Raw genomic sequence first — 115,343 nt, forward strand, 5'->3', positions numbered from 1 at the left:
ACAGCGATATTCTGGTTATGAAAGGAAAGAAAATTTGGGTGTGAGTGCGCCAAGCTCATGCTCGGAGCCAACAAGCAGAAAAGTAGTCCGAGTAAAGCAATCAGAATCGTACGCACAAAGGTAACCAAAACCAAAATAATAAGTTCTTTTAACCCTGTGCGTAACTATTGGCAATTAGTATTCTTAATCGTTAAGAATACTAATTATTTTTCACCGTAAGGGTAGCTTTCAAACATCTTCGCGATTTCTTCTTGGATGAGAGATTCTCTTTTCTCAGAGCTCATTGACTCAGACAGTTTACGACTTGAAACGCCTTTCCAAACGACTTGATTAGCCTTTGCATCAACCAGTTCAACCACCAACTTCCCATACTTACGTTCTTTATATCTTTCCGGGCTTGAAGTGATCACACCAAAGCTATTCCAGCCATAGCCAAAGCTCACCGACGATCCTGAAGAAACAAGCTCGGATTCTTCTACGATATCATGATGTACGTAAAGGTCACCGCCACTATTTACCTTAATTAAACCCTTACCCTCAAGCTGTTCAGCAAGCCCTTGCTCAATACGTCGACCATCAATACTGGTAGGAGCTTCCGCCTGAGCACCGAAGTCAAACGTTCTGTAAGCTGAAAAGTCGGCTTGTTTATCCACATCGGTTGTAACGGTAGTACAAGCAGATACCAGCATCACCACCAGCCCTAATATCAAACCTCTCATCATGTTAAATCTCCTTTGGTTAAGCTGACTGTTTCAGCAGAATTACCCTGTGTTATACATACGCATCAACAGTAAAAAGTAATCATTTCAATATCTAGTCTTGACCATGAAACGTGACTGTTCAATAAACGAGATTAACCTTTACACAGAAAATCTTGAATATCATCAACATCTAAACACCCAAGAATTCGGTGTTTACGACCCTCTAGGCTTAGTAGCGAAATCGCGAGTGCCACAAAAAACCAGAGACAATGAACACTTTAACATCAGTCCGCTACTTTTTTAGGCAACTGACAAACATTTGATGAGAAAAGACTTTTCTTTTTCGTCCAGTGTGGCATATTAACTGAGTCCTATCGATGCGCGGGCATCGTATAATGGCTATTACCTCAGCCTTCCAAGCTGATGATGCGGGTTCGATTCCCGCTGCCCGCTCCAATCTCTTTATCTCAATTTACTCATAAAAATCCGATGGCGGAGCGAACAAACGGCGACAGCGTTGTTTCCATGATAAGTTTGGTCTAGTTACGTCATAAAACATGTCTTTCCATTCTGCAAACGTCACGCGGATGGGATTAAAGCTGTTTACAGGTTTAGAAACCCCATACCGAACCGTTTCCACCTCTGGTTCAAACGTTCCGAACATTCGATCCCAAATAATTAATACACCCGCATAATTTTTGTCGATGTACTGACGGTTCACACCATGATGAACGCGATGGTGAGACGGCGTGTTAAATACCCACTCTAGTGGCCCGAGCGAACGAATTGATTGGGTGTGAACAAAAAACTGTAAGCCCAGATTAAACAACACAACGAAGACAACCCATTTTGGCTCAAAACCAATAATCACCAAGGGCAACCAAAAAATCCACATCCCCGCTAGCGGATACATTAAACTTTGACGAAAGGCGGTACTGAAGTTCATTCTTTCCGAACTGTGATGAACAACGTGCGCGGCCCACATCCAACGAATACGATGGCTAGCCCGATGAAACCAGTAATAGAAAAAATCTTGCAGGACAACAAGTAAAAGAAAAGCTGAGACGCTCATTTCGATATCAAACAAACGCCAATCAAACCACCACAAATACAACTGAGCAATCAGTAAACCCGTGAGTATGTCTGTCGCTTGGTGTAAGCCCGCAAGAACAAAATTACACGCTACTTCAGGGAAGTAATACGTTGCGCTTTCAGGCAAGCGTCCCCTTCTTTGTCCGAACCAATATTCGGCAAGCATGCAGAAAAAGAAAACTGGAGCCAGAATCATCAGAAGTAATTCTGGGCGGTCCATCAACTGCGTCCAATCCATTGTGTTTCTACCATTTTGCATAGTGATCTTCAGTAAGACCCATAACTTCTTCTAACTGATGTTTGATGCCATTTCCATCGATAAGATAGCCAGAGAAATAACCGATATACTGACGAAAGTTACTTTTGAGAAGCCAAAAATTTTTCTTCTCTGAGCGTCGATTCAAAGGCGTGAACTGTAAGTTAACTCGTTTATCTTCAGACGTAATATGCCACTTTTGCCCTTCATCACTTCGTGAAAACTGAAACTGCACAGGTTGCAAAAAGTGACGCTGACCATTAATCCACAATACATTTTCGCAATAGCCAGTTTCATTAACGCCAGCTGCCAAGTTCAACCCCAGACGCCTGTCATCCTCAAAGCAATTGATACTCGCCCAGCGCCAACTTGTTTCTCGCCGCATGTACCCAGCGGAAAAATCGTAACCAGCAGCCACCTCTGAAAGATCTTGCTCTTTTCCTAATATGAACAAGTTACCGTCTACTGCTAACGCATTGTGCTTCTGAGTATATGTCCAACCCGCATAACCTGTTGGCGTACACAACATTAATGGCAAACTCATGTTTTCTGGACGTAAATAGAGATCCGCATTGACTGACTCTGTCACAAAGTGGACGTGCCAAATACCATCCTTAATAGAAAACTGAACTCTTTTGTTAGCAAGATGGGCAAGACTGCACCAACTGGAAGGCTGAGTTTGATAACCTATATTAAAAGGTTTCAACCATTGTTGCTCAATCAACTTATTCTTTTTAATATCAAACAGGTAGCAAAAGCCGGATGCTAAATACCGTATATCAGCAATCGCTACTCCAATGACGTAATCAGGTGTGACCAAATTGACGAACTGAAACTGCTTATAATCGCGGTAACGGCGCCACTTAGACACTGGCTTATCCATCTCATCGAGGTAAGTAAATTTATCTAGCTGTAACGATGTTGGAATTCCATCAAGGTGGCCAAACGCTGGTAGACCATTCTGCTGAATAAACGAGTTCAGAACCTTAAGCTCATCCATATAGTTGTCTTTTCACAAGTTATCACACACCAAAACTTTAACATGACGTTAACATAAACAATTTGCGTAACTGCACAACAACATCGACTAAAGTGATTTCTGCTTGTTATATGTGAAACTGATCACTCAACCACCCGCTTACTTAGCTCGCCCTACCTATCTCAACCAACACTGCCTGGGTTAGAAGCTGCACATTCTCATCCGCAGGAAAGACCACTACAACCATTGAATCTTGGTCAAAATCACTATTTAATGGAAATACATTCATATAAACTGATTGCCTATTCACATCAAGGAAGAAATCTATGTCATACATACACGATACTATTGTTGCGTTGCAACACAGTAGCCCTGCGCAAAAAGAATTTTACCAAGCGGTAGAAGAAGTATTAACTTCTCTCGCGCCGGTAATAGAAGGCAATAATAAATATAAGGAACAAGCGATTATCCAGAGGATCGTCGAGCCAGAACGTCAAATCATGTTTCGAGTTCCTTGGGTTGATGATGCTGGAAATGTACAAGTAAACAAAGGTTATCGAGTTGAATTCAACTCTGCTTTGGGGCCGTACAAAGGAGGATTGAGATTCCATCACTCAGTCAATGCGAGCATCATAAAATTTCTCGGCTTTGAGCAAATCTTTAAAAACGCACTGACTGGCCTTCCTATCGGTGGCGGCAAAGGCGGTTCAAACTTCGATCCTAAAGGAAAATCCGACGGCGAGATCATGCGATTTTGCCAATCATTTATGAACGAGTTGTACCGTCACATCGGTCCTACCACCGATGTGCCCGCAGGCGATATCGGTGTCGGGGCGCGCGAAATTGGCTATATGTTTGGTCAATACAAACGATTGACGGGCCGCTACGAAGGTGTGCTTACAGGCAAGAGTCTGCTTTGGGGTGGCTCACTCGCCAGAAAAGAAGCGACAGGATATGGCGCCGTCTATTTTGCAGAGTGCATGCTCAACGACCGCAACGATTCATTGAAAGGGAAAACTTGCCTCGTTTCTGGTGCTGGCAACGTGGCTATCTACGCCATTGAAAAACTGTACCATATGGGAGCAACGCCAGTTACATGCAGCGACTCTCGAGGTACGATCTATCATGAGCACGGTATTGATCTTAAGCTCCTAAAACAACTGAAAGAAGTGAAAAGAGCAAGCTTAGAAGAATATTTAGAAACTTACCCTGAAGCAGAATACACACCAGAGGGCGACTATCCTAATGAAGGACATGCTGTTTGGCGATATCAGGCTGATGCTGCCTTCCCTTGTGCGACTCAAAATGAATTAACGTCAGACGACGCACTGGCTCTTATCGAAAACGGATGTATTTTGATTAGTGAAGGGGCGAACATGCCAACCACCCGTGATGCTGCCAATATTATCGTGGACTCGGACATAGCTTATGGGCCTGCAAAAGCAGCCAATGCAGGCGGCGTTGCAACCAGTCAACTTGAAATGGCGCAAAACGCCAGCATGCAAAACTGGACGTTTGAACAAGTGGATAGTCAGTTGCAAACCATCATGAAAAATATTTTCATCAATGCAAACGAAACCAGTAAAGAGTTTGGCCAACCTGGAAATTTAGTTTTAGGCGCCAACATTGCAGGCTTTAGAAAAGTCGCTGATGCAATGATTGAGCAAGGTGTCGTCTAGATGAACGAGCCAGCAGGATGACTGCTGGCTTAATATAACTCCGCAATAGGCCGCGCTTTTTGATAAAGAGCTCCACTTAATTCGCAATAAGCGTTGTCACTTCTGTTTTAACGGAGTTGGCGATAAAGCAATTCTCATGGGCCATGTGGTGCAGTTTTTCTAATTGAGATGGTGTCGGTTGTTTTTCACCTGAAAATGTTATCTTAGGGTTTAACGTTACCTTTGATACCCACTCTTTTCCGTTTTCGCCTTTTTCAAGCTCCCCTACCGCTTCATCGAAGTAACTGTCCACAACATAACGTCGCTTTGCTGCAATAGACAGGAAAACGAGCATATGACAACTAGAAAGTGCCGCGACAAACGCTTCTTCTGGATCAACGTTTTCTTCTACGGATAGTGGTAATGGTACTACGTGGGGAGATGGAGATGCTGGGACTTGCAACCCTCCATCAAATTGCCAAATGTGTGCCCGACTATACTTATTATCACTAAACTCTTCGCCAGCTTTACGATGCCATTTGATTAAAGCGGAATGCTTACTCATTCTAACTCCCTGATTTTCCGACGACGAATCAACACTATCCGTCCTTGCCACAGTAAACCACAACAAAATGAGTTAAGGAAAGCATCGCACTCACAGGGACTATAAAATCTGTTGAGGATCGGCATTGTTCTTCTGGATATCATCCAAAAGTCTATGAGACTGATGGATGTTGACCTGTAACCGATTGATCAGCATCTGTAACTGCTCAATCTCGGGACTTTGGTTGGCTTTAAGTTGAGTTTCCAGGGTCTCCGTTTGGCTCGCCAAAATAGGTAAACTTAGGTTCAGTGCCATCCCTTTCGTTTTGTGCAACGTCAGCGCTAATGAAGCAAAGTCTTCAGCCATAAAGTATTCAATAAGTTCATCAACCGAAGTCTCAAAATCGACAATAATGCTTTTTAGCAACTCGTCGAGCGCTTCTGGCTCATCTCGTAAAGAAGTAAACATGCCTGAGCGGGAGAGTTCTTCCTCTGTTAACCTTAAGTTCTCGATTGGCTTACGTTGCAATTGAAGCACATTGCTGTCACTCGTTAGTGGCGGATTCTGTTTCGGTTCGAGTCTGGCGGCAAACTGTTTGAGAGCGTCTGAAAAGCTCTCATGCTGTAGCGGTTTCGTAAGCACATGGTCTGCTCCTGCTTCAATAAAGCTATCGTGAGCTTCACGAAATACGTCTGCCGTGTACGCAAAGAGTAATGTCTTGATACCTAACTCTTGTCGGATAACGCGTGTCGCCTCAACGCCATTCATCTCGGGCATATGGTTGTCCATCAAGATCAGGTCGTACTCGTTCTCTTTCGCCTTTTTAACCGCGATTAATCCATTTTCTGCAACTTCCACTTCATGCCCAAGCTTTTCGCAAAACCCTTTTGCCACAATGGCATTCACACGGTTATCATCAGCAAGTAGTATCTTTAAATGGTGTGATTTTGCGCGAGGTTTCGGTGCTTCTTGCTGCTTTTTCGGAGCAGATTCTACCCAAGGAATCGGCAACTCAACGATAAATTGACTTCCAACGCCTTCTATACTCTTCAGAGTAATATGGCCACCCATCAAATCGGTTAGTTTTTTGACGATGGCTAACCCAAGCCCTGTTCCGCCGAACCTTCGAGTCGTTGATGAGTCTGCTTGCTCAAACGAGTTAAAAATATGCTCGTGTTTGTCTGGCGCAATACCAATACCGGTGTCGCTCACGCGCATGACCAACAACTGATTCGATTCATCTAACTCAGTTCTAACCAGCACATGCCCTTCGTTGGTAAACTTCACCGCGTTACCGGCGAGATTAAACAAGATCTGTCGTAAACGCGCACAATCTCCAGTAAATTCAGTATATTCAGAAACCTCGTTTTCCAAGATTAACTCGATATTTTTTTCATCAACAAGTGGTTTTATTGCGCTACACACCGGAGAAAGCACTTGATCGAGCTTAAACTTAGCTTGCTCAAATTCCAGTTTGTTTTCTTCAACTTTAGAAAAATCCAAAATATCGTTGAGGATAGTCATCAGATGCTGGCCAGAATCAAGAATAACCCTAATATGCTCTTTCGTCGTCGGCTCTTTGGTCTCTTCTGCAATCATTTGAGAAAGCCCTAGTACACCATTCATCGGCGTCCTTAGTTCGTGACTCATTGCAGCGAGAAAATTTGATTTCGCTTTTGCCGCTCGCTCGGCTTTGTTTCTCGCCTCTTCAATTTCAAGATTCAACTGTTTTAAGTTATGCATTCGGTGATGTGACTGATAAACAAACGCGCTAACTAGAAACATCACCGCGATAAATACAAACAACCACGTAAAACGCGCCTCACTTTGAGCAATATTGAGTAACCGATGCTCTGAGCTTTCGACAAACTCAATATAAGTGTGATCAAGCAGTTCATTCGTCAGCAATTCAATTCTTTTATCACTCGTTTGAAGCCGTTTAAGGAAGTTCGCTTCCTTTTCACTCTCAACTTCAGTTTGTGTTAGAAGCAACTGGTTGAGAAATTCAAGATAACGACTGCCACCCAAAGATTGACCGCTCTCGGTAGAAACATCTTGCTGATATAAATGGAACAACATGAGTAATGCATACCGATTTTCTACCTGAACACCAATTAACATATCAAGCTTCAACGTTGTTTGAAGCACTCGCTCCTTAAACTGTTCAAGCGTATCCCTAACTTTTATACGATTGGGTGTCACGGGAAACCAAACTGATGCCTTTGATGATTCCAACAGTGCCTGTGCTGCGATTTCTATCTCTACTAAAGATGTTGTTAACTCATAGTTTTTCCTATCTTCAACGGCATATCGGTTCACGATAACATCACGCTCTTCAATCAACTCATGTCCGATATTCATTAGCCCTGCATGAAATTCTTGAGCGTTTTTTGAATTCATATACGACATATACGCCAGTGTGCAGCACGTCAGTATCCCAATAAAAAAGCAAAAGTTGATCAGTTTGAATTTATTCATTTTCCAACACCTCTAAAATTATGGGTCTAGGTGCTGTCAACGACTGCAAGAATGCTTCAATGTCCGCGACATTCTCATCGTTCATCGTTATACCGAGCTGGGTTTTAGCCATGATTTGTATCGCGTCGGATAACTTATCGACTTGCCCATTATGAAAATAAGGACTCGTTAGCGCGACATTGCGTAAACTGGCTACTCTAAAATAGAATCGCTCTTCATCTTCTATCGTAACGAGTTGCCTGCCCGAGTCCTCTACTACTGGCTTATCCTTGAAATAGGCGAACCTTTGGATCATCGCTCCGCCGATATTTTTGCCCTGATGACACTGCACACAACCTGAAGTCTGAAATGTTTTCCAACCTCTGATTTGCTGTTCACTCAATACATGCGTGTAACCCAATAAGTAAGCATCGAATGGTGCGCCAGGCGTCTGCAGCCCTTCAACAAACTCCACAATAGCGGACTTGATATTATGAACGTTAATCGGCAATTCACCGTCACGATTAAATAGCGCTTGATAATGTTCACTCTCTTTTACATATTGCTCTATTGTTTGCCAGTTTGAGTCCATTTCCATTGGATTATGGATTGGACCATCAATCTGAGCCATCAAGGTGTTTTCCGTACCATCCCATAAAAAACGATAATTTAACGCTGCATTAAACACTGTTATAGAATTTCTAATTCCATCACCTTTCACCCCCGTAGAGACTGGTGTATTTTCAGCGCCATTGGTTTGCAGATTGTGGCATGTCGCGCAGCTGACATTACCATTTGACGATAATTGAGGATCGCGGAAGAGATGCCAGCCAATTCTCGCTAGCTTAATATCCACATTAGGATCACCCTGTATGGGCTGAACTAGGGAGATATCACCTAACATCTTCGCGTTTCTTGCGGTTGTTGTTTGGCTCAAAATGAGTGTTACAACAGCTAGTGCGATTGCGCTGAATTGCCTCATCAACTACATACCTTAAACTTGTCATTGATATGAATTTAGTTGCATTTTGGCGTTTTTTCCACCGACAGGAAGTTGAAAAAACGAGTTAAGTATTGCTTTGTTTAAGGCTTTGGTTGAAGAGGGAGTAATAAGGCGAATAGGAAGAAACCTATCGCCTTATGAGTAGCTAACGTATTGAAATCTGAGTTTAGTGTAGAAAAGCCAAAAACCGTTGAAACCAAGTCACCTCTCCATAGGAGATCAGATCGAAAATAGTAAAGAATACGGCACAGATAACGGCCAACTTAATCAAACGCTGAACAATAAACATAAACATCACAATTACCAATAATTTGCTTTAGTTTACTATCTCACACAGCGTTTATATATAAAAAAGTAGTCTCCTAATTAGCCTCGGGAACTTATTCATTAGAACCTATACTCAAGCATCTCTAAGTTATTTGGATATACTTGAATTAGGATTTCAAAAAGTCCCTGTGACCACACAAGGAGGACTGCATGAAACGACTATGGATATGGTTCTTACCTTTACTCTTGATGGCCAGTCAAGCACTGGCGAATACCGTTTGGATTGTTCCTGTCAAAGGCGCTATAGGGCCTGCTACTAGCGACTATTTATCTCGTGAAATAGAAGAAGCTCAACTAAACGGTGTCAGTTTAGTGATCTTACAGATGGACACACCAGGCGGCTTAGATAGCGCAATGCGAGATATTATTCACGCGATTACCACCTCCTCCACTCCAATTGCGACTTGGGTTGGCCCGTCAGGATCTAGAGCGGCTAGCGCAGGGACATACATTTTACTCGCCAGCCACGTTGCCGCCATGGCTGAAGCCACCAACCTTGGCGCGGCAACGCCCGTCGCGTTAGGTGGTGCCCCTCAGCCCCCTTCATCGGATGATGGCAAAGATCAAAACGCGGAAGAAACGTCAGAAGGAACCAACGAAGGTTCAGAGAAAGTTCCCGCGAAAACCGCAATGGAGAAAAAGGTGATTAATGATGCTAGAGCCTATATTAAAGGCTTAGCAAAGCTTCATGGCCGAAATGCAGAGTGGGCAGAGAAAGCAGTGAGCGAAGCAGCGAGTTTGGACGCCACAGAGGCATTGGAATTAAACGTTATTGATTATATAGCCAACTCACCAGAGGATTTAGTCAAAGCCATAGATGGGCAAACTGTTAAAGTAAACAATCGCACTGTGACATTGTCACTTGAAAATCCAACATGGGTTGAAAGAACGCCAGATTGGCGAGCAGAAATGTTAGCCGTTATCACCAATCCAAACGTTGCCTACATCCTAATGCTCATCGGCATCTACGGTTTACTTCTTGAGTTTTACAACCCAGGAATTGGCTTACCCGGTGTGCTAGGTGGGATTTGTCTGCTTCTTGCCATGTACGCACTACAAATGATGCCCGTCAACTACGCAGGTCTTGGTCTGCTGTTACTCGGTATTGCACTAATGATAGCGGAAGCATTCAGCCCGAGCTTTGGTATTTTGGGCTTAGGCGGCGTTGTCGCCTTTGTACTCGGTTCGATATTTCTCATGGACAGTGAGTTACCAGGATTCCAGATCGCCCTTCCTTTGATTTTTGGTATTGCCATATTTTCCGTGGCTCTAATCGTGCTGACCGTCGGCCTGCTGCTCAAAATTCGTCGCCGGCGTGTAACGACGGGTTTAGAGACTTACCCTGGGAAGGTCGCCGTGGTAAGCGATGACTTTATCGATGGCGAAGGACGCGTTCAACTCAACGGTGCGTTATGGCGAGCTAAAGCCAAAGACCATCAACAATTCAAACAAGGTGATCACGTCACCATTGTTAATGTTAAAGGGCTGACCTTAACTGTGATGCCTGATGACCGCCAAAATAAATAGGAGGCGCTTTATGATGCTCTATACCGTTGCGGTGATCGTGGTGCTGCTGTTCGCACTAGCGACCCAAATGTTCAAGGTTTTGAGAGAATACGAACGTGGGGTTGTGTTCTTTCTTGGTCGATTTCAAGAAGTCAAAGGACCTGGTTTGATCATCCTTATCCCATTTATTCAGCAAATGGTGAGGGTTGATTTACGTACTGTCGTTTTGGATGTGCCGACACAAGATTTGATTACCAAAGATAACGTTTCTGTGCGCGTCAACGCGGTCGTTTATTTTCGCGTAGTCGATCCTCAAATGGCGATTAACAATATTGAAAGCTACAGCGATGCCACCAGCCAGTTAGCACAAACCACGCTGCGCTCGGTATTGGGTCAGCATGAACTCGATGAATTGCTATCAGAGCGAGAACGCCTCAATAAGGATTTACAATCCATTCTCGATCAACAGACTGATGACTGGGGAATCAAGATTGCTACGGTTGAAGTCAAACATGTTGATTTAAATGACAGCATGGTCAGAGCCCTAGCCCGTCAGGCAGAAGCAGAACGTAACCGTAGGGCGAAGATCATTCACGCTACTGGTGAGTTAGAGGCTTCAAATAAATTAAAAGAAGCAGCGCAAATGCTCAACGAAGCACCGAATGCACTGCAATTACGTTACATGCAGACACTCACTGAAATCACTACAGACAAAACATCCACTATTATTTTTCCAATGCCGATCAATCTTGTCGAAGCTGTCAGTGATATCGCCGAAGCGGTGAAAAAGAATAAAGAGACACAAGATAAGTAAGGTTCTGACCCTAGGAAGTAACGACCACTCACGTTACTTCCTTATTTAGTACTCGCTTTAAGGATGTGCCCATCTTCTTTATCACATTCTTGTTTCATTACTTCTAAGCCCGTTTTAAAGCATGTTCGCCAAGCGGTTTCAACATCGGCATCATACCCGGAATCACACTGTCGAACCGTTTCTAACAAACTCTCAAGCCAAACATCAAAATCCTGCGGCTCTATACCAATATCTGCACTTGCATGCTTTTTCCCATACTTTTCCACCATTTTGTGCGCTTCGGTCGAGGTATCTGCCATCATAAAAAATACGATAGACCCTCTAAGCATTCTCACTTGTTGGTGCATGTCTATACCGTCAAACTTCTGTCTAAAGTTGGCACTTTTCGACCATAAATTTTTGTAGAACAAGTCGAAAAACTCCTGATCTGAAGTACAACGTTCATAGCTATCATTAAAAACTTCAATCACGTTCATGTTGCTTTCCCCTACGCCTCAATATGAGTTTAATTTAGTATCAAATAAAAGCTTCCAAATAAGGACATTTAAGTTTCAAATCGATCAACTCACATCGATTTTCAACAAAAAGTAAAAAGTGATTTAAATAAACACCCTCTTATCAATGAAAAAATATCCATTATCATGAACCCATATTCGAGGTACGCATGGTTGTCGATGCTAGTGCATCCTCATCTGTCATCACATAAAGAGGATATAAACGTGTCCCATCAAATCATTACCGATCTAAATAGCCGTTACACTGCAAAAAAATATGATGAAACCAAGCGCGTTTCTCAAGAAGACATGGCGATAATCAAAGAAGCACTGCGTTTGTCGGCGTCTTCTATCAACTCACAACCATGGAAATTCATCGTTATTGAAAGTGATGAAGCGAAGCAACGTTTCCACAATACGTTTGCAAATATGCATCAGTTTAACCAACCACACGCGAAAGCCGCCTCACATACGATTCTGTTTGCTTACGATCCTAAATTTACTAAAGAGAAATTTGCGAAGCGTGTGGATGCAGAAGTAACATCTGGCCACTTGCCAGCGGAGATGTACAACAACTTTATGGGTGCTTACGCTTTTGCCGATGCAAATACGGACGAAAATGGCTTCAACGGAAACTGGACAAAAGCACAAGTCTATTTGGCACTAGGCAACCTACTACACACATTGGCACGACTAGGCATTGATTCAACACCGATGGAAGGTGTCGATCCGGCTCTGATTGGAGAAGAGTTTAAAGAAGAGCTCGAGGGCCATATTTGTGAAGTTGCGCTAGCGATTGGCTACCATAAAGATGGGGAAGATTATAATCATGGTCTTCCAAAAGCGCGCCTTGCAATGGATGACGTAATTACGACTCTATAGTCGACCATTGTCTTAGCTTAGCGACTTAACTCATTGTTTAAACTAAAAAGAGCCGCATTAATGTGCGGCTCTTTTTTACTTGGTTCTGCGTCAACTTTACGCAACTTGCTCTGACTTAAAATTACCAAGCAATGCATCGTAAAGCTCATTGTCGCTTAACACACCAACCAGCTTATTATCTTCAACCATAAGCAGAGGCTGATTGCTACGCTGTTTAAGTTCAATCGCTTCTCGCATACTGATTTCTGGGCTAACCTGAACCAGAGAGTTTTCATTAACTTCGTCAAGGTTCGAAGAATTGCTCTTCCATTGAATCAACGATTTACCTTTATCCGCTAAACTTAACCCCTTGCTCTCTTGTATCACCCAAATATCTTTATCAGGGCAAATCAGAACACGCGTATCTTCGCGAACCAAATCGTCACGCATTAAGGAACGTCCCTTCAGCACATTTAATGGATTAGTGTGAGCAACAAAGTCCGCCACATAATCGTTTTCTGGAGCAAGAATGATCTGTTCTGGCTTGCCATGTTGAATCAGCTTTCCTGATTCCATAATGGCGATGTTGTTGCCGATTTTAAGCGCCTCATCCAAGTCGTGACTTACAAAAAGAATGGTTTTATTTAGCTTTTCTTGAAGCAGAATCAATTCATCTTGAAGCTGAGCACGAATCAATGGATCAAGTGCTGAAAACGGTTCATCCATTAACAAGATATCTGTGTCCATCGCAAACGCTCGCGCTAGGCCAACACGCTGCTGCATACCACCAGAAAGCTCGTGCGGGAATTTGGTTTCCCACTCAGATAAACCGACCATTTCGAGCTGTTCACGCGCCTTTTTACGACGCTCTGCTTTACCAATGCCTTGCATCTCTAGACCAAACGCTACATTGTCTAACACCGTTAACCAAGGCATCAATGCAAACTTCTGAAACACCATGGACACGCGGTGCGTACGAAGGTGGCGCAGTTTCTGTTCGTCACAGTTAGAGAGCTCAACCATATCGTCGCCATCTTTAATTTTCAGAGAGCCACGAGAAATATCGTTCAATCCGTTAACCGTTCGCAGCAAACTTGATTTACCCGAGCCTGAAAGCCCCATCAAGACACAGATCTCACCCTGTTTCACGTTCAGCGAAACATTATCAACCCCAACCACTTGGCCAGTTTCATCAATGATTTCTTGTCGAGACTTCCCTTGATCTAGTAGTGCTAGCGCCTGTGCTTGTTGCTGACCAAAAACGACATCAAGATTTTTAATAGTAATAGCGTCCATGATTATGCCTCCTTCTGGTTTGGTGCTTTACACAAGCGATCAAGAATGATGGCAACGAGTACAATCGCTAAACCAGCTTCAAAACCTTGCGAGATGTTTACCGTATTCAGTGCGCGTACGACTGGTTTACCAAGTCCATCAGCACCAACAAGCGCCGCAATGACCACCATAGACAGAGACAACATAATGCACTGCGTAACGCCAGCCATAATACTTGGCAATGCCGCAGGTAACTCCACCTTAAACAGTAGCTTCATGCGGCTGGCACCAAATGCTTTACCCGCTTCAAGTAGCTCCTCCGGCACTTTAATAATGCCGAGGTACGTCAATCGAATTGGCGCAGCGATAGCGAAAATGATGGTCGAGATTAGACCAGGGACAATACCTAAGCCAAACAGAACCAAGGTTGGAATTAGGTAAACGAATGTCGGTACGGTCTGCATCAAATCGAGTATTGGCCGCAACAAGGTGTATAACCAAGGACGGTGCGCCGCCATAATGCCCAACGGCACGCCAATTAATACGGAAATCGTTGTCGCTGCAAACACAAGGACAAAGGTTTCCAGCATTTCTTGCCAGTAACCAAGGTTGAGAATTGCGAGTAAGGCCAACACGATAAATACGACAAGAGGAATGCTGCGATGTAAGAACCAAGCAATTGCCGCCGTCATAATGATTGGCGCTGCAGGTGGCATCCATTTAAAAATGTCCACCACGAAAAGAATGATCGTTTCAAGTGTAATAGAGATTGCATCGAAAAAACCCGATGCATTGATGGTTAACCAATCGACGCCAGTTTCCATCCATTGGCCCAACGGTAGTTTGTTGTCCGTAATAAAATTCAAAATAAAACCTTTGTGTTAATGAAGCGGGCAAAATTCTGCCCACTTTCTTTAAAAAAACGAGCTCAAATACTGCTTATTAAGCGTTTGTTTTTAAGTAGTTTGTAATAGCTGTTAGCGCATCTTGGCCATCTACCGTTTTCACGCCCTCTAGCCACGCTTCAATTTGCTCTTGGTTTGCATTCAACCATGCTTGCGCTGCTTTTGATGGCTTTTGTTTCTGGTTAAGAATCGCTTCCATCAGTTCATTTTCCATTTCTAGGTTAAACTCTAGATTTTTCACTAGCTGACCTACATTTGGACACTCAGCGAGGTAATTTTTACGTACGTTTGTGTAGACGTTCGCGCCGCCGTAGTTAGGACCGAAGAAGTCATCGCCACCCGCTAGATATTCCATTTCAACGTTACTATTCATTGGGTGCGGCGCCCAACCTAGGTACACAATCCATTGATTGCGGCGTGCGGCACGTGATACTTGAGACACCATGCCAGCTTCACTGGACTCAACTAGGCTGAAATCTTTTAGGCCGAATGCGTTGCTATCAATCATTGACTGAATTAAGCGGTTGCCATCGTTTCCTGGTTCAATGCCGTAAATGCGGTCTTTAAATTTGTCGGCATGTTTTACTAGGTCAGCGAAGTTGGTTACGCCTGCGTCATAAACGTATTTTGGAACAGCTAGCGTGTACTTTGCGCCAACGAGGTTCGCGCGTACGGTTTCAACAGTACCTGCATCACGGTATTTCGCGATATCACCTTCCATCGTTGGCATCCAGTTACCTAAGAAAATGTCGATATCGCCATTAGCCATAGAGGAGTAAGTTACAGGCACAGACAGAAGATCAGTCTTCGTTTTGTACCCCAACCCTTTAAGTAACTCTGATGTAACGGCAGTGGTCGCAGTGATGTCAGTCCAACCTACATCTGCGAAACGAACCGTTTCACATTGGTTGGCGTAAGCGCCTGTTGCTAAAGTACTTAGTGCAATTGTTGAGAAGATTTTTGTCATCTTAGACATGTTGAATTCCTTGTAATGATTACTGACTTTTTCATTTTATGAGATCGAATCGAGATCTCTTTTTGGCGGATGCATTCGTTGCATCTCTTGCCAGTCCGGTGCAATCCAAACTGGTACGTTGTTCGACGTTTCTAGGGCGTTATCCAAAATCATATCCGCGGCGCGTTCTGCCACCATAATCGTTGGCGCATTTAAATTACCGTTCGGAATGGTTGGGAAAATAGAAGAGTCCACCACACGCAAGCCTTGAATACCGCGTACTTGGCATCGCTCATTTAAGACGGCTAATGGGTCATTATCTGCGCCCATTTTGCAGGTACAAGATGGATGGTAAGCACTCTCGACGTTTTGCTTCACCCATTCATCAATCTGTTCATCCGTTGTGATGTTCAGACCGGGTTGGATCTCATCCCCACGAAACTCATCCATGGCTGGCTGATTGAGGATCTCGCGAGTAAGGCGAATACAATCACGCCAATCCTGCTTATCTTGTTCAGTGGAAATGTAGTTAAACTCAATCTTCGGCTTATCATTCGGATTCGCAGAGACAACTTCGACCGACCCGCGACTTTCTGGCTTGTTAGGTCCAACGTGCACTTGGAAACCATGACCATCAAAAGCAGCTTGCCCGTCATAACGCATTGCCGCTGGCAAGAAGTGATATTGAATATTTGGCCACTTTAGCCCTTCTCGAGAGCGGATAAATGCACACGATTCAAAGTGGTTAGTCGCACCAAGGCCTTTGCGAGTTAATATCCACTCAGTGCCAATCAAGCCCTTGCTCACCAAACCTAATTTGCTGTTGAGCGTGATAGGTTGTTTACAGTGATATTGGAAGTACACTTCTAAGTGATCTTGCAGGTTTTTACCTACTCCCTCCAACGAGTGTTTCACCTCAATGCCCGCTTTTTCTAATACTGCCTTAGGGCCAATGCCTGAAAGCTGCAACAGCTGAACGGAGCCAACCGAACCCGCACTCGAAATCACTTCATTATTCGCAAAACATTGCTGAATTGAACCTGACTTTTCAAATTCAACGCCTACCGCTTTCTTTCCTTCTGCACCAGTTTCTTCTAATAAAACTCGATGAACCGTCACCCTCTTCATTAGGGTGAAGTTTTTGCGTTTTTTAGCACGGCTTAAGTATGCATTAGAGGTCGAAGCGCGTACGCCTTTGTCGACGGTCATATGCATTGGGCCAAAGCCCTCTTGCTGATAACCGTTGTAATCTTTTGTTTCTGGGTAGCCCGCTTCTTTGCCTGCATCAATAAAAGCTTGGTACAGCGGGTTGAGCTTCATATCGTTGCCGTTACATGTGCCGACTGGACCGTGATCACCCCGATATTCATCAGCACCACCAATCCAAGACTCTGCTTTACGGAAATAAGGCAAACACGACTGATAATTCCAGCCTTTCGCGCCTTCCTCTTCCCACTGGTCAAAGTCACAAGCGTGTCCGCGAACGTAAACCATGCCGTTGATAGATGAGCTACCGCCCAGAACTTTTCCGCGAGGACAATGAAGTTGGCGACCATCCAACCCTTGCTCTTCAACCGTCTCAAACTGCCACGCGTATTTTTCAGTGTTCATCGGGTAAGAAAGCGCTGTTGGCATTTGGATAAAAATACTTTTATCCGACCCACCCGCTTCGAGTAATAGGACCGAATTTTGACCACTTTCACTTAAGCGATCCGCTAACACACAGCCGGCCGAACCCGCACCGACGATGATGTAATCGTAGTGTTGTTGCATTTTTATTCTCCTAGGAGTTAATACTCATCACCGTAGATAAGTGAACGAAATTAGCGTAGGAAAAATGCTTGAGAACAAGGCGGAAATTTTGATAAGTAGTTAACCTACAATCAAAATTGACAACGTAGTTATCGAGCATTTTAACAAGCTAAAGTGGTCAGTTATCTACTATGAGTAGTATCATTTGTAAGGGCTTTCGAAGTCGCTTAGCTGAACCAGAACACTCTTCGTTTGTGTGTAATGTTTAAGGGTTTCGACTCCGTTTTCACGGCCAACACCTGATTGCTTGTAGCCGCCAACTGGCATTTCCGCAGGTGAGTCACCCCATGTGTTCACCCAACAAATACCCGCTTGAACTTGATGGATCACACGGTGCGCACGAGATAGGTTTTGAGTAAATACACCTGCCGCTAAGCCATAATCGGTGCCATTTGCACGCGCAATCACTTCCGACTCATCGCGGAATTTCAGAACTGACATTACCGGGCCAAAGATTTCTTGTTGAACGTGGCTCATGTCATCATCGCAATCGACAAATACGGTTGGAGCAACAAAGTTACCATTAGCTAGGCCATTGTCTGTTACTTTGTAGCCGCCAGTCAGTAACGTCGCGCCACTCGCTTTCGCGGCTTCAATCGCTCCTAGAACTTTCGATTCATGATCTTTAGAGATTAGCGCGCCAATTTGCGTGTTCTCATCAAGCGGATCGCCGACGACTAACAACTCGGTTCGGGCTTTAAGCTGTGCGATAAAGTCGTCATAAATACCTTCATGGACAAATACACGTGTACCGTGCGTACAAACCTCACCTTGGGTGTAGAAGTTCGCCACCATGGCCGCAGAAACGGCATCGTTTAACTTCGCATCATCAAAAATAATCAGTGGAGACTTACCACCAAGCTCCATCGTTACTTGTTTTAGTGTCTTAGCGCTGTCACTCATGACGACTTTACCGGTGCCTGACTCACCCGTGAATGACACTTTTGCGATATCAGGATGCGCCGTTAGCATCTGTCCTACTCGGTAATCCCCTTGCACGACATTAAATACGCCATCTGGCATGCCCGCTTCTGAATAAATTTCGGCGAGCTTAAGCGCCGTTAATGGTGTTTCTTCTGATGGCTTGAAGATCATTGCGTTGCCCGCAGCCAGTGCTGGCGCCGATTTCCACATCGCAATTTGAATTGGATAATTCCAAGCGCCAATACCCGCGCAAATGCCCAATGGCTCACGACGTGTATAGAAAAACTGATCGTCGCTGAGCGGCTGCTGTTCACCTTGTAGACTTGGAGCAAGGCCAGCGTAGTACTCAAGAACATCGGCACCTGTTGTGACATCAACCGCGATAGCTTCTTGAATGGGCTTACCAGTATCTGCCACTTCCAATGCAGCCAACTCGTCATTACGCTCACGTAAAATGGCAACGGCTTTGTGTAAAATACGGCTGCGCTCAATCGCAGTCATCGCCGACCATGCAGCAAAACCTTTTTTTGCCGATTCAATCGCTGCTTGAAGATCGTCTTGGTTCGCTTGTTTAATGTTGGCCAATGGCTCACCATTCGCCGGATTGTAAGTGGTGAAGTGTTCATCTGAACACCCGTCGTACATCGCACCATTGATATAGTGTGCTTTCATTTCCATTTTGAAGACCTGTAACTTTTATATTTTTTCAGAATAAAACGTAAGTTGTTTTTCGAGATAATCGTTGATGATGATTCTCGCTCTTTCTGCATCAATGCCTTGCGGGTTGAGCGTTCCGCGCAGCCAAATTCCATCAATAAGTGATGCAATACCATGAGCAACCAATTCAGCCTGCTCTGCATTTAATAATGCTTTGAGTTCTTTTCTTAGGTGGGACAATAGACGTCGTTCGTTGACACGCTGTAAACGCTTGAGCTGCTCGTCATGCATTGAGTACGACCAAAACGCCAGCCAAGTCTTAGCAACTTGGTTTTCTGCCTGATAGCCGACAAAGTTACCGTCAATGATTGCATTAATTCTTTGGTGATGAGCATCACTTGGCAGCTCACGTAACTTCTGTGTGATAGTGGACGAAAGCTGACGCAAGATTTCTCGCATCGTTTCCTCCAGCAATCCGTGCTTACCACCGAAATAGTGGTTGATAATCCCCGTTGATACACCGGCTTCTTTGCTGATTAACGAAATACTCGCCGCGTGTAAACCGACTCTATCAATCACTGACATTGTCGCTTTCACAAGCTGCGGTTTTCTGATTTCAGGCATCCCCACCTTTGGCATTTTGCGTCCCTGTTATTTTTAATTGAACGGTTAGTTAAATATAAAATGCCTGAAAATTAATTCGAACTCAAATTATTTTTAAAGAAAAATGTTAGTAAAAAAGGATGAAAAGTTGAGGGTGTACGAAAAATCGCTCGGTAAGAACTTGTCGGGATAACTAGATTTCAGTTTAAGAACAAACAAACAAGAAAAACAAAATCAAACACTTAACTCTTTCTCTATTTTTAAAACGATGATGAACGAGTTGATTTTTGAACAACAAAAATCTGTGCCACAAAAAATTTATATCGACCACTAATCATTTCACCTGTACACGGTTTATTTGTACAAAGAATAGACACACTAGTTTGTTATAGTTTTGTAGACACAACTGGCATTCGCACTTTGAAGGTGAAGGAGGCAAAAAGAGAGGTTATGTTGAACGCCATGAATATGCGATTCGATATCCTTAAGCCATTTTTAAGTAATATCGCCAAGTGACTTTAAGATGTTAGATTCAGCGTTTTATATTCGAAGCAAGGATCTCAAAGTCACTTGGCTATCAAAGTAAATGGGAGGGATAAGTTCAGATTCATCGTGCGATGAGCCTGAACTTTTGATTTCTGTTACGCTAGCGAGCGACCTTTCACGCAGTTGCGTCCGTTCGCTTTCGCTTGATAAAGCAATTTATCGGCCTGATCGCAAAGTGATTTAAAATTCATCTCATTATCTTCAGTGGTAACGACTCCAAAACTACAGGTCACTCTCACTTCTTCTTTCTGTTCCGTAACAAAGCAATGTAGGGATAAAGCGCTACGTAAACGTTCGGCAGTAATAAGAGCGTTTTCATGGTCTGTATTGGGCATAACAACAACAAACTCTTCACCACCAAAGCGAGCAACAATGTCGTTCTCACGTACAGTTTCCTCCAACACTTTGGCAACGCCCGTTAGTACGGTATCTCCAAACACATGCCCATAGGTATCATTTACCTGCTTGAAATAATCCACATCGATTAACGCTAAAGTTACTGGCCCCGATTGTGGTTTATTTGGCACCATTTTCTGTTTATCGAGTTTGCTATCTACCCATTTATTTAAAGCTAGATAACCGTACTTGACTTGCTCGACTTGCTCAAAAACAAAGTGTTGTATCTTTTCTTGCTTAGATTGAGGTACCGGTTTCTCTTTTCGCTCACGCCTCACTTCTACTGGCTTAGTGAACCAGTCCTCTAAAAAACGGCGATTGAACAACCCTGTCAATGTGTCTGTCTTTGCGAGGCGACGCATTCTCAAACGCGAGCGATTGACGACGAGAAATACTACCGCCATCAAAAATAGAACACCGATGAGCGCAAGTAGCGCTTCACCCAATAAGTAAAAAGTACGACGGTTATTTTCTAGCTCCATACGCTGCAACACATTGTTCCAATTGAGATCTTCGTTCTCATATTCAAGTCGTTCCAACTCAAATAACGTCTGCTGGCGCTCAAGATTTTCAACTTCTCTTTGATTGCTAAATTGGATAAATTTATCGTGATAGTTACCGTAAGTTTCGAATGCTAGTTTAAAGTCATTGCTTCCCGCATAGGCCATAGCGGCGACTTTTAGTAGCTCCATTTGCTGTTGCTTGACGTATCGACTCTCTATAATCTCCGGCAGCATTGGCGCGATCATCGCTAAAAGTATTTCAAATTGCTGCTGCTCTAACATATATTCGGCTTGTAACAACTTAAATGTTGCCAAATACGCGCTAGACGTTTCTCTGTACTGTAAATTCTCCGCCAGCTTCAAGTGGTTAACCATCTTCTTTTCTTGTTTCGTCTCGCGATATAAAGCTGCAAGTTCAAGGTTAACTCGAAATCTAAAGCGTCCATCACCGATAATTTGAGCCAGCTTTAACGCTCGCTGATATGACGCTATCGCCTCTTCGTATTGGAACTGTGCTTTATGAAGTTTCGCTATCGTCAAAACGCTCAACAACTCATTGAACGACATACGCCTATCCCTAAAATAGCGATATGCTTGTTCCAAAAGCGCCTCAGATCGGTCGTAACCCTGAATTTTGACAAGTACGTCACCTAGCTCTAGTGCTGCACGTTCGACCAGCCCGTGAACACCTGAAGATTCAGCCGCATCCATGGACGACATAAGTGCAGCATAGGATTTTTTAAACTCACCTTGCTCATCGTAATAGCGTCCTTTTAGCAACAGGATTTCTGATTCAAGTTGCTTATCACCATTCTCACGCGATGTTTCCAACAAGCTATCCAACGCAGAAAGCGCGGTATCGATATCGCTCTTTCCAACCATAGTTCGCATCTGAATCAACTTAAACAGGAGATACTCATGGCTCTGTGGACGTACAAGCTCCAATCCTTTTTGAACGACACTCTGACTCTCTTCTACGCGCCCTAGCAGCTCTAAAACCGTGGCCTTGGCAAGCCAGTAACGCACCAACAGCGCTGTTGGTTGGTTTTGTAGTAAAGACTCTTCTTCTAACGCTTCAATCAAAGCTAAAGAACTCTGAGGTAATGCGTAAATTTGATTTTCGATGCCTTCTAACGACTGTAAAAACTTACCTTCCTGTTCCACCTTTTCTGTGGAGGCCTGAACAGAAAAACACAGACACCCCAATAATAGCGGCATCGTCCTAAGCGAATGAAATAGTGACATTATTGCTCTTCCCTAATGGGTAGTTACTTCAGTGTAATTGAGAATTCTGATTATTTATTATTAAGACAACTGAAGGTTATTCAGTCAGCCTCATATTCCCATGTATTTTGCGCTGAATAATAAATCACCATCTTTAGATGCCGAAATAGTTTTCGGTTACAATATGACCAATAAGAATGTTTTTTACACACCAAGAATGACGATCTCGTTAGTGAGACAAAAGATCGTCTTAGTTGTGAGTTGATACATTTACATGACAAGCAATATAGAACTAACCATTCACATTAGAAATAGAATCAATTTTTATACCGTTCGATGAGATAGCAGTCGACCATGCATCCAATACATTTTTCAGATAGAAGCAATAAAAGAAAGGAGAAAATGGAAGGAAGCGGACAATCAAACTCGCTCCCCTTTTTTATGTTGCAGAAGGGGTTACATTCGCATTCCGCCATCGACTTCGAACACTCTTCCGGTCACGAATTCGTTGGTTAACACGTATTTTATGGTCGATGAAATTTCATCCGCCAAACCTAAACGTCCAACCGGAATCATTCCGATTAAACGTTCCATCGCTTCAGGTTTTATTTGGTCTGTCATGGCAGTTTTGATGACACCCGGAGCAATCGCCACTGAGCGAATTCCGAAACGCCCTAACTCTTTCGCCCACACCGTTGCCATGGTGGCTACCGCCGCTTTAGATGCTGAATAGTTGGTTTGACCAATATTCCCGGCACGCGCAACGCTGGATATGTTGATCAGAACCCCTTTGCTATCGGTGTTCAGCATTACCTTGCTCGCTTCACGGCCACACAGGAAAGTGCCTGTTACATTCACATCTAGAACAGACTGAAATTGTTCCAGCGACATCGTGTTAACCTGACCATCTTTGACTTTAATGAACATACCATCACGCATAATACCTGCGTTATTGATAACGCCATTGAGCTGCTTGAAATCTACCTCAATTTGCTCAAAAGCAGTGCATACCTGCTGTTCGTCAGTCACGTTCGTCACATAAAAACGAGCGGTAACGCCGAGAGATTCACATTCCGCTTTCGTTTCAGCCAGTTGCTCTGAATTGAGGTCGATAAGCGCAAGATGAACGCCATTTTCCGCCAGTGACAGTGCCATTTGTTTACCCAGCCCCTGCCCTGCCCCCGTGATCGCAATAACCTTATTTGCTAGATCCATACGCACTCCTTAGGCCTGATTTTGCTTTTGGTAGAACTCAAACAAGCTTGAGAAATCTTTTTGCCCGTTGCCCTGACCGTTGTGAAAATTAAACAGGTTACGAGCCAAGCTGCCCATTGGCGTTGATGTTTGACTGGCAACCGCCGCTTCCATCGCAAGACCCAGATCTTTAGCCATTAACTGGCTCATAAAGCCGCCTTGATAACCATTGCTTGCAGGCGTATTTTCCATCACACCTGGACAAGGGTTATAAAGCTCTAGCGCCCAGTTACGCCCTGAACTTTGCAACATGATGTCGGAAAGCACTTTGGGATCGAGTCCGTTTTCCATCCCTAAATTGAGTGCTTCACAGGTGCCGCTCATCAAAATGCCCAACATCATGTTATTGCAGATCTTCGCGACCTGACCAGCTCCAACATCGCCCGCATGGAAGATGTTTTTACCCATGTGGCTAAGCACCGCTTTGGCTTGAACAAAGTTCTCTTGTGAGCCGCCAACAATGAAAGTTAACGTACCTGCTGCTGCGCCCGCAACGCCACCAGATACTGGTGCATCAACAAAACTGATACCAAGTTGCGATGCTTTTTCGCCAACCAAACGAGCAGTCGCCGGATCGATGGTGGATGAATCAATCAGCAAGGTGCCTGATTCGACGCTATCTAAGATGCCATCTTGACCAAGATAAACGCTTTGAACGTGTTGGCTCGCTGGCAGCATAGTGACAACCACCTCCACACCTTGTACTGCCTGCTGAACGGAATCGGCACTTGAAGCGCCCAATGCGGTCAACTCCTCAACTGCGCTTGGGTTCAAATCAAATACTTCGACATTCAAGCCCGCTTTGAGTAGATTCTTAGCCATAGGCGCACCCATGTTACCAAGGCCAATAAATGCAATTTTGTCCATATCGTATTTCTTCCTTGTACTAAAGTGCCACTATAGCTACCGACGATGCGGTCAGTGGGTATTCTGCTGAGTCAATTGGCGAGAAGAAGCGCTCCAAAACTTGTGGCGTTACGTCAGAAACCGTGCGATGTTGCCAAGTCGGTTGATTGGTTTTATCAATAATCAGCGCACGAACCCCTTCTCTAAAATCACCTTCTAAGCCACAACGTAGTGTTAGGTTAAATTCCATATCAAAACACGCTTTCAAAGAGAGGTTTTGATACTGCGTTAACTGCTGATAAGTGATACTGAGCGACAACGGACTGCCATAGTTCAGTGACTTCTGCGCATTGACGAACCACTTGTTATCAACGTTAGCACGGCTGATTGAATCAACAATTGACGCTAAGTCACCCGAACATAACTGCTCAATCAATTCCGCATAGGGCATCAACATCCCTTCGGTTGGCTCGTCCACGTGTACCGAACGCAGCGTAGTGGCGATTTTTTCGTTGATGTTCGCTTCACCTTTCCAACTTACCGATGCAAGCAGATCCAGCAGCACTTGCTTGTTTTCTGGCTGTGCAATCCATTGGCTTAACCCCAACGCTTTCATATCTGTTGCGTTAATTTGACAAGCAGTCAAACTTAAGAACAGTGCCAAATGTTTTGGCAACTGGTTTAGGAAGTACGTCGCACCTACATCTGGGTAAAGGCCAATTTTAATCTCTGGCATTGCAAAGCGTGTGGTCGTTTCTGCAACGCGATGGCTAGCACCCATAAATAATCCCACACCGCCGCCCATCAAATAACCATGTCCCCACGCGATGATCGGTTTTGGATAAGTATGAATAAGATGATCACAGCGATATTCGAGGTCAAAGAAGGTTTCCATCGCTGAAAACGCAGAATCAAAATCTTGCTCTTTGTTTTCAAGTGCACGGTAGATCGCTTGAATATCGCCACCAGCACAAAACGCTTTTTCACCTTGAGCATGCAAGAATACCGCGACGACGCTGTCGTCCGTTTGCCATTCACTAAGCTGTTTGTACAACTTCTCAATCATCACGTAACTCAACGCGTTGAGAGCAGCTGGATTATCAAGCTCCAGCACACCAATAACAGAGCCATCAGCGCACGTAAGCTTTGAAACATTTACTGTACCTGTCATTTGGCCTCCGCTAGCTGTTTGTCCATTGTGGCTTGCGCTTTTGCAAAAACGCATTCACACCCTCAGTCTGATCTTGTGTATTGAACAGCTGTAAAAACAGTTCACGCTCTAAAACCAATCCAGCTGCGTGAGTTTGGCTGCGTCGACCTTGAATGAGCGTTTTGCACGCAGAAATGGATTTCGGTGATTGGCCCGCAACACGCTGTGCTAGCTCCATAGCCGCTTCGAGTGCTTGACCTTTCGCCACCACCTCTTCGACTAAACCAATTTTTTCCGCTCGCTCGGCCGTCACACGCTCGCCACACAGGATCATACGCTTCGCCCAACCTTCACCTACCAACGCGGTCAGGTTTTGCGTCCCTCCCGCACACGGCAACAAACCTACCGATGCTTCAGGAAGTGCCATTTGTACTTGTTCTTCTGCGATACGAATGTCACACGCCATCGCCACTTCCAGACCGCCGCCCATCGCATAGCCATTAATCGCTGCGATAGAAACCCCATCGAATGCAGAAAGCGCTTCAAACGCTTCACCAAATGCGAACGCCATGTCTGCTGCTTGTGATTTATCACCCGATGCAAAGTTATTAAGATCTGCTCCAGCAGAGAAGAATTTCTCGCCTTCGCCTGTTAATACCAACGCATAAATGGAGCGATCATTACTGAGTTCAATCGCCAACTCTTTTAGCTGATTCAAAGATTCAAGCGTCCAGGTGTTTGCTGGCGGGTTACTAATCGTGAGCTTGGCAATGTGCGCTTCACGCTCTAGTTTGATTTGTGCCGTCATAATCTTTCAGTCCTTTTTAATTTCTTTAGGTAAGGCTGTGTCTCGCTGACTAAAGCAGCTCAACGCCTTCCGTTAGTAATCGTCTTGCGACGATCAGACGCATGATTTCGTTGGTACCTTCAAGGATTTGGTGAACACGAACGTCTCGGAAATGGCGCTCGACTGGATATTCTTTGATGTAGCCATAGCCACCGTGAATTTGCAGCGCCTGATCGCAGACTTTAAAGCCCACATCAGTAGCAAAGCGTTTTGCCATGGCACAGTACGCACTTTTTTCTGCGTGCTGGGCATCGAGTTTAGCGGCAGCGAGTCGCACCATTTGACGCGCAGCGACCAGCTCAGTCGCCATATCAGCAAGCTTGAACTGCAACGCTTGAAATTGCGCCAGTGAACGGCCGAACTGTTTGCGTTCGTTCATGTATTGCTTGGCTTCGTTCAGTGCTTGTTGCGCAGTACCGACGGAACACGTGGCGATATTGATTCGACCACCATCAAGGCCAAGCATGGCGAACTTAAAGCCTTCTCCCTCTTCACCCAACAGATAGTCAGCCGGAATGCGGACATTTTCGAAGGTAATCATGCGAGTTGGCTGGCAGTTCCAACCCATTTTGGCTTCTTTTTTACCGTAGCTAATGCCTTCGCAATCAGCAGGAACAACGAATGCAGAAACGCCACTCGCTCCTTCACCACAGGAACGCGCCATCACGACTAATACATCTGTATCACCGGCACCCGAGATAAACACTTTTGCGCCATTGAGAACAAACTCATCGCCATCACGCACTGCGCTAGTCGTTAGAGAAGCGGCGTCAGAGCCGGCATTAGGTTCGGTTAAACAGTAGGAAGCGAGCTTTTCACCCGAAATTAGATCCGCGCTAAATTGCTGCGCCACTTCGGCTTTGGCAAAGCTGGTGATCATCCACGTCGCCATGTTGTGAATGGTCATAAACGCAGTAGTCGCGGTACAACCCATAGCCAACTGCTCGAAAATGATCGCCGCATCCAAACGAGATAACCCCAAGCCACCGTGCTCTGGTGGCGTGTAGATACTCAAAAAGCCCAGCTCACCCGCCTGACGCAGTACATCTTTAGGGAAGTGATGGTTTTCATCCCACTCGGCCGCGTGCGGCGCTAACATTTGGTCTGCAAACTGCTTTGCTACTTCGGCAAACGCGAGTTGATCTTCGTTTAATTCAAAATCCATCTTGAAGTCCTAAGGTCTAATTCGTTGCATTTGTATCCGAGCCAAGCCCTCTAAAAGGATGAAGGGCTTGGCTAGAGGTGTCGCTAATCCAGTAATTAGCTAAGTTGAATAGTCATGTTTGGACCGCTTGGAATGTCATCTTCAAACCAACGCGCGGTGACAGTTTTCGTCTCGGTGTAGAAGCGAACCGCTTGTTTACCGTAAGCATGCAGGTCGCCGTAGAAGCTGCCTTTCCACCCAGTAAATGAGAAAAATGGCAATGGCACCGGAATCGGCACGTTGATGCCTACGTTACCTACTTCGATATTGTGTTGATACTTTCTCGCGGCAGCGCCGTTCGCCGTAAAAATAGACGTACCATTACCAAAGCGGTTTGCATTGATCAGTTCAATCGCTTCATCTAGGTCATCCACTTCCATAGTTAACAGCACAGGCCCGAAAATTTCTTCCTGATAAATCGACATGTCTGTGGTCACGTTGGTAAACAGTGTTGGCCCCACCCAGTTACCGTTCGGAAAGCCAGGCACTTGGCAGTCTGTCCCGTCCAGAACACAATTCGCGCCTGACGCTTTGCCTTCATTAATCAGATTCACCACTCGCTGCTTCGCTTGAGGGCTAATCAGCGGACCATAACCAGCGGTTTCATCATCCCACGCGCCAGGCTGAACCTGAGCTAACGCCTCTTTAAGCTCTGGAATCCATTCTTTGGTTTCGCCGACAAATACGGCAACCGAAATAGCCATACAGCGTTGGCCTGCAGCACCAACTGACGCGCCAACTAGGTTATTGATGACTTGCTGTTTGTTTGCATCCGGCATGATGACCATGTGGTTCTTAGCACCTGCAAATGACTGCACGCGTTTCAGGTTGTCTGTACCTGTTTTGTAGATGTACTCACCAACGGGCACAGAGCCAACAAAAGAGATCGCACGAACAACTGGATCAGTCAGAATGCGGTCGACTTGCTCTTTGGTCCCGTGAACAACTTGCAATACGCCTTTTGGTGCGCCAGCTTGTTCAAACAGCTCCGCCAGTTTCATTGCCGTTAGTGGCACTTGCTCTGACGGCTTCAAAACAAAGGTGTTGCCACAAGCGATCGCCATCGGGAACATCCACAATGGGATCATCGCAGGGAAGTTAAACGGTGTAATGCCAGCACAAACGCCGAGCGGTTGAATGTAAGAGTAACCATCAATATTGGTCGCGACGTTCTCAACCGTTTCGCCCATCATTGAGCTACAAATGTTTGCAGCTTGCTCTACCACTTCAATTCCGCGCCAAATGTCACCCTTTGCATCCGCGAGGGTTTTGCCTGTCTCACTTGAAAGCAGTATCGCCAACTCATCGTGTTGCTCTTTTAACAGATGTTGGTAGCGCAACATCAATCTAGCACGCTCCGGCGCTGCAACTTCTTTCCAGCGTTTGAACGTTTCTGTTGCGCTGGCAATCGCCGCATTCATTTCCGATTCCGTGGCACAAGGTACTTGTGCAATCACTTCGTTGGTTGCCGGGTTGGTTACATCTAGCCATTGTTTTGAATCGGAGATGGCAAATTCACCACCGATATACTGCTTTACTTGTTCTGTCATGATGACATCCTTGTATTTTTCAGCTTGTTACTGACTACTGTTATGTAAGTGAAACTTTGTTGAGAGTGATTTAGCAGATTTCAATCGCGATAGCGGTAGCTTCGCCGCCGCCAATACAAAGCGATGCAACGCCACGCTTACCACCAGTTTGTTTTAGCGCATGAATCAAAGTGACAAGGATTCGATTGCCACTTGCGCCTATTGGATGCCCCAGCGCACAAGCCCCTCCGCGAGGGTTCACTTTGCTCTCGTTCAGTTCGAGAGCTTTCACCGCGTATTGAGTCACGACAGCAAAAGCTTCATTGATTTCCCAAAGGTCCACGTCTGATTTGTCCCAGCCCGTTTTTTCCAGCAGCGATTCAATCGCGAAGACTGGTGCGATGGTGAACTCATCAGGCTGTCTTGCATGCGTGCTGTACGCGACAATTTTGGCTAGAGGCTGAAGGTTTTCCTGACGACCAAACTCACTATCGACTAAGATCATTGCCGACGCACCATCCGAAATGGAACTAGAGTTTGCTGCGGTTACGCCGCCATCTTTGGCAAACGCAGGGCGTAAGGTAGGAATTTTAGTGACGTCGAGTTTGCTCGGTTGCTCATCATCTACAACCAAGGTTTCGCCGCGTCGACTTTTTACGTTAACGGGCACGATCTCTTCTTTGAACAAACCTTGTTCGATTGCTTGCTGCGCACGAGTCACCGACTGCTGCGCCCAGGCATCCATACTTTCACGGCTGAACTGATACTTTTGCGCCGTCTGTTCTGCAAAGACACCCATCAGCTCGCCTTGGTAGGCATCCTGCAAACCGTCATAAAACATGTGATCAAGCACTTGCTCGTGACCTAAACGGAAACCATCACGCGCTTTCTTTAATAGATAAGGAGAAGACGACATGTTTTCCATGCCACCAGCGATGACAGCATGCGCATTACCAGATTGAATAAGGTCATATGCCAGCATCACGGTTTTCATACCCGATCCACAAACTTTGTTCAGTGTCGTACAACCAATCGATTGTGGCATTTCAGCTTTAAGGCTTGCTTGTCTTGCAGGCGCTTGCCCCACACCGGCGGGTAAAACGCACCCCATCAACACTTCGTCTATTTTGTGCACATCGAGTTGGCTTTCGGCTAGCGCCCCTTGAATGGCTTTCGCACCGAGTTCCGTGACATCTGTTGAAGCTAATGCACCTTGAAAAGAGCCGATAGGCGTTCGCTTAGCGGCAACAATCCATGTTTCATTTTTCATTCCATTAACCTTTTGTTGACGTTTACGTCATAACTATACTAACATTTACGTTAACGTCAAGTTTGAGATTATTGTTTGTTCGAGTGACTCTTTGATTTTGAGTAAATGCGAGTGATATCAAGGCTCAAGAGTGGATGTTGTTTGTTTACTTTAACGTTAACGAATTGTATATTCATGTGAATGTTATACGAAAGTCGTAAGGTTAAGGAATGAACACATTTAAGATCAGCGAGCTCGCGAAAGAGTTCGACATTACTACTCGAAGCATTCGCTTCTACGAAGATTTAGGTCTCCTAACTCCAGAACGTAAAGGCAACACTCGAATCTACAATGGTCGTGATCGAATTCGACTAAAACTGATTTTGCGAGGTAAGCGATTGGGCTTTTCTCTTGCAGATATCAAAGAGTTATTTGAACTCTACGATACCGATCAAAGTACTGAGCAGTTGAACTATATGATTCGGTTGATCGAAGAGAAGAAGGCAGCATTGCAACAGCAAGCAAACGACATTCAAGCGGTAATGATGGAGTTAAATGCTGCGCAGTTGCGATGCCAAAACACACTGAGATCCATGAAAGGCGAAAAAGTCACCTAACACCTCAACTCTGGGATGTAGGTGACGTAAAGGCAAGGACACGCAATGAAATCTACCTACTCTTCCCTGAACTTTGTTTATGACGAAAATACCGATTTGCTTCGCGAGCAAATCAATAGTTTTGCTGCAAGAGAAATTGCGCCGCTAGCGCAATCTATCGACCAAACTAACGACTTTCCAAACCATCTTTGGTCCAAATTAGGTGACATGGGTCTTTTAGGTGTGACCACCAGCGAAGAGTTTGGTGGTGCAGGCATGGACTATCTCGCCCACGTTATCGCTATGGAAGAAATCAGCCGAGCATCCGCTTCGGTTGCGTTAAGTTACGGCGCTCACTCCAACCTTTGCGTCAACCAAATCCACCGTAACGGCACACAAGCGCAAAAAGAGAAATACCTACCTAAGCTCATCTCCGGTGAACATATCGGCGCCCTTGCTATGAGTGAACCCGGCGCCGGCTCTGATGTGGTCTCTATGCAGCTTAAAGCCGAACGTAAAGGCGATATTTTCCTGCTAAACGGCAACAAAATGTGGATCACCAACGGCCCTGATGCACACACCTATGTTGTCTACGCAAAAACCGACCCAAGCCAGCACTCCAAAGGCATCACGGCATTTATTGTGGAACGCGGATTCCCTGGATTTACTCAAGCACAAAAACTCGACAAGTTGGGTATGCGCGGCTCGAATACGTGTGAGCTGGTCTTCCAAAACTGCGAAGTCCCTGCGGAAAATATTCTCGGCGAAGAAAACCAAGGCGTGAAAGTATTGATGAGCGGCCTCGACTACGAGCGTGTGGTGCTTGCAGGCGGCCCACTTGGCATCATGCAGGCGTGTATGGATATCGTTGTGCCTTACATTCACGACCGTAAACAGTTCGGTAAATCCATCGGTGAATTCCAGCTAGTTCAAGCAAAAATCGCGGATATGTACACACAAATGAATGCCGCTAAAGCGTATGTTTACGCCGTCGCTGCCGCTTGTGATCGTGGTGAAACCACACGTAAAGATTCTGCTGGCGCGATCCTCTACAGCGCAGAGCTGGCAACCAAGATGGCACTGGATGCGATTCAACTACTTGGCGGTAACGGCTACATCAACGAGTTTGATACGGGCCGTTTGTTGCGAGATGCCAAGCTGTATGAAATCGGTGCGGGCACTTCAGAAATTCGCCGCATGCTTATTGGTCGCGAATTGTTTAACGAAAGCGCCTAATCAACATACCTAGGCGTTCTGAATCTAAATAAATTCCTTATTCAACCTAAATCTTATTCAACATAGATAAAGGCGGGTGGTGTCACCCGTCTACCGAATGGAGATCGGCTATTTATGGCTTGTTTGACGACCAATATTAATACCCACTCAGAGCAGTATCAGGAAAACTACCGCTCTATGGCGTCACTTGTAGATCAACTTTATACCGTGACTGCCCAAATAGAAGATGGTGGCGGTGAGAAAGCCCGCGAGCATCAGCAGAAGAAAGGCAAACTTCCGGTACGTGAGCGCATTCTTGCCCTACTCGACCCTGGTTCGTCCTTTCTAGAAATTGGTCAATTTGCTGGCTGGGATGTGTATCCAGATTACGTTCCATGTGCTGGAGTGGTTGCCGGTGTGGGTGTAATTGACGGCAATGAGTGCATGATCGTCGCGAACGACGTGACGGTAAAAGGCGGCAGTTACTACCCACTCACCGTGAAAAAGCACTTAAGAGCACAAGAAATTGCAGAAAAATGCCAACTGCCGTGTGTTTACTTAGTCGACTCTGGCGGCGCTAACCTACCCCGCCAAGATGAGGTATTCCCAGATAAAGACCATTTTGGCCGTATTTTCTACAACCAAGCCCGTATGTCGGCCAAAGGCATTCCACAAATTGCGGTGGTCATGGGGCTATGTACCGCTGGCGGCGCTTATATTCCTGCGATGTGTGATGTTTCCATCATAGTCAAAGAACAAGGTACGATTTTCTTGGCAGGTCCACCTCTTGTAAAAGCAGCGACAGGTGAAGAAGTCAGCGCGGAAGATCTTGGTGGCGCAGACGTTCACTGTCGCACCTCTGGTGTGGCGGACTATTACGCAGAAAATGATCACCACGCGTTAGAGTTGGCAAGACAAGCGGTTTCACAAATCAACCACTTGAAACCCGTTCAACTCAAGCAAAAAGCACCTCAGGAACCACGTTTTCCTGCCCAAGAGCTGTACGGCATCGTCGGAACCGATCTTAAAAAGCCGTTTGATGTTAAAGAGGTCATTGCCCGAATTGTTGATGATTCCCAGTTCGATGAATTTAAAGCCTTGTTCGGCGAAACCTTGGTCTGTGGCTTTGCCCATATTCACGGTATGCCGATTGGCATTGTCGCTAACAACGGCATTCTATTTTCGGAATCAGCACAAAAAGGCGCGCATTTTATTGAGCTGTGCGCACAACGCAAAATTCCTCTGCTCTTCTTGCAGAACATCACGGGCTTTATGGTCGGTCAGAAGTACGAAGCCGAAGGCATCGCCAAACATGGTGCGAAAATGGTAACTGCTGTTGCGTGTGCAGACGTGCCGAAGTTTACCGTGGTTATTGGTGGATCGTATGGCGCAGGAAACTACGGCATGTGTGGCCGCGCTTATGATCCAACCATGATGTGGATGTGGCCAAACGCGCGCATCTCCGTCATGGGTGGAGAGCAAGCGGCTGGCGTGATGGCGCAAGTGACCCGCGATATCAAAACTCGCAAAGGTGAAAGCTGGAGCGCGGAGGAAGAAGAAGCGTTCAAACGTCCAATTGCGGAGCAATATCAGACTCAAAGCCATGCGTATTACGCCAGTGCTCGCCTGTGGGACGATGGCATTATTGATCCTGCAAAAACCCGTGATGTTGTCGGCATTGCTCTGTCTGCTGCGCTTAATGCGCCGATACCAGACAGCAAATTTGGCATCTTCCGTATGTAGTCGGATGCAAGGCAAACCTTAACTCCTCGCAAACACCGATGTTTATACAAGTAACGGTTAGCGAGCATTGGAATACAGACTGAAATGTCAGACAAAGGAAGTCACATGACCGGACTACTGCTTGAAAAAGACAGCAATGGCGTTGCTTGGTTGAGCCTCAATCGACCAGAAAAACACAACGCGTTTAATGACGCATTGATTGCCTCACTAATTGAGACACTAGAACAGCTCGAAAAGGACGATTCTCTCCGTGCACTGGTGTTTACTGCACAGGGAAAACACTTTTCTGCGGGAGCAGATCTGGGCTGGATGCAGTCAATGGCAACCAAAACCGAGGGTGAAAACCTGCAAGATGCACAGCAACTAGCAAAACTTTTGCATACGCTGGATACCTTTAGCAAACCAACCATTGCTATGGTGCACGGCGCTGCATTTGGCGGCGCGCTTGGGCTTATCTGCTGCTGCGATATCGCTATTGGTACACCTGAAAGCCGCTTCTGTTTGAGTGAAGTGAAGCTCGGTTTGTTACCCGCCACCATCGGACCTTACGTAATCCGAGCGATTGGACAAAGACAGAGCCGACGCTACTTTTTAACCGCGGAACTGATTGATGCCGAAACCGCACTATCGATGAGTATTCTTCATCAGATAGACGCTCAACCACGTGAAGCCGTCAATCGCACCATTGATCACCTGCTTAACAACAGTCCACAAGCCACGCAGGCAGCAAAAGCACTCTGCTTACGTTGTGACAATCAACCTATCGATCACTCATTAATTGAATACACCAGCCAAGCTATTGCAACCGCTCGCGTGTCCAGCGAAGGACAAGAAGGACTAGCTGCATTTTTTGAAAAGCGCACCGCCAATTGGAGGAATCATGTTTAAAAGAATACTGATCGCAAACCGCGGTGAAATTGCCTGCCGAATCATTAAAACCGCAAAAAGCATGGCTATAGAGACGGTTGCCGTCTATTCCGAAGCGGATCGCAGCAGCTTACATGTTAAACAAGCGGATTTCGCTGAATTCATTGGCCCCGCTCCGGCGAGTGAATCGTATCTCGATATCGATGCGATTATCGGCGCTGCGAAAAAATGGCAAGCCGATGCTATCCACCCTGGGTATGGTTTTCTTTCCGAGAACCCGAAACTGGCGAAAGCGTGCAGCGAAAGTGGCATCGCCTTTATTGGCCCTTCCACCAGCGCAATTGAAGCAATGGGTTCGAAGTCGCAAGCCAAAGCCATCATGTCTGAGGCGAACGTGCCCTTGGTTCCCGGCTATCACGGCACAGACAACAGCGTAGAGCACTTATTAGCGGAAGCTGAAAAAATCGGTTACCCAGTGATGCTTAAAGCAACCCAAGGGGGTGGCGGTAAAGGCATGCGAGTAGTCAATAGCGCAGCCGAAATGCCGCTGGCCATCGACGGTGCGCAGCGTGAAGCACTTTCAAGCTTTGGCGACAAGCAGCTTCTAATCGAAAAATGCATATTGCAGCCTCGCCACGTTGAAGTTCAGGTATTTGCTGACCAACATGGCAACTGTGTCTATCTTTCTGATCGCGATTGCTCCATTCAACGCCGTCACCAAAAAGTTGTGGAAGAAGCACCAGCTCCCGGTCTTAGTGATGAACTGCGTAAACAAATGGGTGAAGCTGCGGTTCAGGCCGCTCAAGCGATCGACTATGTTGGCGCGGGCACGGTGGAGTTCTTACTCGATAGCCGAGGTCAATTCTACTTCATGGAGATGAATACCCGTCTGCAAGTTGAACACCCTGTCACTGAATTGATCACCAGCGTTGATTTGGTGGAGTGGCAATTCAAAGTTGCAGCTGGCGAGCATTTACCTATTTCGCAATCTGAAATCACCCACAACGGCCATTCAATTGAGCTGCGAATTTACGCAGAAGATACAGACAATGACTTTATGCCGTCGACTGGCCGCATTGACTACTTAAAAGAACCCGTATCAGACAGTAATGTGCGCCTAGCGTACGTACGAGTTGATAGCGGTGTTACCCAAGGCGATAGCATCAGCGAATATTACGATCCAATGATCAGCAAACTGATCGTCTGGGGGCAAACTCGTGATATCGCGCTAAAGCAGCTTAAGCAGGCGTTAACTCAATATCACGTACGTGGAGTAACGACAAACATTGGTTATCTGCACAGCATTATTTCGCAGCCAACCTTTGCCGAGATTGAGCTCGATACAGGTTTCCTCGTAACACATCAACAAGGCATAAATGAGCAGCAAGACGTGTCGGATTCAATCTGGCTTACATTGGCGGCGGTTGCTCGTTGGAATGATCTCATTTCAAAATCAGACAGCTCAACGTTACCCGCGCCAACCAAACGAGGTTTTAGACTGTCAGTTGACAACGTTTACCGATTTAACTTCACGGATGCCAAAGCCAACCATCAGGCACGTTTGCAACAATCATCGCAAGATACAGGATCTCACTTCACTGTCCGATGTGGTGAGGAGCTGCATCAGGTCATCCTGCTTGAAAGTGACAACCAGTTTATCGTCGATATTGATAATGTGCGTTACACCTTTAATGCACTTAGCGATGAACAAAGAACAACACTATTTTATCTTGGTCAGCAGCGCACGTTCGCTCATCAACCTAACTTTGGCTCTGCAAAAGATGTAGATGATGAACTAAGTCCAACCGCCCCACTCAACGGCATAATTTCAGCAGTTATGGTGGCTAAAGGTGACGAAGTGGCGGCGGGCGAACCGCTTTTGGTACTCGAAGCAATGAAAATGGAATACACCATCACGGCTCCGGTCGCAGCAACAGTCGGCGAATTGTTTTATCAGCACGGGGACCAAGTACAGCACGGTTCCATACTGCTGAATTTGTCTTTGATATCGGATAACGTCAGTGAAGATAAGGAGCGCGAATATGCTACCAGCGAAGGTTAATATCGTCGAAGTCGGCGCTCGTGATGGTCTGCAAAATGAAACGGCAGTGACGCTGGTTGATAAAATCCGTTTGATTAACCAACTAAGCAGCAGTGGCTTAAAGCATATTGAGGCGGGATCTTTCGTCTCTCCAAGGTGGGTGCCTCAAATGGCCGATTCCGATCAGGTGTTTGCTGGTATCTCAAAAAAGCCTGAAGTGGTTTATAGCGCGCTCACACCAAATCTCGCAGGGTTAGAACGTGCGCTGGAAAGCGGTGTAAAGCGAATTGCGGTGTTTGGCTCCGCTTCAGAAACGTTCAGCCAGAAGAACATCAACTGCAGCATTACCGAAAGTCTCGCTCGATTTGAACCCGTTATCGAATTGGCGAACCAGCACAACATTCCTGTACGCGGGTACTTGTCTTGTACCATGGTGTGTCCATATGAGGGAGTAATCAAGCCAGAGCAAACTACCAAGGTCGCCAATACGTTGTTTGATATGGGATGTTATGAGATTTCGCTCGGTGATACTGTCGGTAAAGCAACGCCTAATCGCGTTATCGCCATGCTGGATTCGTTGTTAACGCTACTGCCAAAAGACGCGCTCGCAGTACATTTTCATGACACTTATGGACAAGCATTAGCCAATATCTACCAAGCCTTGTTAATGGGCATCAACACCATTGATAGCGCAGTAGCGGGGCTCGGCGGCTGCCCTTACGCGAAAGGAGCCAGTGGCAATGTTGCAACGGAAGATGTACTTTATCTGTGTGAGCAACTTGGGATTGAAACAGGCGTTGACCTTGGCGTCATCAATGAAGCGGGTTGGCAAATTTGCCGTGCGTTAGGAAAGTCTCCTGCTTCTAGGGTCGCATTGGCTCTAGGCGATCCGTATAGCTTGTAAATCATCAACAACCAATCAGGTAATGTATTTCAACGGGCATGCAGACGTACGTGCCCGTTTTTTATTGTTACTCATAAAAACCTTAACGCTCAACGGTCTTCATCACATTAATTAGTGTCTGATTTCAGCTACAATTTAGTTTCAAAGCGAACATATAAAACAGGATCAGGTAAATGCTCATAACATTTCGTTGTCGAAGCCACTCAAACGTCACAATGTTTGGCGACATTGCATTAGAGATGATCAAAATGATGGGTCACAGCGGCACAGTGCCGGGGTCAATTTCCGCTCAAGATGTTCCTGATGCGCTAGCAAAGTTAACTTCTGCTCTATCTGCGAAAAATGCGGCTGAGGAAAACCTCCCTACTGATGTAGATCTAGACGAAGAGGAAGAACAAGCAGAGCCAGCGGTAAGCTTAGGGCGCAGAGCGTTTCCACTGATTGAGTTGCTAAAATCAGCAATCAAAGAAGAATGCGAAGTCATGTGGGACAACCAATAACGCCTTTGGTTTCTAGCGAGGTGAATCCATATTGTGACCGCCTCGCTATCGTTACTCGAAGCCAAGATAAGGGCACCAACGCCGCTTATCGCCCTATCCGTTTCTCTCCCTAGACAGCTTGATTTCCCCATCAATGTGCACATCTCGTTGTGGAAACGCGATTTCAATACCGTGCTTGTCGAAAGCTTCATAGATTTCAAAACGTATGGCACTTGCGACCGTTCGAATCCCGCCTTCAACCGTTGAGTTAATCCAAAAATAAGATTCGAAGATCAAAGCATTATCGCCAAAGTCTTGAAAAAACACATCTGGAGCTGGCGAACTCAGAACTTGCGCTTGCTGCGAAGTCACTTCCGCCATTAAGGCAGCAACCTGTTTGACATCGCTCCCATACGCGACGCCGACGACGACCGAGCCACGAACTAATCTGTCGCATAACGTCCAGTTGATCACCACGTTCTCAATCAACTGACTGTTGGGAATGAGCATGTGAACGCCATCGGTTCGCCTGATTCGCGTTGAACGTGTATTTATTTGCTCGACAATGCCTTTGGCGCCCTCGACCTCTAAAAAGTCCCCAATTCGGATTGGCTTTTCACCAATCAAAATCCAGCCACTTATGAAGTTGTTAATGATGTTTTGTGCACCAAAACCGAAACCGATAGCGATGGCACCAGACAGAAAGGCGAACGCGGTAATTGGCACATTGATCATCGAAAGTGTGGTCATAAAAATAATGGCGAGAGCGATGACAAATAATATCCGTTTAACCAAATGAATAACGTTTGGATCTTTCCCCGATGAAGACATTCTTGACGTAACGGTTTTGATTAAAATTTTTGACAACCATAAAGCGACAATCACCCATGTCGGCACCATCAATATCGCCCACAACGTGATAGGTTGTTCGTTAAAGGTAAATAGTGTTGTTTCTAAAAATGAAATGACCCGTTCGAACATAAAGTGCTCACTCTTGTTTCATCGTTGCCAGCAAGCCAGAGCGCATAAGTCTTATATTTTTAGCCCAATCGATAGCGCAAGCGGCTCAATTAAGTTCTTCTTATTAACTATATTGTAATCTACGTAAAACGCTTCGAGTGGTTTCCCACTTTGGCTTCAACCGATTAAGCCATTTAGGGGGACGTCTTTGTGTACTAAACGAGCCAATCAACCAACTGGATACGCAAGGCAAATCAGTGATAACTTTCTGATTTTTAAGCATCAAATTTTCACTTCGAATCTCCTTCACTTATCATTATGCACCTTATTGCAATTAATATTGATGGAATGATTGTTATGTCAGAACTGACTCGGATGCGCTCTGGAGAAACCTATAATTGTCTGGATGAAGAACTAAAGCTCATGCGCGCCAAAACCGCGCAGCTTGTCTTCCAATTTAACCACGAGCCAAACCCAGATATCCGTAGACAACTATTGGCGGAAATGGGCGTCCAATTAGAAAACAGCGCCTGTATAGAGCCACCGCTACAACTTACCTACGGTTGTCACTTGTCCATCGGAGAAAACACCTACATCAACTGGGATGCCATTATTCTGGACAATGGGCAGGTTGAGGTTGGCGCGAACGTCATGATTGGGCCTAGAGTGCAAATTTACACAGCCGCTCATTCACTCGATACACAAAGACGCTTAGCCGGAGATGAGATCGCCAAACCGGTAACAATTGGCAATAACGTTTGGATTGGTGGGGGCGCAATCATACTGCCGGGCGTGACCATTGGCGATGAGGCCGTCGTCGGCGCTGGCTCTGTCGTAACCAAAGACGTTGCGCCGGGCGATCGAGTTGTTGGAAATCCGGCGCGCTCCATTAAACCAAAAAACTGAAGAAAGTCGCTATTTCGCCAAATGCTCGCGAATAATATTAGCGAGCAGATTGAGAGCATGAACATATTTGTCATTGAGCTCAAAAGAAGCGTTAAGACGAATACAGTGATCGTATTGTTCTGTCAGGCTGAACATCTTTCCCGGTGCGATGCTGATATTACCTTTTAGCGCTTCTCGATATATCTGCAAGGCATCAATATGCTTGGGAAGCTCTAACCAAATAAAGTACCCACCGCTTTGGCTTAACACTTTGACTGCTTCAGGTAACAGCTCACTAAGCAGAACCGTCATCTTACTTTTACGTTCAAACAGCTTTTTCCGTAACTGCTTCAAATGAGATTCATAATTGCGGCTTGTTAAATAGTGTACCAATGTCATTTGCACTGGTGCACTCGTCGCTAATGTACTCATTAACTGTAACTTTTGTACCTCTAGCGCCCGCTTTCCCGCCGCAACCCAACCAATACGTAGCCCTGCGATTAACGATTTTGAAAACGAGGAGCACAACATGGTATTGCCCGTGTCATCAAACATTCTTAGTGGGTAAACCGAGTCATTCTCGGCATGCAGTTCGCTGTACACATCATCTTCAATCACTGGTACGTTATATCGCTGTGTCAGCTCAATCAGCTTTTGTTTTTTCTCGTTGGTGAGCGTAAAACCCAGAGGATTTTGGAAGTTCGACATCAGCCAACATGCTTTCACATCGTGTGTTTGCAGCGCTCGTTCCAATGAGTCTAGGTCAATGCCCGTGACTGGGTCTGTTCTTACTGAGAGCGCTTTCAAACCTAACCGCTCTAAGGATTGCAATGCACCATAAAATGCAGGCGACTCCACAACCACCCAATCTCCCGGTCTTGTGCAGGCTTGCAAACTGAGCGTTAACGCCTCCAGCGCGCCTGCCGTAATGACAATTTCATCGGGTGAAATTTCAATGCCTTTCGCAGCATAACGCTTCGCGATGATGGTGCGTAATTTCTCGTTTCCCGGCGGTAAGTTATCAAAGGTGGTGGAAATCGGCATATTGCGAGCGGCTGCGCTCATCGCCCGATTCACGTGATATCGTGGGTACAAACTTGGGTCTGGATAGGCAAAGCCAAAATTGATCATGGATGGATTTTTACTCGCCTGCAGAACATCAAAGATAAACTCATTGATGTCTACCTGCTCAGTCCACGAAACCGCGGCTGGCGCTTGGGGTTCATTTGAGCTCTTAATATTGGGCGCGACTCGATAACCAGATCGCGGCTGTGACGTGACCCAGCCTTGAGATTCCAGAATTTGATACGCGTGCAACACCGTCATCAAGCTCAAACCCGAGTGTTCAGATTGGCGACGCAGCGAAGGCAGCTTGTCACCCGGATGCCATATCCCCGATTTTATCTGCCTTTTAAGCTGTTCCACTAACTCTTGATACTTCGCCAAACGCAAATCCCCTTCCATAAAGCCGAATTCAAAATAATAACACTTCAATATTTAATCTGTTATAGGTTTATAGTCACTGTCTGTACCTACTTCCCTCATTCCGCTCCTTTTAAAATAGCTCTCTCATAAAACTTAAAAGATCAAAGGAAGTTTAATGTTTGGCCTCGACGCATTTATGCTTGCACGGATACAGTTCGCCTTTACGGTATCCTTTCATATTATTTTCCCCGCTATCACCATAGGTTTGGCCACCTATCTCGCCGTGCTGGAAGGCTTATGGCTAAAAACACGTAATCCCGATTACCAAAAGCTCTATCACTTCTGGTCGAAAATTTTTGCGGTTAACTTTGGAATGGGTGTTGTATCTGGTCTTGTCATGGCCTATCAATTCGGCACCAACTGGAGTGGTTTCTCCGACTTCGCTGGTTCTATCACAGGCCCATTACTGACTTATGAAGTGTTAACGGCTTTCTTTCTCGAAGCCGGATTTCTTGGCGTAATGCTGTTTGGGTGGCGTCGCGTCGGCGAAAAGCTGCACTTTTTTGCAACCTCGATGGTGGCGTTAGGAACGATCATTTCGACGTTCTGGATTCTCGCCTCCAACAGTTGGATGCAAACGCCACAAGGCTATGAAATTGTCGACGGACGTGTGGTGCCAACCGACTGGTTTGCTATCGTTTTCAATCCTTCATTTCCTTATCGTTTGGCGCACATGAGCGTCGCGGCTTTCGTCAGTTCAGCACTCTTTGTAGGCGCGTCAGCCGCTTGGCATTTATTGAGAGGCAATCAATCGACTTCGGTAAAAACCATGTTTTCGATGTCGCTCGGGATCTTAGTGTTCCTTGCGCCACTCCAAGCCGTGATTGGCGATGTGCACGGGCTAAACACCTTGGAATACCAGCCCGCCAAAATCGCCGCCATCGAAGGACATTGGGATAACAGCGATGGCAAACCAACCCCATTGATATTGTTCGGCATGCCAAACATGGAACAAGAACGCACAGACTATGCCTTAGAAATTCCTGTTTTAGGAAGTTTGATCCTACGCCACAGTTTAACTGAGCCAATCCCGGCGCTGAAAGACTTCCCGAAAGAGGAACGACCGAACTCACCTATCGTCTTTTGGTCATTTCGAATCATGGTCGGGCTAGGACTTCTGATGATTTTTCAGAGCTTCTACAGCATATGGTTACGAAAAAAGAACACGCTTTATACCTCGCGTTGGTTCCTCAAGTTTTCATTGTTTATGGGGCCATCTGGTCTTATCGCAATACTCGCTGGCTGGTTTACGACAGAGGTTGGTCGGCAACCTTGGGTCGTGTATGGCGTACAAAAAACGCGTGATGCGGTTTCTGCACACGGAGACCTACAAATGAGCATCAGCCTGCTGTGTTTCCTTGTTGTATACAGCTTGGTGTTTGGTTTTGGGTATTACTACATGATCCACCAAATCAAGAAAGGCCCCGATGCAATCGAACACGATGAGCACGACATGACGACCGTTTCAGGTCGCATTTAGAATTTGTCACAAAGTGAAGGTAGAAAATATGCATTTTGATTTATCCGTGATTTGGTTCGCGATCATCGTTTTTGCCACTTTGATGTACATCATCATGGACGGCTTCGATTTGGGTATTGGAGTGCTGATGCCCTTCATCAAGGATGAAAAGCAAAAAGACGTCATGGTCAACAGTGTCGCACCTGTTTGGGACGGTAACGAAACTTGGATTGTACTTGGAGGCGCATCTCTATTTGGCGCTTTTCCGATGGCTTACGCGGTGATTATTGAAGCGCTAACCATCCCTTTAACGTTGATGTTGATTGCTTTGATCTTTCGTGGCGTCGCGTTTGAGTTTCGCTTTAAAGCATTGGAAAGCCACTTAAAGTTCTGGGATCGCTCTTTTATGGTCGGATCGATTTTAACCACGTTTTTCCAAGGCATCGTTGTTGGTGCGGTAATTCAAGGCTTTGCGGTGGAAAACCGCGTCTTCGTAGGTAGTCAACTCGACTGGCTCAGCCCTTTTCCCATCTTTTGTGGTTTGGGTTTAGTCGCAACGTACGCGCTGCTTGGTAGCACATGGCTCATCATGAAGACGGAAGGTGAACTGCAAAACACGATGTACCGCTTCACTAACAAAACACTACTGGCGATGATCTCCGCATTAGTCATTGTGAGCGCTTGGACTCCACTTGCTTACCCTGCCATTGCGGAAAGATGGTTTTCTCTGCCTAATTTGTTCTACTTACTGCCCGTACCTGTCATTACTGGGCTGGTATGTTTGAAGATTGCCGACTCCGTTAAAAAGCGTAAAGAGCGCAGCCCTTTCGTGATGGCATTGGTGATCGTGATTCTCGGGTTCGCTGGGCTTGGCATCAGTATCTGGCCTAATATCATTCCTCCTAGCATATCAATATGGGAAGCAGCGGCTCCTGCAAGCAGTCAGCGCTTTATGCTCGTTGGAGCAGTGATCATCATCCCGATCATTCTGGCTTACACCTTTTGGAGTTACTACGTCTTCTCCGGAAAAGTAAAAGAAGGCGAAGCGTACCATTAACGAGTTGATAAGGAGTGAGTATGAAAATCAAAAATTGGTGCCGCCAATGGGCTTGGATGGTTGGAATATGGGTCGTTAGCGTCGCTGCATTAGGGTTAGTGTCTATGTTATTTCGCGTCATGATGACCGCTGCAGGGTTAAAATCTTAGCTCGGCACGTTTAAGTCAATAAAAAATGGATGCCTCTAGATCTTGTGTAAGAGCTAGAGGCGTTGAACCTAATACTCAATCTTAATGAAAAAGCCAAGCGTTAAGAATCTACTCAAAACATTCTTTCATAAGTCTACATTGCCTGAAGTCGTTCATGCATGCTTACGAGATCAAAAGGTTCAAGCTTTTTCGCAATGCTCAGTAATGCTTCCTTTTTATCTTGCGGTAAACTTTGAAACTTCGACTCTAAACGTAAATCCACTTTGCTAAAAAGTAGCTTTCTAATTTGACTAGCTTTTGCCTTTGATAATTGCAATCCATCATTATCGGAGGTTTCAATTATCATGATAATTCTTGCTAAATCACTGAATTCATCATCAGAGCATAAATAAAGTGATTGTTTGTATAAATAGCCAACCGAAATTTCAAAATCAATATTAAGCGCTTGAATCTGACCGACAATGTTTTCACTCATATCATTTTGAGAAGCAGAGTTGATACAATCATCAAATCGCCTTTCAAATGTAACAAATCGATTATTGAGCTCGTCCAACATAGTCGTATCTTTTGCGAATGATTCTATAGGTAAAACCAATAAGAACATTAGCAGTAGGTATTTTTTCAGCGACCGACTATTCACAATCAAGTCCTTCTTCTAAAAAACTTTCATGCGGTGTTGGTGCAATTGTTTCTTTCAAATTCAAGTCCATTAAACTCGCCAAATGGCTTTCATTAAACTCTTGGTAGAACTTATCAGGTTGAGGTATCACGACTGTTTTTATGTTTGCTCGTGTTGCCGCAAGCATACCCGAATAAGAGTCTTCAAAGGCAATACAGTTACTTGAATCTACACCTAGTTTATTGATTGTTAAAAGGTAGACATCTGGCTCTGGCTTACCCTGCTCTACATCGTCTGACGATGATATCGCGTCAAAGTAACTGGCAATACCGAGTTTGTTCAAAATGATGGGAATGAGTTGATAAGGTGAATTAGTAGACAACCCTATCTTAAACCCTTTTTCCTTAAGCAATTTGAGTGTTTCTGTAACACCCTCTAATTCGCATCCTTTTTCAATTATTAATGCCTCCACTTTATCCACAACAGCATTCTCTACTTCCTCTAGGCTCTTTTCTTGCCAAGGATTACGTTCATACCAAAACCTTGTTACTTCACCTGTCGTCATAGTTGCAGTCTGCTTTGACAGCACTTCGGTCACTTGGACACCAACTGATGAAAATACCTGCTTTTCCGCTTCCTTCCACAAAGGTTCTGAATCAATCAGCAACCCGTCCATATCAAAGACCACAGCGTATATCATTGGTACATCCTCAGTAAGTTCTATTCGTTGAGTAAGATTTGTCTATTCAACCAAAGCATAGCTTTGCATATAACGAGTGAGAGTATCACATTTGCCTGTGGCTATCAGAGCCAGTTCGATGACTCATCTTTAAGCCTCAACATGACCGATGTGCATGGCTACTTTTAGCGCTTGTTTATTGAGATTAGATGCCTCCCAAGCAACAACAACACGACTAGTGAGAGGGATATCCTCAATCTCGGCGACTGTCGCGGAATCATCGAGATGTTCAGCCAGTGAGCGCGGAACGAGAGCAATACCTAACCCGGCCTGCGCCATGGCAATCGTCGTACGAAGTTGCGGTGCTGCGAACTGTGGTTCGAGCCTTACTCCTGCGTCGGCAAAAAGTGTGCTCATGCCATCAAACAATGCGGGGCCCGTCTCTCGTGGAAACAGTAAAATTTTATGGCCTCTCAACTGTTTCATCTGGATACAGGGATATTTTGCCAGTTCGTGCCCCGCCGGAATCACTGCGACAAACGGGTCGTTAAACAACACCTTGTGTTCAAAAGGCTCACTGGCGTAGCAGGGTAGCCGCATGATTGCGAGATCAAGTTGTTTGCTTTTTAACTGAGCGGCAAGCTCTGGCATTGACAGTTCCGCCGTCTGTAAATGAACCCCATTCTCTTGAATACGCCCAATCCTCTCCAATACCTTAATGCAGGTTGATGTTGACGTCGCGAACCCAATTTTAACCTGCGTATTTTCACCACGGGCAATCTGTCGGGCTTTTGCTTTAGCGCGTTCCACATCAGCAAGAATATTTACCGCATCCAAATAAAAGACTTGCCCTGCATGGGTCAGTTCTACTCCTCTAGACAAGCGCTTAAATAAGTCCACGCCAAGCTCGTGCTCTAGCTTTTTGATTTGTTGACTCAAAGGAGGTTGCGCAATCCCTAACTGTTCAGCTGCTCGGGTAAAGTGACGAGTCTCGGCGACCGCGACAAAATACTTCAGGTAGCGAAATTCCATATATTTTCCATATCAAAATAAATCTTTTTTATATTGGATTTAGCACCGTGTAGAAGTCAATCTAAATATACTCTTCATTGCATAACTGGTCTTACTCATGCGTGGATTTTATAACCCTCTATGTGCTTGTTCGCTTGAAGTAGCGAAAGAATTTTCTGAATACCATCATGTTACCGGAGATGGTGAGATTTATCAGACTTCGTTAATGAGTGCTTTGATAGCTGGTGTTTACGAAGGCTCAACAACCATAGAAGAACTGCTGAAACATGGGGATTTTGGTTTAGGTACGTTCAATGAATTGGATGGTGAGTTGATTGCTTTTGATAAGGAAGTTTTTCAACTCAAGTCGGATGGCTCCGCAAACCCGGCAGAGCTGGCGCAAAAAACGCCCTTTGCTGTCATGACTTTTTTTAAGCCTGATATCGAGCTGCCACTAACATCGCGCATGTCACGTCATGAAGTCCATAGCCTCATAGACGACATGGTTCCAAGCGATAACCTATTTTGCGCAGTGCGCATTGATGGCGTTTTCGATTCAGTTCGTACTCGTACCGTACCTAAACAAACACGCCCTTATCGGCCAATGCTTGAAGTGGTCAAAGAACAACCAACGTTCCGCTTCACGCATAAGCAAGGTGTGGTCGCCGGCTTTCGCAGTCCTAAATATACGACTGGCATCAATGTGCCCGGCTATCACGAACACTTTATTACCGATGACCGCCAAGGAGGTGGTCATATTCAGGATTACAGCATTTCGTCAGGGTTCCTCCAGATTGGCAAAGTCTCGCGGCTAGTGATTGATACCCCGGTATCGACAGACTTCCTCAACGCCAATTTGGCTCCGGAAGATATAAATACCGCCATAGAAAAGGCGGAAAAGTAACAAAGTCAGGCAAATAATAAGGACAACAAATGCAATCCAAACCTTCAAATAAAAATGGATCTCAGTTGATCGCTCAACAGCTAGAGTCTCTCGGCATTAAGTACATTTTCGGTATTCCCGGTGCAAAAATCGATCGACTGTTCGATGCGATTGAAGACACTAACATCCAAATGATTCCGGTACGCCACGAAGCTAACGGCGCATTTATGGCGGGCGTTATGGGAAGACTAACCGGCAAAGCAGGCGTCACCATGGTTACGTCAGGCCCTGGCTGTGGAAATCTAGTTACGGGGGTGGCAACAGCAAACTCCGAAGGCGATCCGCTGATTGCTATCGGTGGTGCGGTGAAACGAACTGACCAGCAAAAACAAACACACCAGAGCATGGATACCGTCAGTATTTTTCGCTCTATAACTAAGTTCAGTGCTGAAGTGCAGCATGTGGACGCCGCAAGCGAGATCATGGCGAACGCATTTCGTATCGCAGAGTCAGGTCGTCCTGGGGCCTGCTTTTTGAGTCTCCCCCAAGATGTTTTATCCGAGCAAACCCAAACGGACATTATTGTCCCCTCGCCTTACACACAGCCTGGTTGCGCAGACATCGCAGCAATCGAAGAAGCGGTCAGTCGAATCAGTAAAGCAAAGCGCTGTGTGGTTTTACTTGGCCTTCACGCGAGCCGCAGTCAAAACGCTGCTGCTATCGCCCGATTTCTTCAAAATACGCAGCTACCCGTTGTCGGCACTTACCAGGCCGCCGGCACGGTAGACATCAATTACTATCATCACTTTGCTGGGCGTGTCGGTTTGTTTAATAACCAACCTGGCGATGTTTTACTGCGGGACGCCGATTTAATTCTCACCATCGGCTTTAGCCCAATAGAGTATGATCCTGAGCTTTGGAACAGCCACCGCAACCCAGTGATTCACCTCGATATTGAACCAGCAGAATACCAACTTAATTATCAACCTTGTGTTGAAATCGTCGGAAACATTGCGCAGTCATTAGACAAGATGGGCAGCTATATCTCTGAATATGCTCGCCTTTCCCCAACGGCACTTTCAGTACTGGAAGAGGTAGCACTGCAACGGCAAGTGATCAAGACCTATCCCAATGTCTATCACAAGCAAGGGTTTCATCCACTGGCGCTAATTAAAGCCATGCAATCTATCATCACACCAGATACCACGCTATGCCTTGATATGGGGAGCTTCCACATCTGGATCGCTCGTTACTTAAGCTGTTTTCGAGCTCGCCAAATGCTGGTGTCTAACGGCCAACAAACGATGGGCGTTGCACTGCCATGGGCCATTGGTGCCAGCCTACTAAAACCTGGTAGCAAAGTGGTATCGATATCAGGAGACGGCGGTTTTATGCAATCGAGCATGGAGTTAGAAACCGCGGTTAGACTGAACTGCAATATCGTCCATATTGTGTGGGTTGATAACGCCTACAACATGGTAGAAATGCAAGAGATCAACAAATATCAGCGCTGCTCTGGTGTGAAATTTGGACCAATTGATTTCAAGGCGTACGCCGAATCATTTGGCGCGAAAGGCTTCGCAGTGACTAGTCAACACGAATTGCTACCGACATTGAATAAAGCCATGGACGTTGAAGGACCAGCAGTGGTGGCTATCCCAGTAGATTACAGCGACAACGACAAACTGATGTTGCCGCGCACCGAGAAAAATCAAGATCCCGTTTTTGTAAGTTTCGAAGGAGAAATCGCATGAGAGGATTAAAAAATAAAGTCGCACTCGTCACTGGTTCTGCCAATGGTATTGGTTTGGCCATCGCAAAACGTTTGTATGAAGAAGGCGCAAACGTCGCTCTTGCCGATTGGAATGAAGAGCAGTTGGCAAACGCCGTTGAGGGCTTTGATAAACAGCGTGTGTCTGCGCATTCCATTGATGTTTCTGAACCAGAAAAAGTCGCAGCACTGATTTCTGATGTTGTTACCCGTTTCGGTAAACTGGATATTTTAGTAAACAATGCTGGCGTACATGTCCCTGGTTCCGTGATTGAAGGTAGTGTGAAAGACTGGAAGAAGATCTCTGGTGTAAACATTGATGGTGTTGTTTATTGCGCGAAGTTTGCTTTGCCTGAACTCTTAAAAACGAAAGGTTGTATGGTAAATACCGCGTCCGTTTCCGGTTTGGGTGGTGACTGGGGTGCCGCATTCTATTGCGCGAGTAAAGGTGCAGTGGTGAACCTTACCCGAGCGATGGCATTGGACCATGGTGCGGATGGGGTAAGAATTAACGCCGTATGCCCAAGTTTAGTAAAAACCAACATGACAAACGGCTGGCCGCAGGACATCCGCGATAAATTCAATGAGCGCATTGCGCTTGGCCGAGCAGCCGAACCTGAAGAAATTGCGTCTGTCGTGACTTTCTTGGCAAGTGATGACGCATCTTTCATTAATGGCGTAAACCTACCTGTAGACGGCGGTGCCACCGCATCAGATGGTCAACCTAAAATAGTATAAGCATGAAATAGACAGATCAGTGAGAGACGTTCTACTACCTTTCGGATCGATGCTGATCTGTCGCTTTACGCTCTGAGCACACAACCCGTGCCAGCAATAAACTCAACCACTCGACCGCTGTTAGAGATATCTCAACAACTTAAACCAGCAACGAGAAATTAATGTTTCACACAAACCGACAAACTATGTGAGCATTCCATCAGGCATAGAGTGAAGACTTATGTATCAGCGATTCACAAAGAACCAGACAGTTTCCGCGAATACTTTCTAAAGAAGTCTCAGTGACGACTAACGTTTCTGCCACACCATCCATTGCTCTCTGCCTTTAAAAACCTCAACACTGTTTGCCACCACTGAGGACTTCACAAGTTCAAACGTGGGCTCTAGAAAAGCTGCCAACTCCCCACTTCGCAAACAAAATGGAGGGAAGCGAGAGTGGTAATCATCATCTATAACGAAATAACCAATTAACAAACCGTCTCTTGGCAGCAATTTATCCACCATAGAGAAATATTCTGACCACATGTCTCTCGGTAGTGCTGCGAGAAAGGCCCGCTCGTAAATGACATCAAACGAGTGAGAAAAATCGGCATTAAATACATCACCCAATACGACTTTATCTTTGTAGTTACCTAACGTTGATTGCGCCATTTTTACCGCTTCTTGGCTGTAATCCATCGCGATCACGTCATGCCCATATTGAATAAAAGTGCTCAGTTCATAAGCGGCACCACACCCAGGAATAAACACTGACTGGCCTACATGAAGTGAATTGTTGAGATAATCCTTGAGTTCTTGAGGTGTCGATTGGGCATCCCAAGGCATAGTGCCTCGGATAAACAAATCATCCCAGAATTGTGTGTTAATCATTGGTGCCTGTTTCATTTACCCGCTCCCTGATTGCGGTAGTAAAAAATAAAGGGATACGCAGCGCAATGTGGTATCCCTTTTCTAGCCTTTTGTCTGACGTTGTTAGTTTTTTATGACAACCACTTTCTACTGCACTTATGCCACCAATGAGTTAACTGCGAAGATCATTGATTAACGGCTGCTCCGCTTGGTTCGGTACAAACTGGACATTGCCTTTCAGTTTAGTGACAGACTGGAGTGTTGCTTGAATGTCCTCTGCTGATACATGCACATCATGACAACAGAAAGTAATGGCATCGTTGAAGCCATCGCGCTCAATTTTCAAGGAGCCTTTAATATCGTGGCGACGACAGACTTCTTGGATCTGATGCGGATAAACAAACAGCCCTTTTACTTTCACCGCGGAGTCTGCTCGTCCCATCCAGCCCTTAATTCGTGCGTTCGTGCGTGAAGAATCAGAACTTGTCTCTAGATATGCCGATAAATCTCCCGTTGCGTAGCGAATCAGCGGGAACTTCTCATCGAGCGACGTTACAACGACTTCACCGACTTCTCCCGGTTGTACAGGAACACCATCAGGATCAACGATTTCAACAATAATATCTTCGGCAATCACTAATCCTTGTTCACCAGACACTTGATAAGCAATCAAACCAAGTTCTGCGCTTGCGTAGGCTTGAAAGACTGCAATGCCTTTTTCCTCAAACATCTGTTGCATGTCTGCTGTAACCGCTTCACCAGAGACCAGAGCTTTCTCAAAGCTAGGCAGCTCATCGTATTTCTCTTGGTACTTTTGTAGCAACGTCAGCAAATAGGAAGGTGTACCAGTGTAACCATTAGGTTGAAGCTGTTTAATTGCCTCTATTTGCGCTTCGGTATTGCCTACTCCAGCCGGAAATACAGCGCAACCACAAGCCCTTGCGCCACCATCCATAATAAATCCGCCAGGAGAGAAATGGTAAGAGAGCGTGTTATGCACTAAATCACCCGCACAGAACCCAGCAGCGTGAAACGCGCGCCCCATACGCCAGAAATCGGCCTCATCCGTTTGAGCCTCATATAAAGGCCCAGGAGACTGAAAAACACGCGCCATTTGACCAATGGCAACGCTATTTAAGCCACCAAACGGCGGTTTAAGTTGCTGCTGATTAGGTACATTGAACTTACGTGTAATCGGGAACTGAGCAAGCCCTTCACGATTGTTTGCCAATGTAGGATCTAACTCAGAAAAATGCGCTGCGTAATGTTCGCTATTGGCTTTCGAATTCTCAATCAGCGCTGGCAAACGTTGAAACAGCGACTCTTCTCGCGCCTGTAGAGACAACGATTCTTTCGCATCAAATAGTTCGTTCATCCTTGCTCCTTACAACCAACGCTTACGACGTTTGTAAGATTTCAGATTCTTAAAGCTCTTGCGATCTTCATCGCCGCCGCCAAGGTAGAATTCTTTTACGTCTTCATTGTTTAGCAATTCGTGCTTGCTGCCATCTAGTACGATTTTGCCTGATTCCATGATGTAACCGTAATCGGCCGCTTGAAGAGCGAAGTTGGCATTCTGTTCAACCAAAAGCATGGTAATACCTTGCTCTTTGTTGATCTTGTTAATAATGCTGAATACTTCTTTAACTAGCAGTGGAGAAAGCCCCATAGACGGTTCGTCCAACAAAATCATCTTCGGTCGAGCCATTAACGCTCGGCCAATCGCTAACATTTGTTGCTCACCGCCAGACAAATAGCCCGCCAGGCCAGTGCGCTCTTTGAGTCGCGGGAAATAGTCAAACACCATTTCGATGTCTTGTTCAACTTCGTTGTCAGTGCGTGTATAAGCGCCTAAGCGAAGATTTTCTATTACCGTCATATCTTCAACAATTCGGCGCCCTTCCATAACTTGGAAGATGCCCGAACGGACGATCTCTTCCGGGCTTTTGTTGTCTATACGCTCGCCCATGAAGTTGATTTCGCCGCGCGTCACTTCACCATCTTCGGTTTTCAATAAACCAGAAATGGCTTTCAACGTTGTGGATTTACCCGCACCGTTGGCCCCCAGTAAGGTCACAATCTGCCCTTTTGGAACTTCTAAACTCACACCGCGAAGTACTAGTATTACTTCGTCGTAGACGACTTCAATGTTGTTCACTGAAAGCAGTATTTCTGCCGGTTCGATATTCGTTGCTAATTCAGCCATCAAGCTACTCCTTGCTAGGGTGAGAGTGTTCTCTCACCCATCCTTATTTTCAGTAAGCTTTGTTATTAATAAGTCGTAGATTAGTAACCTAGCCAATCGTCACGACGTGACAATGTCACCTGTGATACTTTCTTGATATCAACTGCGCCGCCATCGTTGTTGCCCATAAAGACGTTCACGGTTGTTGTGCCTCGGTGATCTTCCGGTTTCCAGTTCGCAGGGACACAAACACCTTCTAAGCCTTGTGGTACCCAGTTGTCATGGACATACATGCCCTTCTTGATGTTTTCACCTGTGATGCCACCATTATCTTTCGCCCACTCCATCGCTTCTTTCATATAGAACGCAGAACAGATACCGCGAATGTAATGGTGAGTTCTGAATTCGCCCGGCTCTGATTCAGACTGCTTAGAAATCTCACGAACCAGCTTCATGCCTTCGTTATCGTCTCCCCAAAACGCCGTCATACCTGGGAAAACGTAATCTTTAAGGCCATCGCCTGCTGCTTCAAGCACTGGCTTGTCGCCGCCCCAAATGTTTGCCATGTACTGGAACTCTGTCCCAACCGTGTTACAAGACTTCACTAGTGAGATAACCGAGCTACCGATATTGGCAATGTAACCGTAGTTGGTGCCTGACTCTTTCAGCGACAAACATTGCGCTTTAAAGTCCCCTGGTTTTAGTGACACAACGACTGGGTTTTGCACATCAAAACCAAGCTCTTTGGCGTACTCTGCACACGCTTCTTTTGGCGCATTCGGGAATGGATGGTTATCGCCAATGTGCGTAAATTTCGGCGCACCTTGATTGCCCTTAGATTCCCAATCTTCTTTCGCCCACTTAACTAGCGCACGGCACGCATCTGAGTACGACGCACCATAAAAGAAATTATAAGGCGCTGGTTTCGCGGTTTTTGGGTTTTTGCCAGTTGGGTCAGTTAAGTGACCAGAGTAAGAAGCAGAGAACACCGGCACTTTGTCTTTGGTAACAAACGAAATAAGCGCTTCGGTATCCGCCGTACCCCAACCTTGCAGCGCAACCATGTCTTTACGCGCAACCCAACGTTTATAGTTAGAAATCGCCACTGGTACTTTGTACGCCATGTCTACTGTTTCAAATTCGAGCTCGGTACCGTTAATGCCACCGTTTTGGTTAATCCAACGCAATGCGTCTCGCACGCCAGAACCATAAGGCTTGCTCACATAGGCAGTTGGTCCAGAAAAGTCGACTAATTGCCCGACAAACACAGAATCTTTTGCCCAAGTTGCGGTAGTAAACAGTGCAGATGACAGCACCAACGTTGTCGCTAAATGTCCTTTGTTCATAACTCGTTGTCCTTGTTATTGAGGTATATTCCACTTAATTCCACGTTAATATGAGAACGGATAGTGTTTCCAATATGCTCGAATCTGTTGCCAGCGATGCGATAATCCTTGAGGTTCGAAAATGAGGAACAGCATGATGACTAAACCAATCGCCATCTCTTTGAAGTAAGCCAGACCATCAGTGAAAGCGGTGGTATCACCAAACGCTGAAAGCCCCGTTACGCCAAACTCTAAAACTTCAGGCAGAAGTACGATAAATATCGTACCCATCAGCGTACCTTTGACTGAGCCTAAGCCACCAATGATGATCATGGCCAAAAACTGGATAGACATCATGATGGTGAAACCTTCTGCTGATACAAACCCTAGATAATGTCCGTAGAGTGCGCCCCCGATGCCAGCATAGAATGCACACACTCCAAATGAGAGCAGACGATACTTAGTTAGGTTGATGCCCATGATCTCTGCTGACAGATAGTGATCTCGCACTGAGACAAACGCGCGACCGTCACGAGAACGGATTAAGTTTGATGCCCACATATACATGAAGATCAGCGCAAACAGAGCGATATAGAAAAAGCTTTCGTCAGTCGTAAACTCAAAGCCAAACAAATTAATTGGGTTCGCGCTAGCACCGTATGAGCCGCCACTGAACCAATCTGCGCGAGCAAAGAAGTCCTCTAGAATAAACTGCGCCGCCAACGTTGCGATAGCTAGGTATAAACCTTTAATTCGAGCCGCTGGCAGACCAAACAGCATCCCCACAATCATGGTTAAGTAACCCGCGAGCGGAATCGCAAACACGACTGGAATGTTAAACTGGTTATTTAACCAAGCCGATGCAAAGGCGCCAAAGCCAAAGAACGCACCGTGACCTAGCGAGATTTGTCCGGTAAAACCAACCAAAATGTTTAAGCCCAATGCCGCGATACCGAGGTATGCAATCTGAATAAACAGGTTTAGGAAGTAAATATCCAAGACCAGCGGTGCTGCCAGCATGGCGATGACACCTGCAATCGCAAGGCTTCTGATGGTTTTGGTTTCAAAAATTGGCGTATCGCTTTTGTATGTGGTTCGAAAATCCCCACATGGGCGCATGCTAAGTTGAGCCATGTTATTTCTCCTTAAATACGCTCAATATCTTTGGTACCAAACAGGCCATATGGCTTGAAGGCAAGAATGATTAACAGCACATAGAATGGTGCGATGTTGTATAAGTTACCCACTTGCAGGTATTGGCTATCAAAAAACTCAGCCAAGTTTTCTAGCACCCCGATGGTGATACCACCGACAATTGCGCCGACTACCGAATCTAAGCCACCTAAAATAACGGCTGGGAAAACTTTGATACCAATAATGGATAGCGCGTCAGATACGCCGTTAACGATACCGATAACAATCCCTGCTGTTGCAGATACCATTGCCGAAATGGCCCAACTGATGGCGAACACTTTCTTGATGGAAATGCCAAGACTCTGGGCTACTTGCTGGTTGAATGCCGTTGCGCGCATTGCCAGACCCATTTTGCTGAATTTGAAGAACCAGTAGAACGCGCCCATGATGAGCATTGAGAAGATCAAGCTCAGAATGTAAGCAAACTCAACATTCAAACCTCCGATATTCACCACGTTGGTTTCGAACACTTGCGGGTACGACACAGCAGAGACACCGAATATCCACTTCATCAGCGCTTGGAAAAACATCGATAGACCAATGGTCACCATGATCACAGAGATAATCGGTTCACCAATCAACGGTCTGAGCACAATGGTTTGCACGGCGATACCAAAAATCATCATGAACGCGAGCGTGAGTAAAAAGCCTATAAAAAACGGTAACTGTAGGTGTACCAATGCCGCCCAACATACCCATGCGCCAATCAACAGGAACTCACCCTGAGCAAAGTTGACCACCTGGGTCGATTTGTAAATCAATACAAAGCACATGGCGACAACGCCATACAACATGCCAACGATCACGCCATTAATGACGAGTTGCAGTAATAAATCCGTATTCACTATGCGATCCTCCGTTGTTCGCTATCCACTAGTGTTGGCTCATGCTCAATAAGCGTTTCAATAACTAGCGACGTTTGAATGCGTGTTTTGGTGCCATCTTGATAAGTGATCACTGTATCGACATCGACTTTTGGATCGTCGCTGTAGATGGTTTCGATGATGTCTCCGTATTTCTCTGCAACCACACCACGGCGTACTTTACGTGTGCGAGTTAGCTCTCCATCGTCGGCATCCAGCTCTTTGTAAAGTAGAATGAATTTGCTGATCTTCTGTGCATCCGGTAGGGATTCGTTCACTTTTTGAACTTCTTCACGAATCGCTTGGTACACTTCTGGTTGAGCAGATAAGTTGGTGTAGTTGGTAAATGCCAAGCCGCGTTGCTCTGCCCACTTCGCGACGATCGCATAGCGAATACAGATGATGGCAGACAGCCAAGGTCGACCTTTACCTACCACCACGGCTTCTGCAATAAACGGCGAGAACTTGAGTTTGTTTTCGATAAACTGTGGCGAATAACGGTCGCCATGGCTGGTTTCCGACATATCTTTCAGACGATCAATCACCACCAAGTGACCGGAATCTTTAAAATAGCCCGCATCGCCTGTGTGCATCCAACCATCTTGAACATCTTCATCATATGCTGCTTGGTTGTTTAAGTAGCCAGTAAACATGCCTGTACTTTTCGCGATGATTTCACCAACGCCATTGCTGTCCGGGTTGATGACTTTCACTTCTGCATTATCAAACGCAACACCAACGGAATCGTAATCCACATCATCCGCTTGGTGCACGGTGTATGCGCCACACATTTCGGTCTGACCATAAAGCTGCTTAAGTGGCACACCAATAGCTTGTAGGTAACGGAAAGTATCCGGTCCCATCGCCGCACCGCCGGTTGCCGCAGATGTCAGGTTCGAAAACCCTAAACGGTCACGCAGAGCACGCAGAAGAATCCATTCAGCCAACTTAGAGCGTTTACCCTGCTCCAGCGCTTTGTTGGCTAAGCTCATGCCCAGTTTGTACATCTTTTGCTTAAACGGTGTCGAATCCATCATTCGTGCAGACACGTCTGCCACAATGTTTTCCCACACACGTGGCGCTAACAGCACAAAGTTTGGACCGATTTCACGCAAGTCGGACATCATGGTTTCTTGTTCTTCCACAAAGTTAACGATTTGACGAGAAATCAACGCCTGACCAACCACGTAAACCTGCTCCATAATCCAAGGCAAAGGCAGAACAGAAACGTAGTTGTCGCCTGGGGAACGAGGGTCTGCACGCAAGTAAGCCGCACAGTGATCCAAGAACGTGCCACTGTGTAGCTGAGCCAATTTTGGTTTAGAAGTCGTACCCGACGTAGTACAAAGAATTGAAAGATCGCTGCCTTTGGTTTCAACAACCATATTGAGATATTTGTCTGGGTCCGCTTTATCAATCAGCTGACCTTTTTTGTAGACCTGTTCAACATCAATTAATCTTGGATCATCGTATTTACGCATTCCACGAGGATCGCAGTAAATAATGTATTCAACGCTAGGAATTTCATCACCAAGCTCAAGCAGCTTGTCGCATTGCTCTTCATCTTCGGCAATCACGACTTTTGCTTTTGCATAGTTGATAAGGTACGCCACCTCTTCGTGCATAGAATCTTGATAGATGCCCAGCGAGAAACCTTTGATCGCATGTGCCGCTAACTCGCCCCATACCCATTCAGGGCGGTTATCACCTAGCAAACCAACGACATCTTGCTCACCAATACCCAAATCTCGTAGTGCCAGTGCCATCCACTTGACGCGGTTTTCATAATCCTTCCAAGTGAACTCTCGCCATATACCAAACTCCTTTTCACGCATTGCGACTTGTTCGGGCCAGTTCTTGGCATTGTGTTGCAACACTTTTGGAAAGGTATCTAAGCGGGTTATATCTGCCCAATCATTATGTTGCTGTGCCATTATGCACTCTCCTCTAATGTCGGTAGCTCTTCGCCTAAGTACGCTTGCTTCACATGTGGGTTGGCCATCACTTCTTCAGGCTCACCCGTAGCAATGTGTTTCCCGAAATCCAAAACCAAAACGCGATTAGAGATGTCCATGACCACGCCCATGTCGTGCTCAATCATGATGATCGTGATATCTAATTCTTCATTCAGATCCATGATGTAACGTGCCATGTCTTCCTTTTCTTCCAAGTTCATACCTGCCATTGGTTCATCAAGCAGCAGTAACTTAGGTTTTAAGGCAATGGCACGAGCAAGCTCTACACGCTTACGTAAGCCGTAAGATAGGGTGCCTGCAGTCGCTTTTCGGATGTGCTGGATTTCTAGAAAATCGATCACGTCTTCCACATATTTGCGGTGCGCCATCTCTTCTTTCTGCGCATTGGAGAACCAATAGAGTGGCCCCGTGACGAAGTTATTTTTCAGTAGGTGGTGTCGGCCAACCATGATGTTGTCCAGTACCGACATATGAGAAAAGAGCGCTAAGTTTTGGAAGGTTCTTCCCAGCCCTAACTCAGCTCGTTGGCTTGGTGTACGTTTAGTTACGTCATCTCCAGCGAAGATTACAGAGCCTTTGTTTGGTGTGTATCGACCAGAGATGCAATTGAGCATTGAGGTTTTACCTGCACCGTTTGGACCAATGATTGAAAAAATTTCCTTTTCATTCACATGGAAGCTCACGTCAGTTAAAGCTTTCACCCCACCAAAAGCCAATGAAATATCGTTTACCTGCAACAGAGGCGATTCCGATACCATAGTTGATCTCCCTTTCGTTATTTTAAGTGCGTTCCATTGAGCACTATTTTGATCAAACCTAACTTTGATACTGGTAACCGCTTTTACACCTATGCATCAACTTTGTATTCAGTTTACGTAAACGTCAATTTAAAATCAGAATAGTGCCTGAAAGATTAAGTTGCAATCGAGTTCATCGAGAAAGATTTGAACTAACGCAAACTTTAAGTAAATAAATTGTTAATAAAAATTATTCTCAAACGCTTACATATTTGGATAGTTCGGACCACCACCACCTTCTGGTGGAGTCCAGGTAATATTTTGACTTGGATCTTTGATGTCGCAGGTCTTACAGTGGATACAGTTGGCCGCATTTATTTGCAGCTCTGGCTGCTGCTCCCCCTGTACGATTTCATACACGCCAGCCGGACAATAGCGCTGTGCTGGCTCTGCATATAATTCAAGGTTCTGCTCAATAGGAATCCGCTGGTTCTCCAGTCGTAAGTGGCATGGTTGATCTTCCTCATGGAAGATATTGGATAGATAAACAGAAGAGAGGCGATCGAAACTTAACACGCCATCAGGCTTCGGATAGACAATTTCATTGCTGTTTTCCGCCAATAACAGAGACTGATGATCAGGCTTATCACAGCGGATATGCCACTTAGCTTTGCCTTTTAATACGTTATGTTCCAGCAGCGCTAAACCACCGCCCAGCCACGATCCAAAGCGGTGAATACCACTTGAGAAGTTACGTGCTTGATAAAGCTCTTCATACAGCCAAGACTGTTTGAAATGCTTTTGATAATCAGCAGTAACTGACTGACTCTCAAGGGCTTCACATACTGCTTCAGCGGCAAGCATGCCAGATTTCATTGCGGTGTGTGTGCCTTTGATTTTAGCGCCGTTAAGTGTTCCTGCATCACAGCCAATTAACAAGCCACCAGCAAACTGCTGCGTGGGAAGCGAATGAAAGCCGCCCTTGGTGATCGCTCTCGCGCCATAGCTAATACGCTTCCCATTTTTGAGGTATTGCTCAATCAACGGGTGGTGTTTAAAACGTTGAAACTCATCAAATGGACTCAAGTGCGGATTCTTATAATTCAAGTCAACAATCAACCCGACGGCAACTTGGTTTCCCTCTAAATGGTAGAGATAACTGCCACCTGTAGCTTCATTTGATAACGGCCAACCTAATCCGTGCACTACTAAACCTTGCTGATGCTGCTCTGATGGGATTTCCCACAGCTCTTTAAAACCGATAGCGTAGTGTTGAGGCGTTTTCTCTTCAGCAAGATTAAATCGGTTAATCAACTGCTTACCAATATGCCCCCGTGCGCCTTCAGCAAATAAAGTAAACTTCGCTCGTAGTTCAATACCAGGTTCGAAATTTCCTTTTTGTTCACCATTTTTATCTAATCCCATATCGCCCGTGATCACGCCACAAACACGACTATCTTCATCGATGATCGCTTGACTGGCGGTAAAACCTGGGTAGACCTCCACCCCCAAGTTCTCAGCCTGCAACGCCATCCATCGGCATAGACTGCCCAAACTTATGATGTAATTACCTTTGTTATGTAACGTATTAGGCACCGCCCAAGAAGGCAGTTCATGACCATTGATGTCATTGCCTAGATAGTAGGTTTTATCTTGGTTTACTTTGGTATTGAGCGGAGCGCCTTTCTCTTCCCAGTCGGGAAAAAGCTCATCCAAACTCCGCGTTTCAAACACCGCACCCGATAAAATATGCGCTCCAACTTCAGAACCTTTTTCTACCACGCAAACAGAGAGCTCTTGTTTTTTTTCTGCTGCTAATTGTTTGATTCGGCATGCCGCAGACAAGCCTGCGGGACCTGCGCCTACAATCAGAACATCAAATTCCATGCAGTCTCTTTCCATGATTGCATTCCTTTTTCTTTGCATGTTGCCAACTTGTTAATCAACAATATATTTAAAGTTGACGCAAACGTAAAGGTAAATTAACATCATTTTAAAGACGTCATCACATCGTCTTCACTGTTAACACATAGTCTTCACTGTAAAAGGAATCTAACGTGAAAATACTAGTGCCAATCAAAAGGGTCATTGATCCCTACGTTAAAGTTCGCGTGAAAGCGGACCATAGCGATGTTGAAACCAATAACGTCAAGATGACGATTAATCCATTTTGCGAAATAGCCGTTGAAGAAGCCGTACGACTAAAGGAGCAAGGTATTGCAGATGAAGTCATCGTTGTCAGTGCCGGCGGTAGCCAGTGTCAGGAGCAACTACGTACCGCGCTTGCATTAGGCGCCGATCGCGCTATTCATGTCGATACTGAAGACAAAATAGAGCCATTAGTTGTTGCTAAGCTGCTCAAAGCTCTAGTTGAGCAAGAACAAGCACAGCTTGTGATTACGGGTAAACAATCCATTGATACGGACAACAACCAAGTGGCTCAGATGCTGGCCGCCCTACTTGACTGGCCTCAAGCAACTTTCGCTTCCGACGTGAAGATTGAAGATCAAAAAGTTCAGGTCGTGAGAGAAGTGGACGGCGGCTTGATGACAGTCGCGATGAACTTACCTGCGGTGATCAGTACTGACTTACGCCTGAATGAACCGCGTTTTGCCTCTTTGCCTAATATCATGAAAGCTAAGCGCAAGCCGTTAGATACCATCACACCTGACAGTCTGGGTGTTGAAGTGGTATTTAGCCAAACCATTCAAGAAGTCACACCGCCAGCGCAAAGAAAAGGTGGCATCAAGGTTGAATCTGTCTCAGAGCTTCTCGATAAGCTGCGTAACGAAGCGAAGGTGATTTCATGAAGAACTTAATCATAGCAGAGCATGACAATAACCAATTGCATGCGGACACACTCAAAGTGGTTAATGCAGCAAAACAAGTCAGCCAAGACAATGTTTTGATCGTAGTGGGCCACCAGTGTGAAGAAGTCGCTCAGCAAGCTTGTCGCGTTGATGGTATATCAAACGTAATTTGTGTCGATGATGAGCAACTTAAGCATCAATTTGCCGAGAGTATCGCACCTATTGTAGTGAGTATTGCTGAAGGTTTTGACGCAATCTGGGCTAGCTCATCATCAAAAGGGAAAGACCTTGCACCTCGAGTAGCTGCGAAGTTCGGCGTTGGGCAAATTTCCGATATTGTCCAAGTTATCGATGAAAACACTTTTATCCGCCCTATTTACGCAGGAAACGCATTTGCCAAAGTGACCACCAGCGACAAGGTTCGCGTCATCACCGTGCGCGCGTCTGCGTTTGAGCCGGTTACTTGTCACAACCAAGCTGATATTAAGCATCAGCAGGTCACTATCTCAGCTCCAATGGTTGAATTAGTTTCTGTCGATAAAACCGTGTCAGAACGTCCTGAATTAAGCGCGGCAGAGGTGGTTGTGTCAGGTGGACGCGGGGTCGGTAGCAAAGAGAACTTCGCGTTGATCGAACAAGTTGCCGATAAACTAGGTGCTGCCATTGGCGCTTCTCGCGCGGCGGTTGATGCCGGGTTTGTTGCCAACGACTTACAAGTGGGTCAAACCGGTAAAATCGTTGCACCTAAGCTTTATATAGCGGTTGGGATTTCCGGTGCCATCCAGCATCTTGCAGGAATGAAGGAATCCAAAGTGATTGTCGCGATCAACAAAGATCCAGAATCTCCTATCTTTGAAGTTGCCGACTATGGATTGGTTGGTGATTTATTTGAGGTACTACCTCAGCTTGCCGAACAACTTTAAACGATCAGATAAGGGGCGAACACTGCTATGTTCGCCTCTTTATTTTGTTTTTGGTCATATTCAAAAGAATTGAAATTAGAGGGACCTATGCCAAATTCTGCACCTATTTGGTCACCATCTGCTGAGCGCGTCAGCAATAGCAACTTATTACGGTTCATCGAAAAGGTTAATAAAGACAAAGCCGAAGGTACCGTAATCAACAATTACACGTCTCTACACCAGTGGTCCATTGAGCACAATGATGAATTTTGGCGACATACTTGGCAGTTTTGCAACGTAATCGGAGATATGGGTTCGCAAGTCAAGAGCCTTGGCAGTCCCAAATGGACACCAACAGGTTCTAATCATCATCATGTAAATAGAGACACAGTATGGTTTGCTGACGCCACGCTGAACTACGCAGAGAACCTCCTATCTCAGGCTGAACAATCACCAGAGCGTGAGTTTATTGTTTTTAGCAATGAAAGCGGTGAACACCGACAACTCACCGGTAAACAGTTGCTTGAACAAGTTTCTGCCATTCAACAATGGCTACTCAATTGTGGTGTCGGTAAAGGCGATGTCGTTGCGGGTTATTTGCCCTACCTTCCTGAAACCGTTATTGCCATGCTGGCCACCACCAGTCTTGGTGCCATTTGGACTTCAACCTCTCCTGATTTTGGTATCGATAGCGTCGTAGAGCGTTTTGGTCAGGTCAAACCGAAAGTTCTTTTTTGCTGTGATGGCTACCAGTTCGGAGGCAAAGCTTTCGATATGACGAACAAGAACACCACTCTTAGTAGTAAGTTAAGCAGTGCCTCCGAAGAGACTACTATTAGCGTATGCCAAATCGAATATTTACAAAACGCTGAGAGTGCTAGCACTTCTGAGTTTGTTTCTTGGTCCGATATTACTCACCACTTTTCTCCACAATCAATTCAATATCAACCAACGCTGTTTAATGACCCGTTATTCATTTTGTATTCTTCTGGTACAACAGGTCAACCTAAATGTATTGTCCATTCCGCAGGCGGTACCTTGCTCAATCACCTCAAAGAACATCAACTGCATTGCGACATCAAATCGCAAGACAAGGTTTTCTACTACACAACATGTGGTTGGATGATGTGGAACTGGCATGTTTCCGCTCTTGCGAGTGGTGCAGCCTTAGTGATTTACGACGGTAGTCCGGTTTACCCTGATCACTCCATCTTATGGCAATTAGCAGAAGAACATAGCGTGTCGCTGTTTGGTACTTCAGCGAAATACTTAGAAGCACTGGAACAGGCAAACTGCTCTCCAAAACTAGAACATAACCTGAAGTCACTCAAAACTCTTTGCTCAACTGGTTCGGTGCTTTACCCAGAACAATTTAGTTATGTCTATCAGCACATCAAGCAGGACTTGCATCTCGCTTCTATCGCTGGCGGCACGGATATTTGCGGATGCTTTGTACTGGGAAACCCTATCTCACCAGTTTACAAAGGTGAATGCCAAGGCGCAGGGCTGGGAATCGACGTGCGTGTTTTGGACGACGAGGGAAAAACCATTACACAGCAACGCGGCGAACTAACTTGCAATAACTCACTACCTAACTTCCCTATTGGCTTCTGGCACGACAACGGCGAACGCTATCACAACACTTATTGGAGCAAGTTTACCGATATCTGGCACCATGGCGACGATGTGATGCAAACCGAACATGGCGGCTTCATTTTTTATGGCCGTAGTGACGCAACCTTAAATCCAGGCGGCGTACGCATCGGTACCGCTGAAATCTATCAGCAAGTGAACACGTTACCCGAGGTTGAAGACTCCATCGCTGTCGGCAAGTTAAACCAGCAGTCTGAAGAAATCTGGTTACTAGTAAAACTCGCTCACAACGTCGAGTTAACCCAACAACTCACCGATTCAATTCGCCAAACATTGAAAACAAAATGTTCACCGCGCCATGTCCCACGACAAATTTTTGCCATCAGTGATATTCCTAAAACGCGCTCAGGCAAATTGGTTGAGCTAGCAGTGAAACAATTGGTAAACGGACAAGCTGTAAAAAACATTGGTGCTATTGCTAACCCAGAAGTGCTGGAAGAAATTAAAACGCTTTTCAACATAGAAAGTGGCGCCACTGTCAATTAGAGACTCAACAAGTCTTCCAACAATACAGACGGGTATAACCTAACTGTATTTTTAGCTCGCTCGATAACTCCTCCCCACTTTCGTGGAAACTGCGCGAAATATGCTTCATGTACACAAAAAAGGTGAGATAATTATATCTCACCTTTGAGCCATATGAGCTGGAGCATTAGTTTGGGGGTTAAGCTTTTATCAGTTGGCTCATATCTTCGCGAACTTGTGGCACCGTTAAACCAACGATGATTTGAAGGCTCTCTTGATTTCTAACAATATTCACCGCTCCGTGCTGTGTGAAAAATGCGTTCTCCTTTACAAGAGAGACATCTTTAACTTTAACACGCAAACGCGTCGCGCAATTAGTTAACAATTCAATGTTTTCTTTTCCACCCAGACCTTCAATAAAGGCACTAGCTTGTGACGGACTTGCGCTACTGTTATGGACCGCTTTCGCTTCTTTGTAGTCAGCTTTGGAATACAACTTACTATCTGCACCTTCACGTCCCGGAGTAAGTATGTTGTATTTTAAAATAAGCGCGCGAAACGTAACAAAGTAAACACCAGTAAACATGAGACCAATAATAATCTGAATCACGTATGTTCCTGCATGGTTACCAGCCAAAGGCAACCAGTTTTGGAAAATGAAGTCTATCAAGCCAGTCTGAAAGTTACCGGAAACACCAAACATAAAGGCGATCGTTGCCATTGTCGCAGATAACAACGCATGCAAAGCAAACAGCGCAGGTGCGATAAATAAGAATGTAAACTCTATTGGTTCGGTGATCCCTGTAAGAATTGCTGTGATTGCGGCTCCGAGCACTAACCCCATCACCATCTTTTTATTTTCTTTTTTCGCAACTGAATAGAGTGCTAGTGCGATACCCGTACAACCAAACACTTTACCCATTCCCGTCAACATCAAACCACCCTGAGGAAATTGTGTCGTTAAACTTTCCGAGCTCTGGGCGAATGTCTGTATATTTTGAATCCAATAGGAAACCGTTCCGCCATCGACTGCAACAGGCCCATAAAAAACGGGACCATATACGAAATGATGCAACCCCGTTGGTATCATGATTCGCTCTAAAAACGTAAATAGCCATACCCCTAACGATCCAGCAGAAACCAAAAATGATTGCAGATTGTTAATACCATGCTGAATACTTGGCCAAGTCAAACAAGTTAGAATTGCCATCACGACCATAATTGGGAAGCTAATGATCACAACCAATGGCGTTCCGCCAAATACAGCCGCCCAATCCGGTAGCTTTTTATCAAAGAATCGGTTGTGAACCCAAACAGAGAGACTTGCAATTAAAATCGCACCTAGCAAGTTGGTATCAAGCGTTAGAATGCCACCAACTTCAGTCAAACCTCGCTCACCTTCCGTATAGTTAACGCCCAGTTCTGGCCCCCAAAATTGAAGGATTCCACCAATAACGTAGTTATACGTAATGTAGGAAACAAGTGTTGCAAGTACAGCGCGACCAGATGCTTTTTTAGCTAAAGCGATAGGTAACCCAACGGCAAAAATAAGTGCCATATTTTTAAATACAGCGAGAGATGCCTGTAAAATGATCGTCGAGACTTTAACCCAAGCACTCCCCTCTAGTGCCCAAGGAAACACTTCTTGATTTAACAGCACAACAGAGAAACCCAATAACATGCCCGCTGCTGGAAATAATAGAACGGGTACAAACATCGCGGCCCCGAACCTTTGAATAATGTCTTTCATATAAACCTCTTGTTTCATTCACGGAGCCTACAAGGAGGCCCCGAACGTCCAGTTGTTATTGAAAAAATTGAGGAAGGTAGGCTTTATTTTCTTCTAGTAATTGTTTTGTTATTTCTTTAGCTTTTGGCACATTAACCACGGTACGGTTAAGTGTGAGTGCATTAATCAGCTTTTGCTGACTTCCTTCGTACCAAGCATCCACGACTAATTTCTCGTAACCAAGTTGGCTTTCAATCATGGCTTTTTGGAAGGTTGGGATTTTTCCTACAGTAAAAGCTTTCGGTCCATCACTAGTTAGCGCAGCTGGAACTTCTACCATGGCGTCATTTTGTAAATTTGTAATAGCACCATTATTCGGTACGATGACGAGATACACATCGCTCAAGTTGTAGGCTAGCGAAGCCGCGACTCTCACCATGTATCGACCATGGATATCGGCATGCAGTGTTTCGTGCTTCGTGGTGCCCGCTTCAATTATTCTTGCGTTCAATTCGAACACTCGTTTCTCACGGCCGTTAATTACCTGCCTTGCGCGGGTATTGTTGATATCCTCTTTCGCCACCATTTTTTCAGGGTACAAATAGTACTGAAGATACGTATTCGGCAAAAACTCTGGATTATCAACAAGCATTGTTCTCATGTTTTTGAATGTGGCTTGCCACGATGGGTCATCCGCTATTTCCGCATCAACCGCACTGATCCCTTCTTTTAGGATGATATTTTTAATTTTGTCCGTTAAGTCTTCACCCTGTTTGTTACGAATTTTGGTAAACCAGCCATAGTGATTAAGCCCAAAATATTCAGGAACGAAGTCCCAAATTTCACATCCTAACAATTGCGCATAGCTGACCATAATCGCTGCTGGCATATCACAGATATTTAGAATTCGCTTATCATGCGGAAATTCACGATTTAAAGCTTCAGCGACAATTGCCGCCGGGTTGGTGTAATTAAGAATCCACGCATCTGGACACGTTTGTCGGATCTCGTTCACTAGCTGGATCATGTCGCCGATAGAGCGAAGTCCATATGCCATTCCTCCCGCGCCACATGTCTCTTGCCCAACACAAGAGTTGGATAGCGGGATCTGTTCATCGCGCTCGCGCATGGCCAACCCACCAGTGCGGATCTGTATAAAGAAAAAGTCCGAATCTGAGAATGCGACAGATTTATCCGTTGTATAAACAAACTCTTCAACTTCTGGATAGTGTTCTCGCAATAGAATTTCAGTAGCTAATGCATTCGACTCTTGGCGTTTCTCATCTATGTCGTAAAACACGACTTTTGCGAGTGGAAAGTTATCTTTTTCAGCAATAAGGCTGTTCATCATACCAAGTGTGTATGTACTGCCAGCACCAACAATCGTTAATTTTTGACGTTTCATTCCGCTACCTCAAATGTTTACCCTGCAAATGTATAAAATAAGTATTAATACTTTTATGATACATTTAAAGTGTAAGCACAAAGATACGAGATAAAAATCACACAAAGATCCTAAGGAAAAGTATTAACTACATCTCAGATCACATTCTTGCTATCATGATCCAAGACTTAGCGAGGTATTATGAAACCCAAATACATAGACATTGCGGAACGATTAGAAAAAAAGATCAAAGATGGGGAACTACAACCTAAATCGATGCTTCCAAAAGAGAGTGATTTGCAAGAAGAGTTTTCCGTAAGCCGCGTAACCATCAGAAAAAGCTTACAAATTCTGGTCGACAATAATTTAATTAGTCGGACAAGAGGTAGTGGAACTTATGTAAACGATCTAAAAGCCCAACATGATGCCTTACATTTGCTGGGTTTTATCGAGGAAGTCAGTAAACAGGGGAAAACGCCTAGCTCTCAAGTCATAAAGTTCGAACTTAAAAAGCCGAATGAGCAGGTTGCTAAGCAGTTAAATCTCTCGCCCAATGATGATACATATGAAATACATAGACTCAGATGTATTAATGATGAGCCTGAAATTTACGAAGTCACTCATATGCCAGCAATGTTATTTCCAGACTTGAGCATAGCCATAATGAATGGTTCTAAATATGAGTACATTGAAAATAGCAAAGGATTGAAAATTGCGAAAAGCAGTCAGTCTGTCAAACCGTATTTGTTAGATACAGAGACGGCCTCATACCTGAATGAATCAGAAGCTTCCCCTATTCTAAAAGTTGAGTCCACTGGTTACCTAGAAGATGGTCGTGCATTTGAATATACCGTCAATTACTTCCGACTTCATCAATACAGCTTCGAGTTTATTTCAACTAGGACGTAGTACTATTCGACGCTAATGGTTAATCATTGCGCCAAATCTTATATCCGACCTCTCGCATTGCTCTGCCGAGCAGGTGGGAGGCGACTGGCGCAGTGAGAACGATAAACAACATCGTACCGATAACCCGAGAGATCACGGTAACTTCAGGGAGTGAGAAAGCGACCGCTAATAACAAGCAGCTCACTCCGACAGTTCCAGCTTTGGTCGCTGCATGCATTCGGGTATACAAATCAGGAAGCCTCAGGACACCTAGACTTGCAACCAAGGTCAACAATGTTCCTAAGCATAAAAATAGTCCAATCAACACGTCCATTATTCTTTCTCCTTTCTTTTAACGATCAAACGTGCAAATGCGATCGTGCCGAGAAATGCGACCAAACCTAATGTAATGGCGATGTCTAACAGAGCGTCCTCACCGCTGTCTAAGGTGTAAACCGTAATAAATCCGATAGTGATAAATGAAATCAGATCTAACGCCACAACTCGATCAGCTAGCGTTGGTCCTAGAATTAAACGAGCAAAAGCCATAACAAAGCTGAGTAGTAGCCCAGAATAGGCAAAAGTGACCGTTATTTGCAGCCAACTATCCACGCGTCACCTCCAAAATTCGATGCTCTAACCCATCTTTAATTCCGCGAATAACCTCTTCATGTTCAGGTGCAAACATGGCATGAACGATAAGATACTTTTTATCAGCCGTAACATCCAAACTAAGCGTACCCGGTGTTAAAGAAACCATGTTCGCCAGTAATGTGATTTCTAGGTCAGAATCGACCTCCAGAGGGACATAAACGATATCAGGCTGACTCAAATGAGTAGGTGTCACGACGTCCCACACCACTTTCGCAACCGATATAACCATTTCATAAGCGAAGTACACCAATAACTTCAATGCAGATGCAAAACGTTGAAAATAGCTCGTTTTCAATCCAAATGGTTGACTCAACCTTAAAGCAAAAAAGCCGACCGTAAATCCGACAACAAAATTCAGACTCGAATAGCTGCCATTAAGCATCATCCACGCTAACGCTAAGAAAAAATTGAGGAATAGATAGATCATGCATTTCCTCCTAACACCACTCTGATGTATTCAGTCGGATTTAACAGTTGTTCTGCAGCTTGAACGGAAAATTGATAAAAAGGCTCCGCCACTAAGCCAATGATTAGCGTCAACGTTGTCAATACAATAATTGGAACGCAGTACAACCAATGTACTTTGGCCTGCAGAGTCTGTTCTGGCTTCTCTCTAAATGGCTTTTTCCAAAATGCCTCACTCCAAATTTTCGTCATCGAGTAGACAGTAAGCAACCCCACCAATAACGCGGTACCTGCTAACCAGTAATACTCAGCCTGTATGCTCGACTTGATGACCAATAGCTTTCCCCAGAAACCCGATAGCGGTGGGAAACCGGCCAGAGAAAACGCAGGGACAAGAAACAAGAACGCTAACCAAGGCATAGCTTTGTATACCCCACCCAAATGTTCAAGTTGACTAGAGCCATATTTGCGCTCGATGAATCCACCTATTAAGAACAAATTCGCTTTTACAATGATGTGATGAACAATGTAGAAAATGGCACCGGCTAAAGCTAAGGGAGTGTAAATAGCCAACCCCATGATCATATAGCCTATTTGGCTAATAATATGAAAAGAAAGAATTTTCTTAATGTCGAATTGGCTAGCCGCTCCTAAAACGCCCGTTAACATGGTTAGCCCTGCGACCCAAATTAACGTCGGTTGCCAACCACTCTCGGCGAGCGGAAATACCAAGGTAAAGACTCTTATCAACGCGTATACACCGACTTTAGTAAGCAACGCGGCAAACAGTGCCACCACACCGCTTGGTAACGTGTGATAAGAAGCTGGCAACCAAGCAAATAAAGGAAAGAGTGCCGCTTTAATAGAAAAGGCAAACAAAAATAGCGCGGACAGCATCATGTTGATGCTCAATTCATTTTCCCCTACTTTGGTGTAGAGATCGGCCAAGTTCAAGGTGCCCGTTGCTCCATACAATAAACCGATAGCAAGCAAAAATACCAGCGTCGAAATCAGGTTCAACATCACGTACTTTACTGCACCATCAACTTGAGTTTTCGTTGCATCTAACACCATTAAACCAAATGATGAAATGAGCATGACCTCAAACCAAACATACAGATTAAAAATATCTCCAGTCAGGAAAGCACCATAAACGCCAGCAAGCAACACGTGCATTAACGCATGGTAATTGCTATAGGAGGGCTTTCGGTGAAGGTCCGCCATCGCGTAGAAAACACATATCGCACCAATCACCGCCGTTATCATCACCATAGCAACGCTGAGGTAATCTGCGACAAACACGATACCAAATGGCGCACTCCACTGACCAAAAGCAACGGCTTGAATACCATTACTTATGATGTTTTCTGTGAGAAAGCCCGCAACGAAAAGGTTCGAAATCGCACTTACACCGCTCAACCACTCAACACTTTTTGTTGAGCGACGGACGAAGAAGATAGTCAACGCCGTACTCAGCGAGAGAACAACCGGTAACGTAAGCAAAATCGAACTCATTGACCCTCCTCAGAACGTTGCATTTCATCGACGTTTGCAGTTCCAGTGTCTTTATAAGCTCGATAGAACAGCATTAAAGCAAAAATAAGTAGTCCAAAACCGATGACTATCGCAGTTAAGATAAGCGCTTGAGGTAAAGGATTTGCCGCGCTATCTGGTGGTAAAAGAGCATTATCGCCAATCAATGGCGGCTCTCCGGGCGTCAGCCTTCCAGCGGTAAAAATAGCAAGGTTAACCGCACTACTGAGTAACATGATGCCGAACAAAAGGCGCAAGATATGCTTTTCAAGCATTAAATAAACACCTGCTGCGACAAATACTCCAACGACAACACTCCAGACTATTTCCATCACTCTAGCTCCTCATTAATACGAAGCAGCATACCCATCACGCCACCTATAACGGCAAGGTAAACACCAACATCAAAAACCAATGGCGTCCCTAGTGGTATCACGTCTTTCCACCACAGTCCGGTCAAAAACGGTTTATCAAACGCAAAGCTCAAAGCACCAGAAACTAAGCTCAATGCGATGCCAGATAACGCAATGAGAAACGGTTTGAAATACAACCTAGAACGAACGTATTTCGGTGATTCCGCGAACATGAGAAGTGATAAACCAATAACGGCAATCAACGCACCAATAAAGCCACCACCCGGTTCGTTATGACCACGTAACAACAGATACACTGAAAATACGAGCATGAGTGCCGAAACAATGTGTGCCGTGGTTGCAAAAATTAATGATTGGATACGATTTTGCTTTTTCGCTCTTGTCTTAAGCAAACTCACTGCAGCAATCCCTGCAATAACAACGACAACAACTTCTCCCAATGTATCAAATGCGCGAAAGTCGACCAGAATAACGTTAACAATGTTTCGCCCATGTCCACCCGGGACACTGTTTTCTGCAAAGAAATCTGACACCGAAGAGTCCATCGGCTGAGACGTGATTCCTAACAAAAGTAAAGTAACCGAAACACCTATCACACCTGCTATGCAAATATTCGCTACTTTACGTTTTATTGAATGCTTAGGCACGGTGGTTAGACGTGGCATATGACGCATTAACAATGCAAGAAAGACCACCATTAATGTTTCCACTAACAGTAAAGTCTTCGCAACGTCCGGGGCGCTATAAATCATAAAAACAAGCGTGGTCATGAAGCCAATCATACCAAGCGCAGAAATCGCAAGAAGTCTTGCGTGGGACAACGTACATACGAGCGCAGCACCAATCAACAATAAGGCAATACCAATCTCATAGAAAGTGACACTTGAAAGTTCGCCAACCAAAGGCAGAGGAATAAGCGCTACCTGACTCAGTAACGCAACGGCAAGTACCGTGAAAAATAATAGGACATAGCGACTCAATTTCTTTTGCTGTAACCGCGCCGTTTGCCACTTCGCCACTGTCATCATGCCATCTAATAGTCGTTCAAAAATATTCTCCGCTTTGGGGACGAATAGATGTAGCCGCTGAAAAAATGCAGACACAGTAGGATAAACACGGTACACCACATACCCCAACGCTAGCGTAATAACGCTTAACACTAACGGTACATTCACGCCATGCCATAGTGATGTCTCTTTAAGAGTTGCTGTGGGCAGAATGTCAGCAGAGCCCGGAAAAATAATATTGCGATCTAACCAATTCAAACCGAATAACGGAACTAGGAGGCTGCCAACTGCCAAGAGCAAAGGCGAGATCCACATGGCTTTTTTTGTCTCAACTGGCTTAGTTTCAATCGGCGCGAGATCACGGCGAGCAAAGAATGGTCTCGCAATAAGCATAATGGTTAGCGCGACCATCAGTATATTCACGATTAATAGTACAAAGGCGATCCAGTTATTGAGCTCTACTGCGGACTTGTACATATATTCTTTGCTCAAAAAGCCTAAAAACGGCGGGAACCCCGCTTTAGACAATGCAGCCAAACTCCCCGCAACCATGCTGATGACGAGAACTGACTTCAGACCGTACAATTGATCAATATCTCGTGTTCCTGTCGCTTTGTCGATATTACCCACCACCATAAACAGCGCAGCTTTATAGAAAGAGTGAGCGAGAATAAACATCAATACTGCACTAACAGCCAAATCTGTGCCCATACCTAGTAATAATGTTAATTTACCCAAAGCAACATTCGTGCTGTAGGCTAGCATCAGCTTCAAGTCAGTTTGTTTTAATGCGACAAATGTGCACCAAATGGCCGTGATACTCCCAGTGATGACTAAAGCATAAAACCAGATCTCGCTGTGGGCATAAACTGGCGATAAACGTGCTAATAGGTAAATGCCTGCCTTTACCATTGTTGCCGAGTGTAAATACGCACTGACCGGAGTGGGAGCTGCCATCGCGTTAGGTAGCCAAAAATGAAACGGGAATTGCGCAGATTTAGTAAATGCACCGAGTAGTATGAGCACTAGAGATGGGATAAACCATTCATGCTGCGCAATAGTGTCTGCCTGCTCGATAATGGTATTTAGCTCATAACTCCCTGCCATTGCTCCCAGCAAGATAAGACCAGCTAGCAACGCTAGTCCACCAGCACCAGTAACAATCAGCGACTGCAAGGCGTTTTTCCGAGACGTTTTATTTTCGTGATTAAACCCGATCAGTAAATAAGAAGTGATGGTGGTGAGTTCCCAGAAAACAAATAACAACAGAATGTTATCGCTCATCACAATCCCTAGCATGGCAAGCATGAATAGGGTTAGATACAAATGAAAGGAAAACCGGCTATCACTTTCTCGTAAATAAGCCAAAGCGTAGATTTGAATCAGTGCGCCAATCCCACTGATCAGTCCCGCAAAAAGAAATGAAAGACCATCTAATCTAAAGCTAAGGTTGATATCGAGGCTTGGTATCCATTCCGCATTCCAGCTCACGCCTGCAGGAGTATAGATATAGAAGAGAAAAGAGAAGATTAAAACTGGCAGCGCAGGGAAAATCAGTAAGACCAACTGATTATCTAGGTTTTTCGGCAGGTTTTCTTTACCCGTTATGTTATTCAACATCGCAGCCCATTCGTTATTATAAGAAGGTACGCCCTATTCGGCGCAAATGACAAACTCCACTGTATTGTTTTAACCCAAGCGCTTCAAAAACGATCATGAAACCAAGGGAAAAGTAGCAAACAGTAATCACTGAGTGCTACTTAGAGGAACGCCGATACAAACCGCTATTTGCTGTCTGCTACGGCATAAGAACGTAGGTCACTACTTACGTGTTCTTGGCTGAATGTATATGGATTATCGTCATCAGCTAACTCGAATGCATCGTAGGTGCAGTCACCGATATCATTTCTCGGACAAACATAAACATTCGAACGTTCTATCATTTCTGTGTGGCATTTCGGGCATAGGTTTTTCATGTCACTCTCCTCTGATAACTTATTGATACATTGATAATTCCATGTTCTAGAGATCCATCTCCCTCCTTTACCTAAAACATCACTTAAACCCAACTTTGTTACACCCCAATTACTGAATCGGTGAGACAAAGCCATCGGGCTTAAGAGCGACCAAACTACAGTTAATCGATTGCAAAATATTTTCAGCCGTATTACCAATGACATAGCCAGATATACCAGTTCTCGCTAAGGTTCCCATTACCAGCACGTCTACCTCAATACTCTCTACGTAATCTGGAATCTTTTCGTCGGGTTTTCCATGCAGGTGGTGAATCACAATTTCACCTGTAATCCCAGACTCCTCCAACAGCTGTTGCAGAGCTTGTTTATGATCGGCTTTTGCTTTGTCGAGTTCATGTTTCAACTCAGCATCATCGACTTGAATCCAAGCGTTACCATTAAGGTAGTTTTCTAAGTAATACTCCCAGCAAGAAATCACGTGTAAACGACTATCGCAGGTGTCGGCTATCGAACGCGATAATTCGAGTAAACGCACGGCTAATGAGTGCTGTTCATCGCTTGCCGTTAATGGGTCGATAGCCACAGCAACACGGCGCTTATCTCTTGGCTTATCAATTGGTCGGTGCAACCAAAGCGGACAAGGGCATTTTCGTAACAGAGTCATATCAATAGCTTTGAAACCCTCAGCACCTTCACCGAGCGGTTCAGCTTCTTTGATGATGAGATCTTTGTTATCAGCTAATGCTTCTTGAATAATACAGACAGCGGGCTTTTCACTGCTTTTCACAGTAAGAGGAAATGCGAGATCCTCTTCAGAGAGTCCCAGCTTCTGTCTGTATTCGTGAATACTTTGTTTGAGGGAGTCTTGCAGCGATTGCTCATAACTTTGCTGATACTGGATCATGTCTGTTGGGAAATCAGGACACGCTATTAGCCCTGAGACAGGCACTTTGTTGCTAGATGCAATCCTCATCGCTTGTTCGAGGGCGTCACTATGGCCTGGCAATCCTTGTGTTGCAAAAAGTATGTTTGCGAATCGTTTCATACACACCTCCTTGTTTGGTTAAATATTAACCACCCACAAAGTATAATACCTAACGGATAATTGTAACGGCTTGTGACGTTGATGAAATCAATTCTCATTAAGAGACGGATATTGCTTCATTTTGTTTTACGTCACACTCTCCTTTCTTCACAACTATCGCCTTCGACCTAAATAAATTCCGCTACCTAAAATTGAGACCAAATAAAAACCCAAATTACTCAAAGTTTTTTCTCACCTTGAGTAACTTGGGTATAAGCAATAACACACTTAGTGTCCGGATTTAAATGGATGACCTAAATTTTCACGCAACTTAGTTTAAAGATGCCATCTCAATCACGAATCGATATGCAAAGTTTTACGGCTTTAGTGACCTAAAATCGCCGTAACTCAATGTTAAGGTTGTTGTTTTGTCGGTGCCAAAGCAATTTCACGAACACATACACCTTGCGGTTGCTGATAAGCAAACAGCACTGCGCGTGCGATGTCATCTGCGGCCAACACACCGCCCATATCCACCTTCCAGGCGTCATAACCATCTTTAATATCTTGAGACGTTGTATGTGAAAGTAATTCCGTTTCCACTGCACCAGGTGCAATCGTCGTAACGCGAACATTCGATGACGCAACTTCTTCACGTACGTTTTCAGAAATAGCATGAACCGCAAATTTGGTACCGCAATAAGCAGCATGATCAGGGAATGTTTTCTTGCCCGCGATAGAGCTGATGTTAATGATCGTACCACTGTTACGTGCTTTCATAGGTGCTAGGACGGACTGCATGCCATTGAGCAAACCAATTACGTTCACATCAAACATGCGCTTCCACTCCGATGCTTCCTGAGTATCTATCTGACCGAGAAGCATAACGCCTGCGTTATTTACAAGTGCATCTACCGGACCATACAACGCTTCAGCTTTCTCAATTGCAGCCTCAAAAGAAGCTTTGTCGGTCACATCTACCTTTTCACAAAGCGTATTTGGTAAGTTTAATGCTTCCAAACGTTCTACACGTCTTGCTAACAAAAGAAGAGCATGGCCCTGTTCACTGAAGTGACGTGCAATCGCTTCACCAATGCCTGAACTAGCGCCTGTAATAACAATTAACTTTTTCATTTTGAATCCTTAATCGAACGGTTTACATCAGTGGCGGTAAGTTTAAGAAAACTTTGTTTGTTGATATATACCGGCCTAGTTGAAACACTGTTGTTATACTGCAACAATACTTTTTTGAATTATGAAGAAGTCATCATGCAAACACACATCAACCTTGCGGATATTCGCTCTTTCGTCCTAATCGCTCAACTAGGAAACTTCACGAAAGCAGCAGAGCAACTTGGCGTTTCTCGCTCACACGTTTCACGTCAAATAACAAATCTGGAGCAACAGATTGGTGTCACTTTGCTACAAAGGACCACTCGAACACTGAACCTCACCGAAGCAGGCAAGGTTCTGTATAAACAGTGTGAAACTGCCCTTCACAATATTGATCAAGCTGTTATGGCAGTGGTTGATGATGTAGAAGACTTAAGAGGTGACATTCGTATCAACTGTGTGGGGGGCTATTTAGGAGAAGACGTTGTCGCAGATATCGTTGCTCAATTTCTAATCCAACACCCACAAGTGAGCATTAACTTAGATTTTAGTAGCCATCGTGTCGATTTAATCGCGGATGAATTCGATATCGCTTTTCGAATGGGAAAGTTAGACGACTCCAACTTTATCGCTCGCAAACTGATCGATGTGGAAATGGGGACATACGCAAGCCCAAACTATTTAGAAACATATGGCTATCCTTCTCATCCAAAGGACTTAGAAAAACACGTTTGTTTGACAGGTAGTGTGACACGGTGGGCATTTGAGAACACGAATACAAAGCAGTCAACGGAACACCAGATACGTGGACAGTTACGATGTAAGAGTGGCAGAGTAATGATAAAAGCAGCCTTGGCGGGAAATGGCATCATCCGTGTGCCAGCACTTTATTGTCAACAAGAACTCCAGACAGGCAAGCTAAAAGAAGTGTTTACCAATTGGAGCATTCCGAGTGTGGAATTTTCACTCCTTTATCATCACGACCGACATCAACCAAAACGCATCCGAGCCTTTGTTGATTTTACTACGCAATACTTTCGCAAACTGCAGAGTAAAGACAAGTAACCTGCACGTTGGTACCTGTCTATGTATGCTTTATAGGCTGAGCCTGTGAACCTGGGGTTTGTTCTAGAAAGAGTGTGAGCATTTTGACGCTTAAGGCTTGGTTTTCATAAACGTCAGAGGTGTTTGTCCAGTTTGCTTTTTGAAAAATGCAATAAAAGCACTGTCTGACGAAAACTCCAGCCAATCGGCAACTGCGCTGACTGGCATGCCCGTTGATAACAATTCAAATGCTTTTAAAAGCCTCCACTGTTGCCGCCAATCTTGATAATTCATGCCCGTTTCCGACTTAAATAATCGTGTTACCGTCTTGGTGCTCGCCCCTACTTTGTTTGCAAGAGTAATAAGCGAAGGAGCTAGAAATGAAGGTTCAACCAACTCTCGACGAAACGTTGTTAAGCGCCGATGCGATGGCAAAGGCAACTGAAACGAATAACGTTTCGCAGCATAAAACTCCTCCCAAAAAAGCGCCGTCGTATTTACCATCTCGCTGCTAGGCTTATCCCACTCCCAAAATGACATTTTATCAATAAGAGCTTGGAGTAAATTATTCACTTCTATCATCGTGATCTTACTTGGACAGGCAAACTCCTCACAATCAAAATACAAAGATCGATACGCCACCACATTCGTCATTAGTGCGCGATGCGGCGTATTAGGTGGGATCCAAACCGCCTTTGTCGGTGGCAAAATACAAATCGAGTCTTCCAGAGCAAAACTCATACAACCTTGAGGTGCGTACAATAACTGCCCTTTCTTGTGCATATGCATACCTGAGTCGTGCTTGCCAATATCCGCAGCAATTCCCACTACATAATTAGTAATCTTGTCTGCATCAAATTGTGTTCTTTCGTTAATAAGCGCCATTTTGTCCGAATATTGATGTATTTGGTTTTTATGTTGTTATTAGATCAATCATAGCCTCATTTATACTGCCCGCCAACTTCATTAACGATGGGTAACAATATGAATACTAAGCCCTCTTTATGGCTCATGCTGGTTATGTTGATGTTTCCGCAAATTGTAGAAACCATCTATAGCCCAGCGTTGAGCTCAATCGCTCTATCATTTGATGTAAACCACGCACAAGCAGCCCAAACATTGTCGATCTACTTCCTAGCTTTTGCCATTGGCGTTGTAGTTTGGGGAGTTCTCGCAGATAAACTGGGAAGAAGGCCCACCATGCTTATTGGGCTCTTTATCTATGGTTGCGCATCTTTACTCGCAACTCAAACCGAAAGCTTTGCTGTTGTCATGGCCGCGCGAGCCCTAAGCGCATTTGGTATCGCGGTAGGATCCGTTGTCACACAGACCATGCTTCGTGACGCGTTTGACGGTCAAGAACTGAGTAAAGTCTTTAGCTTAATGGGGATGGGTATATCAATCAGCCCGGTAGTTGGCATGCTATTAGGCGGGCAGCTTACAGCGCTTGGTGGATACCGTTATGTGTTTTTTGCCTTGTTTTTAATCGCGTTAGTATTGCTCGCTTATAACGTTATTAAGCTTCCTGAAACACAGAAGGAACAGACACCAGTACGGTTGCATCAACTTAGCTGGAAAATGGTAAGAGACGCGCGAATTTGGCGCTCAGGATTATTGGTTGCTTTGTATAACATTGCTCTATTTTCTTATTACCAGCTTGGCGCATTTACTTTCTCAGCACTTGGGTATAACTCCGAACAATTTGGATACAGTGGCATGGTACTGGGGTTAGGCACTCTGCTTGGGAGTTATTTAAACAAATCCCTAGTGTCTAAAAATGTTCGAAAAAGCCAACTACTTTGGCTCTCAGCAGTATTGCTTAGTTTGGGATCAGTCGGTGTGTTGATTCTGAGCCAATCAATCTGGTTTGTTGCTCCAATGGTGTTAGTCGTCATGTCTTATGGGATTGCGATACCCAATACACTCAGTGACGCACTCGTTGATTATAAACAACAGGTAGGTAGCGCAGGCGCTTTATTTGGGCTCATGTACTACATCATGATCGGGACGGGATTAGCGATGGCTGGAACAGTACAAAACTTAGGTGTCGTTCTATTATCATGTAGCTGTTTAGCGATTTTATTAGCGTTTTCTAAAAGGCAAGTTCATACCAACTTGTGACCAGATACTACACATTGCTTGCCTAATCTTCCGAAGATTGGTCTACATCTTTTCTAACAGTTAACTAAAACGTAAATAAAAAGCGCCTTTCGGCGCTTTAATTGTCTACAGCTCTTATTGCCATGTTGGCTCACCGTACTCTTCACAACGTTGCTTGTCGTAATTTTCAATGCGCCCGCGTTTACCTACAAACTGAACCTGAACAACCATTCCAGCTTCAACATATTCACTGAAATAATCGCAAGAAACACGAAAACTAGTATCGCGTATAACAATTGGTACCCATTCATAACCGCCGCTGCGTGGTAAGTAAGACTTGAAGGTAATGACCCCGTCATCTGAAACGTTGATTTCTTCATCATATTCATTCAACTTATAAAAACGTTGTCCATCAAACTCTGCCTTTGCTTTTTCAATTATTTCCTTCGTTGCTGTCGATTGCATCGGCGTATTTGAGACCAGTTGACACCCAACAACAGATGTCAATACGGACAAAGCCAAAGCGAGTTTAGTTATTTTATTCATTTACCTAACCACTGTATAATTATTCAACACTTACCATTTTAAAAGGAGGGAGACCATACTTTATTTTAAAGAAAATAAAAAGCGCCTTTCGGCGCTTTTTATCTGAACATTTCTTATCCAAACGTCTCGAGTAGATTTTCTAGAAAAGCTAACTTTTTATTACAATGAATTTTATTTAGGCTCTCACCGGAATCTATTGCTATTTAACCCCAAGCTTCAAACTCATTAGGCTTTACGTGTTTTATTTTTAATCTAACGTTGGGATCCAGAGCTGTTTCAGTTCCCAATTCACAGTAGTACTCAACAGCATTTTCATCTTCAATCATGTCAACGAAGCTAGCAACGACACTCAACCGTCCACCACCTCTAGTCAATGAAAAGTACGCATTCTTGTTTTCATTTACTTCAAATTTCAAAGGAATGAATTCAGGTTCTTCAAGAGAAATATCTATCCATTTATAGTTATCTAAACTCTTCCCCTTTCGTGGGGCATAAACTGTTTTCAACCCATTTTCGTCAACAACGAAGTACATCGAATTCTCGGCTTGATTAAAACAAGCTTTCAAGCCACCGTCTTTATTTTCCAAATTACATGTAAATACAACAGGGTCTTGTTCGCAGTCTGCATTTACAAAAAATGGTAACGGAAAAATAAATAAAAACCCCACTACCTTAATAAATTTACAAACCATATTAAACTTAAGTTTATCGACTGAATTTAAAAATAAAAACAATACTGAGCCTTGTCAAAATAGAGAACGCGAACATACATCGGACATTCCAAAAAATGAAACATTCATCAACAACTACTCTAGTCTTCTATACTGTTCATAAGTTAATGTCGATCGTCATATCTTGTACAGATTTATATAAATTGTTAACTATAAAATCAGAGAGTGCTCTTCTATCATAACTTTCCAAATTAATAATACTCTCTGGAGATTGCACATTGACTTTATATATCGTTTTTTTTCCTTCTCTTTTATCAAAACTCTCTTCGAGATATAAAACATCGGTTAGAACAATTTTATTATTTTTGTAAGAATAAACCAAAACAAAACTATAATTAGAATTATCTTCCTGTGTTGTTGTTAATATAATATTGTTTCCAACATTTTGGTCGACTGAATAACCCAGTTTCTTTACTAGAGTATTTGATATAATCAATTTATAATTAATATCATCTTCTAAAATATCAGGATAATTACTCTCATTGCCTGAAATCGTTGATATTTGATTATCACCAAGCAATATATCTTGACCTAAAAAACGTTGCTCAGATTTTGAAAAGTAATAATCTCCATCAATTTTATTTACCTCAATTTCAACTTTTTTATTTTTAAGATCTATTAAAAATAAATCTTCAACTTGAGAAAAAGAACTAAAGCTAAATAAAGCTGAGGATATAAATACGATCAACCTTACTAAAAATTTATTCATTACATAAAACCTCATATATATCCAAAAAATACTTTGTTCTTTTTTCTTTGTCAGAACGTGGAAGGCGTGAGTTAACAACATTAGTGATACTATTTGTACTAGCTATAGTTCCGGACACTTTCTCATTCAAATTATTAACATCCCAAAAGCCAAGAGCAGCTAAAAAACCTTCTTTGGTTTTCAAAACCGAGTAAGGGTCATCTGAAATATTAAAACCCAAGTCTTGAATTTTATTTTCCAATCTAGTTTGAACAGCGTCATAGTTATATTTCCAAGTTAACTGTATAAACCCCTTCCCCTTATACCTCAATCCAGAAACGTCCCCTCCCTTGACGAGTAAAAAATGGCCATCTGGTGAGTCACAAGAATAAACACGTTTCGCTATCTCATCTTCCTGAGGAAGCTGGCTATAATAATAGCTTCTTCTTCTCACATACTTTTTCTTATCCGCCTGTGAAAGTGCTTTGTATTCACTTTCATCAATTCGTATATAGCCAAGACTAACTGCTTCTTCAGGGTATTTATTGAAGTAACGCTTAAACATTTCTTTTAACCTATCGACAGAATACCATAAGTCCTCTTCATTACCTTCTAGTTTCGAACCAACTTCAGCTCTTATCTGAGCAAAAAATTGTGCTGCTCGTTCATTGGTATTTATTTCAAAGCTACTAGCATATTTATTAAATAAGTCACGCACTTCTTCTCTTTTACTGAGGGAAGAATCTGGAAACATCAGGTTCATTTGCTTTTGAGTCACGTAGTAACCCGAAACAAAAGAATTAACAAAAGGCCAATAATGCCAAAGGCTCTTATCATCGCTTAGTTGCAAATCACCTTGTAAATCTTGCATCCATGAGAACTTATCTGCTCTTTCCAGTTCGAATTGCGAGAAAAGATCAAAGCTATCCATCACTTGATCGCGCCATGGGGAGTTACGGTAGTCCTCTATAGTCACAAAACCAGCGGAGCACTTAATATCTAGAGCTTCCTTTGCGGTCTGATGGATTGATTCATAAAGACTTTGTGACGACTCTGTATGCCAATCTGTAGGATGTTTCACAATAAATCGCTCAAAGTGTTTACGCTTACCGTCTAAGTATACTTTGGCATCGCGAGCAGTGAACGAGGAGAAGTCCGTTACTTGATCTTCTGTCACAGATTCAAGTAATTGCTGAATAAACGAATTACTCATATCAACGGCACCGCTACTATCGGCCCCATCGAGAACAACAAGTGGATTTTCTTCCGCATTTTTGGGAGAAATCTGTTTTTTGAAAAATTCGGGCGGCTCCTCAAAAGAGAACATCTCGATATGCACACGATTATCTTCTTTCTTAGTTCCAATTGCATCGTTACTGTACTCATGCAGTCCCATGTAACCGATATCTTCCCCAGCTGAAACCTTTATCCCCTCTCTAAATAGGAGTGGGAGTAAAGAAACCACACTACCGTCCCTAATCATTGCCGCCTTGTCCGACATCCATTTAGGTTCTGAAACTGGTTCTGATAGGACAGCAGAGGAATCTTCTAAAATGTCAAAGTCACTATTGAGACCCGAAGCAAACCAAACAATCTTGTTTAACAGTGCTTTTTCGCTACCACTTGCCGATTTACCATTCTCTACCACACGGCACTTTATCATTTTGTAGGTATTTTTGTCGATCTGGTATGGATGGGTCTCCTTCTCTTCTGCATACAGGTATTCAAGTAATGTTCCTTTAGACATCGACTGTTTTTTTTCACCAGAATTAGTAGGCACATCACTATGTTTGAAAGTGCGTACATTTCTCGCTTCTTGTAAACGGTAACGCGTGGTTATAGATGAATTGGCGCCAATATCTGAAGGTGGCGCAAGGTGCATATAAAGTGTATAGAACTTAAATACATCTTCATTATCTTCGGGGTTTACAGCCTCATGCTCGATAAGCACAAAGTTATTACTATACTTAAACTCTTGCTCTTGGTACGTTGATGTTAGGTAATCAGGATTTATGCGAAATGCCACTATTTTTCCATCAAGCATCGCTTGAATAGGTCTGAGCCCTTTCCCCCACGGTAACATTTTTGATGTTAAGTGAATGCCACTATGCCAACCGTACCCTTGTCCTATTAAATAACGACCGCTCTTAGCTTGATCAAACAATTTCGTAAAATCACTGAGCGTGTAGTAAGCGTCACCTTCTCGTTGCGCTATCGGAAAAACTGCATCCATGATTTAAATGTCCTAGTCAGAAAAGTTATCGTCAAAAGTGACAAATGATGGGCGGTTCAAGTTGTTTGACTTCGTGTACACCACCGCATTAACCCTACCTAAATTAGTAGCAAAGCTAGATTGGCTCGCTATGTTAACGGTACTCCCAAGGGCCATTGCCGATATAGAAATTAGGGTGTCATTTTTGGTTTCGAAAATTTGGCTAATGACGTCAGGAAGTGCTTGTTTGAAGTGGTTAAGTGCTTTTTTATAACCGTTTATACCCTCTTCAACAGAACTCAACGACCTTGCAGAAGCTTGGCTTTGTATGAAATCTAAACGACCGATGATTTCACTGTTTAGCTCATCGATGTATGAACAGATTTGATTGTTTATCAACATCCATAAAACAAACTGCAAATACTTCACAGTATTCCCAGTCCCTAAAAAGCGAAGCTTCGCTAATAATTCATAGGGAGGCTCAAACACATCAGCTTGATATAAGACTCTCAATATATCGCCATTTTCGTGCACTTGCTCCAAGAGCAGTTCAACTAAAGGTTCATATTTCTCTAGCGCAGTAGTATCAGTTTGGATGTGATAAAGTGCCGAAACATAAGCATCAGAAAAATCTTTAGAGTGATTTTGACTAATCGCATAAGGAGACGATATACGGCTTTGCTCTAACACAATATCTTTAAAGTCATCATCACTGAAGGATGGGGACATCAATATCCCCCAGTCATTAGCAACCCCAACACGATCCTCCCAAAATGGCGAGCGGCGACCTGCGACAAACGTACAAAAATCATTCGGATCAGGGTAAGTTTCCGTCACAATATTTTCAGCTAAAGATTGGTTCGGCGTATAAGAGTCTTGAGTTTCGCTGAGCACTAACTTGCATTCTTTTAGAGCGAGACCATTAACAGATGCTTTTCCGCTAGAATCCAGCACTCCACTCCCAATGACAGCACCTGAAGGCTCGACTAAAGAAAATTGTGCATTAGAGTAAGGGAGCCCATTTGGATATTTGCATTCTATATCCAGCGTATACGTCCCTTCCTGCTCTTCAGTCACAGAAACCGATGGGTTTTGTGCGCCACCCAAACACATAGTGTTGGCTTTGTTCATGGTCATTTGATCGGACAGACGACATACGCCCTTACCTTCAAATTTAACCGTTGGTGAGGCTGAAATGAATTTTGCTTCGGCTTCTATCGTGCCTGAGGCAACGCCTTTTCTATCACCGCCCGCATCGCCGGTACTTTTTGAGAACGTACTGCCCTTGATAGCGACACTGTTACCGCCATCCATAGAGACTGTCGTAGTCCCACCAGCAAGGTCTGCTGATTTAGCATTGTTGCCATAAGGGATAGGGACGACTGGTTTGCCGACCTTAGTTAAACAAACATCTGGGAGCGTTGCATTCGCTTCACCACCTGAGCCTTTATGAACTATCGAAAGTCCATTCGCACCAACTGTTACGCCCATAACCAATCCATTTGAATTTTATTGATTGAATGATAAAAGAGATCGCAAACTGCAATCTCTCTAAATAACTAGTGAATTTCACTAAAAGACCAGTGATATTCACAATAAGCCCTAAAACTGGCAGAAGATCTCATTTTAGATCTCTGGTTATCTATACATTTCAAGCAGTTGCTGAAATTTTAAGTCTATGACGATGTAGGTTGCCGCATACATAAGCGCAAACGTCATCGCACTAAGACTTAAGATCAGCTTGGGTGAAATTACCCTTTTTAACGGCTTCTTTAGATATTTAGCTTTAAGGTTGATTAAAGAAACTTTTTCTTGTTCTGCTAGGCGGTCATCTCGCACTAATCGATAAATGGTGCTGCCAATTTCCGCTAACTTTTCGTTACCACGCTCTTCACGGCCGTACTTGCCTTGGAAACCAAGTTGAAGCAATAAATAGAGAAACTCTATAACGTGACGGTATTTGCGAGGGTCGGCTTTTAAGCGGTCGAGAATAACGAAAAACTTGTCACCACCAGATGTTTCGTTATGGAATTCGGACAGTAAGCTGTTCTGGCTCCAGTGACTATTTGCTCCCCATTCTTGCCGACAAACAGATTCATCAATCGCCGCACACAAGCAGTAACGAATAACAAGAACCGAAGCACGATCGAGCTCCATTTCATTAAGTTTTCGTTCACCTTTTCGAATCTCACGTGCCACTTGTTCACGAAATGGCATCGGGTCATCAAGCCAAGGGATCGAAGACATACAAGACAGACTGGCGATCAACCATGAGAACTGGTCCACTAGCGGGTTAATACCCATGTTATCGATAGATAGATCTTGTACTGCTATGTTTCTCGACAAGTCAGGCGCTGGCATTACCTCCATTGGTTTGCCAGGCTCTGGTTGGAATAAGACTACGGTGACGTCGGTTTCTGCGTAACTCATAGACGAACGGCCCAAAGTTGCAATGATAAGTTAGCGAAATCGCCCGCAACGTGAATCGCAATCGCAGCAGTGTTCTTCAATGCCATCCACTCTTCGCCCGTTTTATCGAGCTCGAAATAGGTGTAGCCAGCGTGATACGGCAGCGCACGTGGCACTACTGGCATTGGTTTGATCTCAATCCCAGGCAGTTGAAGGTTAATCAAGTCACGTATGTTATCGATAGAACCGATCTTCGTTTGGCTGACAAACTGGGTATGCAGGACATCCAAGGTCACGTCGGCTTTAACTGCGAGGATAAAGGTTGTCGTATCAATGATCTTATTGTCAGGGATTGCTGCCGTTCTGATGCCATAGTTCTGATCTTTTAAGGTCAGTGGAATTGCTCTTTGCTCAGACATCACGCTCAATGTCATTTTTGCACTGTCTAGGACGCGAGAAAGACAGCTAGTAAGATCACCATGATTGTACTTCGTAAACTCAATAGGTCGGCGTGTCGTTGAGCACAGCGTCGAAAGCTCACCTTCTGCCTGAAGAAGAATTCGATACAAAGACTCAGGATGCACAGCTTCTGTGCTGGCGAAATGCCAAAACAAGGGTTCGTATCGGTTGAGCGCTTGCAATAGCATAAAGTCAGAAACCGATGATACACCTTGTTGATCCACCACCCCTAATCGCTGAACTATCGATTCCGCGCGATGCTTCAACATAGAAGCAAACTCGGTCGCAAATTTACTCAGTACTGTCGACGCATGAATATCGATACAGGTAGGAATGAAACTATCATCTAAGATCACGCTGCCATCAGGCTTCACTTCTGAGATCTTTAAGATCGGAATAGACGTGTAAGCACTCTTATCTTCATGATCGTACATTAAGCAAAAGTTAAGCTTACCGACGACGATATTTGCCATGTCTTCCGAATCATAACAAGCGTCAACCGCTTCTTGAGATTCCATCGTATAGCGCGCACCGTCTTTTTTGGTGCCAAATAACTCAGAGCGTTCCGATGGTAACGGACAGCACAAATAAACGACTTTATCGGCAATCGAAGGATCTACATCTTTCACTTCAGGCAGCTCAGCAAGCAACGGAAGCTCAAATGGTGTCCGGTCTTGTAAAATGCCTTCAGCACGAGTAATACCGATTTTACCCAGTGCTAGTAACTGAGAGTTGATTTCTAAACGTTTAATTCCCCAATGCAAAGGCGATGCATTGGCACTCAGTAGGCTCGATAGTTTACTTTGCGAACGATCGAGTTGTTGAAAATGCTGCGGCTTCATGAACATTCCATCTTGCCAAACAACTGGATTGTATAAAGACATGTTTCTATCCCTTAAAAGTAAACCTGTTCAATGCCGCGAGTGTTATCAGAAATTAACTCACTGCCCTCTAACTTGAGCTTGATGTAGTACTCGCTCTTCTCTTCAATAACTTCCACTTTTCGCCAAGACGAACCATCAATATCACGAAAAGCCACTGAAAAACCGACGGCACGAGTGTCAGGGTCTAGCGTTAGCATTTCATGAACTTTTCCACCTGGCTGTATTTGATATTCGTAACGTTTGATGTACTCATCACCCAACGACGCTTTATCGTTTTCAAACAGCGCAAAAAAATCTAAGCTTCGGAATAAAACTGGCGAATTTAATTCGTGAAGACGGAGAATAACTGGAGATGACTGGCCCCCATTTCTCACATTGAGTACAGGTGATGCCTCAATAACCAATTCAATGGACGAAGTTTCTGGTGTGATACCCGTGGACTCTTTAAATTGATCCCACATGGAACAACCGGACAACATGGCAAATCCGAGTAATACGGCGATACTACGCATAGTTTCCCTTAATCACTTTGTTATAGTTTTTCTTAATCAGCCCTTTTAAAGATGTTTCATTAAGCAGGCGACGATTATTAGTGTAGAAATCTAGGTATTCGGCCCACAGTTTTGACTTAGTTGAGAACAAAGACTGGCTAGCGACCCTGTTAGCAAATGCTACGGGATCGTTCGTTTCTGACTGTTCTAAAATGAGCTCATTCAGTGCTTTGTTAAACATAACTTGGTGGTCGTTCAACTCATCGAGCATTTGTTCAACCAGTTCATTTGGAGCCAGTAATTGCTGACTATTCAAAGTGAGCATTAGCTCTGCGATGTTCGAGTTAGCCTCACTCGCACTCTGCTCATCTTTTAACGATTCCACTTCGTGCAACTCTTTCTGTAGGTTATCAATACATAAACGCAAGCAAGTGCCCATTTGCTTGAATAACTGCGCCTCGTTTGTCATCAACTCTGGATTTCGAATACCCAAACCATCAAAAAACGCTTGCGCTATATCTTGAGAGCAAACGGCCGCATCAGTATCGACTTGTGCTTTCGTCGTACTGTTTATCGCGTGCTCTGCCGTAGGTATTTGAAGTTGATGATTAGTGTTAGGAGAAGGCGTAAAAGATTGGGTCATCTCTTCCCATTTTGACCCTGTGTTAGCCTGCTCTACGACCATCTCAGTAACATTAGGCGTACGATGTTGTCTTTGAATCGTGCTATCTGGGGCTACCGTGCCAGGTTGCATCACCTCAGCTGAGGCAATATCGGCTCTATGTGCCTTACCGCTTTCTGGCGCTAATGCATCATTGACTGATGCGTTACTCTTGGTTTCCGCAGCCATCCAGTCTTCAGGGATGAGGCTTGGCTGATCGAATTCGGAATATATGCTGAAACTGTCATCGACCACCTGCCGTGTGCTTTCCACGGTTCTAGATTGTTCAGATTCTGTACGCTCATTATCACGAATTAAGTAATCGTCATCTCGCTGCATCGAAAAGTTAAGGTGAGCAACAGGATCATGACAATCAATGTCATCCTGTTTAGTCTCCATAAATAAATCTTCTAAGGCACCGACTTTTTCTTCCTCTTCGACAACCGCATCTCCTAGACTAACCAGAGGATCGCTAGATACTCGCTCAGGAGCAATATCAGCGGCGATGTCTAGTGTTGAGGTAACGTGCTCAAGAGAAACACCAATCTCATATTGCCCTAAAGAAATGATGTCGCCATCAACTATCGCAACGGGTTGATTTTTTAGTATTTTATTCCCATTTACCATTGTGCCGTTAGTTGATACGTCACTTATATAGTAGGTATCTCCATACACGCTGAGCAAACAATGAGTGCTCGATATAAAGCGGTTGTGATCGGCTAAAGACACGCTACAGCTTGGGGAACGACCTATCGAACCACCACTTTCAGGCATTTCAATATGCTTTGCACCGGTGTATTCCTCTGGACACTTTGAGATAAATAAAACTAGCTGATTTGAGTACATTTACGAACCTCAAAAGAGCAAAGAAACTGATAGTTCAAGCCCACCAATTCCATCATTTACAACCGGAAGGATATAAGAGGCCTGCGGGATAATTTGTATATGGGCGTCAGGATTACTGCCTAACTTTATAGCAGTACCAAGGGTCACAACCGCACCTAACTCAAACTGGTCGATGTCTTCAACACTCTCATAACGATAGCCCTCTTGGTCTACTTGCCAGCGATTAGAATATTGCGAGTAACCGACAGACAAGCCCGCACCAACGTATGGCGTGAAAACACTCCAAGAAGTCAACGCATATTGAGGAACAACACGAAGTTCATAGTTCGTCGCTTCTTGATATAAGCCGTTTGCTGGCGCTTCAATATCTTCTGCTAGATAGTTTAGCCCTAACCACCAACGCCAACGGTTATTGTTTTCATCAATAGGACGAGTATGAACCAAGCCGAACCTAAGCGTATCCTGCTCACCACTTTTACCTTCATCGTATTTAATGCTATCGATAGTCAACATACTGGTAGAGAGTCCATATCGCTCCCCTTTTGCCATTACAACAGAAGAAAATAGACACATGGCTGAAATCAGCCCAATTTGACTTGGTTTTAGCATTTCGTCCCTCTAGGAAAACCGATATTCTACTTAGAGGCGAAAGATATCAATTATATTCTCTTTTTCAATAAGCCTAAAAAAACACCTATAATTTAATACATTTCAACTATCAGGTTGGTTGTTTTACCTACAAACAAAAACTAAAGAACCGACTACAGATTAAGTGACGAGACAGTAAATCTTTCTATTTAAATAGAAGTAACAGAATTTGATTGCTAATTGGACAAAACGTAATCTCCGATAACAATTTAGTTACTTTTTAATCAACGTTCTCATCTTCATATATAAGTTTCTTCTTATAAATAGACTTAACTATTGATATTAATATTATGAACAAAGATCACACTAAAAGTAATTTAATTTCTTTTAATGAATTTTTATTATCTAATCCGCTTATTTTGTCTATAGAATTGCGACAGATGTGCACTGCTTATAATTTAATATAACAGTAGTGAAATCCTATATAACTTAATACTTCTATATGATCAGTTGGAACTTTCCTTATGTTTTTTACCGACTTCGCTCGAAGACCAATCGATGAAAATAACCCAAGCGGCTCTAATCCTAATGGTTCTGAGGATTTTGACGAAATTAAACGTCAAATAAACAACCTGAATAAAGTCACAGGGAGAGTCTCGTGGAAAACGGTTCAAACACTCTCAAAAAAGATCTTGAGTACCCAAGCGAAAGACCTACGTTGTTGCTGTTACTTTACCGTTGCGTCAACCTATAACGACGGCTTAAGAGGCCTTGTTGAAGGGTTAAACTCAATACTTGATGTGTGTGTCGTATATTGGTTCAACGCGTATCCAGAGCATTCAAAGTCAAAGGCACGAATGAGCGCTATTGAATGGATGGTAGAGCATACTGAAAAACGAATTAATAAGCATCGAGCGTTACCAGAAGAGCTTCCATTGATAGAGGCAGCACATCAATTATGCTTGAGGATTGAGGAAGAGCTTCGTCTTCATTACGGTATTGAAGCGCCGTCATTAGGTCGCATTCGCCGTATTTTGAATCAATGGATTGAGCAGATAAAAGAACAACAAATTGCGGCTGAGTTACGCGAGAAAAAACAAGCCAACACTAGCGCTCCTGCAGCAACGCAGAAGGCACCTGAAATTAAAGTGAATGTGTCTCCCTCTCCGGCACCGGTGTCATCACCCAACCTAAATAGCCAAGAGAAAGCATCACCGGCAAAGTCTGGTCGATTTATGATCTACTTCGTTATTGGTTTGATTGTTACTGCGATATGTTCACATTTCATGTACGAGCAACAACGTTATCGAACATTGGAACAAAAAATTAATCAAGCTTCACTTAATGAACTTGTAAATTTGGTCGCCTCGTTAGATTACGAAAATAAAAAATATGCTCAGTCATTGAAAACGCAGGCCATTAATCGTGTCGATATTATGATGAATAACTGGTTTTTAGACTCGGCAAAAGTAAGTAACGTCAGCGAGCTCGATAGCTTGACCAATGAATTAATCGCAATCTATCCGGATTCGTCTTCTGCACAGCAACTACGTCAAAACTTTTTGACACAGAGCGCCCATTTAGAAGACCAGTTTATGGATGTTTATAAGCGATTCTCAGACGCAAGAACGGTGTTTGCCAACGTAGCTAGACAGAATGTAGATAAGAACTCTGAAAAGGCGTACGAATACAGTAACTCGTTATTCCCGCTTTTAGGTCGTATTGAATACGCTGAAAAGTATTCACAGCAAAAGGAAATTGACCGCGCAACCCTTTTACTGAACATCTACCTATATAAATTGAGTCAGCTACAAGCTGAAAAAACTGACAATAAATAACAATACAATTAAAGAAGTTTTAGGCTTATGTTCAAACAAAAACTGTTTAGAAATCCAGTGGTGATTTCTACTATATTGATGTTTTTAGTGGCTGCAATTATCACCACTATTTATCTGCTTTTTCTTGACGAAATCGATCAACTTTATCTTTGGCTGACCCTTGGTGCTATCGCCATTGTTTACGTCACTTTTCAATTCACATTATGGTTGAAGAAAAAGAACAACGCTAAAGCTCAACATTTGGAAACCGAGGAAGAAGCACTTTCTATGGTTATCCAGCCTCTTCTTGCTAACTCAGGCAAGAAACCAATTTACCTGATGCTTGGTAATAAAGGGTCAGGGCGACGTCAATTTTTATTTAATTCTAGTGCAATCAAACCGATGGATCGCACTAGAACCGCTAAGAATGACTTTTTTGAATGGTACGAATCTGACAGCGCTGTATACATCAAACCAGACCAACGCTTAGTGTTCCAGGAAGTATCAAGCAGTGATGCTTCTTTATGGAATACGTTCATTGAAGAAGTTATTCATCATCGACCTCGAAAGCCATTTTCAGGCTGTCTATTCTTCACCGATTTCGAGTTCATGATCGTCTCTGAGCCAGAGCAAAAAGAGTACACCATTTCGTCGTTATTGGCGCGCTTGAGTACCATCAACTCTAAAACGTCTTCAGCATTGCCAATCTATTTGATTATGTCAAAGCTAGACAAGTTAGATGGCTTTAAAGAATACATGCACTTTAGCTCTCTCAAGACACGTGTTGAGTTCCTCTCTATCCCACTAAAAGAAGCCAAAGGTGTATTTGCAGAGTACTACCGCGATAGCTATCGAAATCTAGTGAGAGTGCTTGAAAGTAATGCGCTAGATGCATCCGCTAATTCAACGGACATTGATGAGAAACAAGCAATACTCGCTTTCCCTAAGCAGTTTGAGCTATGTCAGTCTGAAGTCAGCTATGTGCTTGAGCGTCTATGTGATGTTAACAACGGTGTCTATTCACTAGACATCCGTGAGATTTTCTTTAGTTCGAGTCTGCAAGGCGGTCGCAAGTACAATTTACTTGCAAAAAGTTGTAGTAATTACTTCAACTTACCTATTATCGCGTCAGAGCATACACAGTTAACAGAAACGCCTTATTTCTCTCGCTTTCTGATTGATTCACAAATATTGCCGGAAAGCGACTTTGCGGGCGAAAACAAGACGTATCTTCGTCTAATTCAGAGACAAAGCCGTTTGGCAATACTCGGCTCTATTATCCTGCTTACTGGGGGCAGTTACTTCTTTTTCACGACATTAGACAGTAACTTACATGTGATGAATCAACTCTTGAGTATCGATGACAAATCACAAGTGGAGCAAGATGCAAGATTCAATGAGCTTTTAGCGAAGGCGACGAAAGCAATAGAGCCTTCTTATGGGGCGTGGCTTAAAGGTTCTAAGGCTTTGGATGAAGAGATATTACCACTCAACATTAGCCGTTTGGATCAAAGCACTCGCATCGCATACGAAGCATTACTTAAGGACGTTGCTCAACAGTTGATACCTCTCATTGAGAAAGGTTACCGTCTACAACTGACACAGAATCAAAACACTTTTACACGCGCTTTACCTCTATTGAAGGGGTATCTAATGCTAAACGATCCAACAAAGCGTGATATCCGTTTTTTGCGTCATCAAACTCTCCAAATGATGAACGATTTAAGCAACCAAAGTGACGTCGTCAATCAGGCGATGCGCTATTTGGACGCTTACTTTCGCACGCAGTTTGATCCAATTGATATCAATATGGATCTTGTTCGCGCAACACGTCGCTCATTGCTAGCAAATTCGAATGTTGATCTCGTTTATGCAGGCATTTTAAACGAAGCAAATTCGATTGATTTAGGAACCCTAGATCTGCAACGAGCTGTGGGTTTTGAGTTTAGCAATGTATTCAACACACCAATCGATAGTGAACGCTTGATCGTAGATAAGATCTATACCTCCACTGGCTTTAGCACTTTTTATCGACCACGCGTGGACCTAATGTCACAACAAGTCATCAGTGACAACTGGGTTTTAGGTCTGTCACAACACGTTATTCCTACTAGTGAAGAACAAGAAGCCTTCAAAGAGGAAGTACGTAAAAAATATACTGACGACTACATCAGTAATTGGCGCAATGCGCTGAGTGAACTAAAAGTCCAGAACTATGACAATGTCGGCGATCTAACGAACGCGATAGACTTAATCTCGGGCCCTTCTTCACCAATGACAACCGTACTGAAACAGGTCTATGCCAACACACAATTTTCACCCGTTGGTGAAAAAAATGCTCTGATTTCAAAGCTAGATCCGAAACTCGTGGCAGCGGCAGACTCCGCATCAGACGCAGTAGAGGAAGTAGTTAAGCCTGATTACTTGTTGATGAAACGTGTTGAACAAGCTTTTCACTTATTAAACCAACTTCAGGTCAGTGAAACACCAAACTCCCCTACTCCTTGGGATGAGACCGTAGCTGCGTTAAGCCGTGTTCGCACATATATGAAAGACATAGCTGATGCACCTGACCCGCAAATGGCGGCGCTAGCGGCAGCTCAGCATCGAATGAACAGCAGTGAAGCTGACCCATTAATAAAACTTAAACAGATTGCCCAAAAATCACCGGAACCCGTTCGTAGCTGGTTGTTAGATGTGGTTCAACAAAGCTGGTCAGTCATGATTAAAGAGTCCGCTAAAGGCATTCAAACCCAATGGTACAGCGAGATTTACACCAAGTTTAAAGAGATAGGGCTAGGACGATACCCATTTGATCTAACAGCGACCGAGGAAATCTCAATTGAAGATTTTGAATTACTGTTTGCTTCAGGTGGCTTGTTAGACACATTTATTCAGAAAAATTTTGCACCGTTCTACGATACCAATTTGTGGACGCCAAAACAGGTGGATGGCGAGACGATGCCAATCTCTCCGGCTCTGTTAGTGCAACTGCGTAACTATAACGTTATTCGAGACACATTAATTAATAAAAGCACTAACCGCGTTCATATTCCGTTTAGTGCAAGAGTACTCGATCTTGATTCTAGTGCGATTAGAGCGAGCTTAAAAATTGCAGATACCAATATAAGTTACTACCACGGTCCAAGCCGCATTCGTGAAATGGCATGGCCACCGCAAAATGGTGACTTCAATATTAGTATCACACTCCAGGATGTAACCGATGAAGGCAGACAGCACGTTTTAAATAAGAGTGGTCAATGGGCGATATACAGATTGCTAGGTGACTCGACCTTGACAAACACTCATAACGGCAGCTTTGTCAGTGACATAAAAGTGTCAGGGAGGGACTTGAGCTTACGCATCACTCCGTTGACACAGAAAAACCCATTCACTCTTGCTGAGCTGTATAACTTTACACTCCCAGAGTCGATTTAATAACAATATAAAAACAAAATAGGCAGAACACATGATTTCAAACATGACTTTACAAGGTTTAGATAAATTAGATCGAAAAATACTTTCAAGTCTATTGTCGAATGGGCGAGAGTCGATTGCGAATCTATCCCGAAACATTGGTTTGTCTCGAACAGCAGTAGCAGAAAGAATTAATCGTTTAGAAAAGACCGGTATTATCAAAGGCTATACCGCACAGATTCGCGTAGAAAATGAAGGGCGAAAAGCCGCTAGTTATCTACTGATCTCTTGTGAAAAGGGTAAGAAGAATGATGTAACGAATGCACTTAAAGAAATCCCTGAGGTTCGCTTAACGAGCGTTGTTGGTGGCAACTTTGATATTATTGCCCTAATTGAAGCGCCCGACCTGCAGTCTATTCATCATCTTTGTAATGAAATTGAATCATTTAACGGCATTCAAAGGCTTGATACTACCGTTGTACTGCATCAGCCGATCAGTCGTTAAGCTTTTCTGACCTCTTTGAGGAAAACATAAAGGGCCGCTCGTTGAGCGGCTTTCTTATATGCTTCCGATAAGTCGAATTTTGGCGTCTTTATCACCTGGGTTTCCTAGCCAGAACGTTTGACCTAGTTGGTTCCCTTCTCCATTACCCAGTTTGTTTTCTGGAATACTGTCTAGGTTAACTGTCAACTTTAGGTCCCACGACATTGGGTCACGCAGAATAAAGCGCATCAAGCCCACCAGCGTCTTATGTAACTCACCATCGTAGGAAAACTGCTTAAACGTTTCAAAATCAATGTTGTCGATACACAAGTTAAACTTGCCGTTCAAATCCGCAATGCTTTGTCCCAAGTGTAAGCTTTGCCCCAATATACAATTGGAACGATTGAGTTTGTTACGCTGGCTTTCAGCGATTTCTACGCGTCTATAAACCCATTCTTCGATTCGCACATTCGGCAGTGAAAAGTAGTGCGAAACAATACCGGAAATAAGCTTAGGTGAACGTGTACGCGTAGATAACTGGTTCACGTAAGACAGAACTTTCGCTCGATCTAACTCCGCGACTTCACAATCTTGCATAACGCTAGAGAGACCAGCCAAATGCAGTATGCGCCCAGAAAACGCATCGCTCGCCCCGCTTTTGTACTGCACGTGATATCGGTATTTCTTCCAAACACGATACAGTAAGCTTGTATAGCGGTTGTGGAAAAAGTCGAAGAAATCCTTCACTGGGTTATCATCGGGATCACGACCGACGAGTTTCTCAGTGTAAGACGCAGGTAGGGGCGAGCTTGAACCATGCAAGCCAAGAAAGTTCGTCTCAATACGTGAATATTGCTGTCCGTTTCTTTCCATATGAGTAATAAAGTCCATATCACTCTTTGGAAAGCACAGGTTTGGCGACACGCTGAACTCAATTCGCTCTTGGTGAAAGTATTTGTTCTCGCCCACGGCAACAAAATTTGAGTTTGGCTCCAGCTGGTAGTGTTTCTCTAACAGCAACACCGCTTGGTAGAAACTAAACTCATTCGACTTATCAGAAAGTGTGTTAATCATAGTATCGTCTGCTGCCCGATTAGGCTTGCCCAGTTGTAAACCTCGCCCGTCGCTTCATCGAACACCTCTAGTTCGGTAAAGGAGTTCACACTCGAATACAAACGGATAAATTCATTCAATACCGTGGCCATAAGGAACATATCGCCTTCATTTACGAAGAACTTAGAGTCCGTCACGAGCTTGAATTGGTTACCACGCACAGATACACCACGAAATACGCGATCGATTGGTTTCATCTCTGAAGAAATAATGCCATCAAGTCGATGAATCGACGCGCGGTGGGCTTGTCTATCAACACGAGAATGGAAGTCGTAAGTCGAGAGCAACACTTTCAACACATCGATATTCGCTAAAGACAAGTAGTTAAGCGACATGTTGGCAATCAACTGCCATTGAAGTTCACCATTAACCTGAGGACTTACTGACTGTGTTGGCTTAGTAATGTTTTTAAACGTCGCATACGTTGGCGATTTGTGCGTCGCGTACGTGATATCTCCTACTGACAGGCGCTCCGCTAAGTCTGCGTTACTGCATTGCAGTTTCATCAATACGGTTTCAGTCCCTAAATCCGCGATGTCGCCATTGTGAGTATGGAATGAGATATAGCGCTCTAACCCTCTTCCGCTTACTCGCTCGCCCACTTTGGATTTGTAGAACTCTCGCTTATCACGCTGGTTGATTTGGTGCTCAAACGATTCAAATTCAATCAGTGGTTTTCGGCGACGCTCGTCTTTACTCCAGCTCTCCACTTGCTCAATGGAATAAACCTCGTAATGCTCCTGAGTGTTACTTTGTGGACGCACCTTGTACTCGTTTCGTCGATGCTCTAAACGGATTGGATCGCCGTCTTTTTCAAACAAGTTAACGGCAGGTGTGCAGTGCAACCTTAAGTGTTTATCTTTAAGTACCACTTCTGAAGGCAAAGCACGCTTAAAGTGGAATTTGATTTTGACCGTGCTGCGCTGTGGAATGCCTTTTAGCCACTCTAAGCCTTTAATGTCGAAGAACATGAACTTATCTGGCAAAGAGAAGAATTCTTGCAGCAAACGGTAGCCTGCAAAGGAGTTTTTGCTGTAAGGCAACAGCGCCTCGTCCTCTTCATGCCCGACTGGCTTAACGTATTCTGGCCCTAAACGATGTTTGTAGCCGCCACCAACATCCAACTCGACGTAATCTAGATAACGGAACAGCCATAAGAAGACAGTGCGAGTAATATGAATCTCACCATGCAGGTGCAATCGCAGCGTGTCTAAACCTATCCGAGACAGCTCAAGGCCATGCTCCGTCGATAACGTCACATCAATCATCGAGCTGGTGCGGCTGTTAGTTTGTTCGATGTTAGTAATCGTAATTGGGTATAGATTGACGTCATAACAAGTACGGAACAAACACTGCGTGCCCTCTACCTGTTCGCTGGCCATTTCCGCACCACGTTTCACCACGGTTTTCTCAGTAACACTTCCGGTATGCGGTTTTAGTTCGCTAATACACAAAGACGGAATCGAACGCATGTAATGTGGCCACAGCAAAGTCATCAGAGATTGCGTAAGCTCAGGCAGTTCATCGTCAATCTTTTCGCGGATGCGTCCGGTCAAAAAAGCAAAACCCTCCAGCAGTCGTTCGACATCTGGATCAAAAGTTCCTTCAGAGAGAAAGTGAGTTAACTTCGGATGATATTTGGCAAACTCACTACCCGACTCGCGTAAATACGTGAGTTCATCTTGAAAGTATTTACTGTTACTCAAGTGGCACCTACTAAACGTTAAATTGGCCGTCGGTTCCCATGTAGACATCGATCGACATTGGGACTTTACCGCCGTTATGGGAAACTTCGCCGCGAATACCAAAGCCGAGTTGTAATGGATTATGGTGGTCTTCACGGTAATGAACCTCGACATTAAGCAATCGGGGCTCAAAGCGTTCTATGGTTGACGTAATGTTTTTTTGAATATGGCGAACGAGGTTTGTGTTGTTAGAAAGTACGTCGTTAAAATCTGGCAGACCATACTCATTGTCGATCATTGCGTTGCCGGAATGCGTATTCAACAAGTCAGCGAGATGCGAGTGAATGGATTCAATCAAATGCTTATGAGACACCACTTTCTCGTAGCAGTTTTTTGGTTCTCCTAGCTCGATCCGCTCTAAAAGACGGTAACCTTTTTCCATATGCGGTCCTACGAAAAAAGCAGCCAGTCTTCACTGGCTGCTTGATGGTTTCAGTAATGGGTTATTGGTCTAGCTTACCAACTAGAGACAAGTCGAAGCTTGCGCCCATGTACTTGAAGTGAGGACGTACAGACATCGATACTTTGTACCAACCTGGATCGCCTTCTACGTCTGATACCTCTACCTTCGCAGCGCGAAGTGGACGACGACCACGGACTTCCGCTGGCGGGTTCTCCTGGTCAGAAACGTATTGACGGATCCACTTGTTCAATTCGATTTCTAGGTCAGAACGCTCTTTCCAAGAACCAATTTGCTCACGCTGTAGAACTTTTATGTAGTGCGCTAAACGGTTGATAATGAACATGTAAGGAAGCTGCGTACCTAGCTTGTAGTTCATCTCGGCTTGTTTGCCTTCAGGCGTGTTCGCAAACACTTTTGGTTTTTGAACAGAGTTTGCAGAGAAGAACGCCGCATTGTCAGAACCTTTACGCATGGTTAGCGCAATGAAGCCTTCTTCCGCTAGCTCGTACTCACGACGGTCAGAAACCAGGATCTCGGTTGGGATCTTAGTCTCGATTTGACCCATAGCTTCAAAGTTGTAAACCGGTAGATCTTGTACAGTACCACCGCTTTGAGGACCAATAATGTTCGGACACCAACGGTACTTAGCAAATGATTCACTGATCTTAGACGCCATCGCGTACGCTGAGTTGCCCCATAGGTAGTTATCATGGCTGTCTGTCACTTGCTCATCGTAGTCAAACGCCTTAATTGGGTTATCTTCTACAGAGTAAGGCGTACGTAACATAAAGCGAGACGTACATAGACCTAGGTAACGTGCATCTTCGTGCTCACGCAGACCACGCCATTTCGCGTACTGTGGACCTTCGAATACAGACTTCAGATCTTTTAGGTTTGGCAGCTCTTCGTAGCTGTCTAGACCAAAGAATTTAGCCGATGCCGACGTGATGAATGGTGCGTGAGACATTGCACCTACGTTAGCCATGTATTCCATCAATTTGATGTCAGGCGACGAAGCTGACATAGCGTAATCACAAATGACGGCGCCAACAGGTTTACCACCGAACTGGCCGTATTCACGTGTGTAGATCTGCTTGTACAGGCCAGACTTCACCACCTCTGGAGCGTCTTCGAAGTCATCAAGAACTTCGTCTTTCTTCGCAGAGATCAGTTCGATTTGAATGTTCTCGCGGAAGTCAGTGTGATCAACCAGGTACTTAAGGCCACGCCACGTTGATTCAATCGCTTGAACTTCTTCGTTGTGAAGAATTGCATCAACTTGCTTAGACAATTTTTGGTCGATTTCAGAGATCATCAGATCAACCAGAGATTGGTCGACTTTCTCTGTGTTCGAACTGCTTAGTAGCTCACTGATGAATGCTTCTACGCCGCGTTTTGCAACGTCAAAACCTTCATCACTTGGCTTTAAACGTGTTTCGTTAAGAATGCTATCCAGAAGTGAGCCTGATTCAACTAAGGCTGCTTCTTGTTCTGGCGCTTGTGCTTCTGCAGACATGATATCCCTTACTCTTCTTTCGCGTCTTGGTCGTTGCCAATGCTTAGTTCATCCAACAGTTTCTTTCTCGCTTCTTCATCTTGAAGAACCGATGCGATCTTCTTACGGAACGCAGGCACGTTTCCTAGAGGACCTTTAAGTGCAACCAAGGCTTCGCGAAGCTCAAGTAGGCTGTTTAGTTCAGGTACACTTTTCGCGATCGCTTCAGGAGAGAAGTCCTTCATGTTTTGGAAGGTCAGATCAACACCAATCTGGCCGCCTTCTTCATCAGAAAGACGGTTTTCAACGTTGACTTTAACGTTTGGAGACATGCCCTCTAGCACTTCGTTAAAGTTGTCTTTGTCGATGTTAATTGGAGTACGTTCTTCAATTGGTGTCTCATCTGCACGCGCAGTAAAGTCGCCAACTACCATCATGCTTAGCGGCAGCTCTACGTCTTCTTGCGTATCGCCAGTTGCTGGAACATAACGGATATTAATTCGCTCTTTAGGAGCCACCGAGCCGTCACGTGACATAATTCGTTCCTTATCTAACTCTTTAATTAGTCGTAAATTGCTTTCCACTCTTCATACTTCTCAGGTAGAAGATCCTTGCTTCCAAATAACCGATGGAGTGTTTTTCGAATTAGGTCTTCTAACTGTGACGATAAGTGGGGTTCCCAGCTCGCGAGATTAAACGCTTTTTGTACTTCCCACCCCTTCTCAAGATACGGCAAACACAACGGGTATAATCCAACAGACTGGTAAGCTGCTATCAATTGTAAATACAGCATGAACTGCCCACGTCCCGAGCTATCCAGCTCAAGTTTGCGGGCAAGCTCTGCGGCACATTCCCCTAGATTTTCTAGAGTGATATCCTCCATTGGCAGCGAGTCTTCCTGCGAAATCACAACCGTTTGAACAACGGGTTGAGAAGTCGAAGAAGTAGTATCTTGAGTCGATAACCAGCTCAAGGTCGCTTCATCTGCAAATGGTATAGAATTCTTAAATGAGAGGTGCTCGATGCCCTCTAGCGATTCAACAAAACGCGTCACTTCTTGTTTCACAGCAAGTGCTGCATCATCAAAGCCCAAGTTATTAAGCATCGAATACACGAAGTAATGGCCCGTCAGCCAAAATGGCGCATCCGTTAATGTGCGCTCCAAACGCTTAATGGTGTCGATGTCGCTTTCTTGGTCAGCTTTATCTCGGTATTCTGCTTGTTGATCGGACGACACTGCCAAGCTCAAAGGCGTTTGATTATTTTGGTGGTCGGGTAGACCATCAATGTCATCCCAAGTCAGATGACGATAAATCCGGTAAGCCAGCGGATCACTTGGGTTCGCATGAAGCATGACTTCCGCAACCTTCTTCAAGGTGCGCTTAGAAGCCGTCGGCGAAGAGAAGTCCGTATCGACATCGACTTCTTTTGCTACCGCTTTCTTAACTGGCGCAGGTTTAGGGGCCGGCGGAACCGCCTTCACCGGTGCGGTTTGCACTTCACTCTGCGCTGGCGTTTCTGCGGCAGCAGGCTGCGTAGCTGGTGCAGGCGCCGCTTGTTCGACGTTAACGACTGCATCATCGCTCTGCTCATCAGCCGCCGCTTGTTGAGATAAAACATTGAGTTGAGTGCGAATCTCAAAGAAATCCGCTTCTGAGTCTTGATAAACCTCGTCGTATTGACGCTGCACTTCTTCAATAGTCGAAATGCAGTTTGATACCAAATCCCATGACTGAGCGCTTTCCGCTAACTTGCTGCTGACCAGTTTAAACTGATGGTTCAACCATTCGACCGCGCCATCTCGACCCCGCTTTCGGGAAGGATACAATTCAACGCCAAAGCGACTTAACGCCTCACTAAGCAGCTTTAGACCTTGCTCAAAGCCTTGCAGACCAAACTCTTCTGTTAGCGCGCGAACGAGGTAACAAATGGCTTTTAAGTCTTTGCTGTGGTGCTCTAGAACTTCGGTCGCGTGCGTTTTTACCACGCTCCAATCTACTGTTTCGCCAAACAAGGAACCGAATTTCTTCACTTCGGACTCCATCATTTCATAGCAAAACTCGTAACGGGCATCGTTTCCCACTGGAGATTCATCAGAAATAGGATTAAGCAGACGGTCGATATCAATGTTGGACAAAATTCACGTCTCCTTCAGTCAAGTAATCTCTCAACGCACGCGCTACCGCAATTGCGCCATTTGCTGGCTTAGATAATCGATGGCTCTGCTCTATCGCATCCGACGCCATGCTATCTAGAATTTTCGTGATTTCCGTAAATTTACTTGGTGCATTCCGTTCTAAATCGGCAAGGGATTCATGTAGCTTTTGTTTGTCGTAAACGGATTGCTCCATCACGGTGCTAAACAAAATAAATTCGCTTCTTGCGACGATTAAATCCTTTATTTTTTTGTCTAGTTCTGGCGTATTACCGAAGTAGGCTTTGGCTAATTCAGCTTCTTCAATTGCTTTGGTGTAAAAGTGCGCCTCTGCATGTTTATCGATGGAGTCATTAATATTTTCCATCACAGCCTTTGGTAAGATTTGGTTGTAGAAATAGGCTTGTGACTGGTTTAACAACCATGCCTCTTTCATTTCATTTTCTGCGAGCTTAGCTTCACCATCTAAAATTAAGCGAGCAATCTGCTTATCTCGACTGCCAGCTATGGCAGATACTTTCATGGAATCGATAGACGCGACATTTAACCCAGACATCACTTTAGTCAACGCCTCATCCGCATATGGAAACAGAGCACCGTCACGAACAAGGGTTTCTCGCAAGGTGACAAGCTCCTTACGTAATTCGACTAATGCCATTGGTAAGCCATCCGCTAACGATTGATACGACGTTAACTGAGCCTGTTTTTCTTCATATAAATTCGAGAGGCTTAACTGCTGAGCTTGATATGCTGTTCGATAAGCTTCTGTCATATCAATACTCTGAGTAGCTTGAGACAATTCTTCTTTGATTTTCCATGGAGGCTGAGCCAAAAAAGAAGCCGTTTCAGAGGGCGTAATAACGTGAGTTACAGTAGTGACACCTCGGGAAAAAATGGCATCCAATTGATCTTTATTCTGTTGATACAAATAACTTCCTGCTGTTGCCAGCACACTCAACACTAAGCTCGCCTCTAATATTTTAAAGCGACCATACGCCGTTTTATCATTTGGCTTACAGTGTGTAAGCAGCAAGTCCGCGTTACGCAAGCTACTGAAAATTGGTGCGTTAGAATTTGAGCTAATTGATTGCGTATCGATTCGCGCTAACTGTTGAGCAAAAGAAATAGCGGTATAGCCATGCCCTCTTGGTTTGTTGATGACTTCTTTCAGCAATTTCCAAATATGAGCCGGGATCAAAGCCGGACGCTTTCGATCTTTTAACTGCTTATTCCAAGCATCACCAAATATTGATCCTAAAAATAGGTGTCCAGCGAGCAAAGCGAGAGAGTAAACATCATCTTGCGGTTCCGCGATGCCAGTTTCTATATAAAGAGGGGAAGCGTAGCTCAAGCTTGCTTCTGCGTAAGGTTCTGTCTCTCCAATGTAACGAGCAGCGCCGAAATCAATGAGCTTAACGTAATCGCCTTCACTCACTAATACGTTAGATGGTTTAATATCAAGATGGCAGATACCTCTTGTATGCATAAACTCTAGAGCGCCAGCGAGTTGATACACCAACCAAGCGATGTGGTCGTGGCGGAAGCCTTTAGAAGAATGACGCTCCATTTTTTCTGCCAGTGATTCACCTTGGATCCACTCGTACATCAAATATGGGCGTTCGAATTCGTTGCCGATTTTTACAAAGTTAGCCACGCTAGGGTGTTGAGAAAGCTCCAGCCTGCTCGCTTCGTTAATCAACATTTTGCTCGCAAATTCTGGCGAGTCATCATTGATAACTTTGCAACAGATTTGCTTCTCTGGCTGCCCTTTTTTTGCAAGATGGTAAACCGTTGTCTTACCATTTCTAGAAGGAAGCTTGTCTAATACATCAAACTGTGAAAAAAGCACGTACTCAAGCTTCGGCTTATTTTTTTCTGCTAGCCTTTGCTCATTCAGTTTCTTTTTCTCAATAGCTTTAACAACCAACTGATCGATATATCCTTTGGCTGTACTCTGATTATTAGACACTTAGTACTCTTTCATAGAATAAATATTATTAGAGTTGAATAATATTTTCTTGAACGTACTTGTATCAAGGTTGGTATTTAAAACAAACAGTAAGCCTATTATTTTAGTTATTATTACTAACTTATTAGACCTTTTTACTTACGCTTTCACTGCATGAGTTATACGCTTTTTCGTGTTACAAACTTCAACCTAATAATATGAGTATATTTTCATTGCTATTTGATCGATGAGTGCCCACTAACATTGCAGTAATTGGAGAACTCCTTTGTCACCATGAAAGTCGAACATTAACAACGTAGTTGGTTGCTTAAAGTGGTGCTCTCTGACCGCAAAGGCAATTAAAGCGAGAGAAGAACAACTGCCCATCGTGCCCCACAACTCATTGATAAGCTGCGGTTGTTCTGGGTTCGTGAATCGTTCTGCTTTCGCCCCCAGAGCAAAACCGTAATCTTCCGAATGCATGCGCAGGTTCGTCATATCGGAATACACTTCACCAAATGAATCAAGCTTTTTACTCGCACGTTGAACAAGTCGAAACATGCCTCTTCGGTCTGAAGTGTTTAATTCCGTATCAATGTAGCCAAGCTGCGCTTGAGGCTTAAGTTTCAATGTTTCTACGGTGTTTTTTCGACAAAGAATTAAACCCGCCCCACCCTCGCTCGGAATAACGCCCCATGGATTATTGGTACTCATTACCATCGCATCGTCGATGAGTGTTTGCATCGAACTCACCAAGGAATCGACACTGATACACATCATAGCATCATATTTATCCAATGATTTCATGGCCTGGAGAACGAAACTGGGCCCACTGGCATGAACAGCATTCACCACAGAGAGAAATTCAGCATAGTTACTTTCACCAAGCCATTCTTGCACCTTTACTAGTGAAACAGACGCAGGCACCGCTATAAGCAAAGGTATTGGTCTCAATGAACGTGGTAACTGTGCTAATAATGAATCAAGCAAGTGGGTGATTAACTCACACGTTTTTTCAAACTGCTCACTTTCTTTGGTGTATTCGATTTTGGCGTAAGTAAAACGCTCGATACCATCATCCCCTACACATTGGTCGAATCTTCCTAAATCAGCATACGAAACTGCACTAGCAATATCTAAATTCATACCGGTTGGCGTCATCACTTCCATCCCTAGCACGTAACGGCCTGTTGAATTATGCATGCTCGCTTACCTCTTCCAACTTAGTGATGGATGTCGACACCAACAAATGCTCCTTGCCCTGACAAGGAAACGCAGCGGTGTAACTGATTGATATAGTTTTCTTTTCCGCATCAACGAATAAGGTGTACATCGCCATATCAGCTTGATAACTTTGATCTTTGAACGTCGCGATCGCACGGTATTTTTCTTTAGGAATTCGAAATGAAAGCGTGTCATCATGACAAAAGCCACTCATCATCAAACGCTCCCCCCCACGAAGAAAGCCTTTGCACTGTTGATCAATAGGCGCGCTTTGGAAGAACCGCTTATCAAAATCGAGTGGCAACATTGGCTTGCGATTCTCAATCCAATCGTCATCGAACGTGCCGGCCAGCTTCTGGCGCGACTCAAAGAACGGAGGGACTGGCCCGAACCCCGCAACGCGTAGTTTTTTCGCGGCGGCACTCCAGTCTTCACGAGGATAAAAAACCGAAGGTGCTTTCTGTTCAAGCAATTCTTTGTTGGAATCGGCAACACCACCGCCTATTCGGTTACGTAAATCACCGCCTACCGCGCAAGTGTAATCAATGTCTTTTTCAATAAATGGAACTGGATTGCTCAGCGTGATACTGCCAGCATGCTCAACCCATACGCGTTCCCCGTGAATAGCGAGAGTCTTATCGATATGACCATCAATCAGCACACGACACTCTTGGTATGTCACTGGCTTTTTCGCGTAGCTGCGCGCTTTGCCGTAAACAAGTACATCTGTGTTGTCTTTGGTATACGCGAACTCGTGGTCAACTTTCATCGCAGAGAAGCCTTCTTCGCCCAAGTATCGGGGATCATCGAAGATTTCACTTTCACCTAATTCGTGCCAAACCACACCATCGAATTGCCATGTGCGTTTGGCGACCACAACCCACACTTCATCGCCGTTTTCGTCACGTTGAAAACGACCTTTAAGTGATAGCTCAGGGTGCGCCTCAATATCCCATAACTGCATTGCTATTCCTTAAGTTGAATCGTTCGCTCGCAGAAGGTGCGGCCTTTAAATTGTTAAAGTTCCAGTCTTGTTGATGAATCGGCATTGCCATATCCCAAGGCACGTAGGCTCTGGATTGAATACAGAGTTGACGCCATAGCCAATCGCGGAACAGCACATCAACGTTAGAATCTTGCATCGCAGCTAACGTAGACTCGAAGCTCAATGCGTAACCCAAGCGGCTTGGTAGATTTTGGATATATTTTTCGTCTTCCACCCACTCATTGAGCAGATCGACGATCTCTTCCCATTCATACTCGACACCAACATCTTGCGGAGTCAGAGGAAGAAGCTTTCCGTAGACGACATACAAAGCTTGAAGCCAAATTTCACCCTCAGCTTCCTCCAGACTTTCCAAGTGCTCGATGATTTGGGGCACCAGTTTCCAATCACCACTCAGCGCAAAATCAACAGGTGCTAATGAAGAAGAGATATCAAACGCCTCAAACTCTTTTAACTCAAGCAACTTGGCGTAAGTGAGCACTTGCGCTGATGGTAATCTATTTGGTTCGATGCCAAAGCACTGACGGAACCAAGTGCCTCTGTCACGTTTGGTAATCAAACGTTCAAATAGATATTGTTCGCTGCCTGCATTGTCATTGAGCCAATCAATCCCCTCTTTCACGTCTTGTAAAGCGAGCAGTGGCAAAGCAACATGAGAGCTAATGATGCTGGCTTTGTGCCAGCGCTTGATGAGAGAAACACTTAATGTTTGACGTACACGTAAGCATTCAAAGTAAAACGCACTGGATGTCGCATTACCCTCAATAAGCTCCGAAAGCGTGCTATCCATAGATTCAACCGGAGATTGTACGGCAATGACCATTGCGGTTTTAGCGTCAATATCTTCGAGTAAACTCAATCCGCACAAAAGGTTATCCAACTCTGAGCCCAACTCGCCCTGTAGCATCAGCCAGCTGTAGATTTCTGGCTCCTGGCCTCTTAACTGATGAATCAACCCCGGTGCTAGCCGATAAAACGACAAGTACACCTGCTTCAGTTCTTCAATTTGGCGTTCGATCAGCTTGAGATACGCCAACTCACGACTTGGATAACCCCTTTTGTGAATTTGAACTCGCTGCCTGATTAAAAACCCGATACTTTCAGAAGCAATGGACAGCTTTTCATTACAGAAATCCAGCCATGTTACTGGCAACTGGGAAAGGTCATTCACAGCGCGATCAGCTTTTGCTAACGCGCCTTCGACTTCTTGATTGGTTATGGGTGCCTTTAGGTGCTCGACACCGATTCTTTGTCGCATCTAGTTATCCGTTATTAGCGTGCCATAACGCGATTGCAATTAGTTAATACAAAGTAATTAGCTAACTCGACGTAAATTAGCTAATGCTAGGTAATTAGTTAATTGCGATCGTTCCGCCTTGAATTTTTTGTGCTTTTTCTGCTTGAGAAGTGACGTACTTCGCTTTAGTGGTAATTCGTCCATCGCGCCCGCTATAGCGAGTTTCTGTCTCACCACTTTTGACTACCAACTCTTGTTCTGTCTCGATAACCATCTTCTTCGCTCGCAATACAAACTCGTCAGAGTCATCCAGAATGGAGAAGAAAATGTCCGTCACAAGAGGCAAGCTTAAGTCGTCGTTCAAAAATTCAACTCGACAACTTAATCGATTATCGATAGCCATTTGCAGCTCAGAACGACGAAAGCCACGTCCTAGTCTCGCAGTGAGTGGCTGCTTAAATGGGTTACCATCAAAATCAACTCGCACACTGCCCGTAGACTCATTGATAGCCACTATTCTTCCAAAACGCGAAAAGCAAGCCGTTGATTCGGCTTGCTGCTCTGATATTACTTCTGTTGTAAGAGGTTGTTTTTCCATTGTTAGTTAACCACTACGTTGCCACCTTTCACGACGACTTTGTCACTGCCTTCGATCGTAATAGCCGAGCCTGATAACTTTATTGAACCATCACTGTTCATCACTAAAGAGGAACCACCCGTTTTCAATACAATCTTGTCGCCACTGATAATTTGCGTTGCACCATCAGCTTTATAAGCGGTGTTCCCTTTCACTGATACCGTTAAGTTGCCACCAACCGTCTGGTTATCATCCGCACCAATATCTGAACTCTTAGACGCACCGATAGTAAGGTTACTGTTTTCGCCAATATCTAAGTCATCATTTTTACCGATCTTAGTCGTACGGTTATCACCAATTTCTAAGTCAGAATTGTTTTTCACATACTGGGCTTCGTTCGCGTTGTATGTGACGGTAACGTCTTGCTCGACTGTCTCGGTAAACGTACTGTTTACTTGTGTCGTTTTATGTCCATGAATGGTTTCTTTATGGTCACCATGAACTTCATTCGTTTGGTGACGTGCAACCTTCAAGAATTCATCTTGACCGATATCACGGTAACGGTTGTTGAGCACCTTGGTCGACATGTCTTTTTGAGCGTGAATATAGACTTCTTCTTGGTTCGCTTCGTCTTCAAAACTCAACTCGTTGTAACCTGTTCCTTTGTGCGTTTGCGTGCGGAACGTGGTACGAGTTTTGTTTTCTGGCAAAGAGTACGGTGGGAAATGCAAACCGTTGTAAACTGCGCCCGTAACTAACGGACGATCTGGATCGCCCTCAAGGAAAGTCACTACGACTTCATGGCCAATACGCGGCAAATAAACTGCGCCCCATGTTGGCGCCGCCATGGATTGGCTTACACGAATCCAACAGCTTGAATGTTCGTTGTTATCACCGTAGCGATCCCAATGGAACTGTACTTTCACTCGACCAAGCTTGTCGGTGTAAATCTCTTCACCTTCTGGTCCTACAACGACCGCCGTTTGAGGGCCATCCACTACTGGTGCTGCTAGTTTAGGCGCTTTAAAAACCACATCACGTGGAACACATGAGAACTGGTTGTAGTAAGTGGTTGGCATACCACTCGCTTCATCTTCATGCACTTGCGGATCTTGACCTGTGTGCATTACAGACAACATGAGGTAATCGCGGTTAATCTCAGAACGCGGGTGGTCACTGACGTTAAAGCTGTAACCAGATGCTAAGCGCATTACGTCACTCGTTGCTTCCACTTGTTGATTATCGACTATGTGTTCCGACATCCACTCCGTGGTTCTCACCTGACCCATCAGCGGGTCGACGTATCGTCCAGGATAATCAAACTGCTTGAGATCTTGGTCTAGCTCGCCAGCCTGTGTCATCTCTTGTGGAATTTTAGGGTGTTCGTAGTTGTAATCTGTGTACGTAACCTGTCCCGTTCTAACGCGGTTAACTAACTCGAGATCAGAGATATGCTCGCGATCGGCAACACCGCCACCATCGGCATGATAAACAATCGGCCCAATGTATGAAGCATTTAGTGGCGAGCTTATCAAAGGTGCAATCGCGTCATTACTGTCGACAATGACCATCGTATGATTTGAATCGCTATGGTCAAAGTAATACCACATACCGTGTTCAGCCATCATACGCTGCACGAAGTGCAAGTCAGACTCACGGTATTGCAGAACGTATTCTTTTGGAGGATAAGTACCCGACACTTCAAATCGGTAATCGGTGACTGCCCCATCATCGAGTACTTCTGTGATGATGTCTTGCGCTGACTTTTGCTGGAAAATACGACAATCTTGGCGCTGAGATAAGAACCAAGCTTGAGGAACCAAGACTAATTGATAACGAGAAAAACGACGTCCAGTCCCTAAGTAACGAACTTCATTCACCACGCCGTTGAACACGCGCGCAGCCCCAACACCTTGTCCGTAAAGTGTCAACGTTCCTGCTTTACGTATTAACTCATCGAACGAGATATCTGGATCAAGTGAAAGTAATGAGAGATTGATGTGGAAAGGCTTAGATAACTCTTCATGAACATGAAAGCTCTCAACCCGAAATTCATGCCCACATCCAGGCACTTCAAATTTAAATTCTACGTCATTCACCATATCTTTTACCTGATACAAATAATCGAATTAGGGCCAACAATCGTTGGCCCTGAATCTTTACGCGACGAGCAATTAAGCTTCGCGTGGAGCACGCCAGTCGTCGTTACCCGCAGTACCACAGTTTTCGTGAGTTACTTCGATCGCACGGTAAGTGAACTTAAGCACTTCTTCTGTCACGCGGTCAGCTGTTGCTGCGTCTTGACAGTGGTTCATACGAGTTTGGATATCGACAAGTAGCGCATCAATCAATTTGATTGAGTAGTAGTGCTCTTGTTTACCTTGAACTGAAGTACGGTAGAAGCGGATCACACACTCAGGAAGTTTTTCGCCAGATACTAGTGCGTTGAATAGTAGTGGAGATGAGCGATCTTGAACTTTAGTTACAACAAGTGGACGGTGTACACGTTGACCAGTTGGCTGACCACTTTGTGGATCACGTGGAACTGTTAGCACGTGATCAAGTTCTTGTACTAGGAACTCATCAACATGAGCTTCTTGCCATGTGTTACCTACTGAATCTGCAGAGTAAGTATCTTTAGTAATATGGCCTTGAGTCTCACCTTGGATAGACATATATGCTGGAGTTGGCATCGCTATTTCCTTTTCTAAAATCTGTTTTGTTTAAATCACCAAATCGCTTATCACCGCGACTACTTGGTATAATCAAAGTCCGTGCCAACTTTAAAAATGCAATAAAAACAACAATTTAAATAAATTAAGACATTATTCACCAATATCTTGAGTACAATTTATTGGATAAAAAACCAAAAAGTTGGATTAAGATAATAATAAATTGTTATAACTTTAAAAAGTGAAAATAACCATATAAAACCGTGTAAATAAAGTCATTAAAACTAATAAATCCGACACTTTTACTATCAATTAATTTAGAATAACAACGCCATTAAAATAACCACAAACATTAATGTCACAATAATCATTAAAAATAACCAACAAACGATAGTCAAAATATCTTGATAAAAAAAGAACGCAATCACTTTTAGTATAATAGCTGCTACCTCTTTTCCTCTAAAGAATAAAATGGCTATGATAAATATAAACCTTTCTTCATTAATTCAGCGTCTACACCCGATTGCAAAAGTAGCATTAGAAGACGCCGCTGCACTTGCAGTCTCTGAAAAAGCAAACGAAGTTCAAATTGAGCATTATTTACTGAGTCTATTAGAAAGGCCAAATAGTGATTTTGACGTCTTATTAAGTCATTTTGATTGTTCTGAGAACTTATTAAGACAATCGGTTCGATCCACACTCGACACCAACGCCAAAGGAAATGGCAGCAAACCTGTTTTTTCTGCTTTATTAATCGAATGGTTGCAAGAAAGTTGGCTGGTTTCTTCTTTAGATCTATCCGAAACACAAATCCGCTCTGGTGCCTTACTCCTTACTCTTGTTAGCAACCCTCTCCGTTACGGCCAACATGGTTACGCCTCTATCCTTGAAGCGGTAAACCCTGACAGCCTTAAGCGTAACTTTGCAGAGCTAACAAGCCACTCTATTGAGGCGCAAGTTGCTACTTCAGAGAAAACACAAGCTCGTGAGGATGGCTCAGCACTGAGCAAGTTCACAACCGACTTCACTGGTAAAGCACGCAAAGGCGAAATCGACCCTGTTTTCTGCCGCGACCAAGAAATCCGCCAAATCGTGGACATTCTTGCTCGTCGCCGTAAAAACAACCCTATTGCTGTTGGTGAACCGGGCGTTGGTAAAACCGCAGTAGTAGAAGGTTTGGCACTTAAGATTGTACAAGGTGACGTACCAGACAACCTCAAAGGTGTTGAGCTTTACGGCCTGGACATGGGTCTTCTGCAAGCTGGTGCAAGCGTAAAAGGCGAATTCGAAAAACGCCTAAACGCAGTATTGGATGAAGTGAAAAACTCACCAACTCCAATCATTCTATTCATCGATGAAGCACACACCCTTGTTGGCGGTGGTAACCAAGCAGGCGGCAGCGACGCGGCAAACTTGCTAAAACCAGCCCTAGCGCGTGGTGAAGTGAAAACCATCGCTGCGACAACATGGTCGGAATACAAGAAGTACTTCGAGAAAGATCCTGCTCTTGCGCGTCGTTTCCAATTGGTGAAACTCGACGAACCGTCTCCTGAGCAAGCAGCATTAATCATTCGTGGTCTGCGCCCAACATACGAGAAGTCACACAACGTTTACGTGCGTGACGATGCTATCACTGCTGCGGCAGCACTTTCTGCTCGTTACATCTCTGGTCGTCAACTGCCAGACAAAGCGATCGATGTACTAGATACGGCGTGTGCACGAGTGAACATCAGCCTTAATGCCATTCCTGCTTCTGTAGAGACACTGCAACAAGAACTTGCAGCTCAACAGCGCGAGCTTGAAGCACTTGAGCGTGATGCTCTGCAGCAAACTGGCGACAAGCACAGCCTTGCTAACATTCCAGACCTAAAACTGGCAATGGAAACAACGAAAGAAGCGCTAGCAGAACAAGAAGCGCAATGGCACAAAGAAAAAGAGCAGATCCAAGAGATGATTGCTCTACGCTCTCGTTTGCATGAACTGGTCTTTGGCGAAACAAATGAAGAGGAGCTTGTTGCAGAAGAAGATTCAGAACAAGAGCAAAACGTTTCTCCATATGCAGAAATGGATGAAGAAGCCGTTCGCATTGCAATTTCGGCCTGCCAAGAACAGCTAGATGCAATCCGCAATGGCAACCCACTGGTTCACTTTGAAGTGGGTCCAGATGAAGTTAGCCACGTCATCTCGGACTGGACTGGTATTCCTATGGGTAAGATGCTTCAAGACGAAGCAGAAACCACGCTAAAACTGAAAGAAAGCCTAACACAAAGCATCAAAGGCCAAGAATACGCTATCGATGCACTGTCTGAAGGCATTCAAACTGCGAAAGCTGGTCTAGGTAACCCAGACGCACCGACAGGCGTATTCCTGCTCGTTGGCCCAAGTGGTGTGGGTAAAACCGAAACGGCTCGTGCGATTGCTGATCAAATGTTTGGTGGTGAGCGCTTTATGACGACCATTAACATGTCTGAGTTCCAAGAGAAGCACACGGTATCTCGCCTAATCGGTTCTCCTCCGGGTTACGTAGGTTACGGTGAAGGCGGCATGCTGACAGAAGCGGTTCGTCAACGTCCATATTCTGTTGTTCTTCTTGATGAAGTGGAAAAAGCCGACCCTGAAGTGTTGAACCTGTTCTACCAAGTGTTCGACAAAGGCACGCTGAACGACGGCGAAGGCCGCACAATCGACTTCAAGAACACGCTGATCATCATGACCAGTAACCTTGCGACGCACGAGATTGAATCTTTGGTTCATCAATCCAAAGACATCGATGCAAACATCATCGCAGAAGCTATTCGCCCTACTTTGAACCAACACTTCAAGCCGGCGCTGTTGGCACGTATGTCAGTACTACCATTTGTTCCGCTGTCTGATGAAGCAATGACAGAAATTATTCACCACAAGCTGAACAAAGTTTCTCAGCGTCTACAGAGCCATCACAAGTTGTCTCTGAGCTACGAAGAAAGCTTGGTTGAGTTCGTACTAGGTAACTGTCGCCTTGCTGAAACGGGCGCGCGTAACATCGACGCGGTCATCAACCGTCAGTTGCTGCCGCAACTATCGACTCAGCTATTAGTGCATGACAAGGATGATTCACATACGCAAATCGAAGTGTCTGTCGATGAGCAAGGAACACTAACCTATGCGTTCAGCTAACCATAGCGAACTTAGTAACGCCCTACTTGCGATCAGTCAGTCTTTGGCTGATCGCAGCCAGCTTACCCAAACCTTGG

Annotated in this window: 99 protein-coding genes, 1 tRNA gene and 1 pseudogene (2 of these 101 cut by a window edge); 30 read left to right on the forward strand and 71 right to left on the reverse strand. The window is 44.5% G+C overall.

The window, feature by feature from the left end:
- Positions 1-116 carry the 5' portion of a hypothetical protein gene (locus tag R7H07_RS01515; RefSeq protein WP_258484351.1) on the reverse strand. The gene continues 322 nt to the left of window position 1, outside the view, so only the first 116 of its 438 coding nucleotides appear in the window; the start codon lies at positions 114-116; its stop codon lies beyond the left edge, outside the window.
- Positions 117-203: 87 nt separating this feature from the next.
- Positions 204-722: a DUF4136 domain-containing protein gene (locus tag R7H07_RS01520; RefSeq protein WP_005382627.1), complete on the reverse strand. Its 519-nt coding sequence runs from the start codon at positions 720-722 to the stop codon at positions 204-206.
- Positions 723-1,082: 360 nt separating this feature from the next.
- On the opposite strand from R7H07_RS01520, the gene R7H07_RS01525 reads away from it, so the two are divergent.
- Positions 1,083-1,157, forward strand: a tRNA-Gly gene (locus R7H07_RS01525).
- Positions 1,158-1,173: 16 nt separating this feature from the next.
- On the opposite strand, the gene R7H07_RS01530 is transcribed toward R7H07_RS01525, so the two are convergent.
- Together R7H07_RS01530 and R7H07_RS01535 are read right to left on the reverse strand one after the other, a co-directional pair.
- A complete protein-coding gene (locus R7H07_RS01530; RefSeq protein ID WP_005373167.1) occupies positions 1,174-2,031 on the reverse strand; it encodes a sterol desaturase family protein in 858 nt (285 codons plus the stop codon).
- 7 nt (positions 2,032-2,038) lie between these two features.
- Positions 2,039-3,049 (reverse strand): DUF2804 domain-containing protein, encoded by a 1,011-nt coding sequence (locus R7H07_RS01535; RefSeq protein WP_053307607.1) that lies wholly within the window; start codon positions 3,047-3,049, stop codon positions 2,039-2,041.
- 305 nt (positions 3,050-3,354) lie between these two features.
- Here R7H07_RS01535 and gdhA point away from each other — a divergent pair, with 305 nt between their 5' ends.
- On the forward strand, positions 3,355-4,707 hold the full coding sequence (gene gdhA, locus R7H07_RS01540) for an NADP-specific glutamate dehydrogenase (RefSeq protein ID WP_005373174.1): 1,353 nt from the start codon (positions 3,355-3,357) through the stop codon (positions 4,705-4,707).
- Positions 4,708-4,783: 76 nt separating this feature from the next.
- On the opposite strand, the gene R7H07_RS01545 is transcribed toward gdhA, so the two are convergent.
- The 3 genes from R7H07_RS01545 to R7H07_RS01555 all read right to left on the reverse strand — a co-directional run bounded on the left by R7H07_RS01545 (position 4,784) and on the right by R7H07_RS01555 (position 8,669).
- Positions 4,784-5,251 carry an OsmC family protein gene (locus tag R7H07_RS01545; RefSeq protein ID WP_017820322.1) on the reverse strand — a complete coding sequence of 156 codons (468 nt, stop codon included), beginning with the start codon at positions 5,249-5,251 and terminating at the stop codon, positions 4,784-4,786.
- 99 nt (positions 5,252-5,350) lie between these two features.
- Positions 5,351-7,708 (reverse strand): ATP-binding protein, encoded by a 2,358-nt coding sequence (locus R7H07_RS01550; protein ID WP_206958794.1) that lies wholly within the window; start codon positions 7,706-7,708, stop codon positions 5,351-5,353.
- The gene (locus R7H07_RS01555) at positions 7,701-8,669 is read right to left on the reverse strand and encodes a cytochrome-c peroxidase (protein ID WP_017820324.1); all 969 of its coding nucleotides are present in this window, start codon (positions 8,667-8,669) and stop codon (positions 7,701-7,703) included. The genes R7H07_RS01550 and R7H07_RS01555 overlap by 8 nt, the downstream gene beginning before the upstream one ends.
- Positions 8,670-9,167: 498 nt before the next feature.
- Here R7H07_RS01555 and R7H07_RS01560 point away from each other — a divergent pair, with 498 nt between their 5' ends.
- Positions 9,168-10,544, forward strand: coding sequence for an NfeD family protein (locus R7H07_RS01560; RefSeq protein WP_206958792.1), 1,377 nt, complete (start codon positions 9,168-9,170; stop codon positions 10,542-10,544).
- 10 nt (positions 10,545-10,554) lie between these two features.
- Positions 10,555-11,337 (forward strand): slipin family protein, encoded by a 783-nt coding sequence (locus R7H07_RS01565; protein ID WP_005373196.1) that lies wholly within the window; start codon positions 10,555-10,557, stop codon positions 11,335-11,337.
- 41 nt (positions 11,338-11,378) lie between these two features.
- Here the strand turns inward: R7H07_RS01565 and R7H07_RS01570 are convergent, their stop codons facing one another.
- Positions 11,379-11,813, reverse strand: a complete 435-nt coding sequence (locus tag R7H07_RS01570) for a globin (RefSeq protein WP_017633662.1) — start codon at positions 11,811-11,813, stop codon at positions 11,379-11,381.
- A gap of 243 nt (positions 11,814-12,056) precedes the next feature.
- Here R7H07_RS01570 and R7H07_RS01575 point away from each other — a divergent pair, with 243 nt between their 5' ends.
- Positions 12,057-12,713 carry an NAD(P)H-dependent oxidoreductase gene (locus tag R7H07_RS01575; RefSeq protein WP_064354707.1) on the forward strand — a complete coding sequence of 219 codons (657 nt, stop codon included), beginning with the start codon at positions 12,057-12,059 and terminating at the stop codon, positions 12,711-12,713.
- 96 nt (positions 12,714-12,809) lie between these two features.
- Here the strand turns inward: R7H07_RS01575 and choV are convergent, their stop codons facing one another.
- From choV to R7H07_RS01645, 14 genes are all read right to left on the reverse strand, one after another.
- Complete coding sequence (gene choV, locus R7H07_RS01580) at positions 12,810-13,988, reverse strand: choline ABC transporter ATP-binding protein (RefSeq protein ID WP_064354706.1); 1,179 nt, start codon at positions 13,986-13,988, stop codon at positions 12,810-12,812.
- A gap of 2 nt (positions 13,989-13,990) precedes the next feature.
- Complete coding sequence (gene choW / locus R7H07_RS01585) at positions 13,991-14,833, reverse strand: choline ABC transporter permease subunit (protein ID WP_005392552.1); 843 nt, start codon at positions 14,831-14,833, stop codon at positions 13,991-13,993.
- Between the two features lie 76 nt (positions 14,834-14,909).
- A complete protein-coding gene (locus R7H07_RS01590; RefSeq protein WP_005382646.1) occupies positions 14,910-15,848 on the reverse strand; it encodes a choline ABC transporter substrate-binding protein in 939 nt (312 codons plus the stop codon).
- Positions 15,849-15,884: 36 nt separating this feature from the next.
- Positions 15,885-17,600, reverse strand: a complete 1,716-nt coding sequence (gene betA / locus R7H07_RS01595) for a choline dehydrogenase (RefSeq protein WP_005373209.1) — start codon at positions 17,598-17,600, stop codon at positions 15,885-15,887.
- A 180-nt stretch (positions 17,601-17,780) separates the two neighbouring features.
- A complete protein-coding gene (betB, locus tag R7H07_RS01600) occupies positions 17,781-19,241 on the reverse strand; it encodes a betaine-aldehyde dehydrogenase (RefSeq protein WP_064354705.1) in 1,461 nt (486 codons plus the stop codon).
- Positions 19,242-19,259: 18 nt separating this feature from the next.
- Positions 19,260-19,859 carry a transcriptional regulator BetI gene (gene betI / locus R7H07_RS01605; protein WP_017820329.1) on the reverse strand — a complete coding sequence of 200 codons (600 nt, stop codon included), beginning with the start codon at positions 19,857-19,859 and terminating at the stop codon, positions 19,260-19,262.
- A gap of 605 nt (positions 19,860-20,464) precedes the next feature.
- The gene (locus R7H07_RS01610) at positions 20,465-22,486 is read right to left on the reverse strand and encodes a diguanylate cyclase (protein ID WP_373920862.1); all 2,022 of its coding nucleotides are present in this window, start codon (positions 22,484-22,486) and stop codon (positions 20,465-20,467) included.
- 462 nt (positions 22,487-22,948) lie between these two features.
- Positions 22,949-23,707, reverse strand: coding sequence for an SDR family oxidoreductase (locus R7H07_RS01615; protein ID WP_151515661.1), 759 nt, complete (start codon positions 23,705-23,707; stop codon positions 22,949-22,951).
- A gap of 9 nt (positions 23,708-23,716) precedes the next feature.
- Positions 23,717-24,613 (reverse strand): 3-hydroxyisobutyrate dehydrogenase, encoded by an 897-nt coding sequence (mmsB, locus tag R7H07_RS01620; protein ID WP_053349198.1) that lies wholly within the window; start codon positions 24,611-24,613, stop codon positions 23,717-23,719.
- Positions 24,614-24,632: 19 nt separating this feature from the next.
- Positions 24,633-25,763: an enoyl-CoA hydratase/isomerase family protein gene (locus R7H07_RS01625; protein ID WP_206958790.1), complete on the reverse strand. Its 1,131-nt coding sequence runs from the start codon at positions 25,761-25,763 to the stop codon at positions 24,633-24,635.
- A 10-nt stretch (positions 25,764-25,773) separates the two neighbouring features.
- Positions 25,774-26,550: an enoyl-CoA hydratase gene (locus tag R7H07_RS01630; RefSeq protein ID WP_053809174.1), complete on the reverse strand. Its 777-nt coding sequence runs from the start codon at positions 26,548-26,550 to the stop codon at positions 25,774-25,776.
- 49 nt (positions 26,551-26,599) lie between these two features.
- Entirely contained in the window at positions 26,600-27,754 is a 1,155-nt protein-coding gene (locus tag R7H07_RS01635; protein WP_006741037.1) for an acyl-CoA dehydrogenase family protein, read from the reverse strand.
- Between the two features lie 95 nt (positions 27,755-27,849).
- A complete protein-coding gene (locus tag R7H07_RS01640) occupies positions 27,850-29,343 on the reverse strand; it encodes a CoA-acylating methylmalonate-semialdehyde dehydrogenase (protein WP_053304725.1) in 1,494 nt (497 codons plus the stop codon).
- 70 nt (positions 29,344-29,413) lie between these two features.
- Positions 29,414-30,592, reverse strand: a complete 1,179-nt coding sequence (locus tag R7H07_RS01645) for a thiolase family protein (protein WP_033906446.1) — start codon at positions 30,590-30,592, stop codon at positions 29,414-29,416.
- 209 nt (positions 30,593-30,801) lie between these two features.
- On the opposite strand from R7H07_RS01645, the gene R7H07_RS01650 reads away from it, so the two are divergent.
- From R7H07_RS01650 to R7H07_RS01680, 7 genes are all read left to right on the forward strand, one after another.
- A complete protein-coding gene (locus R7H07_RS01650; RefSeq protein WP_005373242.1) occupies positions 30,802-31,188 on the forward strand; it encodes a MerR family transcriptional regulator in 387 nt (128 codons plus the stop codon).
- 45 nt (positions 31,189-31,233) lie between these two features.
- Entirely contained in the window at positions 31,234-32,403 is a 1,170-nt protein-coding gene (locus tag R7H07_RS01655) for an isovaleryl-CoA dehydrogenase (RefSeq protein ID WP_206958788.1), read from the forward strand.
- A 114-nt stretch (positions 32,404-32,517) separates the two neighbouring features.
- Complete coding sequence (locus R7H07_RS01660) at positions 32,518-34,125, forward strand: carboxyl transferase domain-containing protein (RefSeq protein ID WP_062731023.1); 1,608 nt, start codon at positions 32,518-32,520, stop codon at positions 34,123-34,125.
- Positions 34,126-34,230: 105 nt separating this feature from the next.
- Positions 34,231-35,013 carry an enoyl-CoA hydratase-related protein gene (locus R7H07_RS01665; RefSeq protein ID WP_206958786.1) on the forward strand — a complete coding sequence of 261 codons (783 nt, stop codon included), beginning with the start codon at positions 34,231-34,233 and terminating at the stop codon, positions 35,011-35,013.
- Positions 35,006-37,054, forward strand: coding sequence for an acetyl/propionyl/methylcrotonyl-CoA carboxylase subunit alpha (locus R7H07_RS01670; RefSeq protein WP_062731025.1), 2,049 nt, complete (start codon positions 35,006-35,008; stop codon positions 37,052-37,054). Before R7H07_RS01665 ends, R7H07_RS01670 begins: the two co-directional genes overlap by 8 nt.
- Positions 37,035-37,937 carry a hydroxymethylglutaryl-CoA lyase gene (locus R7H07_RS01675; protein ID WP_062731026.1) on the forward strand — a complete coding sequence of 301 codons (903 nt, stop codon included), beginning with the start codon at positions 37,035-37,037 and terminating at the stop codon, positions 37,935-37,937. Before R7H07_RS01670 ends, R7H07_RS01675 begins: the two co-directional genes overlap by 20 nt.
- A gap of 173 nt (positions 37,938-38,110) precedes the next feature.
- Entirely contained in the window at positions 38,111-38,437 is a 327-nt protein-coding gene (locus tag R7H07_RS01680; RefSeq protein WP_062731027.1) for a DUF1840 domain-containing protein, read from the forward strand.
- A 93-nt stretch (positions 38,438-38,530) separates the two neighbouring features.
- Here R7H07_RS01680 and R7H07_RS01685 read toward each other — a convergent pair whose 3' ends face one another.
- On the reverse strand, positions 38,531-39,397 hold the full coding sequence (locus R7H07_RS01685) for a mechanosensitive ion channel family protein (RefSeq protein ID WP_062731028.1): 867 nt from the start codon (positions 39,395-39,397) through the stop codon (positions 38,531-38,533).
- Between the two features lie 336 nt (positions 39,398-39,733).
- Between R7H07_RS01685 and R7H07_RS01690 the strand changes: the two genes are divergently transcribed.
- Entirely contained in the window at positions 39,734-40,282 is a 549-nt protein-coding gene (locus R7H07_RS01690; protein ID WP_130546309.1) for a sugar O-acetyltransferase, read from the forward strand.
- Positions 40,283-40,291: 9 nt separating this feature from the next.
- On the opposite strand, the gene R7H07_RS01695 is transcribed toward R7H07_RS01690, so the two are convergent.
- The gene (locus R7H07_RS01695; RefSeq protein ID WP_206959059.1) at positions 40,292-41,725 is read right to left on the reverse strand and encodes a PLP-dependent aminotransferase family protein; all 1,434 of its coding nucleotides are present in this window, start codon (positions 41,723-41,725) and stop codon (positions 40,292-40,294) included.
- 136 nt (positions 41,726-41,861) lie between these two features.
- Between R7H07_RS01695 and R7H07_RS01700 the strand changes: the two genes are divergently transcribed.
- From R7H07_RS01700 to R7H07_RS01710, 3 genes are read left to right on the forward strand one after another with little or no spacing between them, the layout of a single operon-like run.
- Positions 41,862-43,226, forward strand: coding sequence for a cytochrome ubiquinol oxidase subunit I (locus R7H07_RS01700; protein WP_017633681.1), 1,365 nt, complete (start codon positions 41,862-41,864; stop codon positions 43,224-43,226).
- Positions 43,227-43,254: 28 nt separating this feature from the next.
- Positions 43,255-44,262, forward strand: coding sequence for a cytochrome d ubiquinol oxidase subunit II (cydB, locus tag R7H07_RS01705; RefSeq protein ID WP_005373265.1), 1,008 nt, complete (start codon positions 43,255-43,257; stop codon positions 44,260-44,262).
- 20 nt (positions 44,263-44,282) lie between these two features.
- A complete protein-coding gene (locus tag R7H07_RS01710; protein ID WP_005373267.1) occupies positions 44,283-44,411 on the forward strand; it encodes a DUF2474 domain-containing protein in 129 nt (42 codons plus the stop codon).
- Positions 44,412-44,544: 133 nt separating this feature from the next.
- Here the strand turns inward: R7H07_RS01710 and R7H07_RS01715 are convergent, their stop codons facing one another.
- From R7H07_RS01715 to R7H07_RS01725, 3 genes are all read right to left on the reverse strand, one after another.
- Positions 44,545-45,051, reverse strand: a complete 507-nt coding sequence (locus R7H07_RS01715) for a hypothetical protein (RefSeq protein ID WP_053307590.1) — start codon at positions 45,049-45,051, stop codon at positions 44,545-44,547.
- On the reverse strand, positions 45,044-45,730 hold the full coding sequence (hxpB, locus tag R7H07_RS01720; protein ID WP_206958784.1) for a hexitol phosphatase HxpB: 687 nt from the start codon (positions 45,728-45,730) through the stop codon (positions 45,044-45,046). The genes R7H07_RS01715 and hxpB overlap by 8 nt, the downstream gene beginning before the upstream one ends.
- A gap of 129 nt (positions 45,731-45,859) precedes the next feature.
- A complete protein-coding gene (locus R7H07_RS01725; RefSeq protein WP_206958782.1) occupies positions 45,860-46,741 on the reverse strand; it encodes a LysR family transcriptional regulator in 882 nt (293 codons plus the stop codon).
- A gap of 97 nt (positions 46,742-46,838) precedes the next feature.
- Here R7H07_RS01725 and budA point away from each other — a divergent pair, with 97 nt between their 5' ends.
- From budA to R7H07_RS01740, 3 genes are read left to right on the forward strand one after another with little or no spacing between them, the layout of a single operon-like run.
- A complete protein-coding gene (budA, locus tag R7H07_RS01730) occupies positions 46,839-47,624 on the forward strand; it encodes an acetolactate decarboxylase (protein WP_206958780.1) in 786 nt (261 codons plus the stop codon).
- A gap of 29 nt (positions 47,625-47,653) precedes the next feature.
- Complete coding sequence (alsS, locus tag R7H07_RS01735) at positions 47,654-49,357, forward strand: acetolactate synthase AlsS (protein ID WP_206958779.1); 1,704 nt, start codon at positions 47,654-47,656, stop codon at positions 49,355-49,357.
- On the forward strand, positions 49,354-50,112 hold the full coding sequence (locus R7H07_RS01740) for an SDR family NAD(P)-dependent oxidoreductase (protein ID WP_053307586.1): 759 nt from the start codon (positions 49,354-49,356) through the stop codon (positions 50,110-50,112). The genes alsS and R7H07_RS01740 overlap by 4 nt, the downstream gene beginning before the upstream one ends.
- 288 nt (positions 50,113-50,400) lie before the next feature.
- Here the strand turns inward: R7H07_RS01740 and R7H07_RS01745 are convergent, their stop codons facing one another.
- The 9 genes from R7H07_RS01745 to R7H07_RS01785 form a co-directional block, all read right to left on the reverse strand.
- Positions 50,401-50,997: a methyltransferase domain-containing protein gene (locus R7H07_RS01745; RefSeq protein WP_206958778.1), complete on the reverse strand. Its 597-nt coding sequence runs from the start codon at positions 50,995-50,997 to the stop codon at positions 50,401-50,403.
- 136 nt (positions 50,998-51,133) lie between these two features.
- On the reverse strand, positions 51,134-52,336 hold the full coding sequence (locus tag R7H07_RS01750; RefSeq protein ID WP_017633694.1) for a phenylacetate--CoA ligase family protein: 1,203 nt from the start codon (positions 52,334-52,336) through the stop codon (positions 51,134-51,136).
- Positions 52,337-52,345: 9 nt separating this feature from the next.
- Positions 52,346-53,167, reverse strand: a complete 822-nt coding sequence (locus tag R7H07_RS01755) for an ABC transporter ATP-binding protein (RefSeq protein ID WP_005373283.1) — start codon at positions 53,165-53,167, stop codon at positions 52,346-52,348.
- An 80-nt stretch (positions 53,168-53,247) separates the two neighbouring features.
- Positions 53,248-54,492 (reverse strand): ABC transporter substrate-binding protein, encoded by a 1,245-nt coding sequence (locus R7H07_RS01760; RefSeq protein WP_005373285.1) that lies wholly within the window; start codon positions 54,490-54,492, stop codon positions 53,248-53,250.
- Positions 54,493-54,537: 45 nt separating this feature from the next.
- The gene (locus R7H07_RS01765; RefSeq protein ID WP_005382737.1) at positions 54,538-55,605 is read right to left on the reverse strand and encodes a branched-chain amino acid ABC transporter permease; all 1,068 of its coding nucleotides are present in this window, start codon (positions 55,603-55,605) and stop codon (positions 54,538-54,540) included.
- An 11-nt stretch (positions 55,606-55,616) separates the two neighbouring features.
- Positions 55,617-56,510: a branched-chain amino acid ABC transporter permease gene (locus R7H07_RS01770; protein WP_005373295.1), complete on the reverse strand. Its 894-nt coding sequence runs from the start codon at positions 56,508-56,510 to the stop codon at positions 55,617-55,619.
- Positions 56,510-58,462 (reverse strand): long-chain fatty acid--CoA ligase, encoded by a 1,953-nt coding sequence (locus R7H07_RS01775; RefSeq protein ID WP_005373296.1) that lies wholly within the window; start codon positions 58,460-58,462, stop codon positions 56,510-56,512. Before R7H07_RS01775 ends, R7H07_RS01770 begins: the two co-directional genes overlap by 1 nt.
- A complete protein-coding gene (locus R7H07_RS01780; protein ID WP_005373297.1) occupies positions 58,462-59,262 on the reverse strand; it encodes an ABC transporter ATP-binding protein in 801 nt (266 codons plus the stop codon). The genes R7H07_RS01775 and R7H07_RS01780 overlap by 1 nt, the downstream gene beginning before the upstream one ends.
- A 243-nt stretch (positions 59,263-59,505) precedes the next feature.
- Positions 59,506-61,143 (reverse strand): electron transfer flavoprotein-ubiquinone oxidoreductase, encoded by a 1,638-nt coding sequence (locus R7H07_RS01785; RefSeq protein ID WP_064354685.1) that lies wholly within the window; start codon positions 61,141-61,143, stop codon positions 59,506-59,508.
- Between the two features lie 155 nt (positions 61,144-61,298).
- On the opposite strand from R7H07_RS01785, the gene R7H07_RS01790 reads away from it, so the two are divergent.
- The 3 genes from R7H07_RS01790 to R7H07_RS01800 all read left to right on the forward strand — a co-directional run bounded on the left by R7H07_RS01790 (position 61,299) and on the right by R7H07_RS01800 (position 65,092).
- Positions 61,299-62,051: an electron transfer flavoprotein subunit beta/FixA family protein gene (locus R7H07_RS01790; protein WP_005386149.1), complete on the forward strand. Its 753-nt coding sequence runs from the start codon at positions 61,299-61,301 to the stop codon at positions 62,049-62,051.
- Positions 62,048-62,974 carry an electron transfer flavoprotein subunit alpha/FixB family protein gene (locus tag R7H07_RS01795; RefSeq protein ID WP_017820355.1) on the forward strand — a complete coding sequence of 309 codons (927 nt, stop codon included), beginning with the start codon at positions 62,048-62,050 and terminating at the stop codon, positions 62,972-62,974. Before R7H07_RS01790 ends, R7H07_RS01795 begins: the two co-directional genes overlap by 4 nt.
- 87 nt (positions 62,975-63,061) lie before the next feature.
- Positions 63,062-65,092 (forward strand): acetoacetate--CoA ligase, encoded by a 2,031-nt coding sequence (locus tag R7H07_RS01800; RefSeq protein ID WP_114139527.1) that lies wholly within the window; start codon positions 63,062-63,064, stop codon positions 65,090-65,092.
- A gap of 178 nt (positions 65,093-65,270) precedes the next feature.
- Here R7H07_RS01800 and R7H07_RS01805 read toward each other — a convergent pair whose 3' ends face one another.
- Together R7H07_RS01805 and R7H07_RS01810 are read right to left on the reverse strand one after the other, a co-directional pair.
- Positions 65,271-66,821, reverse strand: a complete 1,551-nt coding sequence (locus tag R7H07_RS01805; RefSeq protein ID WP_047101519.1) for an alpha-glucoside-specific PTS transporter subunit IIBC — start codon at positions 66,819-66,821, stop codon at positions 65,271-65,273.
- Between the two features lie 55 nt (positions 66,822-66,876).
- A complete protein-coding gene (locus R7H07_RS01810; protein ID WP_047101299.1) occupies positions 66,877-68,205 on the reverse strand; it encodes a 6-phospho-alpha-glucosidase in 1,329 nt (442 codons plus the stop codon).
- Between the two features lie 180 nt (positions 68,206-68,385).
- On the opposite strand from R7H07_RS01810, the gene R7H07_RS01815 reads away from it, so the two are divergent.
- Positions 68,386-69,093: a GntR family transcriptional regulator gene (locus tag R7H07_RS01815; RefSeq protein ID WP_047101298.1), complete on the forward strand. Its 708-nt coding sequence runs from the start codon at positions 68,386-68,388 to the stop codon at positions 69,091-69,093.
- Between the two features lie 19 nt (positions 69,094-69,112).
- Here R7H07_RS01815 and mnhG read toward each other — a convergent pair whose 3' ends face one another.
- The 9 genes from mnhG to R7H07_RS01860 all read right to left on the reverse strand — a co-directional run bounded on the left by mnhG (position 69,113) and on the right by R7H07_RS01860 (position 77,179).
- Positions 69,113-69,406 (reverse strand): monovalent cation/H(+) antiporter subunit G, encoded by a 294-nt coding sequence (gene mnhG, locus R7H07_RS01820; protein WP_005373314.1) that lies wholly within the window; start codon positions 69,404-69,406, stop codon positions 69,113-69,115.
- The gene (locus R7H07_RS01825) at positions 69,406-69,684 is read right to left on the reverse strand and encodes a cation:proton antiporter (RefSeq protein ID WP_005373317.1); all 279 of its coding nucleotides are present in this window, start codon (positions 69,682-69,684) and stop codon (positions 69,406-69,408) included. Before R7H07_RS01825 ends, mnhG begins: the two co-directional genes overlap by 1 nt.
- The gene (locus tag R7H07_RS01830) at positions 69,677-70,153 is read right to left on the reverse strand and encodes a Na+/H+ antiporter subunit E (protein WP_005373320.1); all 477 of its coding nucleotides are present in this window, start codon (positions 70,151-70,153) and stop codon (positions 69,677-69,679) included. The genes R7H07_RS01825 and R7H07_RS01830 overlap by 8 nt, the downstream gene beginning before the upstream one ends.
- A complete protein-coding gene (locus R7H07_RS01835; RefSeq protein WP_053349220.1) occupies positions 70,150-71,646 on the reverse strand; it encodes a Na+/H+ antiporter subunit D in 1,497 nt (498 codons plus the stop codon). Before R7H07_RS01835 ends, R7H07_RS01830 begins: the two co-directional genes overlap by 4 nt.
- Positions 71,643-71,996 carry a Na+/H+ antiporter subunit C gene (locus R7H07_RS01840; RefSeq protein ID WP_017633704.1) on the reverse strand — a complete coding sequence of 118 codons (354 nt, stop codon included), beginning with the start codon at positions 71,994-71,996 and terminating at the stop codon, positions 71,643-71,645. The genes R7H07_RS01835 and R7H07_RS01840 overlap by 4 nt, the downstream gene beginning before the upstream one ends.
- Positions 71,996-74,665, reverse strand: coding sequence for a hydrogen gas-evolving membrane-bound hydrogenase subunit E (mbhE, locus tag R7H07_RS01845; RefSeq protein WP_114139526.1), 2,670 nt, complete (start codon positions 74,663-74,665; stop codon positions 71,996-71,998). Before mbhE ends, R7H07_RS01840 begins: the two co-directional genes overlap by 1 nt.
- Before the next feature lie 164 nt (positions 74,666-74,829).
- Positions 74,830-75,021: a hypothetical protein gene (locus R7H07_RS01850; RefSeq protein ID WP_005373328.1), complete on the reverse strand. Its 192-nt coding sequence runs from the start codon at positions 75,019-75,021 to the stop codon at positions 74,830-74,832.
- Positions 75,022-75,130: 109 nt separating this feature from the next.
- Complete coding sequence (locus R7H07_RS01855) at positions 75,131-76,066, reverse strand: universal stress protein (RefSeq protein WP_005373330.1); 936 nt, start codon at positions 76,064-76,066, stop codon at positions 75,131-75,133.
- Positions 76,067-76,459: 393 nt separating this feature from the next.
- Positions 76,460-77,179, reverse strand: a complete 720-nt coding sequence (locus R7H07_RS01860) for an SDR family oxidoreductase (RefSeq protein WP_005373333.1) — start codon at positions 77,177-77,179, stop codon at positions 76,460-76,462.
- A 135-nt stretch (positions 77,180-77,314) separates the two neighbouring features.
- Here R7H07_RS01860 and R7H07_RS01865 point away from each other — a divergent pair, with 135 nt between their 5' ends.
- Entirely contained in the window at positions 77,315-78,223 is a 909-nt protein-coding gene (locus R7H07_RS01865; RefSeq protein WP_005373334.1) for a LysR family transcriptional regulator, read from the forward strand.
- Positions 78,224-78,313: 90 nt separating this feature from the next.
- Here R7H07_RS01865 and R7H07_RS01870 read toward each other — a convergent pair whose 3' ends face one another.
- On the reverse strand, positions 78,314-79,087 hold the full coding sequence (locus R7H07_RS01870) for an AraC family transcriptional regulator (RefSeq protein ID WP_065275213.1): 774 nt from the start codon (positions 79,085-79,087) through the stop codon (positions 78,314-78,316).
- A 99-nt stretch (positions 79,088-79,186) separates the two neighbouring features.
- Between R7H07_RS01870 and R7H07_RS01875 the strand changes: the two genes are divergently transcribed.
- The gene (locus tag R7H07_RS01875; RefSeq protein WP_065275212.1) at positions 79,187-80,323 is read left to right on the forward strand and encodes a multidrug effflux MFS transporter; all 1,137 of its coding nucleotides are present in this window, start codon (positions 79,187-79,189) and stop codon (positions 80,321-80,323) included.
- 114 nt (positions 80,324-80,437) lie between these two features.
- On the opposite strand, the gene R7H07_RS01880 is transcribed toward R7H07_RS01875, so the two are convergent.
- From R7H07_RS01880 to R7H07_RS01925, 10 genes and pseudogenes are all read right to left on the reverse strand, one after another.
- Entirely contained in the window at positions 80,438-80,848 is a 411-nt protein-coding gene (locus tag R7H07_RS01880) for a hypothetical protein (RefSeq protein WP_054577796.1), read from the reverse strand.
- A gap of 203 nt (positions 80,849-81,051) precedes the next feature.
- Positions 81,052-81,582 (reverse strand): hypothetical protein, encoded by a 531-nt coding sequence (locus R7H07_RS01885; protein WP_225477451.1) that lies wholly within the window; start codon positions 81,580-81,582, stop codon positions 81,052-81,054.
- A 94-nt stretch (positions 81,583-81,676) separates the two neighbouring features.
- Positions 81,677-82,288 carry a hypothetical protein gene (locus tag R7H07_RS01890; protein ID WP_065275211.1) on the reverse strand — a complete coding sequence of 204 codons (612 nt, stop codon included), beginning with the start codon at positions 82,286-82,288 and terminating at the stop codon, positions 81,677-81,679.
- Complete coding sequence (locus tag R7H07_RS01895) at positions 82,281-84,500, reverse strand: hypothetical protein (RefSeq protein WP_242539560.1); 2,220 nt, start codon at positions 84,498-84,500, stop codon at positions 82,281-82,283. Before R7H07_RS01895 ends, R7H07_RS01890 begins: the two co-directional genes overlap by 8 nt.
- A gap of 893 nt (positions 84,501-85,393) precedes the next feature.
- A pseudogene (locus tag R7H07_RS23910) lies at positions 85,394-85,970 on the reverse strand (DUF4150 domain-containing protein); the annotation flags it as partial.
- Positions 85,971-86,117: 147 nt separating this feature from the next.
- A complete protein-coding gene (icmH, locus tag R7H07_RS01905; RefSeq protein ID WP_005373354.1) occupies positions 86,118-86,909 on the reverse strand; it encodes a type IVB secretion system protein IcmH/DotU in 792 nt (263 codons plus the stop codon).
- Positions 86,906-88,231: a type VI secretion system baseplate subunit TssK gene (gene tssK / locus R7H07_RS01910; protein ID WP_005373357.1), complete on the reverse strand. Its 1,326-nt coding sequence runs from the start codon at positions 88,229-88,231 to the stop codon at positions 86,906-86,908. The genes icmH and tssK overlap by 4 nt, the downstream gene beginning before the upstream one ends.
- Positions 88,232-88,242: 11 nt before the next feature.
- Positions 88,243-88,743, reverse strand: a complete 501-nt coding sequence (gene tssJ, locus R7H07_RS01915) for a type VI secretion system lipoprotein TssJ (RefSeq protein WP_130546340.1) — start codon at positions 88,741-88,743, stop codon at positions 88,243-88,245.
- Entirely contained in the window at positions 88,736-90,229 is a 1,494-nt protein-coding gene (locus R7H07_RS01920; protein WP_206958777.1) for a type VI secretion system-associated FHA domain protein, read from the reverse strand. The genes tssJ and R7H07_RS01920 overlap by 8 nt, the downstream gene beginning before the upstream one ends.
- A 9-nt stretch (positions 90,230-90,238) precedes the next feature.
- Positions 90,239-90,838, reverse strand: a complete 600-nt coding sequence (locus tag R7H07_RS01925) for a hypothetical protein (RefSeq protein ID WP_132937161.1) — start codon at positions 90,836-90,838, stop codon at positions 90,239-90,241.
- 503 nt (positions 90,839-91,341) lie between these two features.
- On the opposite strand from R7H07_RS01925, the gene R7H07_RS01930 reads away from it, so the two are divergent.
- The 3 genes from R7H07_RS01930 to R7H07_RS01940 are packed head-to-tail and all read left to right on the forward strand — an operon-like array spanning position 91,342 to position 96,556.
- Positions 91,342-92,655 (forward strand): type VI secretion system ImpA family N-terminal domain-containing protein, encoded by a 1,314-nt coding sequence (locus R7H07_RS01930; protein ID WP_005386112.1) that lies wholly within the window; start codon positions 91,342-91,344, stop codon positions 92,653-92,655.
- Positions 92,656-92,682: 27 nt separating this feature from the next.
- Positions 92,683-96,072, forward strand: a complete 3,390-nt coding sequence (gene tssM, locus R7H07_RS01935) for a type VI secretion system membrane subunit TssM (protein ID WP_158159488.1) — start codon at positions 92,683-92,685, stop codon at positions 96,070-96,072.
- Positions 96,073-96,103: 31 nt separating this feature from the next.
- A complete protein-coding gene (locus R7H07_RS01940) occupies positions 96,104-96,556 on the forward strand; it encodes an Lrp/AsnC family transcriptional regulator (RefSeq protein ID WP_005373369.1) in 453 nt (150 codons plus the stop codon).
- Positions 96,557-96,610: 54 nt separating this feature from the next.
- Here the strand turns inward: R7H07_RS01940 and tssG are convergent, their stop codons facing one another.
- The 13 genes from tssG to R7H07_RS02005 form a co-directional block, all read right to left on the reverse strand.
- Entirely contained in the window at positions 96,611-97,609 is a 999-nt protein-coding gene (gene tssG, locus R7H07_RS01945) for a type VI secretion system baseplate subunit TssG (protein WP_017820372.1), read from the reverse strand.
- On the reverse strand, positions 97,606-99,354 hold the full coding sequence (tssF, locus tag R7H07_RS01950) for a type VI secretion system baseplate subunit TssF (RefSeq protein WP_017633756.1): 1,749 nt from the start codon (positions 99,352-99,354) through the stop codon (positions 97,606-97,608). Before tssF ends, tssG begins: the two co-directional genes overlap by 4 nt.
- A gap of 10 nt (positions 99,355-99,364) precedes the next feature.
- Positions 99,365-99,775 (reverse strand): type VI secretion system baseplate subunit TssE, encoded by a 411-nt coding sequence (gene tssE / locus R7H07_RS01955; protein WP_005373376.1) that lies wholly within the window; start codon positions 99,773-99,775, stop codon positions 99,365-99,367.
- A 61-nt stretch (positions 99,776-99,836) separates the two neighbouring features.
- Positions 99,837-101,312: a type VI secretion system contractile sheath large subunit gene (tssC, locus tag R7H07_RS01960; protein ID WP_005373378.1), complete on the reverse strand. Its 1,476-nt coding sequence runs from the start codon at positions 101,310-101,312 to the stop codon at positions 99,837-99,839.
- An 8-nt stretch (positions 101,313-101,320) separates the two neighbouring features.
- On the reverse strand, positions 101,321-101,827 hold the full coding sequence (gene tssB, locus R7H07_RS01965; protein WP_005373381.1) for a type VI secretion system contractile sheath small subunit: 507 nt from the start codon (positions 101,825-101,827) through the stop codon (positions 101,321-101,323).
- Positions 101,828-101,853: 26 nt separating this feature from the next.
- Complete coding sequence (gene tssA / locus R7H07_RS01970; RefSeq protein ID WP_149192103.1) at positions 101,854-103,428, reverse strand: type VI secretion system protein TssA; 1,575 nt, start codon at positions 103,426-103,428, stop codon at positions 101,854-101,856.
- Positions 103,415-105,415, reverse strand: a complete 2,001-nt coding sequence (locus R7H07_RS01975) for a serine/threonine protein kinase (protein ID WP_193837943.1) — start codon at positions 105,413-105,415, stop codon at positions 103,415-103,417. The genes tssA and R7H07_RS01975 overlap by 14 nt, the downstream gene beginning before the upstream one ends.
- Positions 105,416-105,652: 237 nt before the next feature.
- Positions 105,653-106,597 carry a hypothetical protein gene (locus R7H07_RS01980; protein WP_033906406.1) on the reverse strand — a complete coding sequence of 315 codons (945 nt, stop codon included), beginning with the start codon at positions 106,595-106,597 and terminating at the stop codon, positions 105,653-105,655.
- Positions 106,590-107,582 carry a DUF2169 domain-containing protein gene (locus R7H07_RS01985; protein ID WP_170890165.1) on the reverse strand — a complete coding sequence of 331 codons (993 nt, stop codon included), beginning with the start codon at positions 107,580-107,582 and terminating at the stop codon, positions 106,590-106,592. The genes R7H07_RS01980 and R7H07_RS01985 overlap by 8 nt, the downstream gene beginning before the upstream one ends.
- On the reverse strand, positions 107,563-108,882 hold the full coding sequence (locus R7H07_RS01990) for a hypothetical protein (RefSeq protein WP_206958776.1): 1,320 nt from the start codon (positions 108,880-108,882) through the stop codon (positions 107,563-107,565). Before R7H07_RS01990 ends, R7H07_RS01985 begins: the two co-directional genes overlap by 20 nt.
- A 94-nt stretch (positions 108,883-108,976) precedes the next feature.
- A complete protein-coding gene (locus tag R7H07_RS01995) occupies positions 108,977-109,459 on the reverse strand; it encodes a hypothetical protein (RefSeq protein WP_025767908.1) in 483 nt (160 codons plus the stop codon).
- A 2-nt stretch (positions 109,460-109,461) separates the two neighbouring features.
- Complete coding sequence (gene tssI / locus R7H07_RS02000) at positions 109,462-111,540, reverse strand: type VI secretion system tip protein VgrG (RefSeq protein WP_206958775.1); 2,079 nt, start codon at positions 111,538-111,540, stop codon at positions 109,462-109,464.
- Positions 111,541-111,612: 72 nt separating this feature from the next.
- Positions 111,613-112,131, reverse strand: coding sequence for an Hcp family type VI secretion system effector (locus R7H07_RS02005; protein ID WP_005373415.1), 519 nt, complete (start codon positions 112,129-112,131; stop codon positions 111,613-111,615).
- A gap of 456 nt (positions 112,132-112,587) precedes the next feature.
- Here R7H07_RS02005 and tssH point away from each other — a divergent pair, with 456 nt between their 5' ends.
- A complete protein-coding gene (gene tssH, locus R7H07_RS02010) occupies positions 112,588-115,266 on the forward strand; it encodes a type VI secretion system ATPase TssH (RefSeq protein ID WP_065275620.1) in 2,679 nt (892 codons plus the stop codon).
- On the forward strand, positions 115,253-115,343 hold the start of the coding sequence (locus R7H07_RS02015; RefSeq protein WP_065275206.1) for a sigma-54-dependent Fis family transcriptional regulator. Its footprint extends 1,541 nt past the window's final position; only the first 91 of its 1,632 coding nucleotides appear in the window; it begins with the start codon at positions 115,253-115,255; the stop codon falls past the right edge of the window. The genes tssH and R7H07_RS02015 overlap by 14 nt, the downstream gene beginning before the upstream one ends.

The sequence above is a fragment of the Vibrio sp. Vb1127 genome, from assembly GCF_033338735.1.
Classification (GTDB): Bacteria; Pseudomonadota; Gammaproteobacteria; order Enterobacterales; family Vibrionaceae; genus Vibrio; species Vibrio alginolyticus.

Excerpts from the sequence above, each read along its gene's own strand:
- R7H07_RS01775 (WP_005373296.1), bottom strand. The coding sequence starts at position 58,462 with ATGGCACAGCAACATAATGATTGGGCAGATATAACCCGCTTAGATACC.
- R7H07_RS01890 (WP_065275211.1), bottom strand. The coding sequence starts at position 82,288 with ATGAATAAATTTTTAGTAAGGTTGATCGTATTTATATCCTCAGCTTTA.
- R7H07_RS01530 (WP_005373167.1), bottom strand. The coding sequence starts at position 2,031 with ATGGATTGGACGCAGTTGATGGACCGCCCAGAATTACTTCTGATGATT.
- R7H07_RS01655 (WP_206958788.1), top strand. The coding sequence starts at position 31,234 with ATGAAATCTACCTACTCTTCCCTGAACTTTGTTTATGACGAAAATACC.
- R7H07_RS01550 (WP_206958794.1), bottom strand. The coding sequence starts at position 7,708 with ATGAATAAATTCAAACTGATCAACTTTTGCTTTTTTATTGGGATACTG.
- R7H07_RS01660 (WP_062731023.1), top strand. The coding sequence starts at position 32,518 with ATGGCTTGTTTGACGACCAATATTAATACCCACTCAGAGCAGTATCAG.
- R7H07_RS01830 (WP_005373320.1), bottom strand. The coding sequence starts at position 70,153 with ATGATCTATCTATTCCTCAATTTTTTCTTAGCGTTAGCGTGGATGATG.
- R7H07_RS01760 (WP_005373285.1), bottom strand. The coding sequence starts at position 54,492 with ATGAACAAAGGACATTTAGCGACAACGTTGGTGCTGTCATCTGCACTG.
- betB (WP_064354705.1), bottom strand. The coding sequence starts at position 19,241 with ATGGAAATGAAAGCACACTATATCAATGGTGCGATGTACGACGGGTGT.
- alsS (WP_206958779.1), top strand. The coding sequence starts at position 47,654 with ATGCAATCCAAACCTTCAAATAAAAATGGATCTCAGTTGATCGCTCAA.
- R7H07_RS01710 (WP_005373267.1), top strand. The coding sequence starts at position 44,283 with ATGAAAATCAAAAATTGGTGCCGCCAATGGGCTTGGATGGTTGGAATA.
- R7H07_RS01940 (WP_005373369.1), top strand. The coding sequence starts at position 96,104 with ATGATTTCAAACATGACTTTACAAGGTTTAGATAAATTAGATCGAAAA.
- R7H07_RS01860 (WP_005373333.1), bottom strand. The coding sequence starts at position 77,179 with ATGAAAAAGTTAATTGTTATTACAGGCGCTAGTTCAGGCATTGGTGAA.
- tssC (WP_005373378.1), bottom strand. The coding sequence starts at position 101,312 with ATGTCTGCAGAAGCACAAGCGCCAGAACAAGAAGCAGCCTTAGTTGAA.
- R7H07_RS01920 (WP_206958777.1), bottom strand. The coding sequence starts at position 90,229 with ATGTACTCAAATCAGCTAGTTTTATTTATCTCAAAGTGTCCAGAGGAA.
- betA (WP_005373209.1), bottom strand. The coding sequence starts at position 17,600 with ATGCAACAACACTACGATTACATCATCGTCGGTGCGGGTTCGGCCGGC.
- R7H07_RS01895 (WP_242539560.1), bottom strand. The coding sequence starts at position 84,500 with ATGGATGCAGTTTTTCCGATAGCGCAACGAGAAGGTGACGCTTACTAC.
- R7H07_RS01855 (WP_005373330.1), bottom strand. The coding sequence starts at position 76,066 with ATGAAACGATTCGCAAACATACTTTTTGCAACACAAGGATTGCCAGGC.
- R7H07_RS01535 (WP_053307607.1), bottom strand. The coding sequence starts at position 3,049 with ATGGATGAGCTTAAGGTTCTGAACTCGTTTATTCAGCAGAATGGTCTA.
- tssB (WP_005373381.1), bottom strand. The coding sequence starts at position 101,827 with ATGTCACGTGACGGCTCGGTGGCTCCTAAAGAGCGAATTAATATCCGT.
- R7H07_RS01555 (WP_017820324.1), bottom strand. The coding sequence starts at position 8,669 with ATGAGGCAATTCAGCGCAATCGCACTAGCTGTTGTAACACTCATTTTG.
- R7H07_RS01625 (WP_206958790.1), bottom strand. The coding sequence starts at position 25,763 with ATGACAGGTACAGTAAATGTTTCAAAGCTTACGTGCGCTGATGGCTCT.
- R7H07_RS01695 (WP_206959059.1), bottom strand. The coding sequence starts at position 41,725 with ATGGAAGGGGATTTGCGTTTGGCGAAGTATCAAGAGTTAGTGGAACAG.
- R7H07_RS01785 (WP_064354685.1), bottom strand. The coding sequence starts at position 61,143 with ATGGAAAGAGACTGCATGGAATTTGATGTTCTGATTGTAGGCGCAGGT.
- hxpB (WP_206958784.1), bottom strand. The coding sequence starts at position 45,730 with ATGATATACGCTGTGGTCTTTGATATGGACGGGTTGCTGATTGATTCA.
- tssK (WP_005373357.1), bottom strand. The coding sequence starts at position 88,231 with ATGTCTTTATACAATCCAGTTGTTTGGCAAGATGGAATGTTCATGAAG.
- gdhA (WP_005373174.1), top strand. The coding sequence starts at position 3,355 with ATGTCATACATACACGATACTATTGTTGCGTTGCAACACAGTAGCCCT.
- R7H07_RS01800 (WP_114139527.1), top strand. The coding sequence starts at position 63,062 with ATGCCAAATTCTGCACCTATTTGGTCACCATCTGCTGAGCGCGTCAGC.
- R7H07_RS01925 (WP_132937161.1), bottom strand. The coding sequence starts at position 90,838 with ATGCTAAAACCAAGTCAAATTGGGCTGATTTCAGCCATGTGTCTATTT.
- betI (WP_017820329.1), bottom strand. The coding sequence starts at position 19,859 with ATGCCAAAGGTGGGGATGCCTGAAATCAGAAAACCGCAGCTTGTGAAA.
- R7H07_RS01570 (WP_017633662.1), bottom strand. The coding sequence starts at position 11,813 with ATGAACGTGATTGAAGTTTTTAATGATAGCTATGAACGTTGTACTTCA.
- mnhG (WP_005373314.1), bottom strand. The coding sequence starts at position 69,406 with ATGGACGTGTTGATTGGACTATTTTTATGCTTAGGAACATTGTTGACC.
- mbhE (WP_114139526.1), bottom strand. The coding sequence starts at position 74,665 with ATGTTGAATAACATAACGGGTAAAGAAAACCTGCCGAAAAACCTAGAT.
- R7H07_RS01815 (WP_047101298.1), top strand. The coding sequence starts at position 68,386 with ATGAAACCCAAATACATAGACATTGCGGAACGATTAGAAAAAAAGATC.
- R7H07_RS01755 (WP_005373283.1), bottom strand. The coding sequence starts at position 53,167 with ATGGCTGAATTAGCAACGAATATCGAACCGGCAGAAATACTGCTTTCA.
- R7H07_RS01805 (WP_047101519.1), bottom strand. The coding sequence starts at position 66,821 with ATGAAAGACATTATTCAAAGGTTCGGGGCCGCGATGTTTGTACCCGTT.
- R7H07_RS01590 (WP_005382646.1), bottom strand. The coding sequence starts at position 15,848 with ATGTCTAAGATGACAAAAATCTTCTCAACAATTGCACTAAGTACTTTA.
- R7H07_RS01840 (WP_017633704.1), bottom strand. The coding sequence starts at position 71,996 with ATGGAAATAGTCTGGAGTGTTGTCGTTGGAGTATTTGTCGCAGCAGGT.
- R7H07_RS01745 (WP_206958778.1), bottom strand. The coding sequence starts at position 50,997 with ATGAAACAGGCACCAATGATTAACACACAATTCTGGGATGATTTGTTT.
- R7H07_RS01725 (WP_206958782.1), bottom strand. The coding sequence starts at position 46,741 with ATGGAATTTCGCTACCTGAAGTATTTTGTCGCGGTCGCCGAGACTCGT.
- R7H07_RS01645 (WP_033906446.1), bottom strand. The coding sequence starts at position 30,592 with ATGAAAAATGAAACATGGATTGTTGCCGCTAAGCGAACGCCTATCGGC.
- choV (WP_064354706.1), bottom strand. The coding sequence starts at position 13,988 with ATGGACGCTATTACTATTAAAAATCTTGATGTCGTTTTTGGTCAGCAA.
- R7H07_RS01870 (WP_065275213.1), bottom strand. The coding sequence starts at position 79,087 with ATGGCGCTTATTAACGAAAGAACACAATTTGATGCAGACAAGATTACT.
- R7H07_RS01650 (WP_005373242.1), top strand. The coding sequence starts at position 30,802 with ATGAACACATTTAAGATCAGCGAGCTCGCGAAAGAGTTCGACATTACT.
- R7H07_RS01985 (WP_170890165.1), bottom strand. The coding sequence starts at position 107,582 with ATGCAGTTATGGGATATTGAGGCGCACCCTGAGCTATCACTTAAAGGT.
- R7H07_RS02005 (WP_005373415.1), bottom strand. The coding sequence starts at position 112,131 with ATGCCAACTCCAGCATATATGTCTATCCAAGGTGAGACTCAAGGCCAT.
- R7H07_RS01680 (WP_062731027.1), top strand. The coding sequence starts at position 38,111 with ATGCTCATAACATTTCGTTGTCGAAGCCACTCAAACGTCACAATGTTT.
- R7H07_RS01565 (WP_005373196.1), top strand. The coding sequence starts at position 10,555 with ATGATGCTCTATACCGTTGCGGTGATCGTGGTGCTGCTGTTCGCACTA.
- R7H07_RS01640 (WP_053304725.1), bottom strand. The coding sequence starts at position 29,343 with ATGACAGAACAAGTAAAGCAGTATATCGGTGGTGAATTTGCCATCTCC.
- budA (WP_206958780.1), top strand. The coding sequence starts at position 46,839 with ATGCGTGGATTTTATAACCCTCTATGTGCTTGTTCGCTTGAAGTAGCG.
- mmsB (WP_053349198.1), bottom strand. The coding sequence starts at position 24,613 with ATGGACAAAATTGCATTTATTGGCCTTGGTAACATGGGTGCGCCTATG.
- R7H07_RS01520 (WP_005382627.1), bottom strand. The coding sequence starts at position 722 with ATGATGAGAGGTTTGATATTAGGGCTGGTGGTGATGCTGGTATCTGCT.
- R7H07_RS01635 (WP_006741037.1), bottom strand. The coding sequence starts at position 27,754 with ATGGATTTTGAATTAAACGAAGATCAACTCGCGTTTGCCGAAGTAGCA.
- R7H07_RS01615 (WP_151515661.1), bottom strand. The coding sequence starts at position 23,707 with ATGGATCTAGCAAATAAGGTTATTGCGATCACGGGGGCAGGGCAGGGG.
- R7H07_RS01750 (WP_017633694.1), bottom strand. The coding sequence starts at position 52,336 with ATGAACGAACTATTTGATGCGAAAGAATCGTTGTCTCTACAGGCGCGA.
- tssG (WP_017820372.1), bottom strand. The coding sequence starts at position 97,609 with ATGATTAACACACTTTCTGATAAGTCGAATGAGTTTAGTTTCTACCAA.
- R7H07_RS01545 (WP_017820322.1), bottom strand. The coding sequence starts at position 5,251 with ATGAGTAAGCATTCCGCTTTAATCAAATGGCATCGTAAAGCTGGCGAA.
- tssE (WP_005373376.1), bottom strand. The coding sequence starts at position 99,775 with ATGGAAAAAGGTTACCGTCTTTTAGAGCGGATCGAGCTAGGAGAACCA.
- R7H07_RS01665 (WP_206958786.1), top strand. The coding sequence starts at position 34,231 with ATGACCGGACTACTGCTTGAAAAAGACAGCAATGGCGTTGCTTGGTTG.
- R7H07_RS01875 (WP_065275212.1), top strand. The coding sequence starts at position 79,187 with ATGAATACTAAGCCCTCTTTATGGCTCATGCTGGTTATGTTGATGTTT.
- R7H07_RS01740 (WP_053307586.1), top strand. The coding sequence starts at position 49,354 with ATGAGAGGATTAAAAAATAAAGTCGCACTCGTCACTGGTTCTGCCAAT.
- R7H07_RS01630 (WP_053809174.1), bottom strand. The coding sequence starts at position 26,550 with ATGACGGCACAAATCAAACTAGAGCGTGAAGCGCACATTGCCAAGCTC.
- cydB (WP_005373265.1), top strand. The coding sequence starts at position 43,255 with ATGCATTTTGATTTATCCGTGATTTGGTTCGCGATCATCGTTTTTGCC.
- R7H07_RS01865 (WP_005373334.1), top strand. The coding sequence starts at position 77,315 with ATGCAAACACACATCAACCTTGCGGATATTCGCTCTTTCGTCCTAATC.
- tssJ (WP_130546340.1), bottom strand. The coding sequence starts at position 88,743 with ATGCGTAGTATCGCCGTATTACTCGGATTTGCCATGTTGTCCGGTTGT.
- R7H07_RS01765 (WP_005382737.1), bottom strand. The coding sequence starts at position 55,605 with ATGGCTCAACTTAGCATGCGCCCATGTGGGGATTTTCGAACCACATAC.
- R7H07_RS01880 (WP_054577796.1), bottom strand. The coding sequence starts at position 80,848 with ATGAATAAAATAACTAAACTCGCTTTGGCTTTGTCCGTATTGACATCT.
- R7H07_RS01850 (WP_005373328.1), bottom strand. The coding sequence starts at position 75,021 with ATGAAAAACCTATGCCCGAAATGCCACACAGAAATGATAGAACGTTCG.
- R7H07_RS01700 (WP_017633681.1), top strand. The coding sequence starts at position 41,862 with ATGTTTGGCCTCGACGCATTTATGCTTGCACGGATACAGTTCGCCTTT.
- R7H07_RS01795 (WP_017820355.1), top strand. The coding sequence starts at position 62,048 with ATGAAGAACTTAATCATAGCAGAGCATGACAATAACCAATTGCATGCG.
- tssM (WP_158159488.1), top strand. The coding sequence starts at position 92,683 with ATGTTCAAACAAAAACTGTTTAGAAATCCAGTGGTGATTTCTACTATA.
- R7H07_RS01780 (WP_005373297.1), bottom strand. The coding sequence starts at position 59,262 with ATGGTATCGGAATCGCCTCTGTTGCAGGTAAACGATATTTCATTGGCT.
- R7H07_RS01990 (WP_206958776.1), bottom strand. The coding sequence starts at position 108,882 with ATGCGACAAAGAATCGGTGTCGAGCACCTAAAGGCACCCATAACCAAT.
- R7H07_RS01690 (WP_130546309.1), top strand. The coding sequence starts at position 39,734 with ATGTCAGAACTGACTCGGATGCGCTCTGGAGAAACCTATAATTGTCTG.
- R7H07_RS01930 (WP_005386112.1), top strand. The coding sequence starts at position 91,342 with ATGTTTTTTACCGACTTCGCTCGAAGACCAATCGATGAAAATAACCCA.
- R7H07_RS01685 (WP_062731028.1), bottom strand. The coding sequence starts at position 39,397 with ATGTTCGAACGGGTCATTTCATTTTTAGAAACAACACTATTTACCTTT.
- R7H07_RS01980 (WP_033906406.1), bottom strand. The coding sequence starts at position 106,597 with ATGCATAATTCAACAGGCCGTTACGTGCTAGGGATGGAAGTGATGACG.
- R7H07_RS01675 (WP_062731026.1), top strand. The coding sequence starts at position 37,035 with ATGCTACCAGCGAAGGTTAATATCGTCGAAGTCGGCGCTCGTGATGGT.
- R7H07_RS01560 (WP_206958792.1), top strand. The coding sequence starts at position 9,168 with ATGAAACGACTATGGATATGGTTCTTACCTTTACTCTTGATGGCCAGT.
- R7H07_RS01835 (WP_053349220.1), bottom strand. The coding sequence starts at position 71,646 with ATGAGTTCGATTTTGCTTACGTTACCGGTTGTTCTCTCGCTGAGTACG.
- icmH (WP_005373354.1), bottom strand. The coding sequence starts at position 86,909 with ATGAGTTACGCAGAAACCGACGTCACCGTAGTCTTATTCCAACCAGAG.
- R7H07_RS01995 (WP_025767908.1), bottom strand. The coding sequence starts at position 109,459 with ATGGAAAAACAACCTCTTACAACAGAAGTAATATCAGAGCAGCAAGCC.
- R7H07_RS01670 (WP_062731025.1), top strand. The coding sequence starts at position 35,006 with ATGTTTAAAAGAATACTGATCGCAAACCGCGGTGAAATTGCCTGCCGA.
- R7H07_RS01610 (WP_373920862.1), bottom strand. The coding sequence starts at position 22,486 with ATGCCGCTATTATTGGGGTGTCTGTGTTTTTCTGTTCAGGCCTCCACA.
- tssH (WP_065275620.1), top strand. The coding sequence starts at position 112,588 with ATGATAAATATAAACCTTTCTTCATTAATTCAGCGTCTACACCCGATT.
- tssI (WP_206958775.1), bottom strand. The coding sequence starts at position 111,540 with ATGGTGAATGACGTAGAATTTAAATTTGAAGTGCCTGGATGTGGGCAT.
- R7H07_RS01810 (WP_047101299.1), bottom strand. The coding sequence starts at position 68,205 with ATGAAACGTCAAAAATTAACGATTGTTGGTGCTGGCAGTACATACACA.